Raw genomic sequence first — 115,343 nt, 5'->3', positions numbered from 1 at the left:
TACATCAGCTGGAGCACCAGTTTCTTTCATAGGTGTCATTGATGAACTGGAAAATATCCCTTCAGGATATAACGAATTCTATACATGGGATGGAACGGTAAATGGACAAAAGCTATCACCTGGATATTACAATGTTTATGTGAACGCAACAAATAAGGGTGTAACAACTCAAGCCGGTGGTAACTTCCAAATTAAATAAATTTTTTAAAAAGAGGTCACAGTTCAATGAACTGTGATCCTTTTTTGCTACCTCAGTGCCAAAATATTAAAAGTTCTATCCAGATAAGAGTTTGCTCCCGAAAAATTCTTTCACTAAGCAACAAAATACTTTAATAATAATAATCAAGTCGGGAAGATAAATCTATCGTCATAATCCAATTATGGTTAGTAGTTGGATTAGAAACTTTATTCGATTAAAGTGGCACCAACGGACAGCTAGAAGGACCAAATGTTCCGAGCCAGCTCCAGTGCCTAGAACAAACTCTATACCGGGAGTGGTTAGTGATCAAGCAGATCTTACACATGGTTTACATAAGAAGTGGGAGGAAGGGTTAGTTTTAATAATGATGTGCTAGGGAGGCTTTTAAAGTTTTCGAAGGTAAAAAGAGCAATCGTTGATGTAAGGAAGTCGAAGGGCGAAGTTTCCTTCTTCATGTCAGTCCAAACATTGAAACAGTAGATTGAAAAGGAAATTGAACTTGCCTGCGAAAACAACCCAGGCCAATGTCATTCTTTTACCACAGGCTACAAAACTTAATATAATTAACTTGAAAAATGCAAATTGTTGGTTCGAGACCACTAGAAAACTCTAATTTTTTGTGAAAACCCCACTGTTTCAGTGATCTCGGACCGTCCCGATACTTTAAGTGCTTCTAAAAAGTAATTCAGTTTTGACTTTTATCCTCTTCCCCGCCATTAAAATGTTCATTTATATAAGGGTTTTCTTTAGGAGCGAAATTTACTGAAAGTAGACTGGTTTCAGGATCAAGTGCATATAATCCCTTTTCCAGCCGATTCATTTGCTCCCCACTTTTAAATTGAGGCTCTTTCTCATCATTGTTTTCCCTTAGGTTCATCTAATCACTCCTACAATTATGTAGGTTTAATATTTCCTATTTTGGCTCAATCATCCAAGTAGGAATTTCTGCGCCACTATAGGGATAGGATTATCATGAAATGATTGTAATGGGCTAGGCTACCTACTAGGTAAATTAGGTATGTTGCCGAAGAGAAGGCTTGGAGTACAAGCCTTTTCTCCAAACAAAACGCTATTAAGCTTCACCCGATTGTTTTCATCCACTGACTAACTGAGTTTCGAAAATATAAAAATTCTAAAATGTCTCTGGCCGCTTTCTGTGCTTTAGGAGAGAAGGGTCTAACAATCCAATTCCCTTCCCACTTGGCGATGATGGATCCTGAATGGTCTTTTATTATTAGGGATAATACATTTTTTTCATAATTGGAAGTAAAGGTATAGGAATCTCCCCATCTTCCTGAAACTAAATAATTCTTATCACAAATATCTAGACTATACATAACCAATTACTACACCCCCGGATTAGTAATGTGAATTTAAAACTGTTTATATGTTATTAATATTCACTTTGTAATCAAGGTGGCTAATTCATTTCCTACAAACTGGTGACAATTAAAGCAGGGGGTGTTTTTTGTATCTTAAAATTTTGCCGTCGATAAGATATCAATCATATACGGTGTGATACCTTCTGATGCTTCTTTATTAGCAAAGTGGATTGTAAACTTAACCAATTTGCCGTCTACCTTTTTAACAACTAGATTTTGAGATACTTTACTATTAGAAGCATGCAAGAAAAATACCGCGCCCTTATAAAATGGATGTGCTTGAGTTGGATTCATCACTTGGACTTTCCCAGTTGCTTTGAGGTATTCAGTCGCCTCTTTTTTTACTAGATTCATGTTTGCCTTACTATCTAGAACTTCGATTCGGGCAAAGTAAGTCGTGTCTTTTTGGTATAAAAGAATACTCTTACCAGGTTCCTCTTGCTCTAATGCAAAACCTTTTTGTAGTTTGAGAGACAGTTTGCCTGATGTAGCAACGGTTGGTACTTTTAATTTTTTCCCGCTAATAATCTTGTCAGACTTAAGATTATTCAATTTCTTTAAATTGGCAACAGTCGTTTTGTACTTTTTAGCTAAGCTATAAAGGGTATCGCCTTTTTTGATTGTAATCAGCTTATAATCTTCACTCGCCAACGTATACATAACAGATTTTTCATTGGTTGGCAAAGTTTGAGCATCTGTGTGAAAGGGTCCGAAACCAAATGAAAGGCCAAAAGTTAACGCTGTTAAAGTAATAAAGTTCTTATTTGCTTTTCTCATTCTAAACACCTCAGTTAAAAGTATAAGATTGCCTGTGGAAAACCGAAATTGATACATGTATAATACTGGAATTAATCTTATCTAAGCGATTAGACGGAGAAGTTGGTATTTAGTTACAAATTATTTACTAATAAATTGGCGTAGATAATCTTCGGCTTTATACTACATCTGAGCCTAATCCTTTGCCGTGCTAAACGGTAGATTTTTTTTATGTTCGCTCAACATTGTTGAGATCATGATATCCTTGTTATCACATCTTATCTCCCTAAGAGATAGATCATATTGTATAATGCCATTGTGCCTTTTGGAGGTGTTTTTAGTTTTTAGTAAGAGTTTAATAGAAAAATTGGAGAATTATCCGATGTAAGAAAAGAGGGGAAGTTGTGAAAGGACATACACATTTAGCGGTGGGTCTAGGGATTGGGGTTATAGCTTCATTTAATCAACCGCCTGAACATATACCGATTTTATTGGTTACAACGGGAATAGCTTCTCTGGCTGCTGACCTTGATGGGAACAATCTATTAAATAGACGTGTCACAAAAACAGCTAAACAGTTTAAAGAAGTAGGTCTTGTTATTGCAATTGCCTTCATGATATTGTCTGTCGTTTCTACTTTTTTAGACGAAAATTCATTACCATTTTTAACAGGAAAATGGTTTACTCTTCAAAATAAACTTCTATTATTTGGTGTCGGTGCCGTAGTCTTAGGATTTTCGCTTAGAAGTCAGGAAACCTTAAAAAATATCTTAATGAGCGTAATTGGTTTAGTTCTGATTTATTATTCTGTATCAAATGAGATTGGGTGGTTAGTGATGTTTGCCTTCTTTATCGGGGGAGCGGGATGGTTTTCTCACCGCGGGGCTACTCATACCATATGGGCATTATTTTATTGGGTAGGAATGTCCTACTTATTAGAAAAAAGTACAGGAATAAGTGGAATAGCCTTGGTCTCTTCGCTTGCTTATATGTCTCATGTTATTGGAGATATGTATACCAAACAGGGTGTTAAATTCCTTCGGCCGATAACCAGTAAAGTGTTTAGAATAAGATTGTAAGATAAGTCAAGTGTCAACCTACACCCTGGAGGTAGAGGTTGTAGGGGAGAAGTGATACCATCACTTCTCTTTATTGATATTATTGGTAACTATCAGCCTCTAATAGAACCTTTCTACAAGCATTGACAATAGGACCCAAGAAGATAAGACAAAATTGGTGGTATATGTTAATTTATATGTCGCTATAAATAGAATGTTAGAATTAAATATCATAATGAAAAAAGAATGAGAAATGAGTTGTAGAAACATGTAGGACGATTTAACTATTTATTATCAGACTAGTCTGATATATTTAGTTCGTATTAAATATAAAGGAGTGGTGTTCTTGTTAAAAGTTTTATCAAAAACAGGTTTATCTCTTGCTTTAGTTGGTAGCATTGCGCTAGCAGGCTTTCAACAAAGTGGGGTCCCCGCAAATGAAACTAGCAAATATGACTTTAGTCTAGCTCATTATGTAGGCGCATCTCCGGAATTAGCTGAAAAGGCGAAAGAGTTAGGGGCAGATGTCTCAAAAGCCGATCCAGCTGAAAAAATAGCCAACCATGGAGCAAAGTTCCAGCAGGCTGGTGATAATCATGTTGTTTATAGATCGGCTACTGGTGATGTACCGGTACTAGTATTATTAGCTAAGTATAAAGACGGTGATCAACCAGTTGGGGATATGGAAGGTCAAGTTCCAGCTAAGTATTACGAGGATTTAATTTTTGGAACGGAATATAATCCTTATGAATTAGATCAATTTAAGCAATATGATGGTCCAAACGTACCGAAAGACCGTACGATGCAAAACGCTTATAAGGAATCAAGTAATGATAGAATCAATCTAGTCCGCAAAGAAAATACTGAATTTGTTTGGGTTGAGTTACCAAAAGGTGCTTCCTACTATTTAGATCAAAAAGGAACATATGCTGAAAACGGTACATATGTGCTTGGAAATGTTAACGGTGACGCTCACACTGGTGAATTTATCCGAGACCTTTTAAAGGCTGCAGACGACCAAGTTGATTTCTCAAAATATGCTGAAAATGGAGAAGTCCCTAATATATTCGTTATTCATGAAGGGACAGGTGCTGAGTTTAGCCAAGATCCTGCTCAATTCTGGTCACATAAGTGGAGTCTATTAAGTGCATTGTACTATGGTAAATACTATGAAACTGGTAAACCAGCCGATGTACATGCTGGAATGAGCCAAGGCGCTTGGATTAACAAGACGGTTGCTGAGGATATGACATATGACGGAGTGCTTGTAAACAATTACAACATCCAGCCTGGTATAGGTGGAAACGTTGCAGGTTATAATCTTGCAACAGGTGGCTATGAGGACTCTTTAAAACAAGGTCCATACCCAGCTCAAACGGGTGTTTATGCCCATGAATTTGGTCATGCTCTTGGCTTACCAGATTTCTATGATACTGTTTATACATCTGAGGGAGTTGGAAACTACTCGATGATGGCAGGTGGTTCTTGGATGCGTTATCCAAATGCACCAGCGTACTCTGGAAACTCACCAACTCACTTTGATCCATTCTCCAAGATTTTCTTAGGATGGGCGGAACCAATTGAAGTAACACCTGCAAGTGGTATACAAAAAATTACCTTACCTGCTATTAATAAAGCGGGTGCGGATAACGGTATTGTTAAGCTGGAAGTACCTGGATCAAACGGTACTGAATATTTCTTATTTGAAAATATCCAACAAGATGGCTTTAACAAAGGTCTAATTCGTCAAGGAGTAGATTCAAAAGGCTTAGTTGCTTGGCATGTGGATGAAAATATCATCAAACTATATCAAACAGCAGGCTTCCGTCCGAATAATGTTGAGAACTGGATGAATAAGCGATTCCAATATAATCAATCTGCAGTTGCAGCGGATGGTACAGTTGTAACGCACTATGGACTTTCTGTTCTTCAAGCTGATGGAAACTATGATTTAGAGAAGTACGTAAACCGTGGGGATTCTGGTGACTTCTTCAAAGCTGGAGACAAGTTAACACCTAATTCAGGTAATGTTCATACTGGTTCGTACTATTTCTGGAAAGGTAATGGGGCAACTCCAGCAGATTCTGGAATTCATGTAACCGACATCGCGGAAAATGCGGATGGATCAATTACAGCTAAATTCTACTATAGTACTAACGAAGGTAAGAAGAAATAATTAAACAACATATAAATGATTGATACCAAGGTAGTGATTAGTCCGTAAATAAAAAACACCCTTTTCTTAAAGATATTTTAGGGAAAGGGTGTTTTTTTTAGAGGCTTGAGTGAATCATTTTTTTATACATTCATATACTATACAATTTATAAACTATAATAATATTTTATTTGGTCATATAGTTCTCATGAGCCGAAAAGCAGCCAAAGGAGAGGACAACAATAGAAAAAAGCCCAACTAGAACCATAGCCTAGCTGGGCTTTTTTTGTTCAAAACGTATGGTTGAGACGTTAGTACCGTCCCTATGTTTTTAGCAGAATGTCCCCATGTTCCACTATATCTTAAACTTAGCCACAAGTTTCTGAAGTTGCTCAGCCAATTCAGATAGGTTTTGGGATGCTGATGATACTTGTTGGATGCTTGCTGCATTTTCTTCAGTCCCTGAGCTGATTTCTAAGGATGCTGCTGCGCTCGTTTCAGCGATAAGCTGAACGTTGTCGATCGTTTGGATGATTTGGATACTTAATTGATTTAGTTCTTCAATAGAGCTGGACACTTCTTCAACTCTTATTGTCACAACCTCAATCGAATTTTCGATTTGCGAGAATGCTCCTTGGGCATCCTGCGTAAACGCTAAACCTTTATCGACTTCCTGATTCTGGCTATCCATTGATTCAACAGCCTGATTTGTCTCCTTTTGAATGAGGCTAATCATATTGGTAATTTCCTTAGCTGAAGTTCTCGTTTGCTCTGCCAGCTTACGAACTTCATCGGCAACAACAGCGAATCCTCTACCATGTTCACCTGCACGTGCAGCTTCAATCGCAGCATTTAATGATAATAGATTCGTTTGATCGGCGATTTGGGTAATAAAATCTACAACCTCATGAATTTCCTTCGAACGATTACCTAGCGAAAGAATCACACCTGTTGTTTGCTCAACCGAAGCATTGATTTTTTTCATCTGGTCGACAACTTGCTGGATGGACTCCCCACCATCTTTCGTGAGCCCATTTGCTGTTTCACTTGATTGCAGCATGTCCTCAGCATTTTGCGAGATTTGCGTGATTCCCTTGGCCATTTGGCTCATAGACTGATGTACCTCACCAAATTCATGCAGCTGTTTCTCCATTCCATCTGAAGTTTGGCGGACCATTTTTGAAATCTCTTCAATGGCAGAACTACTTTCCTTAGCCGTTACACTTAACTCTCCACTGCTTGTAGCAACTGAGCTCGCCGATTCCCGAACCTCACCAACCACAGCTAGCAAATCAGCTGTCATATGATTGAACGCATCACCAAGCTCTCGGGTTTCATCTTTTGAGCGAACCACTACCTTCTCTACTGTTAGGTCACCTGCAGCAACCTTTTTCATGGCTTCAGCAACTGCTTTCACTGGTCCAACAATTTGGTTGCTATTCCATATAGCAATAGCTATTCCTAAAATTAAAGCAACGATAATGGAGATAAGGACGGTCCATTGTACAACCATGACTTCTGCGGTTGTGTCTTCGATTCCTTTATCCATCTGACTCACTTGGTAAGCAACTAAATCATCCACTACCATCATGAACTGTGCTTCAGAATCACTTGCACTAGTGCTCATTAGATTAATATAACCTTCTGTATCATTCGCCATTTTTAAATCCATGGATTCTTTAATGACTGCTTGATAATTTTCATAAGCCGTTTGAAGATCCTTCATCAATCGTTTTTCTTTAGGTTGTGTATTTACCTCAAGTAACTCGGCATAAGTGGTTTCAAAAACCATAAATGAATTTTCATATTGAAGTAAATATTCTTGGTCTTCAGAGATTAAATAACCACGGCTTGCAAGGGTCTGATTGGCCACCTCTTGCTTGAGATCCTTCACAGCAAGTAAAGTGGATACTCTTTCTTCTATTAACTGCTTATAATGCTCATTAACCTTTAATAACTGAAAACCCGCAGAGCCACCAACTAGTAACATTAATAATAAAACAACACTGAAACCACCTAATAACTTTTTCCTAATCGTCAATTTCATATTACTTTTAGGAGTTTTAGTAGTATTCGTCTTTTCTTTTTTCTTAAAATTAAACTTCTTCCATTTCATGATGACTTTATCCTCCCTAATCAAGTAAATATTAATATCAAACACTTAAACATTTTCCAGCTTGTAAAAAGTTCAAATTTTGTCGAAGATTATCATAGTAGTAGTTTATCATTTTTCGTAATTAAAAAATTGTAATATTCAAAATGTTAGATTTCAAATTAAGAAAGATAGAATTGAAAGAAGAACTTTAGATTTTTTTTAGAAAAGGAAAGAGGAATGTGGGCAGTTCTCGTGCTTCATTCAGTGTCTTTTGAGCTAAGTAGTTAGAAGTGAAGTGAATCACGAGAACAGTCAATGCTATCCCCATGTTCTTCCTTCAAAAACTTACAAAAGCAACAAAAATTTTACAATATTCGACAAAATTCATTTTTTGTATAGTAGTATAATGTTAGATAGTTCGTATTACTAAATATAGGAGTGTTGAGATGGATTTTGAAGTTGATTTGTTATCCGTTTCGCATTTTCTAGAAAAGCATCCAGTCCTTCTAGAAAAAGTCGAATATAAGGTGAGGTACTTAAACGTATTAGAGTATTTTGTTAGAAAATATAGCGATAATCAATTTTCAAAAGCGATGTTAGCAAACTACAAAGTTGCTTTTCTTGGTAAGGATATTGAACAGTATACATATAGAGAACAAGAAATAAAGAGAAAAGCAAAAGGTGTTACGGGAATAAAGTTTAAAGGCTTTAAGCTTTTTACATACCGCTATTCGCTAGTCTGTGACACATTTTTTATTAATTGTTTTAGGGAATCTTTGAAAGCTACCACATTACTCAATGAGATTAAAACCATTATCAATAAGCACTATCACAAGAAGCTTGAGGGATTATTTTCTGTACTTTATCAAGATAAGCCCCTCATGAATGGTTTGGATCAAGTAACTTATCAAGTAGAATCTTGGAAGCAAAATCAAACGTATGTAAATCAGAAGCCAAAAAAAATACTGATAACGGCTACGATGAGCGCGGGTAAATCAACCCTTATTAATGCTTTAGTTGGCAGAACTGTCACGCGAACGATGAATGATGCTTGTACAGCAAAGTTGCATTACATTTTTGACAAGGCATTTGAGGATGGTTTTACATATGGTTTCGATAAAAATTTAAATTTGAACGCTAATGAGACTACACTCTTACAAGATGATCGTGATAACAAAGATATAAAAAAGTATGTTTCAACTTCCTTCAGGCAATTGGTAGAAAGACAATCTCGGTTATGTATTATTGATAGTCCCGGGATTAATTCATCTCTAAACAAAGATCATACCAAGATATCTGAAGAAACAATTGTGAAAGAAAATTACGACAAGGTACTATATGTAATTAATGCAGAGAACATGGGGACAACAGACGATCTTAAATATCTTCGTTTTATTTGTGAAACCGTGGAAGAAGATAAGCTGATTTTTGTAATAAATAAACTGGATCGCTTTAGGATTCCACAGGATTCTATCGAAGAAAGTATAGGTCATTTAAAGGAAGACCTTACGAAACTAGGAATAAAGGAGCCTCTCATTTGTCCGGTCTCCTCCTATGCGGGGGTCTTAGCTAAAAAAAAGCTATTTGATGTGGCGCTTGATGAAGATGAGACAGATGATTATCTTTTTTTGAAAAATAAATTTAGTAAAGAGGAATATAACCTGTCCCAATTCTACTCAAAAGATGTTATTAGAAAGCTGAATAAAACCAAAGGAAAATCTCCAGACATTGAGCTATTAAAAAACAGTGGCTTATTATGTTTAGAACAAATTATTTCACAAGGAGCTACGAACGAATGAGAGAAATATTTATTAAATACAATCCTTATAAAGTGGAAACAAATATTTTAATAGATGGTAAGCCTGTAAAAGCTAATAGTGCCTTACAAGTAGATGATCGTAGGCTACAAGAATGGATAGAGGAATTACCGCAAATTTTAGTAGATGAGTGTAACACCAAAAGCTTCAAGGTCAAATTTCATGGAACGATTTTAGATTATGAAGATTTAGTATCAGTTGCAAGAGAAGCTAAGGAAAAGGGCATTCAAATAACATGTGAGCATATCCCAGCTAAAGAAGTAAAAGACAAAGAAAAGGCGATTGAACAGATTTTCCACGATATTCAAAATGGGCCTTTTGAGGAATTGAAGCAACCAGATGTAAAGCGCGCATTTGAAATGGCAGCTAGCAGTGACTTTGAAGTGAATGTCGTCGCTACTATGAGTGCCGGTAAATCTACTTTGATTAATGCTCTTCTTAGAAAAAAGATGATGCCTGCGAAGCAAGAAGCATGTACGGCTACGATAACAAAGATAAAAGATAAGGATCTAGATACCTTTAGAGCTACAGCCTACGACCAAAATGGTAACTTGCTTGTTGCTCATCCTGAGCTTACTTTTTCTATGATGGAGAGTTTAAATGGTAATCCAGCTGTTTCTACTGTTCAAGTGGATGGGGATATTCCTTTTGTCTCATCTGATGATATTTCCTTAGTACTAGTTGATACACCAGGGCCCAATAATTCAAGAGACCCGGAGCATAAAGCGGCAACCTATCGTATGTTATCAGAATCCTCTAAGACGGTTGTTTTATATATCTTAAATGCAACTCAATTAGCGGTAAATGATGATAATGATCTATTGAACCATGTAGCTGATAGTATGCGAGTAGGTGGAAAGCAATCTAAAGATCGATTTGTTTTTGTGGTCAATAAACTGGATGATTTCAAACAGGGTGAGGACAGCGTTGGCCAATCAATTGAAAAGGTGCGCAAATACTTAGAAGATAAAGGAATCAAAAATCCTAATATTTATCCAGCAGCAGCACTGCCGGCATTAGATATTAGAACTTCTTTAAAGGATGTAGACTTAAAGAATATTAATCTAATGGATGACGATATTGACCCTAATATATTGGAAGCTATTATGAAGATAAGAAAATTAAATCGAAACCAAGAATTACACTTAGAAACCTATGCACCATTAACACCAAGTATTCGTGGTGAAATTACATCAGAATTAGCAGCAGCTAAGGAGTCAAAGGATCAAATTACAGAGGCTCTTATTCATACCGGTATTATCCCAATTGAATCTGCCATTCGCATGTACGTTGCCAAGTATGCAAAAACAGCAAAAATAAAAAATATTGTTGACACTTTCTCGAAAAAACTTGAAAGTGCAAAATCATTTGAGAATACGAAACAGGAAATCGTCTCTAATCAAAATAAACAAAAAGAGATATTAGAACAAATCAATTCAATCAAATCCAAATTAAAAAGTGGAGAAGAAGCAAAGAAGTTTAAGGCGATGGTTGATGCTATTAATTATGATAAGGAAATTGCTACGATTGCAGATTCTATTTTAAAGGAAGCCCAAAAGAAAATAACGTCCCAAACCTCTAATTTAGAATCGAAACTAACACGTAGAGATGCTGAGAGTTTGTGCCAATTATTTGTAAAGTTTACCGAGAGTCTTCAGGCAGAAATTCAAATTAAACTTGAAAATGTTATTACCAATCATGTAGAAAAAAGTGCACAAGATTTGCTTAACCAATACAAACAAAAAATCTCAAAGTTGGCCCATGATGTAAAGATTGGTGCAGTGGAATTAAACCCATTTGAGATTTTAGATGGGGAAATGGATGGCCTTTCTCAATTAACAAACCTTGTAGGCACTCTTACTAAAACAGAAAAAGTAAAGGTCGGAGAGGAATGGGTAGCAAATTCAAGTAAAGCGTGGTATAAGCCATGGACATGGTTCCAGGAGTCAGGCGAATATAAAGATGTTTATGAAAAGAAGGAATACGTTGATAGTTCCGAACTGACTCAGAAATTCTTTGCCCCTATTCAAAAGCAATTATTTAATAACCGTGATAGCGCAGTAGATTATGCAAAGAAACAAAGCAGTCAAATAAAGAAAGCCTTTAGTAAGAAGTTTGTTGAGCTTGATGAGGTTCTAGATAAAAAATTAGAAGAATTAGAAGGATTTGCCACAGATAATCAAAATGTCGAGAAAATGATAAAGGAAACAAAGAGTCGTCTGGAATGGCTTGAAAACATTCAGTCACGTACACAATCTATACTTGATATCTAATTAGGAGGAACTTTTAATGGCTATTTCACTAGAATTTAGACAAGCGATTCAAGCTAATGATACAAGATTAGTTAGAATTATGCTTAAAGATAATTTAGTTATTGACCCCACATTTGTAGAATTTGACCAAATGCTTTCGATGGCTGAAAAAATAGAAGATTTATATGATCAACATGATGGGGAAGCTTTGAACTATGATGTAACTTCTTGGTCAAAGGACTATCTGAACGATCAAATGGTACAGGTTGTGTACAATTTTTCGAAGGAAAGAATTGCCCTGCTTAAGAGCATGTGCAGACAGTTATTTGGACAAAGAGCAGCGAAAATTGAAAAAGAAAGACACGGAGCAGCTCAGACAACTACTTTCAGCAGAAGACAAGTTGGGACGGGTCTAACCATAGGAGGCGTTGTAGCAACGGCTGTTGGTGTAGCTGTTGCCAAGCCAATTGTTATCGTTGCTGGTGTAGCAGCGGTAGTCGTAGGCGGTACATGTATACTTACGGATATGGAGGGCAATAGATAACATGAATGAAATGAATGAATATCAGCAGAATAATCCTACGCCTGTTCCGAAATACAACCAACTGGATATTCAGTTTCAAGATGCGTTAAAAGTAGTTGATGATATTGTATTAAAGAATTATATTACTAAACTTAGAGATTTGGAAATTGTGCCTCTTGATGAGGAAGTGCTAGAATCCAATATCGCTGAGAATGTACGGTTTTTCAAAATTAATGAAATGGTCTATGAAAAAGATGAATATTCTACCTATAAATTCGCGAGTGTTTTTAACGCACTCGCGACTACAAATTGTGCTGTTTTTATCATTATTGATAGTAATGGCGAGAAAACAGATTTCTATATGGGGATTCGATCGCTTGATTCAGAACGAACAACGAACTCTCTTAAAGATACACTGAAAAATGCAATATCAGGCCAATTTCCCGGAATAAAAACACAGGATTTCTTTGCGGATGAAATGCAGCAGGTGTTAAGAAATATTAAAGGAACTAGCATCTCTGCTGTGTCCTGTGTAGCAAATAGTAGGGATGAAGAAAATAAAGCTAATAAATCGTTTATTCAAGGGTTAGAGAAGCTTGCTTTGTCTATGCAGGGTGAACGCTATACAGGGATTATTGTCGCGAACGGTTCAACACATGAACAATTATTGGATACTCGTAAAAACTATGAAAAGATATATACTCAGTTATCACCGTTTGCAACCTCTCAGGTTAATTACTCTAGCAATAGTACGATGAATTTATCTAAGGCTTTTACAGAAGGGGCTACGAAAGGAACATCCTATACACAAAACGAGTCTTCTTCGAATAGTTCGACACAATCAACAAATGAATCTACTAGCCATTCGGTTTCTGAAGAAAATTTTGCAGGGAAAGCAACGAAGGGGTTGGCGTCTGCTGTTGGTATTGTAGGAGCTGCACTAGCACCTGTTACGGGTGGTGCAAGTCTGGTTGCTGGAGGGGTTATATCAGGTGGCTTAGGTTTACTTGGAATGGCTATTCAAAAAACAGAAACAGAATCCACTTCTACAAGTAAGTCATTTAGTGATACGAACTCTCAAACTCGTGGAGAGAGTTTTGGTGAAAATGAAAGTAAAAACCAGGCTACTACCGATACTAAAGGATTAGCTTCTGGGACATCCCAAGCTATTACTCTAACGATTCAAGATAAAACGATCGTTAACACTTTAGAACGTATCGATGTACAGCTAGAACGATTAAAGGAATTTGAAAGTTTAGGGATGTGGGAGTGTGCTGCCTATTTCTTGTCCGATAATCCTTACGGCGCGGAGATTGCGGCTTCTACCTATAAGGCAATAATGCGCGGTGAAAATTCTGGTGTTGAGGTTTCTGCTATTAATTCTTGGGGAAGAGTCGATGGCAAAAAAACCGACAGAATAAAAGAATATGTTACCAACTTTATCCACCCAGTTTTTTCTTATGATAGTCCTGTCGGGGGTATTCAAGTTACTCCATGTACTCTTGTAAGCGGGAATGAACTAGCCCTCCACATGGGGTTACCTCGGAGATCCGTATGTGGCTTCCCTGTCGTTGAACATGCGGATTTTGCAAAGGAAGTTGTCAGTTATGATGGTGTTAAACCTACGCATACGGTTAACTTAGGCAATGTGTACAATATGGGAAGTGATAGTGGCAATCGGGTGGCACTAAATAGAAATAGCTTATCTATGCACACCTTTATTACGGGATCAACTGGATCTGGTAAAAGTAATACCATTTATGAATTGTTGGATCAACTTGATGTTGTTGGCATTAATTTTTTAATTATCGAACCAGCAAAAGGCGAATATAAGAATATGTTTGGTCATCGAAAAGATGTCACAGTACTAGGAACAAATCCTTTGTATTCAGAGCTGCTTCGAATCAATCCGTTTAAGTTTCCGCCGTCGATACATGTCCTAGAACACATTGATCGATTAATTGAAATTTTCAATGTGTGTTGGCCGATGTATGCCGCGATGCCGGCTGTATTAAAGGATGCTGTTCTACAAGCCTATGAAGTTTGTGGTTGGGATTTACTAGAATCTAAGAATGCCATTTCGGACGACCTTTTTCCAACATTTCAAGACCTTCAGATTGAATTGATTAAGGTTATTAATAACTCAGCCTATTCTCAGGAATTAAAGAGCAATTATATTGGTGCGTTAGCTACGCGGGTTAAATCGTTAACGAATGGTTTAAATGGTCAAATCTTCTCCGCAGATGAAATTGATAATGAGATACTTTTTGATAAAAATGTCATTGTCGACTTAAGTAGGATAGGGTCTTTAGAAACGAAGTCACTTATCATGGGAATTCTTGTTATGAGGCTAAATGAGCATAGAATGTCTAACACCAAAGGGATGAATCAACCACTTAAGCATGTTACGGTGTTAGAAGAAGCTCATAATATTTTGAAGAGAACCTCTAGTGAACAAAATCCAGAAGGCTCCAATATGACTGGAAAATCAGTCGAGATGCTGTCTAATGCGATCGCAGAAATGCGAACGTATGGAGAAGGATTTATCATTTCGGATCAGTCTCCGAGTGCTGTCGATCTGTCTGCGATTCGAAATACTAATACAAAAATCATCATGAGATTACCAGATGAAACCGATCGTAGACTTGCTGGCAAATCGGCAGCCTTAAAGGATGACCAACTAGACGAAATAGCAAAATTACCAAAGGGTGTTGCGGTTGTTTATCAAAATGATTGGTTAGAGCCAGTCTTGTGTAGAATAAATAAGTTTGATGGGGAAGAAAAACCCTATGTCTTTGATCAAACAACTATACTGAGAAAAGACGACAATCTCATTTTTAAAAGTGAGCTATTAAAGCTTTTATTAATAGGTCGAAATTTAGAAAGTGTTGAGGTCGATGTTTCATTACTAAAAAACTTATTAGCAACCTCCAAGCTTTCTACAAAAAATAAAATTGGCATTCATTACTTACTAACGGAGTATTTGAAAGATAAGGAATTAACCTTATGGAATGTAGAACATTTTGATAAATTAGCGGAACTAGTGACAGAATTATTAGATTGTGAGACATTTGTTGAAAATGCGATAAAAAATGCTCCAAGCTTTACTGCACTGACTGGTCATTTGCGTGAAATGATTGTAACTCGAACTTCTGGATTAGCAGAGGATGCCATTTTAGCCATCTGCCAGTGTTTGCTAAAGGATTATTCGAAACAAGGCGAAGACAACCTTGAAATATATGCAGCATGGAAAATGGAAGTTGAAAATGGAGGTGTTCTTAGATGAACGCATTCATGCAATTTGCAGAAATGGTTATAAACGAGAATCCTCTTGCTAAATTAGCTAAAGAAATGACGAACAAGACCATGGATATTGGTGAACTAGATAAACCACTGTCAATAACGGATAACGCTGAGAAAAAAGGGACACGTCCACTTACAGAAGATGAGGCAAAGGATTTAAAAGAGAAGACAGGCTGGACCGATCAACAAATTAAAAAATGTACCATTGATCAAGATGGAGTTATTCATTATAAATGTGATAACGAAGAATTAGAAGGTAAAACGCATGAACCTTCCGGTGTCCCATATGTGAGAAAAACCATTGATATTAATGGAGTAAAAGTTGAGGTAGTGGTTCCAGAATTTGATAGTATGTATGATGTGCAGCTGCCAGATGAGCTTTCGAAGGAATCAAATCCTCGACAATTTAATGAATGTAATAAGCAGTTGAAAAATGCAATTGAAAACGACCCCGACCTTAATAGTCAGTTTTCTGATGAACAAATAGAAGACATTATGGATGGTAAAACACCTGAGGGTTATACGTGGCATCATGATGCTGAAACAGGAAAAATGCAATTGGTGGAAACAGCTAAGCATGATCGAACTCAAGGTGGAGCAGCCCATACCGGTGGAAAAGCTCTTTGGGGTGGAGGATACTAATAAAGGATGGTGATAGATATGAACAATATCAGTTGGAAAAGAGTCAAGCCCTTACAAAATAGCATCGAAGAATTTGAAAAAGAACAAGGTTTAACTATACCAAACGTGTTAAAAGAATTAATACAATTACACAATGGCGGACGCCCAAGCCCAAACATCTTTTCAACCCTGTCAGGGAAAGAAGTAGAGATGAAAGCTCTTTTATCTTATAACAAACAAGATATAGAAAATATATATAAAGTAATCGGCTACTTTAAAGAGCAATTTAACGGAAAACTCTTACCTTTCGCAACAGAACCCTCAGGCGACTACTTTTGCCTAAACCTAAATAATCTCTCAATCGTTTACTGGGAACATGAGACGAATGAAATAAGTGAGGTTGCGAAGTATGGGGACAGTGCTTACGCTTCTTTCGGATTACGAAATGATGAATCTTGAGCTTTAGTTTCCGGTAACAGACAAAATACTCGAATTTGTAGAGTGGAGGCACGAGAACTGTCCTCATGCTTCACATGCTTCAAAGGAGTTGTGGAAATGAATCCAATACGAATGTTTGATGGCGTTTTTAATACTAATACCTTACATAAAGCCTCGATGGTTTCTTTGCGACCGGGGCAGTTTCTTTATGGTAGTGTGGAGAAACTACTTCCCAATAGTACTGCTATTATTCAATTTGGAAATATGCGATTATTTGCTCAGTTAAAGGCAAACATAAATGTTACTGACAGATATTGGTTTGAAGTTCGTTCTGGTGGGAACGATGGGATTGAGCTTAAGGTGGTAGAGCGGATAGGACAAGATCAAACTGGGAGTCTATTTCTAAAAAATCTTCAACTTCCCGAAACGAAGCAAAATTTGCAACTATTGGAATTTATTTCGTTAAAAAATCTACCTATTTCTAAAGAACAACTAAAGTTAGCTGCAACCTGGGTCACTAATCAAGGAGCTTTGACAAAAGAACTAATGGCACTTGAGTGGATGATAGAAAAGGAGCTCCCGTTTACCAAACCAATTTTTCAATCGCTCGTGGCCGTACAGGAGTCACAATCCTTCTATGAACAATTGGAAAAGGTAGGAAGGTATTTGGAGCAGCCGACGACGGATTCATCAAAGACGATACAATCTTTAAGAGACGTGATTTCTTCTATTCTAGAAAATCCACCTCCTAATGAACTCGAAAGCGGTAAAGCGATTCAGCATTTACTAAGAAACCTAGTCCAATCATTAGGGCTTGAATACGAAAAAGAAGTTCAGTTGTGGACAAATGCCGAACAGGATCCTGCCGAACCGCTTCAGTCATTAAAACCGCTTTTAATGAAGGCAATGATAGAGCTTGGGGAAAATGGCAAAGAAGTAGAGCCCCTTTTAAACCGGTTAACAGGAATGCAATTAATTTCACAGGAATCCATCGGTCCAATGCTGCAAATGGTGTTACAATTGCCTTTTTCCTTTGGGGGGAAGCAATCAGATATTACCCTCCAATGGAGCGGTAGGAAAACCAAAACAGGGCAAATTGATCCCGATTTCTGCAGAATTTTATTTCATTTAGAATTACAGAGTTTAGAACAAACAGTTATTGATATGCAAGTTCAAAACAAAGTGGTTCATCTTTCTGTCATCAATGATAAACGTGAGATTGAACCAATAGTTAAGGCTTTAACTCCAATACTAAAAGAAAAGCTAGAGAGCAATGGCTATATGTTGTCATTTGTAAAAGTGAACCCTACTTTTGATAAAAACCAAATTGGAGTGCCACAACCGAATCCTATGAATCTTTCGACGGATGTATACAAAAGGGTGGACATTAAAATATGAATAAAAAAAATAGTAATACCAAACCACTAAAAGCCGTTGCTCTTTCCTATGATTCTATTCAGCAAGCAGCACCAAAAGTAACGGCAAAAGGAAGCGGATTAGTTGCAAGTAACATTATCCAAAAAGCGAAAGAACATCGAATCCCACTCCAAGAAGACCCATCCTTAGTAGAACTATTAAGCCAGCTAAAAATCAACCAAACCATCCCTGAACAGCTGTATAGCGCCGTAGCAGAGGTCTTTGCCTTTATGTATCATGTCGACAGGGAACATTCAAAGAAGCATGGGGACGGTTCTTTTGCTTCAACTAAAGATAATTAATGGCAGAACAGGGGAACGGTTCGTTATCACTGGAATAGTAAATTTTTGGTAAAGGGGGAAGCTAAGTACCTATCGGCAAGAGGTCTTTGGCTTCCTTTTTTATCTGTATATTTATTAAAATCTGCAAAATTTGGAGGAATTATCTGGTGAAAGAGGATAATTTACAAAAATGAGTGATACATAGGCAAAAGCAGTTAATGCATCACCATAAGATAAAGTTGGTGTAAGGTATTAATTGATTATTTGCGGGTTATCAACTGTTTTTTTGTGATTATCAACCATTATTTACAGTTTATCAACCGTTTCTTCAAGTTTATCAACCGTTTTGCCTAAATTATCAACATTCGACAATCAATTCACCCCCAAAGGCAGCATGACGGGTTCAAGATTACCAAAAAAAATGTGAGTACCCACTTTTTCAGTAGCCTTGGGCTGTTTTCGTGCTTCCCCCGAGCTTTAGTTTAGGCCTTTTTCTTATTGATTGTTGTTTTTCATATAATAACCAGCCGATTTCGGCTCATTATGCTTGAATGATTGAATGGGCCAATTCCGTTTCACTGATTTTTTTCCTAAAACGGATATCAATTGGACCTTTAGTTACCGTTTTTCAGATTTTTTCGTAAAACAGGCATCAAATGGCCTTTTAGTTACCGTTTTTCAGATTTTTTTCGTAAAACAGGCATCAAATGGCCTTTTAGTTACCGTTTTTCGGATTTTTTTCGTAAAACGGGCATCAAACGGACTTTTAGTTACCGCTTTTCAGATTTTTCGTAAAACGGGCATCAAACGCACTTAGTTACCATTTTCAGATTTTCTCAATAAAACGGACATCAATCGAATCTTTAATGTCCAAATAGCCACTGATTCCGGATCACTTTGTCTACCTATCTAAAATTTGTACTAAAGAGTACACAAAATAGTGAAAGCAATAAAGTTTACGAAAAGAGACTTAGTTTAAGAAGCCTTTCTTGTTCGAGGAACAAACTAAAAAATCGCATGGTGGCTGAAATTCAGCATCATCATGCGATTTTTTTCTATTTAGATATCAGTGTTCTAAGACAAAGCAGCTAGAAATGAAGCGGAAGAAAACGACCCAACGCTTCCCCATGCTTCAACCTAAATTATTGAAAGTAGTACCATCCGGGTTGGATTGAATGTAGCCGCCGCCTTCATCGACGGTTAGGTCATGATGTGTATTTCCGTCGCCATCTCTCCAATAACCATCAACATGTGTGCCGTCGCTTCGGGTGTGGTCCTGCACATAATGAGGATCTACGTGATGAATATTCGCAGATGCATTATTCCCAGGTAATTCGTTTGAATGTTGAAATGGGTTCTGAGCGGCGGCACCTTCATGTATCTGACTTTCCTCTACTTTTCCCATATTTTCAAATGGGTCATTACTTTGTGGCTGTCTCAATGGATTTTGGAACATGGCCTGTTACCTCCTGCTGGAATTGTTCAATAAATAATTCACTTCTATTGACGCAAGTGTGTGTTAATTCAACTAGTTCACTTTTTCTTACAAGTACGGAATCATCTATCGGTAATTGCTTATAGGTGTAATACTGGCTTATTTTTTGAAAAAGATTTTCTTTTACTCTAGGAGACTGAAGGTATAACCTATTCTCTTGATTCACTAGATTAAACGTTTGATAGATGGAATGATTCGTTTCTGATATATAAAATGGCAGTAGCGTTTGGATTAAATGTTCCAGCGAATCAAGTGCTTTCCCAACAAAAAAGTCTAATCGATTATCTTCATTTCGCTTTCTGAGTTCCTCTTGCTTTGTGGCATCCTCTTGACGGAAAAAGGTATTTACAGCTGAGAATATTCCTCCAAGTAGTAGAGCGGGTACAGCAACAGGTGCTACTAGGATAGAGGCAGCTCCTAATCCAACAAGTGTGGTAGAAAAAGCTATATCCCTGTTAGTTTTATCTTTTATTAATTGACTGTAATCCTCTCGAGGAATAAGGACAAATGAAACTGCTGAAACAGAGCCTTCAATTTCATTTAGTGAGCGATTTATTTGCCCTGTTATTCCCATTAAACCTCTTTGCAAGTTTTTATAAGATAGGGAAGCGGTAGGATCTTGATTTCCAATGATTTCTTCCATTTCCCTTTCTAGAACGGATGGTAAATAAATCGATATCGTATCAAAGTGCTTCTTTAGTGCTTGAATAGAGTAGAATAAGTAATTAATAATTTTTCCATTTTTAATATCACGATTTATATCACTTTCTAAAATTTCTTGAAGTCCTCGATGCATCGCAAATATTTGCCCAAAGAATTGATATAGAATGTAGTCATTTACTTGTCTGCTATAACTTAGAAATAATTGCTCTGCCGATACAACTTCTAAAGCTTTATGCTTAGAGTAGTAATAGGTTTTATGAATAAAATCTTTAATCATGTTATTGGGCACATAAAGGATAAAGTCTTGTGGCTTATTCTTTATTTTGATGGTAATTTCAGAGAAAATCGAATCTTCATCCCCATATTTGGAAATGGAAATGTTGATAATATCTTCGTTTTGAAAATGGAAGCTCTTAACAGGACTCTGTTTAAATACTATTCGCTCTTCATCTTGGCTAATTAAATAGGGTTCATAAGTAGGTGTGTAGCCAATGATTTGATTGTTTTCTTTGCCAGTTTGTTTTAGCTCAATTAATTTCTCTTCATTCAATTGTAATAAGGCTATCTCTTGCTCATGATGGATAAAAAGGTTATATTGATCTAGTAGCAGACCATAATCGTTCAGATTGAATGGAAGAAGCTTTAATCCCCGACTGGTAACCAAGGTAAGATTGGTACCTTCACTTATTAAGCTGACGTCCTCTGTTTGCCACTTTTCTCCTAGCAAGGTTCCGTTTAAATGGCCAATATGATACCTGAAGAAGGAGCTGTTTTTGGTTAAATAGTTAGTTATATATTCTTCTAGTTTGAATTGGTTAACATCTATTAGGTAAATTGATTGGTCATTTTTTAGTGCCGATTTCTGGTCTGACTTGCTAAAATGGACCTTTGTTGTTGCACGATCTAGCTTGATTATCAACTCTTCTTTCATCTCATTAATCAGGTAAATATGTTCAGAATCAAAGCATAAAGCTATTTTTTGATTACGATGTTGCTGTCCCGATATATTTGCTTTGAGTGTTGTGGTATAGATGTCTGAAACATCACCGATCATTTGAAAGATAGTAGGGTGTGTTATGAACTTGTCAATTAGCTTGTTTATTAACCCACTATCAAATAGAAATAACTTAAAACTTCTTAGAGTCATCTCGCCAACATGGAAAATTCCTGTTATTTCGATAAATAATCCTTTCTTTTCAATATTTTTCACTCGAAAGAAAGGGACTTCAATATGTCCTTGTGTTAATTTTAGTTTATCGTTTTCTAGTATTAGCTCATCTATTAGAGTGTGGTTAATATTATTTTCATCTTTATATTGGTAAATACAGTTTGTTTTCTCTGAAAAAGTAAACAGAAGCTTATTACTAGGGACTTTTTCATAAATTTTAATAAAAGAGTGACTGGATAATTCCGTTTTAAAAGTAAAACTCTCGCCAACCATACTGCTTAGACTAATCGTATTTTTTTCTAACGTAACGATGATTAAATTTGAATAGGTCTTGAGCTGTATTTCTCCAAATAGACCACCGGTATCATGGGCAAAAACTCTGCCTTGATTCGTTATACAAAAGCTTTTTGTTCCCACAATGGACTTGTTTGGAAAGTTAAAAACGTCACCAGCATCAAAAACGGAATACTCTCCCGTGTAAAAGTTACTACTAATAGCTGCAATCGTCATGCCAGACCCTTCTCTCTCATTTTCATAACCCGCAAAAAAATAAACGCCCACAAAAGGGGGCGCGTGAAGATCTACTAACTAGATACAACTGGCTGGCATCTCGTAATCGAATAAGCCCCTCTAGTTTTGCGTCCTACCTTTTCAAGTAGTTTGCCAATATATTAGATTGATATAGTAATTATTACCTATATTAACACTTATTGTAACCTTTGTTCCAACTATTTTTGTTATATTTTATTACCAACTGTTTTTGTAATATATTGGGTTTGATACTACTAAAACAGGATTATTTGTAATGGGTGGTTAAACAAAAGAAGCGCATAATGGTTGAAGTAACTTTCAAGCCAATATGCGCTTTGATTATTAATGTAGCTACTAGTTTTCTAAATAAATGATGAACGAGAACGGTACCCAAACACCCATGAGGCGCGAGAAACGTCCCCATGCCTCACTTCCGATGCATCTTAAATTCCAAAAATAATTCATTGTAATAAGCCAAGTTCTTCTTGCCAAGATTCTCATATACCTCAAGCTTTTCTGTTAGTTCTGCTGGAGGGTAGAAGCGTTGGTCGTTTACCATTTCTTCTGGCATGTGCTTAAGGGCTTCCTTGTTAGGAGTTGAATAGGATACATATTCGGTGTTTTGGGCTGCAATTTTTGCATCAAGGATGAAGTTGATGAATTGGTGGGCAGCCTCTACATTTTTCGCCGTTTTTGGAATGACCATATTGTCGAACCACAGGTTAGAGCCTTCCTTCGGGACGACGTATTCTAGCTCCTCATTTTCGTACATAATTTCAGAGGCAACGCCAGACCAAACAAGTCCGATGGCTGCTTCTCTATTTTCTAAAAGCGTGCGAGCCTCGTCTCCAACAATTGCTTTAACATTAGGAGTTAGGGAATCGAGCTTTTCCTTTGCTTCCCGTAAGTGTTCTTTGTTTATATCATTAAGGGAATAGCCAAGGCTGTTGAGCCCCATTCCAATCACTTCTCTAGCTCCATCAATTAGAAAAATTTCATTTTTTAATTTTGGATTCCAAAGATCATTCCAGCTGTCAATTTCTATTCCATCGAGCATAGTTGAATTGTACACAATACCGACAGTGCCCCAGAAATAAGGAACAGAAAACTTGTTATCTGGGTCGAAGGGAAGGTCCATGAAGCGCTCATCGATATTTTTTAAGTTGGGTAGCTTAGAATGGTCGAGAGTGATGAGCAAATTCTCTTGACGCATTTTATCAATCATATACTCGGATGGGACAGCAATATCATAGGTCGTCCCACCTTGTTCAATCTTTGTCATCATCGCTTCATTGCTATCAAAGGTTTCATAGATGACCTTGACACCCGTTTCGTCTTCAAACTGTTTCACAAGAGTCGCATCGATATAATCGCCCCAGTTAAAAATCGTTAATGTATTGCCACTTGTTAAGCCCTGGGCGGCATTCATTCTTGAAATCGTAAGGAGCAAAATCGCCGAAGCGAGGGAGACCAATAGAAAAACATTCAACAGCTTTCTCATTTTCTCCCTCCTAGAACTGGTTTTTGTTGACGTTGGTTAATAAAGTAGTAAATAACCACTAATATCAATGTAAATAAGAATAATAAAGTGGATAACGCATTGATATTGAGTGAAATTCCCCGTCTAGCTAGTGAGTAAATTTCGACGGATAAGGTGCTAAAGCCATTTCCGGTTACGAAAAAAGTGACGGCGAAATCATCTAATGAAAACGTCAATGCCATGAAAAATCCCGCGAAGATCCCTGGTGTGATATACGGTAACACAACTTTGGTAATCACATCTAGGCGACTTGCCCCAAGATCTCTGGCCGCATCCAATAACGTCGGGCTCATTTCTGATAATTTTGGCAACACCATTAATACGACAATCGGTACACAAAAAGCGATATGCGATAGCAGAACTGAATAAAAGCCAAGCTTAATTCCCGCCATCGTAAATAAAACTAAGAAGGATGCCCCAATTATCACATCAGGACTGACGATTAACACATTGTTAATCGATAACAACGTATTCTTCGTTTGCCGTCTGCGAGCGGCATGAATGCCTAATGCCCCCATTACACCAATAATTGTTGAAAAAAGTGCAGCCAACAACGCGACGACTAATGTATTAAGGACAATGATTAATAGTCTTGTGTCCTGAAACAATTCCTTATACCAATCAAAGGTAAAGCCCTCGAAATTATTCATATTTCCACCGCTATTAAACGAGTAGAAAATCAAGAAGAAGATAGGTGCATACAGGATGAAAAAGATGATTACTAAAAAGATTTTTGATACTGGCGTAATTTTTCGATCCAAGTTACACACCTCTCTTCTTTGTTCCAGTTAGAAACATAATCAGGAACATAAATATAATTAAAAACACAGCAATCGTTGAACCCATTCCCCAATCCTGTGTAACGAGGAAATGCTGTTCAATCGCCGTTCCAAGTGTAATCACGCGATTTCCAGCAATTAAGCGAGTTAACATGAACAAGGAAAGTGCTGGGATAAATACAACTTGACAGCCTGACTTCACGCCATCAATCGTTAACGGAAAAATAACCCGTTTAAACGTCATCCATTTCGATGCTCCTAAATCATTGGCGGCATCTAAAAGCGTTGGGTTCAGCTGATTTAATGAGTTAAAGATTGGCAAAATCATAAACGGAATGAAAATATAAACCGATACAAAAATAAAGCTAAAATCAGTGAAAAGGATTTGTTGTGTACCGATTCCAATCAATTCTAAAAACTGATTAGCCGCCCCGAACGTACCGAAAATCCCCAAAAAGGCGTACGCTTTTAACAATAAATTAATCCAAGACGGAACGATGATTAACAATAGCCAAAGATGCTTATGTTTCGTTTTCGTTAAAAGATAAGCTGTCGGATAAGCGACCAACAAGGTAATCGCGGTAATTAAAAATGCGTACCAAAACGAACTTAACGTCATTTTTAAATAGACGGGTGTGAAAAACTTTTGATAGTTGTCAAGCGACAGCTGCCCCTCAATATTGAAAAAAGAATAATAGAGAACGAGCAAAATCGGCGCGATGACAAATAAGACAATCCAAAGCACATACGGCACCATATATAATTGACGGGTGACTTTATTTTCCATGGCCAGACCCATCCGTATAAGCTTCTAATCGTTTATCAAATTCTTCCTCCGTCTCATTAAAGCGCATAACATGAATCGCTTCCGGATCAAAGTACAAACCAATTTCCTCGCCGACAACTGCTTTTTTCGTCGAATGAACGAGCCACTCATTGCCATCCTGGTCATAGCTACTAATTTCGTAATGAACCCCTCGGAATAACTGGGAATCCACTTTTACTTGAAGTTTCCCTCGTTCAACGGTGGTAATTTCTAAATCCTCTGGACGGATGACGATTTCAACCGGTTCATTGCTTTGGAACCCTCCATCGACACACTCAAAGCGTTTGCCAACCATCTCGACTAATTGATCCTGAACCATTTTTCCTGTTACAATATTCGATTCCCCAATAAAATCAGCGACAAAGCGGTTTATTGGTTCATCATAAATATCTGTCGGCGTGCCGCTTTGCTGAATTTTCCCTTTGTTGATAACGAAAATTTCATCCGACATTGCGAGAGCTTCCTCTTGATCATGTGTCACAAAAATAAACGTAATCCCCAGACGACGCTGCAGCTCACGCAATTCATACTGCATTTCAGTACGCAGCTTTAAATCCAGTGCGGACAACGGTTCATCCAGAAGAATCACCTCTGGCTCATTCACAATCGCACGAGCAATGGCCACACGCTGGCGCTGACCACCTGACATTTCACGAATTTCTCTATTTTCATAGCCTTCTAGGTTGACGAAGCTAAGTGCTTCCTTAACCTTCTGCTCAATCTCTGCATTTTTCATTTTTTTAATACGTAACCCGAAAGCCACATTTTCAAATACATTTAAATGAGGGAATAAGGCGTAATCCTGAAAAACCGTATTCACTTGTCGTTTATTGGCAGGAACATGATTCGTGATTTTATTATTAAAATAAATTTCTCCATCAGATGCCTCAGTGAATCCTGCGATTAATCGCAAAATCGTCGTCTTTCCGCACCCAGATGGACCAAGCAACGTATAAAACTTCCCTCGCTCAATCTCAAAACTCACATCATCTAAAACAGGTGGATCATTGTCATACTGCTTCGTGACGCTCTTAAATTCGATAATAGCATTCGCCATATTCATTAACCTCCCATTTTCAAAACTTCTTAACTATCCTTAAATGCGAATTATGTCAAGTTTTGTCATATCATATCATATAAATCGTGCTTAGGGTACCGAGAAGCATGGGATGGTATCGTGCCTCATTTAAAAGTTTAGTTTGAGCAAGAGTAACACAATTGCTTCAGTTTTATAAATATAATTTGAGAATTGCATATGGGTGAAATGATTTTAGAACCATCATTCTATTTTTTATTTTTGTTTTGGTGATGTTAGTTTATAGGCATAGAAGTGAAGCGCTAGAACCATCCCCATGCTTCTGCTTCACACCCATACTTCGTTAATATTTCAGAAAATTTAGTTAAGTGTAAACTAGTTTACATCATGTACCTAGTTGATATTAATATAATTGCTTTAACGAATCGAATTAAAAAGGAAGATTTATATGATTGATTGGAATAGAGTGAAGACTATGGCTTCAGAGTATTTAAGTGAGTTGATTCAAATTGATACGAGCAAACGAAATGAAATGTTGGCCGTTAACTGGTTGAAGAACAAAGCGGAGCAACATGGTCTCTTTACGTTTGTACAAACTACCGCTGATAACCGTGGGAATATCATTATTTCACTTAAACCAGATTACCATCAACCAATAGTTTTACTTTCCCATCTTGATGTCGTACCTGCAAAGGAAGAGGATTGGGAAATCCTTCCTTTTTCTGGAGCCATCATAAATGATGTCATTTGGGGGAGAGGTACGATTGATACAAAGCAACTAACCATTACACATCTTCTAGTGCTAATCCTTATTAAAGAGCATCAACTTAAATTACAACATGATGTCATCCTTATTGCCACTTCTGACGAAGAAAATGGTAGTGAATTTGGATTGTTAGCCTTGTTAACCCAATCTGCCACACTATTTAATGGGACTATTGTCTTTAATGAAGGTGGTGGTTTCCCTATCCTAATTGAAGACCAAGCCTATTATTTATGCGAGATGGGTCAGAAGGGGAGAGCTGTTATTAAAATCGCGGCTCAACAGGAACAGGTGGAAAATCCTTATCTACCTAATAATAGTTCTTCAAAGACGATGACAAGGACAATCGAGCGATTCCATTTATCGAATCTACCAGAACAGGTTCCAGCTATTAGTCAGTTATTGATGAAAACGATAGGAAAACAGTTGAATATCACCGAAAATCTCACAACCGAACTCTTCTTAGAACATATCCCAGTACATCTACATTCTCTCTTCAAAGCAATGACAAAGACTACTTTTTCCATTACAAGATGGTCAGGAGGTAGGAAACACCCAACGCTAAATGGCCTTTCAGAAATCTATATCGATTGTCGAACCTTACCTAGTGTGACATTCGACCAACTTCAAGATTATCTCAATATTAGTGTAAAGGATCTGCCGGTACAGGTTGAAATCCTCGAATTTTCCCAAGGGTATGAAATGGAAATCAAACCAAAAGATTTAGTGCTCTTTGAAACAATTTTAACGAAAAAAGTATCTCATGCCAAAGTCGTACCTTTCCTATCTATTGGAGGAAGTGATTCCAGGCATATATATCGTTTAGATACCCAGGTGTATGGCTATTGCCCGATGTTACCTGATATGACGTTTGATCGAGTTATTAAAATGGTTCACGGAACTAACGAATCTCTACCATTGGACTCTTTATTATTCGGTATTCAGAACATGTTGGACATTGTGACCACGATTGAAAGGAGTGTTGAAGAATGATAGGAATTAGCAGCATCTCTTCTGAAAAATTAAAACAGGCGGAACAGCTACTTAGGGAGCAGCAAATTGATTGTTGGTTAATTTTAACACGAGAAGGATCGGATCCCTCTTTGCCATTAGTGGTAGGTGCTAGATCTGTTCACCAAGCAGCAATCTTTATTTGCAGCAATGGAAAACATAGCGTCATTTCTTCTGTTAGTGATAAAGGTAATTATGAATCTCTAGGCTTATTTCATGAGGTTATTGCCTATGAAGCTAGTATAGAAGAAACCTTTCTGAATCAACTACAGTACCTTAATCCGACGAAATTAGCTTTAAATATATCGGAGAGTGACCACCTATGTGATGGGTTAACGCAAGGTTTGTATGAGTGGCTTGAGAGTACAGTTGGTAGGGAAAAATTACTAGAAATTGAGGTTTCTAGTGAAGCGATTTTAAAAAGATTAAGAAGTGTGAAAACACAATCAGAGCTTGAGTGTATCCAACAGGCAATTGAATACACGACTACTATATTTGATGAAGTGTTTAACCAAATACAATGTGGGATGACGGAAATTGAGATTGGTCAATTATTTGTAACGGCGATGAAGAAACGAGGGGTTACAAATGGGCTAGGAAATTCCGATGACCCTCCACTTGTATGTACGGTGAGAAATGGATTAGCTCATCGGAAGCCGGGGAACTATCAAACACAGCCTGGTGACATCATTATTATTGATTTTAGCTTACGGTATAAAGATTATGTTTCAGATATTGCCCGCACCTGTTATCTATTAAAACCTGATGAGGAATGTGCACCTGAAGATATTCAAAAGGCTTTCGATACAGCGATTTTGGCTATTAGCAAATCGATAGAAGCTCTCCAACCAGGAAAAATGGGATACGAAGTGGATGCAGTTGGAAGAAAGGCGATTGAAGAGGGAGGATATCCGACGATTCGCCATTCAGTTGGTCATCAGATTGGTCGAGCTACCCATGATGGCGGGACGATTCTTGGTCCAAGACGAATACCACTAAGACCTGAGGTGGAGGGAACGATTGAGGTAAATGAGGTCTATGCGATCGAACCGACTGTTATTCAGGATGATGGGCTTCCTTGTATTTTAGTAGAAGAGAACGTGTTAGTGACAAATGAAGGACCAAGGATTCTTAGTAGAAGACAGACCGAGCTTGTACTAATTCCTTTTACTAGGTGATGGGATGATGGAACTCAATCCTATTCAGCTTTTTCAAAAGTTGATTCAAATTGATACAACAAACGAGCTTGGAACGGAAAAAGACGCTGCGCTTTTTCTATATGAATGGTTAACGAAGCTAGGGATACAAGCTGAAATCATTTACAGTCCGAATGGCCGAGCCAATCTTATAGCAAGGTTAGAGGCAGGAAATACGTTACCTCAAGCTCGAGAACCACTAGTTCTCTTGTCCCATTTAGACGTTGTTTCGGCGCAGGAGGAAGATTGGACGTATCCACCTTTCTCAGGAACACTCCATGATGGGAAGATTTGGGGGAGAGGAACGCTCGATACTAAGCAATTGACCGTCATGCATCTAAATGCCTTTCTCCAATTAAATAAGAAGAAGTCCTTGCTCAATCGAAATGTCTATTTCCTAGCAACAGCAGATGAGGAAAATGGAAGTCGAGAAGGAATGGAGTTCCTTGCTAAGTATTACCCTGAGATTTTTCGGAATGCAACCGTGTTAAGTGAGGGTGGAGGCTTTACACTGTGTGGAGATTTAGAGCACGAATACATGCTATTTGCTTCAGGTGAGAAAGGAACGGCTAAGGTAGCCATTCAAACGAGGGGGATAGGCGGGCATGCAGGGAGTCCGCCTGATGACCAGGCTATTCTCAAACTATCAAAGGTGATTAACGATCTAACCGATATAGATTTTCCAAATAAGATTTATCCAGTGATAACTGCTTTTCAAAAGGGAATTCAGCACGAACGGTTTGCAACTAGACCAAAAGATGGTGAGCTTTCAACCAAACTCTATGATTATATGCAAAGTCCCACTCTTATGGTAGAGAACATCCAAATAGGTGATCAGATTAACGTCATTCCTTATAAATCAGAAGCCCTAATGGAATTTCGGACTTTACCGCACCAAGACAAGGATGAAGTGTTGGAAATGTTCACGACTTTATTTAAAGGATTTGATCTAGAATGGGAGCTGATTTATTTTCAAAAAGGGTATGAAAGTCAAGTTGATTCACCCCTTATGCAGGTCTTTCAGGAAAAGGCAAAGTGTATTGGTTTCATGGGAGATTGGATTCCGTTCACAGCACTTGGTAAGACGGATGGGCGCTTTATCAGTGAATTAGCCGGAAATATTTATGGGCTTTCACCGCTGTTAACTCCATTCACAGAGGTGCTTAAAAGAGTGCATAACAAGGATGAATGTTTAGAGGTCGATTCGTTCCTATTTGGAGTTCAACTGATGGAAAGTGTGTTAGACGAATACTGCATAAATAGCGGAGGTGGATGAAATGTATCAAGTTCAAAGGGAGAAAATGGATCAGGCCGTTCACTATCTACAGGAACATAACATCGATTTGTGGTTAATTTATACGTCTGAAGGAAGTGATCCTTGTATCCCACTAATTACAGGTGTAGGAACGGTTGGGCCAGGAGCCTTCTTATTGACTAGAAGTGGCAAGCGGATGGCTGTTTGCAGTAGTATTGATGCCCAGGATTTAGAGGAATCACAGTTATTTGATGAAGTTCACAAATATACGAATGGATTGGCAGAGACATTACAAAAACAAATTCAACATCTGTCTCCACAATCCATTGCGTTAAATATCTCAAAAGAGGAGCACTTAGGTGATGGGTTAACGGCTGGAAGATATCGTTGGCTTACCAAAACTCTCGCACCAGTCTTTAAAGGATCCTATGTGTCTTCCGAAAGTTTCCTTTCTAAGCTAAGAGCTATTAAATCTCACACTGAGGTTCAGCGAATTCAAAAAGCCATCGATGTTACACAAGATATCTATCAAGCTGTCTTTGAAAAACTAACAGTAGGAATGACTGAAAGACAGGCAGGGAGTTTATTTGTGGAAGAAATGGCGGCAAGAGGTGTTGTTAATGGGATTGATCGACAATTGTCCCTCCCTATCGTGATGAAAGAAAATATTGCACATCGCGCTCCAGGGGATGCTGTCATAGAAGTAGGCGATTTAGTTATTTTTGATTTTAGTGTAGAAGTGGATGGCTATGTTTCTGATATTGCTCGAACCGTTTATTTTGCAAAGCCAGGGGAAGAGGAAGCTCCAGTTGTGATTCAAAACGCTTTTCGGACCGTTCATGAGGGGATTTCACGAGCAGCAGCGATGATTAAAGCGGGAGCAAAGGGGTATGAAGTGGATCAGGCGGCAAGAAGCTTTTATGTATCGGAGGGATATCCGGAAATTACCCATGCTACCGGACATCAGATCGGAATGGCCGTCCATGACGGAGGAGCACTACTAGGTCCACGATGGCAACGATATGGTAAAGCCCCCTATCAAACGATTGAGGCAGGAATGGTGTTTACCATTGAACCAACCTTATTTCTAGATAACGGAATTCATTTTATTGTGGAGGAGAATGTGGTTGTAACGGAAGAAGGGATGAAGTATCTGTCTACCCGGCAAAATGAACTCATTATTATTTCCTATGAGAACGTTGGGGTGAAGTAGGTGAAAAAGTATGTACTGAAACGCTTGCTTCAATCCATTCCGATTTTAATAGGAATTACGATTATGACCTTTTCAATCATGCAACTCGCCCCAGGGAATCCGATGCAAACCATGATCAACCCGAAGATATCAGCTGAAGAAATGCAAAGAGCTCAAGAAAAGCTAGGTTTTAATGACCCATTATACATTCAATATTTCAAATGGATGAAGGAAGTGGCACAAGGAAATCTCGGTTATACAGTTAAAACGGGCCAACCGGTAGGAAAGTTAATTTTAGAACGGCTTCCTGCTACCTTATTACTAACTGGCACTGCCTTCCTCATGGCCTTTTCCATCGGGGTTCCATTAGGGGTATACTCGGCCACGCACCGATATAGGCTACCCGATTATGTGTTAACGGTATTTTCGTTTATTGGAATCTCGATTCCATCCTTCTTTTTTGGATTAGGAATGATCTTTGTTTTTGCCCTGAAGTTTGGGTGGCTGCCAACATCAGGGATGATTACCATTGGAGCTGACCATACAGGGTACGCCCTATTCTTGGATTATTTGAAGCATGTGATTATGCCGGCTACTGTTTTAGCACTACCAACGATTGCCGTTGTCATGAGATTTACACGCTCTAGTTTATTAGAGGTATTGAACCAGGATTTTATTCGGACCGCAGATGCTAAGGGATTGAGTCAGCAAAAGGTTTATTTAAAACATGCGTTACGAAATGCTTTAATTCCAGTTATCACTGTATTCGGACTCTCCATTCCGTTTTTGTTTGGTGGTGCTTATATTACCGAGCATATCTTTAATTGGCCAGGAATGGGAAGTCTCGGTATTCAATCGATTGTGGCAAGGGAATATCCAGTTATCATGGCTTTAAATTTATTTACCTCGATGCTCGTGATGTTCGGGAATTTACTTGCGGATGTTATGTATGCATGGACAGATCCGCGAATCCGATATTAAAGGCTGTTTTCGCAGAGATTGTTGCTTTTCGAACACAGACTAATTCCCGTATCAAATATGGGTTTCGTGCTCTTTTCCTTACTCAAAAGGAATTCACTCTTTAGAAATTAGTAGTTAAAGTCGTAAAAATCCAAATGCCGATTTTTACTTTAATAGCAACAAAGTTTACGAAAAGAGCCTTATAAAAAAACTTGTAAGGGGGGGTAACGTTGAATGGGAGCGTGGGTATATCGCAAGAGACTGTAACCGTTTCTTCAATTGAAAAACAAACATGGCGAAACAATGCCTCGTGGAAACGTTTTAAAAAGAATAAGTTGGCTTTATTCGGAGCGTTTATTTTATTATTCTTACTCTTCGTTGCAGCGATCTCTCCGCTAGTTGCTCCATATGACCCGTATGTATCTAATGTTAATGAGTTAGGTGGATATGATGTTTTAGCGCCACCTTCTTCAGAGCACTTATTAGGAACGGATAGTTTAGGTAGGGACATGTTAAGCCGAATTATTTACGGTGGGCGAGTTTCCTTAAGTGTAGCTTTTGTAGCTGTCATGATTGCCACTGTAACAGGGATCATTCTCGGTGTGATCGCAGGCTACTATGGAAAATGGGTAGATACGCTCATTATGCGGATTACAGATGTGGTTATCTGCTTTCCAGTTTTATTTTTGGCGATTACGGTTGCCACCATCCTTAAGCCTAGTCTATTTAATGTCATGATTATTATAGGTTTAGTTAGCTGGACGACCATGACCCGTCTAGTTCGAGGTGAAGTGCTAAAGCTTCGTGAAATGGAGTATATTGAAGCGGCAAAGGCGATGGGGCAGAGAAATTCAATTATCATTTTTAGGCATATTCTTCCTAATATCTTGGCTCCGATCGTCGTTCAAGCCACTTTACAAACAGCAGAGGCCATTCTAACGGAATCAGCCCTTAGCTTTCTAGGTGTAGGCGTTCAACAACCTGTGCCAAGTTGGGGGAATATGCTGAATGAAGCAACTTCTATTATGGTTCTTCAATTTAAACCTTGGGTATGGGCTCCAGCAGGATTTGCAATTTTACTAACGATACTAAGTATTAACTTTGTTGGCGATGGGTTAAGAGATGCTATGGATCCAAAAGTGAAAAATTAAATAATAGGGGGATTTTAGATGAGAAAATGGAAGTTGATGAGTTTGATTTTCGTAATATTCGTCCTGCTGATTGGCTGTACAGCTAAGGAATCAACTACTCCGAATGAATCAGAAAAAGAGAATGACCCACCGAAGGAAGAGGTTGTGAAAGAGGGAGGGACACTAACCTTTGCTTATAATAGTGAACCTGGTAACCTTAATCCCGTCATTTGGGCGACTACCTCGGATACGAATGTGACCCATATGGTGTTCGATTCACTTGTCATTCCGGATAAGGAATTGAAGATGGTGGGAAGCTTAGCAGAAAATTGGGATGTATCTGAAGATGGCAAAACGTACACCTTTCATCTGAAAAAAGATGTCAACTGGCACGATGGTCAACCTTTCACAGCTAAGGACGTCGAATTTACGTTCACTTCATTAGCAGATGGGACCTATGATGCGGGTGCTTATTGGAGAGTAGAGCCTGTTGTAGGAGTAGAAGAATATAAAGCGGGAACAGCAGATAAAGTGGCTGGAATCGAAGTGGTTGATGATCATACTATCAAATTCACCACAAAGGAACCGTTTGCTCCTTTCATTTCCGGATTATTTATTGGAGTTCTTCCACAACATGTGCTAAATGATGTCAAGCCTGGTGAGTGGGCGAAGCATGAATCAAACCGCGCCCCGGTCGGTACGGGACCTTTCAAATTTGTGAAGTGGGAAACCGGTCAATATATTGAACTGGCTGCAAATAAGGAGTATTTTGGTGGATCTCCAAAGTTAGATCGAGTATTTGTCCGCTTTGGTGATGCGAATACGATGTTAGCGTCGGTATTAAGTAAGGATGTGGACATTGCGCCAGTACCGATTGCGGATACCGCATCAGTGCAATCCCTAGATTATGCAAGTCTTGTTACCCAAACGAACTTAAGTGTTTATTATGTTGGATTTAATTCGAAAAATGATCATTTTAAGGATAAGAAGGTTCGTCAAGCGCTAGCCTATGCAGTCGATAAACAATCTATCGTTCAATCGATCATTGGGGAATATGGAGAAGTTGCGGATGATGTTTTCCCTTCAAAACATTGGTCCCATAATCCTGATCTACCAATCTATAACTTCGATGGCTCAAAATCAGAATCCCTGTTAGAAGAAGCGGGATATCAGAAGAATAGCAAAGGTATTTTTGAGAAGGAAGGTAAGGAGCTTAGCTTTATGATGGAGGTTCCTACTGGGACAAAGGAACGTGAAAAGTCAGCAGTCTTATTAAAGCAAATGTGGGAGAAGGTTGGAGTGAAGGTAGAGCTTCGTTCGCTGGATTTCCCTACTCTCGTAACGAAGCTTCTACCGAAAACAGATGATGGCAAGCAAAGAGAAGTTACGAAGGATGACTATGAAGCTTATATTCTAGGATTCGGAATTGAGGCCGATCCAGATGAGTACCGTAGTTATTTTGGAACGGCTTATATGCCTCCGAATGGGTATAACTTTGTAGGCTACTCCGATCCTACGGTAGATAATTTATTAGAAAAGCAGACGAAGGAAACGGACTTTACCAAACGTCAACAGTTAATCTGGGAAGTTGGTAAAAAGCTTGCGGAGGACGAAATCTGGATTCCACTATATGAGCAAAATTCTCCTTATGTGGTCAATAACCGTGTAACAGGCTTTGAGCCAGACTTTAGAGGTATTTCCTTTAATTCTAAGGATTGGGGAGTTAAAGAATAATAGGAGTTGGAGATAAAGAAGCCATGATGGTTTCTTTATCTCTTCCTTTATAACAGGGGGAGTTCTCTATTATGTTAAATCGATTAACAAAACTACGTAAGTGGATGCAGGAAAAGGAACTATGTGCACTGCTTGTACATAGCTACGAAAATAGACGCTATTTCTCTGGATTCACTGGAAGTAATGGCTATTTACTCATAACAAAGGATCGTTTAGTACTCATTACCGACCAGCGTTACACGCTACAGGCAACAGAGCAAGCTCCTGAATATCAAATTATCACCCATGGTATCGATCCTTTTCATACAATACAACAGGAATTTCATCGAGTGAGCATACAAAATATTGGCTTTGAATCCACCCATTTATCGGTATTCTTATTTGAAAAGCTGAAGGATTTAGCTCCTTCTTTTATTTGGATACCTCTAGCGAACGAGTTTTTAATGATGCGTCGAATAAAGGATGACGCTGAAATAGAAATCATAAGAAATTCAGTAAAAGCAGCTGACCAAGCCTTTAGTGATTTATTACCTCATATCCAGCCTGGGATGACAGAAAAGCAAGTACAAATCGAATTAGAATATTTGATGAGTAAGTATGGAAATGAGGGTCCAGCATTTGGAACGATTGTAGCGGCGGATAAACGGGCAGCTCTACCTCATGCTGTCCCAACGGAAAACATGGTTAAAAATGATCACTTCCTTTTGATCGATTTTGGAATCAAGTTCAAAGGCTATATGTCAGATATGACTAGAACAATTGTAATCGGGAATCCGCCAGAGGAACTTCTTGAACTCTATCAGCTCGTTATGCTGGCCCTTGAAAAATCAATTGAAGCGGTTAGACCTGGTGTGACAGCAAACGAGCTAGACCTTGTCGCTCGAAATGTATTCGAAGAAGCGGGACTAGAGAAATATAGTTTAAGAGGATTGGGGCACGGAGTCGGGTTACAAATCCATGAGAATCCTAGAATTGTCTTAAATGGTGAAGAGGTATTGGAGAAAGGGATGATCTTTACGATTGAACCTGGACTATATATACCTGATCGGGTGGGTGTTCGAATTGAGGATATTGTTCTAGTTACCGATGACGGCTGTGAAGTATTAACCAATACAAAGCGCCATATTCAACTCCACTAAGGAAATAAGGGGGTATTTATGGAAAATCTATTAGAGGTCAAAAACTTAAAAACATCCTTCTTTAGTGATGGCAAGGAGACCCCCGCTGTTGATGGTGTGTCTTTTGAATTGAAGAAGGGTGAAACGTTGGGAATTGTCGGAGAGTCCGGGAGTGGTAAAAGTGTTACTTCCTTATCCATTCTACAATTGATTCAAAAGCCACATGGGAAAATTGTCAATGGCGAGATTCTTTTTAAAAGTCAAAATTTACTAGAGTTGAACGATAAGCAAATTAGAAAAATTCGTGGGAAACATATCTCGATGATCTTTCAAGAACCGATGACCTCGCTTAATCCTGTTTTTACAGTGGGTAATCAAATTATGGAGGTTATGACCTTACACCATGGCGTTTCGATGAGGGAGGCAAAGGTGCAGGCGATAAATATGCTGGAATTAGTCGGCATCCCATCACCTGAAAAGAGGTTTATGCAGTATCCTCATCAGTTATCAGGTGGGATGAGGCAAAGGGTAATGATTGCCATGGCCCTTGCTTGCAACCCTGATCTATTAATAGCGGATGAGCCGACAACCGCCTTAGATGTAACCATTCAAGCACAAATACTAGAATTAATGAAAAATTTGAAGAAGCAATTTGATACTTCTATTCTATTAATTACACATGACTTAGGGGTTGTGTCGGAAGCAGCGGATAATGTAGCTGTTATGTATTTAGGGAGAATTGTTGAATACACCGATGTCGATACATTCTTCGAGGAGCCTAAGCATCCTTATTCTCAAGGTTTGTTAAAATCAATCCCAAGCCTATCGAATCGGGTTGAACGCTTAACGCCGATACAAGGACAGGTTCCTCATCCTTCAGCGATTACACAGGGATGTCGGTTTGCCGGCAGATGTGAGCATGTTCACGATATGTGTATAAGAGAAGAACCTCCATTGATGAGCATTTCCCAGCATCAAATTAGGTGTTGGATGTATTCGGAAAGCTGGAATGATCGGGATAAGGAGGATACTGCTCATGGGAGAGAAGTTGCTGCAGGTCGAGAATCTTCGAAAGTGGTTCACCATTGAAGGAGACACTTGGTTTGCGAAAAATCAAAGTGTTGTTAAAGCGGTAGATGACATTAGTTTTTACATCAATAAGGGAGAGACGCTTGGCTTAGTGGGGGAATCTGGTTGTGGTAAATCGACAGCAGGGCGAGTCATTCTACAGCTGCTCGAGGCAACGGAGGGGGAGATTTTATTAGAAGGTGAAAACCTAGCCGCACTCTCTACTAGACAACTAAAAAACAAACGAAAGGACATGCAGATTGTCTTTCAAGACCCCTATGCCTCCTTAAATCCTAGATTAAAGGTTCGAAAGATTATTGAAGAGCCGATGACGATTCATCTAAAGCTTTCGAAAGAAGAACGGATGGAAAAAGTAAAGCAAATTCTACATGATGTTGGACTAAATGAGGCCTATATGGACCGTTATCCGCATGAGTTTTCTGGTGGCCAAAGACAGCGTATTGGGATTGCAAGAGCGTTAGCTGTCCAGCCTAAGCTCATTATCATGGACGAACCGGTATCTGCACTCGATGTATCCGTTCAGGCACAGGTTTTGAATCTTATTCAAGACCTACAAGCTAAATATGGGCTAACTTATTTATTTATTACTCATAATTTAAGTGTCGTCAAGCATATTTCCAATCGTATTGCCGTTATGTATTTAGGGAGAATTGTTGAAATTGCGAACCGTGATCACTTTTTCGAAGATACGAAACACCCGTATTCTAAGGCTTTAATCTCAGCCATTCCAGAGCCAGGCTCTAAACATCGTAGAGAGAGAATTATTTTAAAAGGAGATTTGCCGAGTCCTGTCAACCCTCCTTCAGGCTGCCACTTTCATACACGTTGTCCATTTGTGATGGAACGTTGTATAACGGAGGTCCCCGACCTTGTGGATGTAGGAGAATCTCACTTTGTAGCGTGCCATCTTCATAATGAATAGAGGAGGATTGTAATGAAGCATTATGATACAGTGATTATTGGAGCAGGAATCATTGGCTGTACGATTGCGTATTTTTTAGCACGAAAGGGATGTACGAATGTTCTCGTTATAGATAAAAATGGAATTGCATCCGATATAACAGGTATTTGCCCAGGCGGTGTCCGTCAACAATGGGGTACAGAAATCAATTGTTTAATGGCCAAGTATTCGACCGAATTTTTTCAAAATATAAATGAATACCTAGAGCCAGAGTACGAAATCAAATTTCGAAATGTCGGTTATCTCTACACTTTTCACTCCGAAGAGGCGATTGAGACTTATAAAAAGAGTATTGCCTTACAAAACCGGTTGGGCATCCCTACTAAATTAATCACCCCAGATCAAACGAAGGAAATTGTGCCAGGTATCAACAGAGAGAGTTTTTTAGCTGCATCCTTTTGTGAAAGTGATGGTTTTGCTGATGATGCTTATCATGTGACGAATAGCTTTGCTAGTGCGGCTAAGCGGTTAGGTGTAACGTTCATTCATGATACAGTTGAGAGAATTGTCGTTGAAAATGGCGTCATCAAAGGAGTTCAATGTCAAAATCAAGGAGCTATTAGTGCAGATCGAGTGGTGAATGCTGCTGGTTTAGGATCGAAAAAAATCGCTGAAACAGCTGGTGTTGATTTACCTATCCAATTCGAAGTGCGCCGGATCCTTTATACCAATCGTGTGGAGGAGCGAGTGCTAGAGCCTTTACTCGTTTCTTTTGAAAAAGGGTTTGCAGCGAAACAATTAACCGATGGGACCATTTACTTAAGTTACTTAGGAAAGGATCTTCAACCACCCTATAACATGTTTGATTTTCAATTAAGAGCAGCGGAGGTAGGAATCGATATCTTCCCACCGTTAGAGCATGTCGTGTTTAAAACACATTTAGATGGTAAGTATGATAGTACTCCTGATCATCAAGCTATATTAGGGGGTGTAGATGGACTAATCGGTTATTACCAAGCTGTGGGGATGAGCGGGCATGGATTCATGATGTCACCCTCCATAGGAGATACGGTATCCTCGGTAATTTTGAGTGAGAGTCCTAGTATTGATATTTCAAGCTTACACTATCGTAGATTCGCAACCAATAAACTCGTCTACGAGCCAAGTGTGGTTTAGGGGGTTATTTCATTGAATCTATTTACCATTACCTTTTTGGATTCGGATGTGACACTCCGTGCGTGTATTTTAGCGGAGAAGGCACCTGCCACGAGTCATGCATTTATTCACTTGTTAAAAGAAGAACCGATACACACGACCGGAAGGCATGCGATGTATACAGGGAAGGAAGTGTCGATTCAATTACCTGTTAGTCGCTGCGAGCTCACACCACTCCATGAACCTGCTAAAGAAAATTTAACTTGCTTTCCACAACCGGGGGACATTTTGTTTACCTTTATGCCGGCCTATGCGTGGGGAGGTATTCCTACTCCTATTTATGATTTTGGGCTTTTCTATGGTAGAGATGCTCGGACGTTTTTCCCAGCCGGATGGATTCCAGGAAACTTATTCGCCAGAATCATTGATGAGGATTTAGAAGAGTTGGAGGAAATCGGTAGGGTTATTCATATGAAGGGCCAACAAAGTATTGTTATCAATAAGGCTTAAGGAGAGGTACTGCCATGTGATGGCGGTACTTTTTTAACGTTCTTCAATCAACCAATCTTTGCCAAAATGCGGAACTAACCAAAAGAGGTGATTTTCTTATGGGAAAATGGCTTAGGCGATTAAATGAGGGTTTTAGGCGATTAAACTCACGAAATAGGCGATTAAATTACCTATTTGGGCGATTAAACCGTACTTTTAGACGATTAAATTTACTGAGGAGGTGATGAGGGGGGGGTTTCTCTTAAAAGAGGGGATTTCAATTTGTCAGGGCCCATTTTTTGCTTTTTTTATAGCATAAATGAGGCTCCGACAGCTAAAAATTGGACTTCTAGCCCAAATTATCTACAATCTAGGATCAATTTCAAATCTTAGCCTCCTCCAATCAGCAAATCTTTACAATAATACAGGAACTACCCAAAAAGAGGTGATTTTCTTCTTAGGAAAAAGGGCTAAGGCGATTAAATGGGGGAGGATGTGTGATAATACCCACAAATAGGTGGTAAATCGTATATAGCGGCTGATCAGTCACGGTCAGATTTATTCGTCAATGAGAATATAAACAATGGTGTTTAACAAACAGAGCCCCGATAGTAAAAAAAGCCAACTTCTATGAAGAAGTTAGCCTTGAGTTTGGAAGCCCTTTAAAGCGGTTAGGGCGTTTTTAATATCCTCTTTTGTATTGTAGATATGAGGGGCAATTCGAATGACATCCTTTCTAGCAGATACAACAAATCCTAGATTTAGCATTTGTTTTTCTACCTGGCTCGCATTTTCCACTAGGATTGCAGTGGTCGGTCCTTTCATTGATACGACTTGGGGACTAGCCATCTCAAACCCCATTTCCTTTGTTAGATCCAATGTGAAGGCGGAAAGTTCATTTAAATAGGCTTCTATTTTTTCGATACCTATTTGGTTAATGAGAGATAAGGCTGCATCAGCCGCATAGGCATTAATAACGGGTGGCGTTCCAGTGTTAAAACGTTGAGTAGCTTGAGCATAATGAAGCTCTTTTAGGTTAAAATCAAAAGGCTTTTCTTGGCCAAACCAGCCGATGGTGGAGGGGGCAAGTTGATCGGCTAGCTCTTTTTTCACGTATAGAAAGGAAATCCCCGGTATCCCAAGTAAGTATTTCTGCATTCCCGTTACTAAAATATCGATATTCATTTCCTTAACATCAATTTTCATACTGCCAGCAGATTGATAGGCATCGACAAATAATAAAGAACCGTATTGGTGGGAGATTCTTGCTAATTCCTTAATATCCTGCTTAAACCCATTATAGTAGGACACGTGGGGCACACACGTTAATATCGTATTCGAATTAATATAATCGTCATAACTTTCGATTGGTATCGTATATTGTTGATGAGGGACATAATTTATTTTGAAGTTCTGTTTAGTTTGTTGAGCTAAAACCGCTTGCCCAATACAGGGAAAATCTAATTCTGTCAGACAAATTTCTTTACCTGATAGTTTAAGAGAATGTAAAAGAGAAGAAATACAATCCGAAACTGATGATAAAATGGCCACTTCTTCAGGCTCACAATTAATTAACTTTGAAAAATTTACCTTAGCAGATTCAACTTTTTCCATCCATAGATTCCACTCCATCCCATACTGAAGCAAACTATCTTTATACGCATCTATTGCATTAAGGACAGTAGTTGAAATCGCACTCTGTGAGCAACTCGACAATACTACTTTATTACTTAATCCTGGGAACATGGAGTAAATCTCGTTAAATTCGAAGTCTTTTATCAAACAAATCTTCCTTCCTAGAGGTGATGAGGTTGAATAGTGAATTAGTACAAGAGTTCAATTTATTAAATCCGTGGTTTGATAACCTTCCGTACGATTGGTCCGTGTTGCTTCAACAGTCTAGTAAGGTAACCTACAAAAAACATGAGTTGATATTTAGACAAAATGAATATGGTGAGTACCTTTATATTATCGAATCAGGAAGAGTCAGATTATTTCTGATTTCTCCTAACGGTGAAGAAAAGGCTCTTTCTATTATTGGTAAAAATGGAGTGATTGGAGAATGCACCCTAAACAGTGACTCTAGATACTCAACGAATGCCATCTCAGCCTCAGAAGTGAGTCTGCGAAAAATCTCGAAAAAGAGCTTTTTAGAATTCATCTCAGAAAAACCACAATATATTTACCAGACTTTAGATCTCTTAACAAAAAAGTACCGTTTACTTTGTACCCAATCCTTGCAACTGAGTTATATGAAATCCCTGCCGAGAGTCTGTGCAGCTTTCATTCAATTGTCCGTTCAATATGGCGAACTTTTTGGAGACAAGGGTATCAAACTAACCATTACCTTCACTCATCAAGAAATGGCCAACCTTCTAGGAACAACAAGAGTTACAATCGCCAAAAACATAAAATGGCTAGAAGAAGAAAAGTACATTGAGAAAAAAGACAAACACTTCATCATTCATAATATTGACGAACTAGCTGAACTAGCAAACGAACAACTATAACCCTATTATAATCTGAAGATTTGGAAAGTGATGTAAACTAGTTAACAATATGCAGAAAAATTCTGGGGGGGCATGGAAGAATGAGAACGGTTCTCATGCCTCATTAAAAGGATAGTTAAGCGTTTAAGAACTTTTATTCTTCCCAATTTAAATCAAAGAATCGCATGTGGTTGAAAGTAATTTCAATCCAGCATGCGATTTTTTTATAATTTGATTAGTAAAAATCTAGTTATTTAGGCAAAAGTGAGGTAAGAGAAGCGTCCCCATGCTTCCCGCGAGATTCGTCGAAGGAAAGATAGGTAGGATAGTAATTAAGCGGTTTATAATGTAAACATAAAGACAAAAGGAGGAGTGAAATGAAGGGATCTAAAATGAAGTATTCGATCCTTTTTTTACCGTTATTAGCCATTTATTTAACCTTTCAGTTTATGAAACTTCCGGAGACATTTACCAATTTCAACATAGCTCTTGTGGTTTTCTTATGTTTCATCTCTATCCTTGAGAGAAGACTTGTGAAGTTTTATACCCCATTATGGTTTTCTTTTTTCATTGTCGTACTTGGCCAACTCATCTTTGATGAGAATTCTATTTTTTATAGTCTGTTTTATTTTGGGACAGGATTTGTTTTTACCATTGTAAAGAAGAGGGGAACGAGTATTCTCAATCACCTCACTACAACCTCAATTGGTATTATTGCCATTATATTAGGAAATGAATATTACAACAGATTTACGGAACAATCGTATATAGATAGATACTTAACCTTTATTTTTCTACTAATATTGAGTATAATTCTAGCAAATTTATATTTTTATTTAGAATTCAATAGAACACAATCCACTTATATGTATACAATTTTGCCTATACTCTTTAAATTAGTGGTTATTTTCCCTATTTTATCATTCTATAATTATTTTAATTTTTTTATGATAACAGTTCTTTTTTTTCTTTATTTATTTTTCCTGAATTTTTGTCGAAAGACTTTATTATCGATTTCCGATACTCATGTTCAGGAATTAATGGATCTCATCAAGCAAAAACATAAAATTGATATTTTGTTCATGGAGCTAGGAGATATAAAAGGGATGTTTTATCCGAAAAAAAGCATCATTGCGATTGACGAGAAGCTAGATTATCCGGAACAGCTACAAACGATTGTCCATGAATATTTGCATTATTATTTAAATAAAAAAGGGAAATCCCATTTTTTATTAGATGAGTTATTGGTTACGATGCTAGAAGGAATAGTTAGTTGGGTCGTCATATTGAAAGTAAAGAAAGGAGTCAACGCATGACTAACTTCTTAGGCGAAGAATTACGGAAAATAAGATTAGAACGCGGTATGAGCTTAGATGATGCAGCCAATCAGATTGGTATAACGAAACAATATTTAAGTATGGTTGAAATAGGGGTGCGTAAATCGGTTTCGTTTGATATAATGGCTAACTTATCTAAATGCTATAATATACCATTAGATTATTTATCCCATTTTATTGAAAGTGATAGTCCAAAGAAACACTTGACTGAAAAAGAGCTGGAGCTTTGGAATATCATCAATAATCAAGTGAAGGAAGAGGTTTATTATAGAAAGGGTAATACACTAAAGAGCCTTTATAACCTTTTTTCAAAGAAATAAAGGCTATTATGAAGCATAAGGAAAGACTATTTTTGTCTACTGTTGTTTACTTTTCACTATTGATTGAACTCACTCTTTGTGGGTTCTTTTTTGATGGATAGAAAATTAAAATCTCCCATGTTACCGCGATTTGGCGATACTTTCATCCTTTCGACAAAGAGCTATCAAACCTTGGAGGTATTTGTCGCTAGGAAAATATACCTATAAACTATAGTTTACGATACTATTATATTACAGGGTTCAGTACCTAAATATGGAAGTGGCCACTGAAATATTCGAGATGTCAATGTCCTGTTGATTTATTTGATAAGAGGAGAGATGAAATGAAGAATCCCTTTTTAAAAGTACTTAGCAAAAAGTCATTACTAAAAATCACAGCTGCCGTTGTCATTTCTGGGTTGATTCCGGTTGGGGCGGTATTAGCACAAGGGGAAATTGTTGCAGAGTTAGTAGCAGAACAAGGTGTTACTCTATCTGGAAGTCCCGGAGATACTATTTGGGTTCCTGTGAACATATACGTTACTCCAAGGGGGACAAACGTAACAAATGCTGTTACAGTTTATGCTAAATTTGAGGGAAAGTCAGCTAAAACAGTGTCTTTCACAGCAAATCAGTTTAATGTAAAAAAACAAGTTCTACTGGAATACACAATCCCAATGACGACTGCAGCGACAGTTTCACCAAGAGTCATAATGACCTCTACAGATATGGCTGGAAATGACCAAGTATCTGATTCAACTGCGGATACTATTACTATTCACGTTATTCAAGACACAACAGCACCAACCATCACATTGACTAACCCAATTAGCGGTTTTTACAATGATAGCAATCTACCAAGCACATTCGAATACAGCTTGGATGAAGATGGAGAAGTGTTTGTTAATGGGGAATCCCATGGTTCTGTTACGGCTGGTTCCCATACCGAATCATTACCATCTCCTACAGAGGGTACAAACACGGTGACTTTAACGGCAAAAGATGCAGCAGGGAACGTAAGTGAAGCAGCAAGCTTTACTTATTTCTACGATACGGTCAATCCAAATGTAACGGCCACACCAGATAGAGCTCCAAATGAAGAAGGTTGGTATAATAAGGATGTCACTGTTTCATTTTCGGCTACTGATGAAGGATCAGGTGTTAATGAGGGAACTATTACTGCAGATGTAACCGTAACGGATGATGGAGAACATGTTGTAACTGGTTCTGCGAGTGATAATGCCGGAAATTCAGGCAGTGCAAGTGTGACGGTTAAACTTGATAAAACAAATCCAGTTATAACCGCTGAAGACGGAGGAATTTATACACTTAACCAACAAGTAGGATGGTCGGCATCCGACTCCTTATCAGGGCTTGCATCTGATGCAACAGGGACAGTTGACACTAGAGCTGTTGGTTCAAAAACACAAACGATTACAGCGACAGATAAGGCTGGTAATATTGTTACAAAGACTATTACTTACTGCGTTGTGTATAATTTTGGGGGTATTCTCCAACCACTTGTTGAAGGGGCCACATACAAAGCAGGTAGTACCATTCCAATGAAATTCCAATTAAAGGATGATGCCGGAGCATTCATTTCGGATGCCATTGCGACCATTACGTATTCAAAGGTTAGTAATAACGTGGCAGGAAGTGAGGTAGTGGCTGTCTCAACTGGCGCTGCTAGCACTGGAAATCAATTTAGATACGATTCTACTGCTAACCAATATATCTTCAATTTAAGCACAAAAGGCATAGCAGCTGGCACTTATCAAGTATCTATTACTCTAAATGACGGCACAACAAAAACGGTTCGATTTAGTTTGAAATAAGAAGGTTCATGGGATGCATGGGGACGGTTCTTGTGTCTCATTAAGGGTATATGTTAAGCGTTTAAAGACTGTATTCTTACCATAGTAAAACAATAAATCGCATGTGGATGAAAGTGATTTCCATCTTAGCATGCGATTTTTTTTATGTTTATTTAGTTAAATGTTAATATTTGACAAAAGCGAAACGTGAGATCCGTACCCGTGCTTCGCTCATGCTCGGCATGTTGCTCTTTGAGGGTGAATTGTTTGTCGAATGTTGATAATTTGGGTAAAACGGTCGATAAGTTGAGGGAATCGGTCGAAAAGTTACCAAAAATGGTTGATAACTACTAAACAATCAAATCATTCGCAACCGCAACTTATAATTTGGTGATACATTAGCCGTTTTGGCCAATGGAACACTCATTTTTTGAAAAATATTTTCTTCCACCAGACAATTCATCCAATTTTTCAGGATTTCATAAAAAAAGAAGCTAAAAACCTTATGGGTTTTAGCTTCTTTTGTAAATTAACTCTTATAGGTATCGATGTGCTTGGCAAAAGTGAGGCACGAGAAACGTCCTCATGCTTCGCTCGCTCCAAAGCCCCTAATTAATAAACGTCGCGCAGGTAGCGGCCTTGCTTCTGAATATCTTTTAGGTGTGCTTCTGCAGCGTCGCGGTCCATAGAACCTTCTGTTTCAATGATTGTGATTAGGGCGTCGTTGACGTCTTTGGCCATGCGTTCTTTATCGCCACAGATGTAGAAGGTTGCGCCGTTTTCCATCCATTCAAATAGTTCTTTGCTGTTTTCAAGCATTTTATGTTGAACGTAGACTTTTTCTTCTCCGTCGCGGGAGAATGCTGTGTCTAGTTTTGTTAGTACTCCGTCTTGCTGATACTTTTCTAATTCCTCTTGATAAAGGAAATCGGATGCAGCATGCTGATCTCCGAAGAATAACCATGAACGGCCAGTTGCTTTGTTTACGGCACGTTCTTGGATAAAGGAACGGAATGGGGCAATACCTGTTCCAGGTCCGACCATAATAATATCTGTTTCATGAGATTCCGGTAGGTGGAAATGCTTATTCGCCTGAATAAAGACTGGAAGTGTATCGCCTTCCGTTACACGTTCTGCACATAAAACAGAGCATACGCCCTTACGATCGCGTCCGTGAGCGGTATAGCGAACAGCGCCAATTGTTAAATGAACTTCACCTGGATTAGCTGCAATGCTACTTGCAATTGAGTAGAGGCGTGGCGTCATTTTTCGTAAAATAGAAACGAATTCTTCAACAGTAGCTTTCCACGGACCGAAATCACGTACCATATCAAGTAAATCGCGACCATAGCAATATTCTTTCAGTTGTGCTGCATTTTCAACCGATAGAAGATTTTGTAGTTCTTCATTTTCAGTAAAGGCAGCTGCCTGTTGTAGTATTTTTTTAGTGATTAATGTGATTTCAAAATAAGTTGTTAAAGCTTCATTCAGAGGAAGTGTCTCACCATTTTTACCAATGGTAACCGCCGTATTTTCATCCCAATGCATTTCTTCTATTAGGGATGCAACCAATTCAGGGTCATTGGAAGGGACAATACCTAGAGCATCGCCAGGCACATAAGAAAGGCCAGATCCATCAAGTGAAAGCTCAATATGTCTAGTTTCTTTACTAGAGCCTTCCCCATTTATGTTTAGGTTTTTTAGGATTTTTGCTTGAAAAGGATTTGTTCTTGAAAATGTTGGAACAATTGCATCCTTTTGGACATCTTTAGGATTTTCCATAGTAGTTGTCATATTAGTTAACCTCCAAAAGTTATATATATAAATAGAATATCATGACAGGTTGAATCCAGATGTGAATTTTATCGCATAATTTGAATGATTTTGTACATTACTCATTATATTATACCTTCGTTCATTTTGAAAATGAAGGAAGGAAAAATTCTTATCGTAAAAGTAACTATTTTTAAATGGGGGAGAGGATTTATTTTTAAAAAATTATTTCCTAGTATCCTTGATTCTTTCCATATATAAGTCCCTAATATTTCCGGTTTCGTCTTTCACCATCGGAAGAACAGGATGATTTAAGTAGTCTTGGAACCCAACAATTACTCCTTTAGGGTAGTTTGGTAATAAGAAAGGTTCATTTAGTTTAAAGATAGTGGTTCGATTTAAAAAGGTTTTGATAATTTGTCTATCAAACATTGTTCCCTTTTGTTCCCAAATGTAGGTAATGGCTGGATAGGAGGCTAGGGTATCTCCTTTTATATAACCTCCAACCAGTTCATCATATTTTTGCGCGATGGCTATAATTCTTCCAAATAAATGAATGTTCCTTGCGCTTTTGCCCGATGGAAAGCCTAAACCGTCTACTCGTTCGTGGTGATCTAGAATACCCATTATCACATTTTTTCTTCTGCAAAATGGAGAATTCGAGATGATTTCCATGGAATCCTTTATATGTGACAATAACATGTCATTACGATTTCCATGATCTAAGTAAAGGACAAAATCAGACTTAGGGTATTTAGTAAATCCAATATCAGCAAACAAGGTTGAAATAAATAAATCCACTAATTCTTCATCCGTTAATTCAAGGGTTAGGCCTAACATTAAGGATATAATAGCGGTATTTTTACTGTGAATCTTGAGTACATCATGATAGTTGATCAATTTAATGTACAGGCTCTCTAATGCTTCTTCCTTTTCTAAGGTTGAAAAAATTAACTCCTTTATCTGTGGAATTCTATTTAGAAGATGTGTTGAATCAAAGAGCCTTTGAAGATTATTCCACAAAGGTGAATGGTGAAATTTGTGGAATGCATTGCTGGTTGAAATCGGATCATTCAGCGCTCTTTCATCTTTATAGTCATTAATCGTTAAGTTTGCCTTTGAATAAGTGGCGAATTGTTGAACAACCATTTCTAAGTCGTTTAAAAAAGATTCATGTTTATAGATGTGGAGATTTTCAAATTCATTTAAATTTGGAGCGTGGGTTACTATGAGAACCTTTAGAGAGGAAGGAAAGTGGTTCTTTATATTAATAAGAATTGAATCGGTAAAGGACTTATACCTGTTTAAAAATAACAAACCATCTGAACGATAAATCGGGTGTAATAAGATTTCGCCAGGTAAAAGTTCTTGAAGCATTTTCGTTTGATAGATCGTCATCTTTATCACTCCATTTATGTTAATAAGGAAGAAAAATGAGAATTCCTTTTCTTAGTTGTTGTATACATATAAGGTTATAATATCATATTATTTGGGACACTATTCGACAATGATTGACAAAATATGTAGGTGAGGCACGGTATAAGGCATCTTACATCCAATATACCACTTTGGATTGAATCTCTAGATCGCAATTCTAATTAAGACCAAACTGCACTATTAATTTTGCTAAATGCTTTAATAGGGTTTATTAAAGACATTTTGGTTGTTTTTTAGGCTGATTTTGTCCTTAAGAGAGATCAACTTGAGTACATAAATGTAAAAAATCCACATTCTTCTCTAATAGAGCCAATTTTTAAAAAATAATAAAAGGAAATTCAGATAGGTATGTAGAACTAGTTATTAGCATATTTCAACATATTTCAGCAAATTGGAGTGGATCATATGGAAAATAATTTGAGAGTTTTAATTTGTGATGATTCTATTTTAATCCGTAAGAAATTAAGAGAGACTTTAGAAATGTTTGGTTGTAAGGAAATTCTTGAGGCTGAAAATGGAAATGTAGCGGTAGAAGTCGTAAAGGCTTCAAACCCAGACCTGATCTTAATGGATATCGTTATGCCTGATAAAGACGGAATTGAAGCATTAAAAGAGATTAAAGAATTGCAACCAAATGCAAAGGTTGTAATGGCTTCATCTGTTGGAACGAATGACCTCTTAAAAAGCGCGATAAAAAATGGAGCTTATGATTTTATCCAAAAACCAATCTCTCATGATGCCGTTCAAAATATCCTTACAAAGGTATTGAAGGAGGGAAGCGTAAATGTTTAGTCAATACTTTGGCCATTATTTATTAAATCATGAATTAATTACAAGAGAACAATTAGCTGATGTACTTGAATACCAAAAATCAGTGCATGTGAAGTTTGGGGTTATCGCAGTAGATGAAGACTTCATGACACCATCCCAAGTTGAGGAAGTACATGAGAAGCAAAAACAGGTGGATAAACGTTTTGGTGAAATTGCCATCGAGCTTGGTTATTTATCTGATGATCAAGTCGAAGTTCTAATCTCTAAGCAAAAGCAAAAACACCTATTTTTGGCCCAAGCTCTTGTGGATCGCGGCTATATGACGATTGAACAATTTAGTCAAGCACTTAATCAATATAAAAAAGAAAATAGTCTGTCTGATGACCAATTTGAAGAGTTGAAGAGTGGAAGTATTGAGGCATTAGTTGAAAATTTACTTGTGGATGACCATAAGTCAATCTATGGAAAGTATGTTACACTTTTTGCTAAAAATGTAATTCGCTTTATTGATGATCAAGTGCATTTAGAAGTTAGTAATGCTGAAGTGGTTCAACAAGATAAGTGGTTAGTTCATCAAGAGATTTTAGGAGAATCACCACTTTTTACAGCCATTACCGCTAACGAGGAAGTATTCCTTCATATCGCTTCCAAGCACGCAGAGGAAGAGCTTACCGAAGTGGACGAGCTCGCCAAAGCATCTGTCAGCGAATTCTTAAACCTTACAAATGGCATTTACTTGGTCAACATGTCCAATTGGGGAGTAGAACTAAATATGAAACCGCAGGCAATTAGCGAAAATGCTAAGGTTTCTGGTGAACTAACATGCATTAAAGTTCACACATCCTTTGGTTCATTCCAATTACTACTCTCAAACCAACCAAACAACATCTCAATCGTTTCAAGTGGTAGTGAATTGTTGGTGTAAGTTGTCATTCTTTATTTAGAAACAATTTTTTTAAACATGAAATTCATACTCGTTATCCTTTATAATAAATAAAAGAATCGCATTCTGGATGAACTATTCATTCGTGATGCGATTCTTTTATTTTAATAGCTACAATTAGTTTTTTGCTTAAACAGGAGAGGCAGGATAACTGTGCTCCCACTCGTAAGGCATGAGAGTCGTCCCCACGCTTCATATTTAAATCTCTTACACAAGTATAGGTGACTTGTTGCCATCAGCCAATTTAATCATATAGATGTGACCTGGTACTGCCTCTATCAACGATTCGTATCCACTTCCACGAATTTATAGACACCATTATAATCCACTGTACCTAAATCATAAATCCCATTTGCTCCTATATTTCCCCCCTCCACTGCGCTTAATTTAGCTGGGGATTTTTTTAGGATTGTTAGGGTATCGTTGAAAAGGGGGAAGAAGGCAACGTAAGAAAGATGAGGGTTTCAACCTACAGACATGAAATGGAGAAAGTAACTAAAAAGAAGTTTTGGTGTGACAGAAAATTCTGTCGAAATAATTTATAGTAACTCTGACAAACTTCGCCTATCTTCACACTCTACTATTTATATATTTAGAATATAGTAAACCACTTTAAGAGGTGAAGACGTGTATTTTAATTCCTTATTAGATGCTTTTTTTGGACCACGTAATATCTTTCACGTTATTGAATGTTCTGTTTGCGGCTTTGATGAAATCTATTATGAAGATAAAGAAACAAAGAAAGTCATCGGAAAGGCGTGCTCTGGCTGCAACTTTGTGCAGAGGTTTGAAAACTGACAGTATACTGGTTAGAAGTATTTGGAATTTTTAAGCAATAAATCTTAGGTGGAAATTGATTATGTTAATAACGAAATGGAGAGTTGATTTCTAAAAGTCAGCTCTCATTTGTATGTATATAGTCACTGTTAATAAGTAGTAATTTCATTATAAAGAACATAATGTTTTGAATGAAAAAGTCAGAAACAATGAGATATAGCTAGAATACGACCGAAAAGATGTTTCATAAATATAAGAAATGAACAAATTTTGTTTTTAAATTTAAATTCATGTCATATAATCAATTTGAGGGTTCGATAAAAAGAACAAATTAGATGTGATAATTATCTTAGTAAAGAAGTAGCTTTAGATGGAGTTTCTTTTTTCTAAACCACATGTTTCAAGTTCCTATAGGAGAGGAGTGTCTATGGTACACAAAAAAATTTCAAAGGGATTTATTTTTTTATTAGTTGTACTCCTTTTTATTTACCCTGCAGAATTAGGATTTGCAGCTGATAATCAAGAAGTAGATATTAATGCAGATCCAGATACTTTCTTGTTTCGGCTAAATAATTTGAAGCCAGGTGATTGGTCTAATAAAATATTAACGATTCAAAATCGAGGGAGACAAGATTTCACCTATAATACTATCGCTTATTTCAAAAGTGGCTCTAAAAAGCTTTATAATGAATTTTTATTAAAAGTACAGGATTCAAGTAGTAGTATTCTGTTTGATGGCAAACTAAAGGACTTCCAAGGATTAACACCTAGATTCTTAAAGTCACTTTATCAAGAAGATTTACTATTCCGTGTTGAATTTCCATTTGAGTTAGGGAACGAATACCAAGGACTAGGCTTTGAAGTGGAGTTTAAGTTTATTGCTGAAGGCTCCTTAAATCCAGACCCAGACCCAGATCCAGACCCAGACCCAGATCCAGACCCAGATGACATTAAACCGCCACGACCGATTGATAAAGATGATCTGAAAAATGATCCAGTTGACGGGCAAATTTTGCCTGAAACAGCAACTAATATGTATAATTTCGTAGTAGTTGGGATACTATTGATTCTTGTTGGTTTGTCCATTAACCATTACCGTAAAAGAAAAAAATATAGTAAATTACTGTGACCAAGAGTAGTAAAATTTACTGTTGGTCTTCTTATGTCCAAGAAGGCTGAAAGTAAACTTGGAGTAAATCTGTTAAATAGAAATTGAACATAAAAAGACCTAAATAGTAAATCCTGCTCTTTTCACAAAAGGTAGGATTAATTATTTAGGTCTATCCACAGGCTTACCAGTAATAATATACCGATCAGGTGCATTTCCAACAAATGAGAATGGATAACAAGTAGTCAAGGTTAGAATTTCCTCTTCTTTCTGTAACGTAATAATACTTCGGTCAGATGCTTTAACGATTTGTGTGTTTGTTATTATATAAGAAAATGTTCCATTTGAAGTTGCAATTTTTAAGATATCCCCTAATTTCAACTCACCTAATCTGCGAAAAACCGTATCACGATGCCCGGATAAGACAATCTGCCCCTTTTCATTCGGAAAGGAAGAGCCTTTGAAATGACCAACACCTTTCTCTAAATCATCTTCATCCGTACCTTCAATGATGGGCAGTTCTTCTTTTAAGCTTGGGAATTTTAAAATACCAACAATATCTCCTGTTAAAGGTTGCTGTTCAGTTAAAGTTTCGTTCAACTTTACTTGATCAGACTTTTTAATAATTTGATAAGCTTCTTTTAAATTCCTTTTTTGCGAAATGTAGGTATGTGTATATTGTATGCTTCCTATTGCAATAAATAACACTCCAGTTAAAACAAGAACTATTGTAAAAAGTTTCAAATAGGTTTTACCTACTTTCTCATAAGATATTTAGTTTCTAATTTTCACGATTTGAATATTAGAGTTATTTTGTTTTTAAATTTCTATATCGAATAAATTCACTTAATTCCTTAAATTCCTCTTTACTCAAACCTTCAACAATAGCTTCTTTAACAAGAACAGTCCAATCAGGATCAAGATATTCTTTAATAGCTACTTGTTCGTTATCATGTCCTAATAAATCATCCACAGAACATTCTAGGCTTTTAGCCAGCTTGGAAAGGAGTTGTAAGGAAGGATTAATCTGTAAATTTCTTTCGATTTGACTAAGATATGATTTTGAAACCCCTGATCTTTTCGCTAGCTCTGTAAGGGAATAATTTTTCTTTTCTCGAAAATATTTAATTCTTAATCCAATCATATAGTAATCTCCTTAATAATTTTTTTATACTCATAGTTCATTATAAAGAACTTTTTGTTCAAAATAAAATAAAAGAAACAGAGCTACAAAGAGCAATAATGAGAAAACGAATGAAAATAGTTCTTTATATAGAGTAAATAACTAAATTTGAGTAGTCTTTTTATTTTTTCTATGTCATATACTCATATTGTTAGTTCGTTAAATAGAACAAGGAGTTGCTAAATAATCATGAAAATAGAGTGTTAGGAAGTGGTGAAAAATCAGACATTCCAGGATAAGAAAATTCAAGAAACGTTATAAAAAAATAATATTTCTTACAAACATTGTAATCCTATGGTGTTTTCTCCTAATAACCATTATGCAATTAAATTCATTTACAAATGCTTCCTTTAATGATGTTGAAGAATTATCTTCTTCATTACATGTAAATTGGCCAGTGGATGAATGGGATAAAAGTTCATTAGATTTTGATAAAGGTTCATTGCAGCGCGGAGGAACATGTAATCCACCTTATATTTTTGCGGAAATTTATAACGATGGCGAGGATATGACATTCTCTACTTGGAGCTGGGAATTGTTTGAAGTAGGAAATGGGAATTTATCCAAAACACCAATTGGACCATCTTTAGATAATGGTGTAGTACCGAAGATACTAAGTGACAAGAAAGGGAAAATTGAGTCATCAGGAACTATTAGTAGTAATGGGAATTATCGTTTTAAGGTAACAAAAACTGAGAGGCCAGGTCAAGATACGATATGGAGTGAAAAAATTGAGATTTCAGGATGTTCATCTGGAAAAGAGAAAAAAGAAAATAGTTTTACTACAGATAATAATAATGAGACATCAGCTGAAACCAAAATGGGGAAAAACGTAGGTTCCGGGAGTAGTCCAAATAATGAAAGTACAACCAATGAAAATAATACAAAAACACAAAAAACAGAGATAGAAACAGAAAGTACTGAAGAGATTAACAATCCTGAGTTAGAAGAAGCTGAGGATATTAAAGAGACTATAAATATTCTAAAAGCACCAGAAAATATAAAAAATTCAAACACAACTGAAGATTTAGAAAGAAAAACAGTTAGTAATAATCTGGATGAAAATGAATGAAAAAAATTGTCCTAAAATCGAAAGGAGAAAATGATGAAAAGAGCAGTAAAAATAACCAGTAATGTTTTATATGTATTAGTCTTTGTTACGTTACTAACTATGACAATAATGGTCATTTCCTCAAGAGCATCAGGCGGAGAACCTGAATTGTTTGGATATCAATTTAAAACTGTATTATCTGGTTCAATGGAACCGACCTTCAAGACAGGGTCCATTATCTTAGTTGAGAAAATAGATAATCCAAAATCGCTAAGTAAAAACGATGTCATTACCTTTAAACAAGATGAAAGAAATATGGTTACTCACAGAATAGTAGAAGTAATAAAACAACCAGAACACGTTCTGTATCGCACTAAAGGTGATAACAACGAAGAGGCCGATTTAAATCCAGTTTTAGCTGAAAATGTTGTTGCGAAATATTCAGGGATCACCATTCCATTCATTGGCTATTTCCTAAAATATGCTAGCAGTCAGATGGGTACAGCTATTTTGTTAATTCTTCCAGGGTTACTACTACTTGGCTATGCTACTATCACAATTCGATCGGTAATTAAAGAAATTGAATCGAGGACAAAAGCAGTCCAAAGTATCGAGCCATCAGAAAAAACAATTTAATTGGTTGAATCTCTTAAAAGAGTTCACATACATACCCGAACGGGTGAGAAATATTCTGAGGAGGAATTTTGAATGAGTATTAAAAAGAAAATGGGCATGGGTATCCTTGCAGGAGCTCTAGGTGTATCGCTTATCGGTGGTGGAACTTGGGCTGCATTCAACGATGTTGAGACAACAAGCAACAGTTTTAATGCTGGTACATTGGATTTAGTTGTTGGTAATACATCTACTATGAACTTCAACATTAGCAATCTTAAGCCTGGTGACTATTTTACTAAGAAACTTGTTCTAACAAACAATGGATCTCTTTCTATTAATGATATCAATGTTCATGCATTGAAATTAGCCGGTTGGTCAGATGTACCAAATGCTGATACAACTGTTGGTACTGTTACTAATACAGAGAATGAATTTTTAAGTCAATTCAATATTGAAATTAAAAAGACTACTGGTGGAGCAGTAGTTTATAACAATACTCTTGCACATTTAGTATCTGGAACTGGTGTGGGCGAGTTAACAGGAACAGCATCAGTTGCACCTGCACCTGCTGTTGTAGGATTGGCCCCAGCTGCAACAATCGAATATGACGTAAAAGTTACTTTCGTTCAAGATTCAACAACATTCAATAATAGTCGACTACATGTTCAAAACAAATACCAAGGTGAGAAATCAAACTTACAATTTGTGTTTGAAGCTACACAAATGCCCGGTGAAACTAGAAACAACGACTAGTAATAATTATTATCACTTATTTGATTTGATTATATAGGAGGAGTAAATAATGAGTATGAAAAAGAAATTAACAATGGGAGCAATGTCAGCTGCACTAGGTTTATCCCTAGTTGCTGGAGGAACTTGGGCCGCATTTAATGATATTGAAGAAGTAACTGCTAGCTTTGCAGCAGGTACATTAAATTTAACATTGGCTGATCTTGTTGGTGATGCTAATAATAATACATTTAAAGTTTCAAATCTAAAACCAGGCGATAAAATGACAAGAACAATTGTATTGAAAAATGATGGTTCTTTAGCTATGAAAGATGTGTTGCTATCAATTGATGGAATTACTTTTACTGATTATGTTCCAACTTCTGGTCAATCTGGATTTGGAGATACCGATACTTATGGAACAAATTCAGCACTTGATTACTTAAGCCAATTTAAAGTTAAGGTAGTAAATGTTGGTGCCCAAGGTGGCGGAGGCTACCCTATTGATATTATTTTACAAGACATTACGTTAGCTGAATTATACTTAGCTACATCTTTAACACCTCCTGCTGGGGCTACACCATTACAAATTGCAAATGCAAAAGCAAAATTAGGCAATACAACATTTGTTAAAGATGGATATTTTGATGATAGCAGAGTCCAAGTTACTCCAAGACCACAAGATTATTCGCCAGAATCTCTAGGTGCACAATATGCAGGAATACCAGTTGGAATTGAACATAGAGTAGCAATTGAAATTGAATTTGCTGAGTACTCAACTAGAGATGCTCGTGGTGTTGAAGAGCAAAACAAATACCAAGGTGACAAAGTTGATGTAACATTCTCTCTAGAAGGTCGACAATGGGATGGTCAAGAAGTAACTGCTTCTGATGTAGACGCTTCAGGTAAAGTAACGACAAATGGATTAGTTAACAACGGTGATCCACTAACTCAACAAGCTGGGTTAACTAATTCTCCTGCTATATACATCTGGGATCAAAACGATACAGAGCAATATGGCCCTTATCCTCCAGGATCAATTAAGCAATACAACATCAACTTCAATACTGGCGTAAAACTGGGTGACTTTAGTTCTGCAGAAGTACATTTCTACGCTGCAAATGGTGATTTCTTAGGGAAGAACAGTGTTAAAGCATCAGCTCTTGCACAATATGCTTCTTCTACAGGCTTAACTGGTTTAATTACGGCTGGAATACACCCTGGAGATACAACAAGTGATTCTTTCTGGAATTATAGTGCATACAATTCAGAAACTGAACTTCCTTCTAAAGCAGTATTCAAATTTGTGAAAAACGGTGTAGAGTACAGCTACTCTTCAAATTAATAGACTTTAATCTTAACAGGTTAATAAAAAGTGTGTTTAACTCCAAGATTTCAATTATAAGACGATGACACAATCTCTATCTTAAACTAATCGTCCCACTTTTCTATTGGAAGAGTGGGATATTTATGTTCCTATTTAGTATTTTTCACACCTTGAATAAGAGGCATTCTCTGGAATTGAGAATATATAGAATGTTGTAAACTTATAGAATCCTCTTTCTTCTAATTTTACTGATTTTTTATCACTTCAGTTTTTATACCTCTTTCACTATTAAGTATCTTCCTTAGATCCGGATGACCTACTATTATTAATTTGTAAATGTTTAAAACGAATATAATCACTTAACTCCTTAAAATCCTCTTTACTCATTCCTTTCTCTATTGCTCTTTTAATGAGTACTTCCCAGTCTCGATCTAACTGTTCGTTATTGCAGATGTCCTCATGTTCAACGCCTATCAAGTCATCTAATGTTGCATCCAGTGTTCTCGCCAGCTTTGATAGGAGATGAAGTGAGGGATTTACCTGTAGATTTCTCTCAATTTGACTTAGATAGGATTTTGAAATACCTGCTCGCATAGCTAATTGAGAAATGGAATATCCTTTCTTTTCTCGTAAACGTCTGATTCGTAACCCAATCATAGTTCTCTCCTTATAGTTATTTGTAGATATTTATACACGTTCATTATAAAGTATAATTCGTTCAAAATAAAATACGAAAAAGTGAGGGAAAGCGAGATATAACGGGAAAATGAACAAAAAACGTTCTTTATATAGAATAAACGGCGCGATTTGGAGTTTTTTTAATTTGTAAATGTATCATATACTCAATTTATAAGTTCGTTACAAAGAACAAATGTTCAAATATAAAAGAAATAGGAAGGGGGAAAACGCTAGTCATTGATTATACCCAGCAGTCGTCAGTACATACAAGAATGATGTATACAACCTTGTTGCAGTATGAGAAAGAGGCTCAATCATTCGAAAAGTAAGACACAGTCATTCAACGGTGATTGAGCAAAAGATATTAGTAGTAAGTTATAGGCATAAAAGTTAGTAACTATCATATTAGAAAGTTCTTTGTAAAGAATGGAATAAAATATAAAATCTAAAAAAAATTAAGGAGAGAACAAAATGAAAAAATTCACTTTGAAAAGTAAAATCGTTACTGGAGTAGTTGTAGCTAGCGTTATCGGATCTTCAACGTTTGCATTTGCAAATACAAATGCTGGAACACAATTCACTGCTTGGGGTCAAACGCAAATTAATGCAGCAAAAACCGCTGTTCAAACGGACTTAGCCGGTAAACTAGCAACTCAACAAGCAGCAATTAGTTCAAAAGCTGCTACTGATAAAGCTGCTGCAGAAGGAAGAATTAATCAAGCTGGAACTGATGAAAAGGCTGATACAAAAACTAAAATTGAAGATAAATTAGCTGCGCATGTTGCTTCACTTGGTACTGCCTTACAAGCGTTTTTAGCTGCCATTGGCGATGATTTTGATACTTTAGTATCAACTTCTAACTCTAATACTACAAGTACATTAAACCATCAGTATAATCAATTAAATACTGATATTACAACTGTATTAAATGCTGCAAAAGCAACAAATGTAAACAGTGTCACTGAGCAATCTTTATTAGTAAAAGGTAAAGCAACAGCTGATTTAATCATAGAAATTAACCGCGTGAAGAGTGAATTAGCTGCTAGAGTGAATAGTGAAAAAGCTACTGCTACAACTGAAGTGACAAATCACTTAACTAGTGAAGTAGCTCGAATAAATGATCTATTAGACTCCTTAATCTCAGGTCTAGAAACTAATGCTAAGGCTGATATTGCTGCAGCTGGATTAGCTGTAGAAACAAGTGCATTTGCTAACTTTGAAAGAGTCATCAATCTAATTGAAAATAATAATCCTATTAAAGTGGATAAACAAAAATTGACAGTGTCTAACAATTTAACTCCTGATGGAAAAATTAAATGGAGTGTAGAAAATAAAAATGAGTTCGATATTGTTTATAAATGGAAGCATGTGTCTTCGGAGGCAGGGGGGGTACAAGAAACTGTATATGCAGAAGGTAGAGCTAATGCAGATAGAGGCGAGAGCGTATTCTATACTTCTCCTTCCGATAAGAATGGAAAAGTAATAATCGAGTGGTTAGACGAAAAGGGTAATAAGCAATCGGCTGAAATGAACGAACCCAATAATCCTAGATAAAAAATTTTTTAGGTAATTATTAAAAGCGGAGGGGAAGAGTTTACCTTTTCCTCTGCTTTTGATTTCGACAACAGAATTTGATTTTGTTCATTGTTTCTTTTGAAGTTTTTTCTTGCCGATTTTTATATAAGATACATATAGAAAGTAACTGACTGTAAATTATTCTTTAATTCGATAAAACAAGCATTTTCTATAGAAGAATTTAAACCCCTGAAGTTTTTGCTTCTAAAATTAATTGAATCCATTTTTGTCTTATCCCACTTTGAACCCCGTAATTCTACTCACTATTCCCCCAAAAATATAAAATGTATTGGTAAGGATTTTTCTGTACTGACTTTGTTCTTTACTATTGGCCAGCAATCTAGTCAAGCTTTATAGTATGTTTAACAAAACACCCCACTTTTCTATGCGAAGAGTGGGATGTTTATGTTTTAATAAAATAAATATTATACCTAAGTATGAAGCATTTTTAGAAGTTGAGAATGTATAGCATGTTGTTAATGTTCTAAAGTCCATTTTCCTCCAATTTTTACTGTAGTTTTTTGTAGCTCTTTCATTTCAATAACTCTTCGTTTGATCCTGATGGTTTACAATTATTAATTTGTTGTGAATTTTTAAAACGAATAAAACCACTTAACTCCTTAAACTCTTCTTTACTCCTCCCTTTGTCTATTGCTCTTTTAACGAGTATTGCCCAGTCTTGGTCTAATTGTTCGTTATTATGAATGTACTCTTGTTCTACGCCTATCAAATCATCTAATGTCGCATCCAGTGATATCGCTAGTTTTGAAAGGAGCTAGAGAAAGGGATTAACCTGTAGATTCCTTTCAATTTGACTTAGATAAGATTTTGAAATACCTGCACGTTTTACTAATCCAGAAATGACATCTAATTCGTAACCCAATCATAGTTATCTCTTTATAGTTATTTGTGTTTGTTCATTATAATGAATAAAACGTTCAAGATAAAATACAAAATAGTGAGAATTAATGAGATAAAACGAGAAAACGAACGAAAAGTGTTCTTTATACAGAAAAAACAGCGGAATTTGGAGTTTTTCATATTCTCAAATGTATCATATACTCAACTTGTGAGTTCGTTAAAGAGAACAAACGATTAAAGAAAAGAGAAAAGGGGGTAATTTAGTAGTTACTGATTATACCTAAGGGTCGGCGATACATACAAGAATGATATATACATCCTAGTTGCAGTTTGAGTAAAAGGCTCAATCATTCGAAAAGTAATGCGTAGTCATAATGTTTTTCAATGGTGATTGATCAAAAGTGTTAGTAGTAATAGAGGAAGCAAGTATATTAATAGTTCTATCTAAAGAACAAAATAATATACGAAAAACTATAAAAATTTTAAGGAGAGAACAAAATGAAAAAATTCACTTTGAAAAGTAAAATCGTTACTGGAGTAGTTGTAGCTAGCGTTATCGGATCTTCAACGTTTGCATTTGCAAATACAAATGCTGGAACACAATTCACTACATGGGGTCAAGCGCAAATTAATGCAGCAAAAACCGCCGTTCAAACTGACTTAGCTGGTAAACTACAAACTGCACAAAATTCAATTAGTTCAAAAGCTGCTACTGATAAAGCTGCTGCAGAAGGAAGAATTAATCAAGCTGGAACTGATGAAAAGGCTGATACAAAATCTAAGATTGAAGCTAGATTGGCTGAGCATGTAGCTTCACTTGGCGCTGCACTTCAAACATTCTTAGATGCCATTGGCGGTGATTTTGATACTTTAGTATCAACATCTAACTCTAATACTACAAGTACATTAAACCATCAGTATAATCAATTATCTGCTGATATTACAACTGTATTAAATGCTGCACAAACTCGTAACGTTGAAGATGTTACTGAGCAATCTTTATTAGTAAAAGGTAAAGCAACAGCTGATTTAATCATAGAAATTAACCGCGTGAAGGCTGAATTGACTGCTAGAGTAAATAGTGAAAAAGCAACAGCTACTCAAGAAGTAACTGATTACTTAACAGGGGAAGTATCTCGTATCAATGGCCAATTGGACGCTTTAATCGCTGGTCTTGAAACTGCTGCTAAAAACGCTATCGCTGCTGCTGGTCAATCAGTAGAAGACAGTGCTTTTGCTAACTTTGAAAGAGTTATCAGCCAAACAGGTGTTCAAACTCCAATCGTAGTTGATCCACAAAAACTAGACTGGAAATTTGAAAATCCTAGAGATGGAAAGATGAAGTTTGAAGTTACAAATGGAAATGCGTTTGATGTTGTGTTCGAATATGAATTTTTAACTCCTGGAAAGCCTAATAACACAGGTGTATCTGAAACTCCTCATGTAGCAGCTCCAGGAAAAACTACACTGTACTTTGATGTTAACAAGCTTCTTGGCCTTGACCGTAGTGCAGTATTGGTAATCAGATACCTAGATGAGAATGGTAACTTCAAATATGCTACAGAAGTACAACTTGGAGATCTAGTTGATTTTCCAAATGAATAATTCATTGTAACGCAATGATGAGGCAGAGGATTCAGCTTTTCCTCTGCCTTTTATAAATTTAACAAAATTAGTATTGTTTCCCTGTAGATTTCATAACTATAAGAGAAAGTTTTTCTAGATAAATAGCATTACATTAGAAAAGTTGGCGATTGAGACTACTTAAAAGGAGGTAAAGTATGAGGCTTTCTAGGGTAACCAAACATAAAATTAAAAAAAAGCAAATAATAGTTTTCTCTTCAATCAAGAGCACTTCAAATAATGTTCTAAAAAGAGTATTAATTACTACCGCTATAACTGGGTCAATTTTTTTAACATCAAACATAGCATTTGCAGATGTAGGACTTTCGGATTATCTAAAAAAATGGTACTTAGACCGTGTAACTGAAGTTGAAGAGACCCTTACTTCCTCAATCGAAACAGAAGCAACTAATCAAAAGGCAATCTTGCTAAAACAAGTAAGAGAAGAAACAGAAAAATCTATCGCAGTGATTCAACAATATGCTGCGGATACACAAAGTTCTATCCAAGCTAATATCGAGAAAAAAGCAAATGAAACAATGGAAGCGATAAAGTCTGGGATAGATGCTGATGTTGAGCAAACAAAACAGCTAATTGATGAACAAGCAAAAAAAGATTCAGAGATAAATAATTTGCAGGATAATGCTGAAGAAACAGAAACCACTCCTAAAGAAGAAAATAATCCATCTACGGATGGACTAGAGGAAAGTACCGTTGATACTAAAGTTGAGAATGGACAAGAAATGCAAAACCCAGATGAAAGCATTATTGGCCCAATAGAAAATCCAAATAATTAACATGAGTAAAATGAGGGTGGGATTATGGAAAATACAGTACTAAAGGAAGACAATTATGATATTAAACAAACGAGTAAAAAAAGCGCTATTTTGGAATGGGTTAAATTTGGTTTCTTTTTATTGTTAATTGTTTTCCTGATTCGCCATAGTATTGGGATTACTACTGTAAGTGGTTTTTCTATGCAACCAACATTCCATGATGGAAATGTGGTTTTTGAAGAGAAAGTTAGTAAATACTTTACCTCCCCTGAGTTAGGTGATGTTGTCATCATAAATAAAAGGGAACAAGGCTATAAAATTATTAAAAGAGTTCTAGGTGTCGAGGGAGATACAATTGAAATTAAGAATGGAATTGTGTTTGTAAATCAAGAGGCTGTACCAGAAGTGATGACAGAAGGTGTATCAAACGATATGGCAACTGTTATAGTACCAGAGGATCATATTTTTGTTATGGGAGATAACAGAGCTCCAGGTGAAAGCATTGATAGTAGAGATCCAAGTGTAGGGCCGATGCCTTTATCGAGCCTTGATGGGTATGTACTGTTCTCATTAAATCCTTTGGGATCAATTCCAAAACCAATTAATCTTAATTAGTAACAAAGAACTGAGGGATATAGGAATGAAAAAAAAGATCATCAAAATATCGCTATTTATTATGGGAGTTCTATTTAGTGTTAGTACAGTTTATGCAGCATCAGATGCCTATCAGAATTTCATTGATTGGGCAAATCAAGAGAAGAACAAAGCTCAAATTCAATTAAAAACGAATTTAGATGTATCCGTGGAGAAAGAGATAGCGATACTAAATGAAAAAACAAATCACCTAATAAGTGAATCAAATAAAGATACTTCTAATATGAGAATGACAGAAATGGAAGACACCAAAAATGCTATCAATAGTACACTTGCAAATCATCAATATAATTTAGAGTTAAGCGCGAGTGAGATTAGTAAGAATAGTACTGACGATTTTTCTGAAATCGCTAAAAAGGTGAATATTCAGTCCAGCGGAATCTTAAATACCATTGAAACCGATTATCATGACGAAGTGAATAAAATTACATACAACACATTTGATAAAGCTTCGGTTAAAGAAAACAAACTGAAGTCAGCGAAAAATTTAAGAGAAGAAATAAAATTGACACGATCTACAATTAACCAATTAAAAAAGGATCAAGCAGGAGAAGAAAATCAACACATTAAGGATTATATTCAAAGAAAGATAGACCTCCTTGAGAAGCTTATTACTCTCCTCAAGGAGAAGTAATTCTATTAATTATTAATTATCTTTCAAAGATAGGGGAAATTCGTGCAGTGGTACTACCTAATTTCAATTAATACTGGCCTCCGCACCTTATTCTGAGCAAAAGAGTAAGCATCCCCCTCAGATTAATGAGAATAAAAATGTAAATAATCCTAGTAAAAGGATGTGTTAATTTCTATGTTTTTTTTATTCATGTACCTAGCCTTCATCAATTTCCTAGACGGAGCAGCAACTTACTTTGGATTAAGAGCAAACGCCATTGAAGAAGCAAATCCAATTATGAGACAACTATATGATACAGACCCATTTTTATTTTTAGCAGTTAAAATTGCCTTATCTATTTTACTAATCCTAGTTTATATGATGATCAAAGAACCAAAAACCAATCTTGTTCGAAATCTAGCATTTGTTTCTTCTATTATATATACATTTGTTTGCTTCAAACATTATTACTGGATTTCTCTTATTGTTACGATGTAGGAGTTTCCACTAATACATATATTAATAGAAGAAAAGAGGAAAATATGTGTACAAAAAACAATGCCCGAGCTGTAAGCAGCCATCTTTTGGTAAAAGTAAGGACGAAATGTGGATTTGTCCCGTTTGTCAATTGGACATAACCGATATTCCAGCCCAAGTGGCCACTACTAATAAACATATGAATAAACTACTTAACGAGTTAGTCAAAAAAATGGGCTAACTTTTTTTGTGTTCAAAAAGGGAAGAATACGTCAAATATATTACGATTAATGCAAATCATTCAATCTTTTAGTGAAATTAATGTTCTTTATATGGAACTTTTTATACATTCTGTTATAATTAATGATAATAACTAACTAGTAAAAGTGAGTGAAATCTATGATTGGTGAACGCGTTAAACAACTTCGAAAAGAGAAAAAAATGTCTATGTCCGAATTGGCTGAACAAGCAGGAGTGGCCAAGTCTTATTTAAGTGCTTTAGAACGAAACTTACAGAGCAATCCTTCTGTTCAATTTTTAGAAAAATTAGCTGGTGTATTGGGGGTGTCGGTTGATTACTTCTTACATGATTCAATCGATAAAGGTGAATTAGATCATGACTGGATGAACTTGGTTAAGGATGCAATGGAGTCAGGTGTTTCCAAGGATCAATTTCGCGAATTCTTGGAATTTAACAGATGGAAAATTAAACAGGATAAAAATGAATAGGCTAGTCGTCAAAAAAAGAGTATTCCTTTTAAAAGGAATACTCTTTGTCGTTAGCTTTGTCATTTTTATTTTTATAAAGACCTCACAAACTTAACGACACATATGATACTGCTAGTATATATCTTGAGGTATGAAGGTAAGTGTATTGAGTGTGAGTGTCCTTCAGAATTTAGTTGTTCACGCTGATTTCTTTCATTTTCTTCTCTTCTAGAAATTCTTTAACCATGTTGATATCCATTCCTAAAACTCTTGCTTCCATGATTAGTTGAATCCATTCTTTGTCTAATTCTGCCACGTTACCTTTCATTCTTTCCACCATATCTCCCCCAAAATACATACTGTATCCTAGGCAGCCCAGCCATCATCGTAATGTTAACGAGCAACATTTACATTAGACCTGTAACTTTGCGCCCCTACCTTTCGATAGGTTAGCCCTTTTCTAGATGTGCTACTTAAGTATTAGTATAAGTTTATTATAGCTAGTTCTTTATGATTAGTATGTTATAATCTGTCGGAATATTCTAATTCCTACCATATTTCTTCCAACAATTACTGGCAAAAAGTTACATTTTTTGATTAATAAGCTAATTATCATTAAAAATAAAAAACTAGAATGCTAATAATTTGTCGAATTTTTTAATTCTGAATTATTCTAAACAGAATTTGTTTTGTGGATTTATATGCTTCCTTTGCCCTACAACCTGGCTATCCTTTTACATCTCCTTCCAAATTCCGACACAAAATCCAACAGGAAAAAAGTATGATTATTATTATTAATTAGTTATGTTTTTATGGGAGTTTATTCATGTGAAATGGAGGGGAATTATGGCGAGAATGGGCGGTAGGTTGAAGCGAAAGTCACGGTTTAGGATTTTGTGTGCCTTATTGATTGTTAGTTTAGTTTTTAGTTTAGTATCACCTGCATATGCAACTAGTTCTAAATCGGGTGCCACAAAAGAGCAAGCACAGCTATTGACGAATGTTCTGAATCAGTTGCAGTCACAGGTTCCGTTAACAGATGGTGCTGAACCTTTTCAGTGGAATCGGATTGATCAAGTGAATTTAACTTCCTCTGGTACAACTCCCTTTGGTGGCTGGAGCTTTAAACCTTCCATTAATGGGGATGGACGTTATGTTGTTTTTGAATCAGATTCGGGATTCATTGAAGGGAGAAATTACATTCAATTTGAGGCTTATGTTCATGATCGGTTGAAGGGAACCACTGAACTGATAAGCAAAGCGGTGGATGATTCGATTGCCAATGGAAGAAGTGGTAATGCTTCGATTAGTGCGGATGGTAATTTTGTCGCTTTTGAATCGAATGCTAGCAATTTAGTAGAGAATGACAACAATAACACGGGTGATATTTTTGTCAGAGACTTAAGGAATCAGGTGACGGAGAGAGTAAGTGTCTCGTCTACTGGAGTAGAGGCAGATAACGCCGTCTTAAATGCTAGTCCATCGATTAGTGGGGATGGACGTTATGTCGTTTTCAATTCTTTAGCTACTAATTTAATAGATGGAAAACCAGTCGAGTCGTTTAATTCCTATATGTACATTCGCGATCGTCTGACGAATACGACGATAAGAGTGACTAATCCATCTACGGGTGAACCGGTTGAAGGTTATAATCCGAAAATTTCTGAGAATGGGAAATATCTTGTGTTTGAATCACCTTCTATGGATTTGGTTCCGGATGATTTCAATTTTTTAAATGATGTTTTTGTTTATACGCTTGAAACGGGTTTAATTGATCGTGTTAGTCTCACTTCGTTAGGTGAAGAGGCCGATGGCAGTAGTTATTCTCCAACCATTAGCGCAGATGGTCAGACGATTGCCTTTGTTTCCACGGCCAAAAACTTAGTAAATGGCTCCTCAATTGGTAACATCGATCGCCTATTTCTTCATCATCGGTTAACTGGCCAAACCGAGCATATTACGGTAGGAGTAGGTGGAGTTGAACCGGACGATCATAGTAGTCGACCGATGGTTAGTGGTGATGGTCGTTATGTCATCTTCCAATCTAGTGCCAACAATTTAGTTGATGGTGATTTCGCGGATCCGAATCGAACGTTTGGAGATCAAAATGATGTGTTTGTTTATGATTCAGTAACAAAACACACAGAACGGGTTGTCTTTCCAATGGACGGTCAAGTACTTAATGGGGCTAGCTCATTTCCAGCCATTAATAGCGACGGTAAGGTAGTTACCTTCCAATCAAAAGCTAATACATTAGTTCCTAATGATCCAAGTCTTTTTTCAGATGATATTTTTGTTTCTTTTGATAAAAAAGATGTGCCAGTCTGGCCGGTGGATCGAGTGATATCGTTAACGGATATTAGCCAAAATTCGGTTACGTTGAATTGGCCCTTATTAGAAAATCAAGGGGTACTTGGGTACCGAATTTATCAGGATGATCGAAAAATTGGTTTTGTCGAGGCTACTGTTCATTCTTTTAAAGTGAATGGGTTGGATCCTACGAAGCAATATCGCTTTAAAATAGAAGCGGTTAATCAATCGTATAATAGTAGTCAAAATGGTCCGGCCTTAACGACGGCAACAGAAGATAAGCAAGCACCGGTTTGGCCAGTTGGGACAAAATTAAATTTAGATTCCGTTAGTCCGACATCGGTTACGTTTAGTTGGACGCCAGCACAGGATAATATTCGGGTGAATTATTATGAGGTTTATGAAGTATTGAATGAGCAAACTCATTCGGTGCGAGCCCTTGCTTCGACGCCAATGACGTTTATTCATTTAACAGATTTAACTCCCGAAAAAGAGTACAAATTGGTCGTTCGGGCAAGGGATGAAGCAGGAAACTGGAGTGAGTATAGTCCGTTATTCACAGTTAAAACGTTAAAAGAAGATACAGGCACAATGGTATCCGCCTTATTTGTAGACGTTTTGCCTGGTGGAAAAGCTGATCTACGTTGGGTAGCGGATGAGAATACCAATGTTCAAGTCTATGAAATTTGGAGGGGCAAAGGAAGCGAAAATCCAACGCTTATTACCTCTATAGAATCTTCCCAAACTACCTATCTAGACAGTGGTTTGTTGGCGGAAACGGAATATACGTATCAGGTGATTGGAAAAGATGAGATAGGAAACGAAACGTATCGGACGAAACTTGTACAGATTACGACGGCGGTTTTATCTATTTCTTCATTTAAGTGGTTTGTGAATTCAACTAAAGGATATGCATTACAGAATGGAACGCTCACTCTTACTTTAAAAGGGGATTCCAATTATACAGGTGAAGCCTTATTAACCTACAAAACGGTAGATGATGAAAATATCGCTTTGGAACAGAGAATTATTTTAACAGAAAAATCATCAGGAACTTATGAAGGTAGTTATCAACTTCCAACTGGAGTAACTGAGCTAACGAGTTTAGTTGCTTCTTTATCGGATTCGGCTGGACATGTGATTACAAAGAAAGCTGAAAATTGGGAGCAACCGATTAAGACAACTGGTTCGTTGTCAGTGGATTTAACCTTTAATGGAGAGATTGGTAATTATCTAGAAGGTGCCCAGTTGGTAGCTTGGAGTGAAACAAAACGCAGTGGTAGTAATGTGAAACTTACTGAACTGAGCTCTTATCGTATAAATCAGTTAATTCCAGCAGAGGATTATACAGTTAGGTTACTTTTAGCCAATGGAAAAATGCTAGGAGATGTAACGAACGTAAAGGTACTGTCCGGTCGAACAGACCATGCGACCTTAGCGATGGAACTTCCTGCAGAATTACAATTAGTCGTGAAAAACCTTAGCGGCGAACCTATACCGCATGTTGAATGGACGTTACTGGACGAAAATGATCAATTTATTCGGTATTTAACTACGGATGCTAGCGGACGAACCACGAAGATAGGTGGATTTGTTGCCAATCAAAAGCTGAAGGCGCAGATTCATTTGTATGATCAACCCTATTATTCTAGTAGCTATGATATTACGCTCGGGTCTTTTAATAATGTAAAAGAGATCATTCTAACTCCTTTTATAAAAGGAAAATTACAAGGTCAAGTGACAGACATGGATGGGAAACCGCTCGCTCATATATCAATTTTCGGAAATCAAATAATAGATGAGCGCCATTTTTATTTTAAAACAACGACGGATGCCGATGGTAAATATAGTCTCGACTTATATGAGGGGATGGTTGATCTCCAGTTTACTAGTCAGGATCAGAAAATTCTAGGTTTATATGGTCAACAAATGGTGATAAAGGGAAATGAGACGAACTCTCTGCAAACCAAACTAGAAACGATGGGTGAAGGAGAGGTAGATTTAAAGGTATATACCAAATTTATCGGTCAAAATTGGGAAGGCCCTTTTAATGTCGATCAATTATTTAAAGAGAACTATCAAATTCAAGTTAGAAATAAATGGAGATACGTATGGGGTGACGAACCATTGCCACCATCTGTTCGTGTCAAAGGGTTTATCGGTGATGTGATTGAAGTTTGCGTCTCCCATCCTTTCCTAGGAACCGCTTGTGAAGAAACAACTATTGATGAGAACCGAAATGCCAGTGTCACCGTCAATATTGAAGAACGGGGTGGACGAATTGAGGGGAACGTTGTTAATGGTGCAACAGGGAAGGCGATTGGAAATTGGTCAGGTATGTTATATAAATATAACCCAGACCAAAATAATTGGTACCAATCCCAAGGGGTCTATCCTTCTGGAATCAAGTTATCTACCAATGTATGGGAAGCAGGGCAATACAAACTAGAAATAGAGCACACCAATTCTGCGAATGTTAAAAGCTTTGCCCAAACTGAATTTACTGTTCAAAATGGAGAGATTAAACAGTTAAACAACATTGTTTTGCATGCTGAAGGTGTGTTCAGTGGTCAACCAGGAAATTACTTCACGTCGATTCCAAGTGTGACTACACCTGGCAGACTAGTCACTTTATACGGTTCATTCCAGCATAAACAGGATTTACCATATGAGGATGTTACCTTACTTTTAGAGATTCCGAATGGAACGACCTTTAGGGAAGGGAGTGTAATGATAAACGGGAAGATCCCAGCGGAAAGGCAGATTTTTTACAATGCCAATCAAAAACGATATGAAGTGACATTGGATGAAGTGAAACCAAATGAGGAGTCTACCGTTCGCTATCAAATTCAGTTGAATAAGGATTTGACAGAGGCTGAGATTGGCGCGACATTGCGTCTTCGTTTTAACGATCAAACTGGGGTCTCTAAAGAAGAGATTATTGGCTCTGCCTTTGTTCGTGCACCGCAAATCACTTTAAATGCGATGGAAAATGTTTCAACCGATACTAATCTACCTATTTCCGGAAGAGCCCCGGCGGATAGCGAGGTTCTCGTTTATGCGGGAAGTGCTCTTTTAGGCAAAACGAAGGCCATTTCTACTGGAATTTGGTCGTTGAAGGTAGATTTACCGGATGTAGGTAGTCCAAGGCAACACAAGCTGCGGGCGGAGACGGTGATTGATGAGACGATCTATCGTTCAAAAGTAGTAAATGTTTTTTATGATAAAGAACGACCAAATCTCGTTTCCTTAACGCTCGTTCAAGCCAATGGAAAAAAAGTCGATATAGATCCTACCAAGGGAGTGGCACGTTTCCCATTTGTGGTCAATCCTAAATTGCCCATTCAATTCGAGATTCGTTTTACTGATCCGAATAAAGTTGAAAATGTTGAATTGCATATGGGGGAATCGTTCGAATTAGCGACTTTAGAAGAAGGCGTTTATAAAGGCTCGGTGCTAATTCAAGGTCGTGTCGGTGATCTATATGTCACCTATGACACCGTAAAGGTACGTAAGAAAATAGAACCGATTGAAACGAAGGAACAGCTTGAAATTGCGCTAGAAGAATTCCAACAAAATCTTCCTAACGAAGTGAAGGGTAATAAAGCAGAGAATATTACCTTCGCCGAAGAGGATGGAATTTTTAAAACGTCTATGGATATTACCAGTCCTAACACAGATGCAGATTTGAAGCTGAATATGAGCTATGAACCAGGTATCAGCTACACACCTACGGAGGAGGACCTTGCCTTTTCTCAAGCATATGGGGTCGATATTTATGATTTAAACTATGACCTAGACGAAGAAAATGGCGTGTATCGAGTAAAGATGTCAGCGTTATTCCCAGAAATCGCACAGGCTTCTGCGTTTATTGAGAAAATGACACCGGCGAATCGGGCTGCTGTTAACGGCTTCACATCCAATGTAGCTGCCAATACAACTGCTGCTGCGGCTGGTACGTTGACGAAAATCGTGATTGATTATACGTTGAAAGGCACCGATTTAACCTTAAAAGGTGTTGATGCGTATGGTGCTGGGGCTAGTTTTGGTAGCTTGGCGGAAAATATTGCACGAATTGAAGTGCTTTTAGAACAATTGGCCCAATGCCCAAGTGGTCCTGTTGCTGACTTTTTAAAAGGAACGCTAGACCAAGCGATGGCATATGAAGTCATCAAATGGAGTACGGCAATCGCATCTGCTGGAATTGGGGCAGCAGCCACTTTAGGTACAGGCGGAATTGCCTTTCCGGTTGGAGTAGCCCTCTTTGCCGCTGGACAAATAATAGGTAATGGACTAGATGCTTCCATGGCTAAACGAATGCAGTTGGCAGAGGATATGGTTGCGAAGCAATTGCAAAAATGTGAGGAGCCAGATGATGGAGGTTCTACTTCTGGTGGTAAAAGGAAACCAAAGAATGGGCCAGGTGGCGGTGGACCAGTTGCTTCCCCAGTATACGTTTTTGACCCTAGTGGCTATGTTTATGAGGCGATAGAAAGTAATCGATTAGAAGGTGTAACGGCTACCGTGTTAACGAAAAATCCGGTAACGAACCTTTGGGAAAAATGGGATGCAGAATGGTTTGAACAGATTAACCCACAAGAAACCGATCCATATGGTCGCTACGGCTGGGATGTTCCAGAGGGCTTATGGCAAGTGGTCTATGAAAAAGAAGGCTACGAATCGACAAAGAGTGCAGAATTGAAAGTACAACCTCCTCATTTTGACGTTAATATTGGAATGGTTTCTTACGCTCCACCTCAAGTAGAATCGCTACGAGCTGTCTCGGTAGCGAATGGTGAAGATTATATCGAGGTGACGCTGTCTAAATTTATCGATGTGGATAGTTTGGTTGATTCAACGATATCTGTGCAGTCTCCAACAGGGGTGTTGACCGGTGAGGTAACAGCGTACCAAAAAGAGCAAGAAGCGGTTATCAAAAAATTAACTCGTGTGATTCGATTTGTGCCTACAGGAGATTTATCGGTGGGAGACTCCTATTCGGTAAGCGTGAATGCGAGTACGATTTTTAGCTATTCTGGTGTAGGGATGGAGAATAATTTTACCCGTTCGGTTGTGGTTGAAGCGCAAGATGTTACGGCTCCAGCCCTAATCTCGACTAGTGTCGACCCTTCAGGTACGCTGATTCGCCTAACTTTTGATCAATCCTTAGATAGAACTCAATCTCTTGACCTCAATGGGTTTACATTAGAAGGAACAACGGCTGTACCGAAGGTCGTAAGCTTTGATGTCCTAGATCATTCCCGTACAAAAATCATTATGAATCTGGCAGGAAGGATTCGGTCTGATGAACATGTGACAGTGGGAATGACTGCTGGAATGGTTCGAAATCAGGCAGGCAATGGCAATGCTCCGATTCGTAAAGCGGTAACGAATCAGGTGTTGTCAACTAGAGCTGAGTTGAGTAATCTCATGTTTACGCAAGGAAAGCTTTCACCTTCATTTGATGCGAAAACAAAAGAGTACACGTTAACGGTAGGTAAAGGTTTGACGCAGATTGTGCTGCATGCCACTTTAGCGGATGCAAAAGCTCAAATCAAGGTCAATGGATTACCGTTGGCGAGCGGTGTGAAGAGAACCTTTGCTATAACAGCGGATGAAACGTTGATTACCTTGTATATTAGAGCGGAAGATAAAAAGACGGTGGATAGTTATACGGTAAAAGTAGTTCGGTCTGATATGGTACAGGAAGAGCCGAATAACTCAACCATACCGGAATCGAGTGGGCCGGTGGTAGCGGGAGCCATCATTAATGGTGTGCAAGCGGATATTACCCATTGGTTCCACCAAAAGCTGTTCGTTAACGAGAAAGATGAAAAGAGTCTTCGGGTTGATTTAAACAATGATGCATTTGAGTTACTATCCAAATTATCGACAGTGAAACAAGCGATTGTGGATCTAACAAAGACACAGGAAAATATCTCCTTTTTCATATCGGCACAAGCAATGCATATACTAATTGAAAAGGAAATTCAGTTGGTTGTGAAAACTGGAAAGGCCAATTTGTTGGTTTTACCAGATGCAGATGAGTATAAGTCTTTAATGAAAAAACTTGGTGTGAATGAAAAGGATATCATGTTGCGAATTATGATTTCGAATCAAGGTAGTGCTACTCCTACATCTTTTACAGCTTTTTCAGAGAAGGTACACATTTCCTTTGAGTTAGCAGCGGGAACAAAAGTAGTTCCGATGGAATTTTTGAATGGTAATGGACTACAGGTAGAAATGCTATTGAAGCAAGAGAAGGCAGTGAAGGATGGTCGTAAGCTTGGAGTGTACGTTTATGATGATGAAAATGCGCAATGGAAGTACATTCGAAGTAAAAACGAAGCGGCTGTAAAAGGGAAGATGACCTTTGTGGCAATCGCCTCAGGCGTATATCAAATCATGGAATATCAAAAATCGTTTGCCGATATTCAAAAACACTGGGCGAAAGAGGATATTGAATCACTAGCCTCCAAGCATGTGGTAATCGGCAGTAACGATCACTATATTCCTAACGCCAAAATCACGAGAATTCAATTTGCTGCGATGTTATTGAGGTCACTTGGAATAACCGAATATAAGGGCGGCGAAAGCTCCTTCCATGATGTTAAACCAGGTCATTGGGCTTTTGGAATCGCTGAGGCCGTTACCCGGGCAGGCTTCATAAATGTTTCTGAAGCTGGAATGTTTAAACCAAATGAATTTATTACACGCGAAGAAATGGTTATCACTCTCATACGTGCTATCGAAAGTGAAACAGGCGAAATCCACCTGTCAGAGAGCGAACAACAAAAAATCTTAAACACTTTTAAGGAACAAAGCCAATTAAATAAGATGGCAAAAGAAAGCTTTGCCAAAGCCATCCATCTACAAATTATTATTGGCGTTCATAACCAACTTCTTCCGCATGACACTAGTACTCGGGCTCAAGCAGCGGTTACTTTACGAAGGTTGATGCAGGAGTTGGGGATATTGTAGGCAAAGAAGCATGGGGACGGTTCTTATGCCTCATTCCTAAAGATTATTTAAGAAACTATAAAGCTTAAGAGCCATACTTTTAAGATGCATTAAATAAAAGAATCGCATGCTGGATGCAATATGCAATCCATTATGCGATTCTTTTATTTAGTTAACTCCTTACTAGCTATTACTTTTAGAGTGGGGCAGCAGAACCGTCCCCGTGCCTCAATATGCTCAACATTACCTGGAAGCATGGGGACGGTTCTCATGCCTCATTCCTAGTTTATATAAGGAACAATATGCATATGCCTATACTCCTCATTCTACGACTCCTTTTCAAAGAAAGGCTACTTGAAATAAAAGGGATGAAAGTGAGTCGTCAGAACTGTACGCGTGCTTCCTGTTACGCATTAGAGAGAATAATCCACAACCTGTTTATACATGAGAAGAAGCATGAGGATGGTCCCCACGCTTCACTTAGTTGAAAATTTGATTTAATTTAGATATCATCATATCTGTTTTTCCAGAAATGATATGCAGTAGCTGATTGTCCTTAAATATAGCCACTGTAATAATTTCTAATGCTTCAGATATTACTTGATAAGAGATTTCTACTGTCTCTTGATGATCATTCAATTATGATTCTCTCCTTTGCAAATCTATGTATTAGGATGAATAGGTAACCAGATATGAAAGGTAGTCCCTTTTCCTACCTCACTTTGGACGGAAATCCGGCCTTTATGGTGATGGATAATCGTGAATACTTGGGTAAGACCCATACCAGTTCCATTGCTTTTCGTTGTAAAGAAGGGGGTACCTAGCATCGTTAGGTTTTCTTCTGGTATGCCGTTTCCAGTATCGGTGATTTTCAGGTTGTAGTCGCCATTCATTAAATAAGTAAGAAATAGAATCTATTTCTTGGCACAGATTAATGGGTACGGACGGTTCATCATGAAAATCTGATTTTGTCACATTTAATAAATTTGTTAATGTACTTAAAGCCTTATCAAGCTCTTGCTCCATGGTCAGAATGTATCGATGATTAATTTCTTCGTTTAATAGCTTTAGAAATCCTTTAACAGCTGTAAATGGATTTCTCACCTCATGTGCAATACCTGCGGCAAGAATCTGAACACAATTTGTTGAAGGTGTATGAATTTCTATCTCTCTACTAAACATATATTTTACCTCAATACTAATATTTTTAATTTTCCCAAAGAAATAGCATACCTATATTATATAAGCACAATAAGGTAAGAGGATTGAATTGAAAAAGGTTGTGCCAAGTTTTCTTGAAAGAGAAATTTTGGCACAACCTTTTTCGCTTGAGGTCAAGTAACCACGTTCAAACTTTCTTCAAATTTAGAAAAGTCAGTGAAAAATATTCTCAATTAGGATTGACTTAAGTATTCATAGTGCTATAATCAACATTGTAAAAGTGATAATGATTTTCACTATCATTATTTAAGAATAGAATAAAGAAAAGTTGGAGAAAGCCATGAAGAAACGATATTTATTAATAGCGCTTGTTGTCCTTTCTGTCACTTCATTGTTTGTTGGTGTAAGTAGTATTTCAGTAAAGGATTTGTTGGATTTTGAATCAGATGAGATGCAAATATTCCTTGTTAGTCGAGTTCCTCGATTGGTAGCAATCCTACTTGCGGGAGCGGGAATGAGTATCGCCGGACTTATTATGCAGCAGCTAAGTCGCAACAAATTTGTCTCGCCGACAACCGCTGGAACGCTAGATGCAACTAGGCTTGGAATTTTGGTTTCAATGCTTTTATTTGCCAACGCGACGATGCTTGAAAAAATGGCTGTGGCCTTTGTTTTTGCCCTATTAGGAACGTTTGCATTCATGCATATACTGGACCGAATTAAATTTAAAGATGCTATTTTCATTCCGCTAGTCGGCTTAATGTTCGGAAATATTTTGTCCTCGGCTACAACGTTTTTTGCATACCGCGCTGATGTCATTCAAAATATGTCTGCATGGCTGCAAGGCGATTTTTCGATGATTATGAAGGGGCGCTATGAGCTACTTTATATCAGTATCCCCGTGTTAATTATCGCCTATCTTTATGCCAACCGCTTTACCGTGGCTGGGATGGGGGAGGATTTCTCAAAAAATCTTGGGCTGGCCTACCGTAGTGTCGTCAATATCGGCCTAATCCTCGTGGCACTTATAACAACAACTGTAGTGTTAACGGTTGGGATTATCCCGTTCCTTGGCTTAATTATCCCGAATATCGTTTCCATTTTTAAAGGCGATCATTTGCAAAAAACATTGCCACACACTGCTCTTTTAGGGGCTATCTTTTTACTAGTTTGCGATATTTTAGGTCGTTTACTTATTTATCCTTATGAGATTTCCATCAGCCTGATGGTTGGGGTCATCGGAAGTGGGATTTTCTTATTTTTACTATTTTGGAGGAAGGCATATGCGTAACTCAGTGAGAATGGCAATCCTTATCATCATCGCTGCGGGATGCTGTGCAATCTATTTGTTTCATGATTTGAATGGGAGCTTTGATTATGCGTTGCCAAGGCGTGCAACGAAGGTTATCGCCATGGTTCTTACCGGACTAACCATCGCCTATGCGACCGTAGTTTTTCAAACGATTACTCATAACCGAATATTAACACCAAGTATTATGGGGCTAGATTCTCTTTACCTCTTATTACAAACGGTTGTCATTTTCTTTTTAGGCTCGGACCATCTGATTGTCGTGAATAAACAAGTCAACTTTATGATATCCGTAGTCGCGATGATTGTTTTCGCCCTTTTAATCTATCAATTATTATTTAAAAAAGGCGGCCAATCGATTTACTTTTTATTATTAGTTGGAATTATTGTCGGAACGTTTTTCTCTAGTATTTCCACTTTTTTTCAAGTGTTAATTGATCCAAACGAATTTCAGATTGTTCAAGACCGTATGTTTGCGAGCTTTAACAATATCAATGGTGACCTCGTATGGCTTGCCGTCGTTATTGTAGCCGTGTTAATGATATATGCTTGGCGTTTTGTGAAATATTTAGATGTGCTATCCCTCGGTCGTGAAACGGCGATCAACCTTGGTGTGCCGTATGATGCCATCGTCAAAAGAATGCTCGTTCTTGTCGCGGTGTTCATTTCGATTTCAACTGCTTTAGTCGGACCGATTACCTTCTTCGGATTAATCGTCGCGAACCTAAGCTACCAATTTTTCAAAACGTACAAACACAGTGTGTTAATTAGCGGAGCTGTTTTCATGAGTGTGATTGCTTTAGTCGGCGGCCAGTGGATTGTCGAACGTGTCTTTACGTTTTCAACGACACTCAGTGTCATCATCAATTTCATTGGTGGCGTCTATTTCATTTATTTACTGCTGAAGGAGAGGAAGGCATCGTGATTAAAGTTAAAGCTTTATCGAAATTTTATGGGAAGAAATCAGTCGTGGAAGATGTGACGGTTGATATTTTACCAGAAAAAATTACGAGTTTCATCGGACCAAATGGTGCTGGTAAATCCACCTTGCTTTCCATGGTCAGCCGTTTGTTAGATGCCGATACTGGTGAAGTGTTGATTGACCAAACCGATGTGAAAAAAATGAAATCGAATGAGTTTGCGAAACGGGTATCGATTTTAAAACAGTCCAATTATATGAATGTGCGACTGACAATTCGAGAGCTCGTCTCCTTCGGTCGATTCCCTTACTCGAAGGGACGCTTAACCGATGAGGATGAAAAAATCGTAAATCAGTCGTTAGAGTATATGGTCCTAACCGATATGCAGGATAGATATTTAGATGAGTTATCAGGTGGGCAACGACAACGAGCGTTTATCGCGATGGTTATTGCACAGGATACCGAGTACATATTACTCGATGAACCGCTCAATAATTTAGACATGAAGCACTCGGTGCAAATAATGAAAATCTTGCGTCGACTGGTGGACGAGCTTGGAAAAACTGTCATCATTGTCCTCCATGATATTAATTTTGCCTCGGTTTACTCCGATCAAATTGTAGCGATGAAGGATGGTAAAGTGGTGAAGAATGGCCCAACCAAAGAAATCATTCAGTCTGATGCATTAAAGGAAATTTACGATATGGATATTCCGATCCAAGAAATGAACAACTGTCGAATTTGTGTGTATTTTAGTTCTTAAAAAAACTGTTAGGAGTGTTACTATATGAAAAAGTGTAATTTGTTAATGGTGATTTTGGCAATGGTGCTAATACTTGCAGCATGTGGATCAAAGGATGAAGGTCAGTCGGAAAAAGCTTCAGGTGAAGGAGCAAAGGTTACCGAAGAAATGACGATTCCTCATAAATACGGAGAAGCCGTTATTAAAAAGAATCCTGAAAAAGTAGTCGTATTTGACTTTGGTATTTTAGATACATTAGACGAATTAGGCATTGAAGTAACAGGTATACCGCAAACAACAATTCCGACTTATCTAGAAAAATATGCTGCTGATACCTATACGAATGTGGGTAGCTTAAAAGAGCCGGATTTTGAAGCAATTCATGCGATGCAACCAGATGTTATCTTTATTTCAGCTCGTCAAGCTGAATTGTATGAAGAGTTTGCTGACATTGCCCCAACTGTTTTTGTTGAATTAGACTATGCGAACTACATGGAATCCTTTGAGAAAAACATGAACTTAATCGGTAAGATTTTTGGAAAAGAAGACGTTGTCGCTTCTGAAATTAAGGAAATCAATGCTGGAATCGAAGCGTTAAAAGAAAAAACGACTGCTCTCAATAAAAAAGGATTAATTTTACTAGCGAACGAAGGAAAAGTTAGTGCATACGGACCAGGTTCACGCTTCGGTATTATTCATGATGTATTTGGCTTTGGTGCTGCTGATGAGGGTATTGAAGTTTCCACACATGGACAAAGCATTACATTTGAATACGTATTAGAAACAAATCCTGACGTATTATTCGTCATCGACCGTAACACAGCAGTCGGCGCAGACGCAGCTGCAAAAGACACCATTGAAAATGAACTAGTTCAAAAAACAACTGCATTCAAAGAAGGAAAAATTATCTACCTAGAGCCAAATAACTGGTACTTAAGCGGCGGCGGGTTACAATCAATGAAAGTTATGATGAGCGAAATTGAGGGTTCGTTATAAGCCGAAAAGTAGGATCGTTATATTGTAGAAACTAGTATGGATTTGTATCAGGCTGTTGGGGAGTAGGGTGCTGATAGCGTAAATACAAAGTAATATAGCTGAATAAAGCAAAAAAGGGAGTTAATCTAAGTGATCAACTTCCTTTTCTTTGCTTGATGGGGGGAGTACCTCCCCACACATTATTTTAATAAATAATATGACTTCTTGTTAGTCGAAGAAGCTTCCTCGATAATCGGCACGTTTGCTTTTTGGATTTTTCCTTGAATAGGAAATTGATAGGTTGGGAAATAGTAGCTTCCCCAGCCGGTTCGGTAGGTAATGGCGCCTGTTCTTTTGTTTAAGCCCCAAATCCTATTGTTAAATAATACGATATCATTTTTGAAAAAGTATTCCTTAGTAGGGTTCATGATTTTACTAATGAAAAATAAGTTATCTCCTGAAACAACAGTCCCCATGCTGTTATATCCTTGATGTTTAAAGTACCAGAGCAATTTACCACTATCATTAAACGTATACATACGCCCACTAAAGTCATAGCCAATAGATGTTTTCGCATCGATATATTCATTGGTTGATAGAATCGCAAGGTCCTGGTCAAAGGTTAACTCAAGGAAAAATCCTGTATAAGGCTTGGACCATGCCAGTTTAAATTGAGCATCGTACATGCGTAAGCTCTCAACATAGGTATTACTATCTGTAGAGGATAAATAAACTTGACCTTTTGGAGAAAAATATGGTTTACCATATAAGGTTGTATCCTTAATTAAGAGGGTTTTAGCGCCTTTTGAATCAAAGGAAACTAAACCATTGAAATGATCCGTGACATAGATTTTCCCTTTATATAGAACTGGCGGATGGGTGACTAACCCAGCTCCTTTTGTCCAAAGGACTTTCCCTGTTTTCACCGAAATGGCCGTTACTCGGGAATATAATTTACCTGGATTTGTTCCACCCTCTTGAAGACGCTCGAATGAGCGATCCGTCACAACGTAGAGGATATCTCCAGAGCGGATATATTCATAGCCATTCATATTAATAGAGCCATTTAATTCTGCTCGCGCTACCGTTTTACCTTGAGTATTTAAGACGATCAGGGTGGACGGGCCATTAATGGATGAATTTGGATTACCCTCATCTAGAAAAATCAAATTCCCCTCAACGGTTAGCAGGCCAACACCTCCATGGTAATTCTTTTTCCATAAGGTTTTCCCATTCTTCTTGGCGATGACATGACTAGTGATCGCATAGCCAATATCTTTTCTTTCAAAATAAACACTGACCCCGTTGTCAGTGGTTTCATATGTATCCTTGAGAGGTATGAAATACTCCTTTAACTGGGGATGACTTTTGGGATTGGTAATGGGCACCTTTGAAACTTTAGCACTAGCAATCGTAGCAGTGTGCCCTCCAATGAAACTAAATAATAATGCAAAGGTAATAAGTAAAGCCAATCTTTTAGTTAGTTGAAACAACGTTAAATTCCCTCCTATTCCAATATAATACTAATCTTATAGGATTATATTGGAAAAGTCAGGGAATGTGCTTCACGCTTCTATTTGAATAACTTATAAAATCGATCCTCATGACCATTAATATCCTCAAGATAAAGTTCCCCTTGTGATACTAACCCCTCAAGAAAAAAACAAACATAAGGATAAATCTTAGGTTTGCCAGTTATGTATCTTTGATTGGCAACTATGTGGTTCTTAATTAAAAGCTCACAAATAACTCGTGTACTAGATACGGTTCTTAGATATTGCAATATTTTATCCTTTATTGGGCCAGATAAATTATTGATAGGAAGTGATTCCGTTGTAGGGGATTGTGCCTCTTTTTCCTCAAATAAATCAAACTCAAATGAAACTTGGTCATCTTCCATTGGACTATCGAAATCCCAATTAAACTCTTTCTTTACTTCCGGAACATCCTGTTTAATAGATTCTCTCTCATCCCTAAATTGACTCACTAGTTTTCTTAAATGCTGAATGTGCCGATCTAATAGCGGAACTTGGTTATCAAGATGATTACGAATCTCCTTCGGGAAAGTAAACCCATCAGGGATGAAAAGTTTCGTATCATTTAAACTCCAATTCCTTTTTATCTTAGAAAGGAGATCATCCATTTCATAATCAATTGCTGAAAATCCCTTTTTAATGGCGCTAACAATCTCAGCTGGAATACCTGTATGTTCCTCAAAATGGGTAATCCCAAATCGTCTGATTTCATTCGTACTTTTATGTTTAACAATATATTGATGCCGTAGAGGTCTTCCACATTCACAAGGAGTTTCTGAATTGATAAAACCATTGTCAATATAGTCTTCAAGTACCCACTCATCTAATAGCATTTCAATGTCTTCAATTGAAGCTTCGCTAGGTAAAACCAGGCCTTTATCCTTTGCCATTTCATTAGCAAATGTTGTTTTTTTACCTCTTTTAACATGCTCTAGGATGAAGGTTCTTTGTTGATCTGTTAGTAAAGAGAGTAGCGATTCACGTTCATCTACAGTTAATACAAGATTCATTTGTCTGCTCCTTACTTATCTTTTTGCCGTTGCTTAATTATAATACTCTGCTAGCCTTTTGGGGAGAGTGTTTATATCGAATGTGGTCAGTTAGATTGGAAACTAACAAGTTCTTCTACAATTTCCCAAAATATCATTTATAATGAAAATAACTAGAGCGGCAAAATCTAAAAATCGTTAGAATGAGAGGGGAAAAATGAATCTTACTAACATAGATAAATTAATAGAAGAAACACAATTTTCAGGGGCTATTAGTATAAAGAAGGATCATACAGTCATTATGGAGGCAGCTGCTGGTTATTCTAATCGCTCGGATGAACAATTGAATCGGATTGATACTCGCTTTGGAATTGCATCAGGTTGCAAACTGTTCACAGCCGTGGCGATAGCTCAACTAGTAGAGAGTGGCAAAATTTCCTTTGATACCAAAATGAAGGACTGCTTAGATGTAGAATTTCCCCATTACGATGAGAATGTCACTATTCACCATCTTTTAACACATAGCTCAGGGATAGCTGACTATTTTGATGAAGATATAATGGACGATTTTGAAGAGCTATGGAAGCACACTCCTATGTATCTATTAAAAAGTTTAAAGGATTTTCTTCCTTTGTTTCAGAATGAAAAAATGAAGTTCAAGCCAGGGGAGAAATTTCATTATAATAATGCAGGCTTCATTGTATTGGGATTGATTGTGGAGCAGCAAACTGGCCTCCCTTTTACAGACTATGTCGAAAAAAATATCTTCCAACGTTGTGGCATGAAGGATTCAGGCTACTTTTCATTAGATCAGCTACCGAAAAACGCTGCCTTAGGTTACATCGACCATGAAGACGGAACATGGAAAGTAAATACCTACTCCATTCCGATCAAAGGTGGCTCCGATGGTGGGGCATATGTAACTGCGCCTGATATGATAAGGTTTTGGGAAGCCTTGATGAGTTATCAGCTATTAAGTGAAGATTCTACCAACATACTATTAACCCCACACATTGGAGTAAAACAGGATGTAGAGTATGGATATGGAATTTGGATCAACAAACGAAATAATCGGATTTTCAAGTACCATGTTATGGGCTATGACCCAGGAGTGTGCTTCCATTCAGCCGTGTATCCTGAGCTTGGATTGAAAGTTACCATTCCTTCTAACCATTCTTCTGGAGCTTTTCAGGTATTGAAGGTGATTGAAGAGAGCTTATTTACTTAGCTTATTTTTCAGAAGGATAGTTTATTAAATGGCGATTACATGTGTACTTAAATCTAACTTTTCAAGGTTTCAAAAACAACGATGAGGTGTAAAAATACACATGAATATAACATGTATAAAATTATATCTATCATTGAACCATACCCATGCCTCATAAAAAGGAAGGGAGTTGATATACTTAGATCAACTCCCTTTTTCAGTAATTCATTCTGCTCTAGGATTGTAACGGAACAGCATTCGCTAGCATTAATTTTTCGCAGTCGTCCGCACTTATAGGAGGACTGTATAAGTAGCCTTGAAACTCGTCGCATCCAATATCCATTAAAAACTCTTTTTGAAGCTCTTCCTCAACCCCTTCAGCAAGAACTTGGAAGTTCAGCCCCTTTGCCATCATGACAATCAATTTTACTATGGCAGCATCTTTTTCACTTTTTCCTAGAGATGAAATAAAGGAACGATCTATTTTCAGTCGGTCTATTGGAAATTGGCTTAAATAATGTAAGGATGAATATCCAGTACCAAAATCATCCATTGCAATTAGGAAGCCCATTTTTTTTAAATAGGAAAGTTTCGCTAGGTTTTTCTCAATAGGTCCCATGGCCATACTTTCGGTAATTTCCAATTCAATATCATTTGGATTTGCTCGAGTTTCTTTGATTATTCGAGATACTGTTTCAATAAAATCATTCTGTTGAAATTGTAAGGACGATATATTTACCGCAATCCTAAATACTGGTAATCCCTTTTCTCTCCAGGAAACAGACTGCTTACAAGCCTCCAATAAAACCCTTTCCCCAATTGGAACAATTAATCCCATTTCTTCAGCTAAAGGGATAAATTCTGATGGCGGAACCAAACCAAAGCCAGGTCTTTCCCAACGTACTAAGGCTTCCACGCCCACAATTTCATTTGTAAGGAGTGAGATTTGCGGTTGATAGTAGAGAATAAATTCATCACGCTCTAAACCCTTACGTAATGAACTTTCTAATTCTATCATTGGCTCCATACTCATAGAGCAGCGATAAATCATAAAATGATTTTTCCCTTTTTCTTTTACCTTGTACATTGCGGTATCAGCTTTCATTAGTAAAGCTTCAAAATCACTACCATGGTCAGGGAAAATTGATACCCCGATACTTGGGGTGATATGAAGTTCAAAATCCGTCATAACAAACGTTTTTCTCAAGGAAATTAAAACACTTTTTGCTTTATTTTCTATCTTTTCAAAATTAGTATCTTCGATTAGTATGACGAATTCGTCACCACCGATTCGACAGACTATATCATTTGATTCCATACAATTTACTAGCCTTTGCCCGACTTCTTTTAATAATAGGTCACCATAGGAATGACCAAGACTGTCATTTATATGTTTAAACCGATCCAAATCAAGTAGCATAAAGCCAATTTTCTTGTCACCAGATTTATTATTACTAACAGCTAACGAAAGTCTTTTCTGCAAATATCTGCGATTTGGCAGTCCGGTAACCACATCATGGTAGGCTAGATATTCCATCGAATTAACCGTTTCTACAAGCTTATCCGTTCTTTCCTTAACTTTCACTTCTAATTCTTCATTTAAACTATTTAATTGATTCACTAGTTTATCATTTTCTATTAAAGTAAATAATTGTCTTAAGATAACCAATAATATACTTAAAAATAATCCCATAACGATAGGATGTGTCTTGTAGAGAACCGATATCACATAAATCGATAGTAAAAGAACTCCCATATATGGAATACTATGTCGAAAAAATAAGTGGATTTTCGGACGTTTGGTTCGGAATTCTTTCGGAATATGGTAAATTCCTGATAAACCTATTAACAGAATCGATAAAATCCATAAAGGTTCATTTAAACTCCCGACCGTGTATAAATTCATAACCTTCAGATAGGAAAAGATCGTATCTGCAATAATTTGAATTAAGAATCCAGAGATGAGTAGAAAGGATGTGCTTCTACTAAAAATACCATTTGAAGCAATAATAAAGCTTAAAACTCCAACAAGGACACCTAGATCTAAAATAGGATAAAGAAACTCAGTGAAATTTAAAACAACATCAGTATTATGACTTAGTAACGGTTTAATAATAAATATCCAATTGAAAGTCATGGCAGCAGACATCACGATTAACATATCTAAGAAGAAACGAATCGTAAACAAATGGCTTTTTATTTGGTTCATTAAGACAAGGAGTGCGATAAAATAAAATCCATTTTGTCCCAACCAGAGAATCTCTGGTAGGTTATTCGTCTGTCCATTACCTTTTAGAATAAAAGCATCATATGCCCAAATTATTGTTCCTAGTAAGTAGAAAAGAACCCCGAATGCAAGTAATAACCAAAAACTTTTAGCCTTCCCTTCATGCTTCCAATAACTAAAACAAAGCCAAGCAATAGAGGTTAGGCAAGCAATAACTTGAAAGGTCACTCCGCCCCAATCCAAAAATATTTGTTTATCTTTAAAAATTACATTCCAAAGCAAATTCGATAAAATGAAAACAATTATAAAAAGGTAGGCGAATTTCTTTATTTTCTGGCTATACATCTAATTCTCCAATCTTGATTTATATTAAAATAAGTTTTCTCTTTTTATTTTGGTTGATAGAAACAATCCACTTGTAATCTTTTTTATTTTGGTAGATTTCTTTAGGACAAACAATAGCTGGAATTACATAATCCCCTTTATAATATATTTTTTCACCGACTGCTTCGAGTGGAATCTTATAAACATTTTTTAATGCTTTGTAAAAAATTCTTTCAAGCAAAACGACACAATAATTTATATCATGATCCTCTGTATAATGGACAAATAGGGATAAAAGTCTATCGAGATTCTTCCCCCTAAATTCTTTTAAAATGGCCACCTTGTCAATCTCAATGACTGAATCTGTTTCTTTGACAATCGATTCTAGCTCATGAAACGGAAATACAGTATTAATATTATTCTTTGGGTCTAAGCTATACGGTTTAAATTCAATCGTTCCAACTTTTCGTTCTTCAATGTCAGTTATGATATAACGATCTGTGAGACTATTTTCATTTTCTAAAAAATACCCTTTTTCAAGCCAACATTCCATCCAAATTTGGTTGAAATGATTTAATAGCGCCACTGAATCTACTTTTATATACATTGGTTCCCCCAGAGATACTCTTATTTAATCTTAATCTAGTTTATCATCTTTTCGTGGATATGGTGTACTAAAATGGTGTCAGCGTGGGGAGAAGGGGCATGCACGAAGTTGATTGATGTGAGGTTTTTTTATAAACAAAAGGAGGAATCTTGCAAATAAGGCAGGGTTCTTTTGCGTTACTTGTGTTACTACCCGATTAGATGATAAATTCTTAAACGCGCTATTTTTTGTAGAATAGTTGAGATTAAAATCCCCACTTCCAAAGCTCCTGCAAGATAGCCATACCCCTACACCACAAAGCCTGTTCCATATTTTCAAAAATAGGTCATGAGTTACGGTCTTCCTGTATAAGATAGAAGTAATTACCAAAGGTTGTTTAGAGCCTTACCAAAATGATAACTTATCGTGTGTGCTGGTATCGAAGGGAGTTTAAAGAATGATAGGTAAGTATAAACACGCGGTTATGATGCTAGTTATGTTCATTTTTTCCTTTTGCAGCATCCTCTCACCTGTTCAAGCTAAAACCGATCCACGGATTCCTAGAAATAAGATTGTGGCTCTGGTCTACGATGATTCTGGTAGTATGTGGGAACAAAAAAATCCTGATGGAACAAAACTGCCAATTGATAATTGGAAATATGCGAATTATGCGCTTCAAAGTTTCGTCGCTTTAATGGATACACAGGATCAGCTTAAGGTCGTTTATATGAGTTCACCAGAGGTAGCGAAGCCGGTCGAGTTAGAGGAGGATCTTCGTCAACTTGGGATTGATCGAATAAGAGCTTGGAATAAACGAAGTGGGACTCCTATCAAATCTTTACATACAGCTATGAATGAACTTAATCAGCTTGCGGATAGCTACGATCACTCTGATTTTTGGTTAATTGTTCTGACTGATGGGGTTTTTGCTGAACTAACTCCTGGAAGTGGCAAATATAGTACGAAAGAGCATATTGAAAAAACAAAACAAAATCTCTTTAAAAGTTTGGAAGAGTTAAAAGGAAAAGTGGAGAAGAAAGGTGCGACGATGCACACCACTTTGATCCCCACTGAAACGTATCTGAACCAGGAAGAGCAGCTGATCATGGCCGACTTTAAACGTCAATGGAAAGAAAGCTCGGATGGTCTAGTTTTAGAGAGCAATGGTCAAGTAGAAATTATTGACCGCATTAATGAAGTTGCCGCTCTAATGACCAATCGAGATCCGAGTGAGGAAAAGCTGTTTGATTTAAATCCCACTCTCGAAGGAAATCAATTAATCTTAGAATCTCCTTTTCCATTAAGGCGAATCTCGATCATTGAACAATCACCCGAAGAACAGGCTTCCTTTAACATGAAGGAATTTTACGTCAATAACAAACGCATCAAACAAGGGATGGAGGGTCCTTATAAAATAAAAACACCAGATGACCCACATCAAATCAATCCACCGATTCGCGGAACGCTGACTCATTTAAAAAATGTAAATGGGGACGCCATCATCGAAAGCGGTACGTATAAGATTGTCTTTGATCAGCAATTAACTAAAGATCAAAAAAAGAATATCCAGGTGTTAGCGGAACCAGCCGTTGATTTTAAGATTGATGTTAAAAAAATCACTGAGGATGGGAACCTGACGGATGACGCTTCCGTTTTCTTTGAGGGTAGTAAGATGAGGGTTGAAACGACGCTTATCAAGAGTGAAAGTACCGGTGAAGAAATCAATATAAGTACTATTGATGTTGATGGTTTGTTTGAAGTAGAAGCTCTAATCGGGGCAGACAAAGTTCCACTTCAATATGATCGTAAGCTTAATAAATTCAAAGGCGACTTTACCTTAACAGATAAGGGTGAGATTCCTGTAAAAGTGAAAGTCAATATTAAGGGTTTTTATCAGAAAGAAAAGGAAACAAGCCTTAAGTCTCTAGAAACTCGAAAAATGGAGTTAGTCGCTGATTCGGATTCATGGAGTGCCGCTTTAAATAAACTCGATGAGGCGAAACCGTTAAAAATAACTCCGATGATAAATGGCAAAGAAATTTCGGAGGAAGAACTGAAACAGATTTTTCCTCATCTTAAAATTCAAGTACCAGAAAACCTTAAGATCGAAACGGCACAGGTTGGAAATCAAATTCTCCTCTATCCTAAAGGGTTAGCTCCGCTTTTTCGAACGGCTGTAGGAGATGTTCCGTTAAAGGTCACCCTCCCTGGGTCCTATCCGAAGGAAGTGGCTGAGGCGAATTTCACCGTAACGATTCAAGATATTTCACCATTTAAAAAATATGGAATGGATTTGTTGAAGCTCTTGGGGCTACTGGCCATCCTTGCTTACATTGTTGGAATTATTAAGAAACCTAGATTTGACAGTGATCGAATATCCATTGAATACAAACGAAGTCGAAGAAAAGGGAGAATCCAAGATGTGCGAGGCGAAACGTTAGACTTCCACACAAACTGGTTCAGCAAATGGCTTATTCCTTTTTTTGCTGAAAAAAAGTCCATTTACGATTTGACATTTAAAGCACATGCGAGTAAGGATCGGGTCCTGCTTACGAAGGAGTGTCAAGAGTCTAGCTTTGTGGTGAAGTTTGAAAAGCTAGCTGAGAAAAGCAACAAGGAGGATCTTGCGATTTTTAATAATAATGAGATTCGGATTGAACGTGGTACGTATGACACGGTTTATATTTTCAAAGCACAATAACAACGGGTTTGGGCCCTTACTTGAGTGCCCAACCCATCATACTTTTATAAAAGGGGGCAACGACAATGAGTTTTAATGTACCAACTATCTTAATCGGACTAGGCGGGATCGGTAATAGTATTGCCAATATGGTATTCGGTAGCGTTCCTCCAGAGCACAGAGGTCGAGTGGCGATTCATGCCTTTGATACGGATGCGAACAGCCTTTCGCAATTGGATTACTTACGAAATTGTGCAACACAAACGAGTACGAACCACTCGGTGGGTGAATATTTAGATGCGAATAGTGAATTAACGAAATGGTTTCCACCTAATACACATCTACGAAGAAAAGGGATGACGGAAGGCGCAGGACAAGTACGCGCTGTCTCAAGGCTTGCATTTCGTTCGGCGATGGCAGAAGGGAAATTGAATGCGATGTGGGATGGAATTGAACGGATTTTTCCAGTTGATAGCCAATCCAATCAGCATTCGGTCCGCGTGATTATTATTAGCTCCTTGGTAGGTGGGACAGGTTCGGGGATTTTTTTACAAATTGCCCTTTATTTAAGAGAAATGCTCGAGCGAAAATTGGGGACAGACAGTGTGCTCATTCGTGGGGCGTTTCTACTTCCCGATATTTTAGTGAGAAGTAATACGCTTGACCGAAATGAGTGGGAGGCGGTTCAAGGGAATGGGTATGCCAGTCTCAAAGAGCTAAATGCAATTACGCTTAGTGCCTCTGGCCATAAAAAACAAAATGTCACCATCGAGCTCGAATATCGCCCTAACCAAATTGACCTTGAGGGACGTACCGCCCATGCGATTACCGATAAGCATCTACCCTATGATTTTTGTTTTCTTTATGACTATGAAAACGCGAAGGGGCAGCATTTGACGAATGTCTCTGAATACATGGACCAAGTAGCACGTTCGGTGTATCTGCAGCTCTTTAGCCCAATTTCGGCGAGAAGTTTTTCACAGGAAGATAACCAAATTCGGAGCTTAGTAGAATCTGATGGTCAAGCAAGATACTGCGGCGCAGGAGTGGCGTCGTTAACATATCCGTATGAGGATGTTGTCGATTACTGTGCGTTAAAATGGTCGGTTAATGGATTAGATGATACTTGGCTGTTATTGGACCAGCTGTTTCAGGATCATAAGAAGCAGCATGAGGCGGACTTACGTAATGGCATTAACTCGGACAAACCAGAGATTCGAAAGATTTTTGTTAGTTATTTTAATAAAAAGGCGAATGATCCCGAAAAGCCTAATCCGTTTTTCCGTCAGCTCGATTTGCAGGTTCATGAACTAGAAGACAAAGGCAAAAAAGGGGCTCCAAAATCGGATCTATTCCTAGATTCGGTCGAGGAATATGTGAAGCAGGTGCTTCGTGATGATGTCGAGTTAAAAGAGGATTATGAGGAGCATTGCCGGATTGATGATGGAAAGCTGAAATTAAAAGATAAGGCGAAACAAGAGGTTGGTCGAGTTGAAGCCGCCCTCGAAGATTATGAGATTGAGATTACGAAAAAAATTAACGAATACAGTCACTATATTGTTCATGAAATTATGGAGGCCGATTACCATTCACAAACCGGGGCGGAAGGACATTCCCATCGTTTAAATACGTGGATTTTAAAAAAAGATACACCAGTGCACCCAGTGGGCGTTCGTTATATTTTGTATAGCATTCAAAATCGATTACTAGAGAAGATTTCTAGTTTAAAAGAAGAGAATCGCCTGTTAAAGGAGAAAATGGATCGATATGAAGAAATATATGATCTTGATACGAATGACGGTGAGGTAGACGATGCTGTTCGTCGCGTGGATAAGGCGTTAAAACAGAGTCTCTTTACAAGGTTGACTAGAAATCCGTTTAAGGAATTTATTCAAGAGTATACCGGTAAAGCGAATGATCAGTTTCAGTCGCTGAATCGCTATAAGCTATCCAAGTTGTTAGAGCAGGTGTATTCGGCTGTAAATCAATCGATTAAAGATTTAATTTCCGATTGGGAGCGGTTTTTCGATCATTTAATTGAAACGCGGGAAACGCTGAAAGTGGAGATTAACCAGCTAGCACGGAAGTTTGAAGGCGTGAGTGACCCAACGAAAACGTATGTGTTAGCTGATAAGAAGATGCTCGAGCTGACATGGGAGCGCGTTCGTCAATCGGTGGATAATGGTGTTTTACCAGATAATATATCGCAAAAAATTTATTCCAGTCTATATAACCGGTTTATGGAGAAGAAAAACAATCGCGGGGCAGAAGAATTTTTTAAAGAAATGAAGGTTGAAGTTTTTTATAAAGAAAATGTCTTAGCCTTCTGCAGTCAGGAATTAGTGAGCAAGCATCAAGATAAGTTGGATTTTACGATTATCCAAGCATTGAAAATTGAGGCGGGCCGTTTAGGGTTAGACGATGATGACCATATTTATCAGCGAATCCAAGCGTTAGAGGAGCTCGCAAATCCCTTTGTTCCGATTACGAGTGATTATCGCGCGTTGAAGTTCTGGGGAATCCATCATGAAAGCCATGAATTAGTGGCCGAGAAGCTACGGAACGATTTATTTAATGAAAAACAAATTGTCGACGACGCCTTTAAGCGCAATGAAATCATCTGTTATCGTGCTCATTATGGGTTATCTGTTAGTGATTTCTCCAAGTTCTCGGCTGGTAAAAATGGCAAGCCGCCAGGTGTCTATTATGAGGCGTATCATCGTTTAGTTACAAAGTTGAATGAGGATGAAAATCGCACGATTACGCCGCACCTAGATCGCTATTGGCATTTACCCGCATATATGCCGGATTTAAATCCAGAGCAAGCCGCACTTGAGATTCACCGCACGGACCGTGCTCTGTTAATTGGGTTTATTTATGGATGGCTGCAGGTAGTAGATTCTGATGGGGTTAGAGTTTATCAATATAGTGGAAATCAAGGCACGAAATTAATTTTCAAATCCAATGAGAAGGTTCGCGAAGAAACGTCTCTCCTTCATGAAGCTTTGCCACATAATCCCGTTATTTATAATGAGATTCTGGAGCGCTATAAAGAGATTCAAGAAAATCAAATCCGAAATAGCCGTAATATTGAGGAACATGATTTTGTCAAAGGCGCCTTAAATGTCGCAAAAGTAAGAAAGGATGGCATGCAGAATATTTTAGATATTGTGCTGGCCTATGATCAAGAATTTATTGCGGCAGATGCCAGTCAAACAGAACGAGCCAATAGCCTACGGAAATGCTTGTTAAATGAAATCGTCGACTACTTCACGAAAGTACACAAAACAGAGTCAGCTAAGCGAGAGTCTGCGAAACTCATTAAACAGCTTTGGGATGAATCTGTTGTCCGTGGAAAAATCGATAAGAACACAGAAGAGTACAATAATTGGTTAACCGATATTAACAATAAGCTAGCCTCGTTAAATCAAGAACGAGTGTTAGTGTGATAAAGGAAGGGTTCATTCATGCACTCCATCGTGATTCATTTAGGTAAAAAGTATGAAGACTGGCATTTAGTTGAACCTTTTTTCTACCGATTGCAAAATCAAAACGAATTAACTTTTTATTGGGAGGATGAGGCTTCGGCCTCTGGTCCTCTTTTTTTATCATTGGTGGATCGAATTGTTGAGAGCTTGGATCGACACCGAATTAAGGACTGGCAGTTAATCATTCTATTAAACTTAAATGATGAACGAAATCAACGTAAACGGTTGACCACACAGCTTTCAGAGATCAAGCAGTATATTCTGTATCGTTTACGGGACAAGGGGTTTTATCCTCTCCAAACGATTTTACATCTGGTAGACATGGTTCTACGAAATTCCGACTACGCTCCAAAAGAAGAGCTGTTACGAAGATATTGGGAGCTGGATCATAATGGCTATCTATCGCCTGATAAGTCTGGTTTTCAATCTGGTAATTGCTTTGCCGCTGATGAAATTAAGCAGCTGGATAAGCTATGGGGCGAAACGGTACAGTTGCAAAATGTGGTTCTAGACCAACCAGGCGTAGAGTTTATGGAGGGGTTACAGCAGAAGAGTGATCGTGTGACTCATTATCTCATTGGTTTAATTGATAAGAAGCAAGAGTTGTTTAGGGATGCAGACTTCGAAAAGCGTTTTGACGATTGGATGACGGTCAGTCAATTAGAGATTGTCTTGGATGATTTCTTGAAAAGAATGAAGCAAATCAACTCGCTTCCGTTAACCTCATCGTTAACAAATTTTATTCCTTCGAAAGAGCTATCGAGCAGCTTGAAGTTTCATGTTGGAATTCAAAGTGAAATTGGTGATATTCGCATCGTTCGCCAGGAAATCATTCAAAGCTCTCACCGGGAAAGAATTAAAGGGTATTTAGAACTCGCCTATTTTCTACTGACCATCAGCCATCATCCGAAGCTGATTGAACGGATGGAAAAAGGGAGTACGAGTGTGATTCAAATAACGTTGGATGAGGAACGGCTTGAAAATTTATTGAAAAATTACTTCGTGAGCTTGTTAAAAGCAAAACGGCAGTTAGAGGATCAGCTATTGCTTCAAAATCAGTTTCATACGAATCGTTTAAAAGAGGATGAATTTACTCCTTATACCGCAGCGAGTCTCGAGAAAAAGACGGGTGAGGACCGTCCTTTAGCTAAAAATCAAAAGATTACAGGTCATTTCTTTGACCAATGGCAGGGGCAGCTTTTCACAGCCGAAACGACGCTCATTGATCGTGAAAAAGAGCTCTTTCGTAATTCAAGAGAAGCAATCAAAAAACTAAATGTCTTAAAAAGGAAAAATGAGTTTTTGGAAGAAGAAGAGTTGCTGGAGATTAATGACTATAAACAGAAGTTAGTTCAACAAATAGCGACTGTCCATCAAGAGGTCATCGATTCCGCCCCTTCTATGTCTGAAGCTCTTACCTTGTGGCGAAAACACGTAAATGCTGCAAAGAAAAAGATGAACTTTCTGCTACAGCAAATTCCGAATCAGCGTCAATTCGTGATTACGAGCATCCTCGTTTTTATGATTTTACTTCTTCCTATCGTGCCTATGTGGCTGTTAAATGCGCCTAGTGAAGGCGCACTATATCATGTAGTACTGGTTTTGGTTCTGCTTGGTCTCGTAACCTATACTGGATATTATTTGACAAAAAGAGATTCCCATCGGCCTGTATGGAAGTTTCAGGAGGAAATCTATGTGTATACGGACAATATCTATCAACTGCAAGTGGATTCCCAGCATCAATACAATCATTATTTAAACCGGTTATTCCAGCTTTTTTCATTAAGAAGATATCATGAGAAAGTGTCCTCGATTGGGGAAGAGATGAAGGAGAATAATGTTCTGCATCGCTATCATCTGATTAAATTAGACGAGTTTGTTCAGGTAACAAACCGATTACTTCATATCCTTCAAATCAACAAGGATCAATCCGACATCAAGCAAGAAATTCGAGTTCCTGCGATTAAATATGAAAAGAGTGTCATCGAGAACGCTATCTATTCTCCGTTCCAACAGCTTGGATTACTTGATTTGAATGGGAATGGAATCGAAGTATATCTCGGTAGCGCAAGGGAACAGTATCCATCCACCTATATTAATGAACTGGATCAAATTCGAATCCAAGAAGACAAGGTGTATAAACTATGAACTTACTCAACGGTGTTTTAGGAAGTCTCGTCGTTTTTGCCATCGGAATCGCCTTGCTCTACAGTGCTAATTTCTCCAAGGAACGACGCTATAAACAAGTTTGGCTCCCTTTGGTGGCGCTATTAATTTGCTTAACCTTCCTTCAGTTGGATGGCAGAATGACGCGTTTATACGAACAATTCCTTGGAGATAAATGGCCATTTTTATTAACCTATGTCCAGCTGTTGCTCAATTTCACGTTCATTGTAACGTTTTTGGCAGTGAAATGGACTTGGAAGCTTGCGGGAAGTCTGTCTTCCAAGTCACTTGGAAAGGCCTCAAAGAAGTACCGCTGGATCCAGCGCATGGTCGTTTTTTTGAAAAAAGTCGCGTCCATTTTCTATCCGAAAGGATTACTAGACAAATGGAACCGGAAGTACTTCGAGCCGGGAACGGTTTCACTTGTTTATACAAAAAGTCGTGGGCGAATTTTTTTGAAAAAGGAATGGACATACCTGTCTAGCTTTTTCAAATTTGCTAGTTTGTTACCGCTCGTTCTTCTCGTAACCCTGATCATTGCGAATGTGTATACCCTTTCTTTTATCGAGTATTTACCTAAATATCCGATCATCTCCTTTGTTTTATTAATGGAGATTGCTTGGTTTTTGAATGGTCGACGATTCCAGTATAGTGAAGGCACGATAGATGGAAAGGATGCCATTTCTAGAACGCTTGCCACCTATGAGGAGTTGTTTGGGCAATACAAGGAATTATGGGCGGACAGACTGTTAGCGGTTGGAAAAGTGAAGGAGAATGAGCAGTTTCATCATCGAACCCATCATTTTGCCTACGAACATCTTTCAACTGATTCGGAGCATCAGTTATTAATTAATGCGATTTGCGAACGATTAAAAAAGCAGAATTTGATTATTGATGAAAGCTATACGACAATGATGTCGGAAATCATCCAAGAACAGGATGTCATGATAGAAGATGTGATTTACGAAGATTTCTCAGCCTACTTCTTCCAAGCTTTGTATCATTTGTTGACGAAAAATAAGAAAATATTGATCATTGCTCACAATCAAAGTGCCGTATTAGATGCGGTAGATTGGGTGACAAAGGGAATTGAAGAGGTATCAGGAATCGAACAAGTATGGAAGGTAAGCACGTATTTAGATGCCCTTGAGCAAAATACCAATTCGGATGTGTTAATTGTTTCTCCAGATATTTTAAAAGAAAAACGGTTCCTGCACTACTTAAGCCAGTTAGAAAAAACCAAGATTCTAGAAGGGATTCTATTATTACAGGCTGAAAAATTGATCCCTAATTATTCAACGATTATTCATGCGTTTAACTTGAACGTAAGGGAGCTCATTGGGAAAAAGCCTCAATATATCGTTTTAACAGAGTGGTATGAAGGCTTAGAGCATACAATTCGAAATGTATTACAATGCGAGCCAAGAGATATCGTCACGACCTCCAATACGACTCAACATTTACACTATATGGTATGGAAAAAAGAAGGGGAGAAATGGCTTCAGCATACCCTTCTGCCCAAAATATCGTATCGGCAGCTAGAAGCGGAAGTGGTCCTATCCTTGCCTGCGTTAAGGGCAAATATTGAGCCTGTTCACTTTATCAACCAACACAAGACGAATGTGAAAGAAAGCATTCAAGAGGTTATGGATGCGAAGAAGAGTTTATTTGATTTAGGCTTTGACTTAGAGACGTTGGACCAATTTTTAAAAATGATGAAAATTCATGATAAAAACTTATCAATTCCAACTGATGATTTCGCTTTTCTGCTCGTGAGAGACAACCATCATAATTTAGTAGATAGTTTGAATTTGTGGAAGGGGACCGGCAAATTGGCGGCCTTTGTCCATGTGGTGTGCCCACCTTATTTACTTCGAGATTATTTAGCGAATCAGCTAGAATTTTATATGACGACTAATCGGACAGTTTCGCCATTGGCGCCACGTCTGTCGCAATCGATTTGGAGTGTTGCCTATTATCTTTTAGAGCGATTATGTCATTTTTATATTCGCGAAGAAGAAGTAGAAAGCTATTTAAGGAAAGCAAACATCAGCTCTTACCGCTCAGTTGTCGAAGGCGTGCACGAGTTATTTTCGAAAGCCTTTGGTCCAAAATTAGAATATCGCTTCAATATTGAATCAGAGGAATTACTAGTTTTTGATCGTTTGAAACGGGATTTTGTGAGGAAAACCCAATATCGGATTCCATATTCAGCGAAGGAAAAGATTTTACCGAAAGGATTTCGTTTTATTGAAATTAAGCATAACAACAAAACGATATCGGAAATCTTTGAAGGGCATATTTACCAACAATATCTTCCTGGCCAATTCCATTCGTTTAATGGCGAGCTTTATAAGATTCAAAAAGTGGATTTGGAGCATGGTGTCGTGGAAGTGAACTTTGAGCCGCTATTTGAACAGAAATATTATCGCCCGAGAACGGATTTTAAGATTAGTAGACTAGGGGAGGAACACCACTTTGCCAATAAAAACATATCATTTGAACGGTTTTCGATTAGCATTGGTGCGATTTCGGCTCAGGTGGAAATCCAAACAAGTGGTTATGTAGAATTAACTCAGATGTTAAATTTAAAATCAATGAAGGTTCATCACTTTCATCAAGATGAAGAGATTAAGAGAGTTTATGAGAATGGTCATCTCTTAAGCATCCAGATTCGTTCGAAAGACGAGCCAATCGAAAACGTCACGCAGATTGGATTTACGTTAGCGTTGTTATTAAATGAGCTGTTTATCTCGCTATTTCCGGATACTCATCCGTTTGTTAAGGCGTGTACGCAATTGGAGGATGACTTCTTTGACGAGGGGCAAGCATTTTCTAAAAAGCTAAAACTAGTTACGCCTGGATTGGTAGTTGAGGGAGGTGTCCCTGAAGAGCAGGGGCAGATTACGTTATACATCATTGAAGATTCGCCAGTCCACATGGGGATCTTAGAAGCGATTCGTGATAATTGGGAAAAAATCTTTGATATCTTGAACGATTATCTCTATTGGTTATTACAGGAAAGCAATGGCACAAGTGATTATCTGCGTTTTGGTTACGACCAATATCCAGCCGAGCTTGCGTTATCTGATACATTTACGATTATCGACGAGCTCTTAACAAGGAAGAAGCTTCGCGAGGTTCGAACTGAATATTTAGGTCGTAAAGTAGACGATGATATTGTCAAAATAATCAACAGCAAAACGCAATGTGTGTTCTGTGGAAAGATGTCTTCTTCCGCCCAATTCCATCAGCTGGATGACGGCAGGAAGAGATGCTTGACCTGTACGCAGTCAGCGATCGACCAAGTTTCACAAGTAGAACCACTCTATATGAAGGTTCGCGAATTTTTCAAAGAGACTTATGGGGTATCGATAAGTACCGATATCGAGCTTTCTCTGTTAAATACTGCGGACATTCACAAACTTAGTAATTTACCTTTTATTCCAGAAGCGGGTAATCCGCGTATCAGCGGGAAAGCGAGTATAGATCAGGATGGTACTCTTAAGGTGTTAATCGAAAACGGGTCACCAAAGGTCCATACTCTATCAACCTTAGCACACGAGTTGACACATATTTGGCAGTTTGAAAACTTGGATGTTCACGTGTTAGATTTAGAAGATCTAGAGGGCTTTGCGTCATGGGTAGAAGTTCATATGATGACCGAACTTGGAGAGATCCCATACGCTGAGATGCTGAAAGAACAGCTAGAACGGCGCCAAGATGAGTATGGTCGAGGCTATCGCCTGATTTGTGAAAGATTATCGGGGATGCCTGATGGGACTACGCCATTTGAGTTGTTTGTGGCTGTGGCGCAGGAAATATAGCTGGTTACACACGCAAGATTTTTCAGTCTCACGTTCCTAGAACGTGGGACTGTATTTGTGTCAGGAATGTGACAAAGGCTGATATATTTCTAATTTAGTCTGATATATAAAAAGAAAAGGCTGATATATCCACGAAATTGACTGATATGTTGTTGAAAAAGGCTGATATATTTTTAATAAGTAAAAAAAACTTTAAGTTTGCTATTTTTTCAGATACCCCTTGCGGTATGGAATGTGGCCGATTTGTGAAAAAGTCGGAATTAATTCGAATTGGGCCGGAATACACGCCAGAAGAGTCGGAATAAAGGTCGGGAAAGTCGGAATCCGAGCCGAAAAAGTCGGAATTCATTTCAAGCATACACAAAAAAGCTAAAAAAAGGTAATTTAAGAGGATTTTTGATGGATAACCCTGTCACGAAAAGGGAATTGATTGCCAAACAGAAAACAAGCTAAAAAAGGCGCCAAAATCATTACGGATTCAGGCGCCTCTTTTAAGTAAAAAACAACCCCTCTTATCACAATAAATTTAATTGCCTAAAACAGCATTTTAATCGCCTAAAACAGCATTTTAAATGCCTAAACCAGCAGTTTAATCGCCTAAAACCCTCATTTAATCGCCTAAGCCATTTTCCCAAAAGAAAATTACCTCTTTTTGGTTAGTACCTGTATTCTTGCAGAGATTTATTGATTGAAACATCAGACGGTTCTCATTCCTCAATGATTCTTGTCTATCAATCTATTCAAATTAGTTTACTAATTACTAGTTTCAAAAGCATAGAAGGGAACATGAGCCGTCCCCATGTCACTTTTCAACTTTACAATATCTTCCAATGACAATATTTTCCCAACCACCAATCGTTAATAAGTACCAAAGTTGTAAATATACTAAAAGTGCAGATTACAAAGACTGCGAGTTTAAAAGCTTGAGAGGAGATGGATGATGAAAAAGCGTAAAGTAGTGGGGTCGGTTGTTCTTAGCGTAGTATTGGGGGTGTCTATGTTTGCTAGTGGTGCCTTTGGTAAAGAAGAGGGTGCGAGCAGTAATGAAACCTTCCGTGTATGGATTCAGGGACCACAAGCAGAAAAGAGTAAAGTCAAAAATGAATATGGTACGCGCGTCGATTTCGGGGAGGAAGGTTTTAGTACAACGGTAAACGAAAAACAATACTTAGCTTTATTGAAAAATAAAAACCTACAAATTGAAAAAGTTCAAGAGTTAACTTTAGATACTAGAGTAGATGCTGACGCAAAAACAGATGGTATAGAAGCAATGGCAACAATACCAAGCGACCAAACTCCTTGGGGAATTCAAGCCATCTATAATGACGCGGCCATTACTAAAACATCAGGAGGAAATGGAATTAAGGTAGCCGTATTGGATACAGGTGTTTTTACCAATCATATTGATTTAGCGGGTAGTGCGGAGCAGTGTAAAGATTTTACACAAACATCTTCTTCCATGGTAAATGGAACATGTACAGACCGAAATGGTCATGGTACCCATGTGGCTGGAACGGCTTTAGCTCATGGTGGATCTGATGGTTTAGGCGTTTATGGTGTAGCTCCTGAAGCGGAATTATGGGCATATAAAGTACTTACTGATAGCGGTTCAGGCTATTCGGATGATATTGCCAATGCGATTCGCCACGCAGCTGATGAAAAAACAAGAACAGGCGCAAAGGTTATTATTTCTATGTCACTTGGTTCAAGCGCAAAGGATACATTGATTGCTAATGCTGTCACTTATGCTTATGGAAAAGGTGTGTTAGTCATTGCTGCTGCCGGAAATTCAGGTTCTGCTGCCAATACAATCGGTTACCCAGGGGCTTTACCAAATGCTGTTGCCGTAGCGGCCCTTGAGAATGTTCAACAGAATGGTACTTACCGAGTGGCGGATTACTCTTCAAGAGGAAATCCTAATACAGATGGTGATTATGTCATTGGAGAGAAAGACGTAGAAATTTCTGCACCAGGAAGTGCGATTGAATCTACATGGTATGATGGAAATTACAAATCCATTAGCGGAACTTCAATGGCTACTCCACATGTCTCTGGCTTAGCTGCAAAAATTTGGGCATCTAACACGACATGGAGCCACACTCAACTTCGTGCTGAACTACAAAGAAGAGCAAAGCTTTATGACATAAAAGGTGGAATTGGAGCTGCAACTGGTGACGACTACGCCTCAGGCTTTGGGTTTGCAAGAGTAAAATAAGAAGATATATGGGGACGATTCTCACGCTTCATTCACCTAATAAAAGGGGAAGCGTCAGGATTGCCCCATGCTTCTTTTTACAAGGTTAGTTTAGAATATAACGATAGAGTTTTGAATATCATTGCAGTAGCGGTCTTTTTATATTCTATAAAAATAGTAGAAGGGGGATTGTTAATGGATTGGTATTTGAAGGTAGTTAAGAATTACGTTGGATTTCAAGGAAGAGCACGACGAAAAGAATACTGGATGTTTTTCCTCTTTAATGTAATTATTGGCTTTGTCATCGGTTTTGTAGATGGGTTGTTTAATCTTTCTCAAGTTCTATCCACCCTTTATTCTCTTGCTATTTTTTTACCTTCACTTGCTGTTGGGGTTCGTAGATTACATGATACCGGAAGAAGCGGATTATGGCTCTTAATTGGGCTAATTCCATTAATTGGCTTCATTGTTTTACTGGTCTTCTTCTGTGAGGATAGTAAAGATGAGAATCAATACGGTCCTAATCCTAAATTGAATTCTTAGATAAAAAGAAGCATGGGACGGTCTCATGCTTCTTTTTCTTGCTGGTTGGAAAGAATGAGAACCGTCGCCATGCTTTACATGTTTTACTTAGCCACCGTCGCCAAAGCAACCTCAATCATATCATTAAAAGTGGTTTGTCTCTCTTCCGATGAAGTTTGTTCACCGGTTAGGATGTGGTCACTAACGGTAAGTAGAGTTAAGGCACTTACTCCGAATTGTGCCGCTAAATAGTAAAGTCCAGCTGCTTCCATTTCAACTGCTAATACACCATGCGCAGCTAGCTCAGTTAACATATTCTTTTTCGAATAAAAACGATCAGAGGAAAGGACGTTACCTACACGGATATTCAGTCCCTTGTCTGTTCCAGCTTCATAGGCTTTCTTGATTAATCCAAAGTCTCCAATTTGCGGGAAGTCGTACCCAGGAAAATCATTACGAATGATGGCTGAATCAGTTGCCGCTGCTTGAGCAATAATGACGTCGCGGATTTTTACATCTTTTTGAATCGCTCCACAGGTTCCGATACGGATTAAATTTTTCGCCCCATAATCGTTGATTAATTCATGAATGTAAATAGATGCTGACGGCATTCCCATACCTGTCCCTTGAACGGATACACGATTTCCTTTATAGGTTCCTGTATATCCCAACATACCACGAACTTGGTTGTAACAAACGACATCTTCTAAGAATGTTTCGGCAATGTATTTTGCACGTAAAGGATCTCCTGGTAGTAGGATGGATTCTGCAATTTCGCCTGGTTTTGCTTCGATATGTACACTCATCTAAAATAACCTCCAATAAATTTGTCTATGTGCTTAAAATAGGTTTACCTAAAAATCATAGCACAATACAAATTTACCTTCTGTTAAGGTGCCAACCCCAAAAGTGTGAACTGGTTAACAAAATTAACGTTAAGACTGTAACGGAAATGAAGTAGGCATTTTGTTATAGTAGTAAGGTTGTCACTTTATAAGTTATACCACTTACGGAGCGTTGGAATCTCTTCTGTTTGATGACAAATGGATTCTAGCTTGTCCTTGTCTAATAAATAAAAATACTTATCGTGTATCTCGATAAGTCCTTCAGCTTGAAAATCACCAAGTGTTTTAGAAATGGATTCTCGCGTCACACCGAGCATATTGGCAAGCAGGGATTGGTTTATTTTTAAGTCAATTTTGTAAATGCTATCACTTGGTTTTCCGAAATTATAATAAAAGTCCATAATTAAATTGGCAACCTTTGTTCGGACATCATAAAACGTCAAATAGCGAATTAAGCGGTTCAATACACGAGTACGCTCCACGAGAATCATGTAAGCTTTTCTTAGGACAGAAGGGTACTTATCGACGATTTTTAAAAAATCCTGCTTCGTTAACAACCAAGCTGATACATTTTCAATCGCTTCAATCGAAGAAATACGATGTTTGTCATTGGACAATGCTTCTGCTTCTCCTAAAATATCACCAGGAGTAGAAATACCAAGAACAATTTCCTTTCCTTCATGAATACGGTATATCTTTACCATTCCAGAACGAATCATATAAACCTCATCACTTTGATCATTTTCGAACACTAGGACATGATTCTTTTTAAACTGTCGCTCCTTTAATAATGGAAGGATTTGCGGTAAGTCTTCAGGCGGAATATCTGCGAAGATTGGGATATCCAAGAGGTTTGTAATCATACATGTTCATCCTTTCCACCTTTGAAAGCTAATTGTATAGAATATTATATCATTTTTAGGCGGTAAAACATGTAGTGGAGTGTGAGAATGGGCTTAGGCGATTAAAACAAAATTTTAGGCGATTAAATGCTAGAAATAGGCGATTAAATTATAGATTTAAGCGATTAAAACCTAAAGATAGGCGATTAAAACCGAGATTAAGCGATTTTCATATAAAAAAGAGGCTAGATTTAGGGGCTGGAACTCAGCAAATTGGTGTCGAGTATAAAATATGATGTAAGTTTGCACAAAATCCATGGTTTTTTGCATTTTATTAAAAAAGTGAAGTAGCTATCGGTCCATCAATGGCCAGCAAGCTTCAAAGTAAAGGCGTGATACAAAATGTTTAAAGGAATAGAAAGCTTTTTTCAATTAGAAAAAGAAAATACGACGATTCGTACCGAGGTTGTGGCAGGGCTAACCGCCTTTATGACGGTTGCTTATATTGTTGCCGTTAATGGAGCGATTTTAAGTTTGGTCGGGATGCCGTATGAAGCGGCAACGATTGCAACCGTGGTTTGTGCCTTTATAGGCTGTATGCTAATGGCTTTTTGGGCGAATTCACCGTTAATTATTGTTCCGGGTATGGGAGATAACGCATTTTTCGTGTATACATTAGTTTTTGCATTAGGGCTACCTTGGCAGCAGGCACTGGCAGCTGTTTTCCTAGCAGGTGTTGTTTTTACGATCACAACCGTCACAAAAGGGGCTGTCTATCTATCTCAATCCATCCCAAAATCGATTATTCATGCGATGACGGCGGGAATTGGTTTATTTATCGCCTTTTTAGGATTAAAAAATGGTGGATTGGTTATTGCAAGTGAAAGTACCTTTGTTACATTAGCTAGTCTGAGTAAGCCTGAGGCATTAACGACAATACTGACCTTACTTATTATGGTGCCCTTGTTCCTACGTGGAGTAAAGGGGAATTTTTTAATAGGGATTATTGCTGGAACTTTCATTGGCGCCTTATTTGGAATCGTTGATTTTTCCGTATTAAAGGATTTCAGTTTTTCGTTTAGCGGCTATGGGGAAGTGTTATTTGCGTTTGATTTTAGTGGAGCGGGTTCGCTCAACTTTTGGATAGCTGTCTTTTCGTTATCGATGGTGATTATATTTCAAAATATGGGGGCGCAGCTTGGCATGCTTCCAGACAAATCCAAGTTCCGAAAATCGTTCCAAGCCAACTCAGTATCTGTTATGACAGCAGGTCTTTTTGGCTGCAGCCCAACGACAACGGCCGCAGAGTCGGCAACTGGGATTGCTGCAGGTGGGAGAACAGGTTTAACCTCGTTCACGACTGCCTTGCTATTTATACCCGCACTCTTTCTGATTCCACTTTTTAAAGTGATTCCTAACAGTGCACTAGCACCTGTCTTGATAATTGTTGGCTGTCTCATGATCACAAGCATCAAGGAAATTCCGTTCGAAGATTTTACTGAGGCTTTTCCAGCGTATCTCATGATGGTCCTCATGCCCTTGACCTTTAGTATTGCCAATGGAATTGCATTTGGTTTTATAGCGTATCCGATATTAAAGCTTGTTACAGGTAGGAGAAACGAAGTATCTGTGACGATGTATGTGATTGGGGTTTGTTTCTTGCTGTACTTTGTTTTGGGGAATATCTGAAGCATGAGGGGACTCATGCTTCTTTTTTTGTTTAAAAATATGTCAATATAATGTGCGAAAAATGAAGAATTTTGCAAGAGTTAAATTAAGCTTTTAAGAATGCATGGTGAATTTGAATTCAATCAAACGTTTGATTGAAAATTGTTATGTTAAAAAAGTTATATCAATGCTGGCCTTAGATCAGAAAGTGGCCCCTATACAAATCGATTTCGACCGGAAAGGGTACCAAAGATCATTGTAATGAATGAGATGACAATCAAAGTGATAAGTGGTGTTGTCCACGCATGAGTTTTATCAAAAAGGTAGCCGATTAATAACGGACCTACGGCTGCAAGGATATATCCTGTTGATTGGGCCATGCCAGATAAAGCAGCAGCCTGACTGCCGTTTCTGGCGCGAAGGCCAATATAGCTTAAGGCCAATGGAAAGCTTCCGCCCAGTGCGATGCCGATTAAGATAATGCTAATAATTAATGCGGGATAGGACGTGCCGAGCCATAATCCACTATAACCTAAAATAGAACAAAAGCTTAATGCAAAGGCGATCCAACTTTGCGATGTGAAGCGTGAGGCTAAGACAGGAATAATAAAGCTTGTAGGCAGTCCTACCAGTTGGGTAAATGAAAGGAGCCATCCAGCTGCTTCCATGCTTAATCCATGACTCAGTAAAATTTCTGGCAGCCACGAAATAGTGACATAAAATAAAAAGGATTGAAACCCCATAAAGATGGCAATCTGCCAAGCAAGCGTGCTGCTCCACACGCGACTCTCTCCCGATTGAGTTTTCTTTATTTCATTCTTTTCTCCCACTCGATTTTTACTAAGAAACACCCAGACGATGATGGCAATAATAGCTGGAATGCCCCAAACAATTTGTGCACCCTGCCAGCCGAAATGTAATCCCTGCGCCAACGGAATACTAATTCCCGAGGCTAAGGAGGCAATTAACCCCATCGAGGTTGAATACACACTCGTCATTAATCCGAATTTTTTCGGGAATTTTTCCTTTACGACCGCTGGTAAAAGAACATTTCCAATCGCAATTCCCAATCCCACAAGAATGGTTCCGGTAAATAGGAAAAAGGCTGTGGGGATTGTCCTTATGACAATGCCGATTAAAAGAATAGTTAGGCCAAGCACCATAGTCCGTTCATTCGATAGCCGCGAAGCGATTTTAGGCACAAGTGGGGACATGATGGAAAAGATGATTAATGGCAAACTCATTAATAAACCTGCGCTCCAATGCGTTAGTCCAACATCCTCTTGAATCAAGCCCACCAATGGACCTAATGATGTGATTGCTGGTCGTAAATTAAAGGCTGCAAGTACAATTCCAGCGATAAATAAATAGATATAAGTTGATTTTACATTTGATTTTGCCAATGCTGAACTCATTAAGATCCACCTCTAGAAACAAACTTTTTAAAGTATATCATACTTTTTTATATAGTTTAGGAAAGATAGAGGTAGCAGAAGAGATGTTAAAAATATTCCAATATAATATGCGGAAAATGTAGAATTTTGTATGAGTTAAAATAAACCTTTAAGAATGCGTATTGAATTTGAATTCAATCAAACGTTTGATTGAAAATTGTTATTTTAAAAAAATCTTCCCACTTTCAAATTCAAATCTTTTTTATCCAAAAGTGTAATGATTAACACTGTTAATTCATAAACTCAATATTGTAAACGGTTACAACTGTGAGGGGAATTATTGTGAATAATTCAAATGTAAAAAAAGGGACTAACCTTGAGGATATCCAAGAAATGAATCGTTCTTTGTTATTAAAGCTTATACGAAAATACAGGATATGTACTAGAGCTCAACTGGCTAAGGAAACGGGCTTAAAGCAGGCCTCTATTACGAAAATAATTGCCAGTTTAATAGAGCTTGGGATTGTTCAAGAGGTTGGTGTCGTTGATGGTGAAAAGGGAAGGCGATCCATTGGGATATCGATAAATAATCATTTGTATAAGTTTATTGGTGTGAAATTATCCAGGAAGTCTTTTTCCATCGGTGTTTATGATCTCTTTGGGGAAGAATACAAGTTTAAAAGTGAAAAGATTGATATGTTAACCGGGGCTACAGTTACGTTGAACAAAATGAAAACGGCTGTTCAAGAGCTTATGAGCGAATACGAAGATGTAGCGGCCATTGGTATAGCCATCCCTGGTCCCTTTTTAAAGACGAAGGGAAAAATAGCTATTATAACTGAATTACCTGGCTGGGAGAATATCGATATTAAAGTTGAATTCGATAAAACTTTTCGTATACCAGTGTTCGTTGAACATGACGCTAATGCAGCTGCTTTAGCGGAATGGTGGTTTAGTGAGAACCATTTTGAACATGGGGTTATGGTGAATCTCCTTGCAGGCGAGGGAGTAGGGGCTGGGATTATTATTGATGGTCAGTTATTTGCTGGAAGTCAAGGGATGGCCGGGGAAGTGGGGCATATGAGTATTGATTATAATGGACGAAAGTGTTCTTGTGGAAGCTATGGGTGCCTAGAGAAATACTGTACTACCTATGTCCTAATAAAAGAAACAAAGGAAAATTTGAAAAAGTATCCTGAAAGTATCCTGAATGATGACGCAGATTTAACGGCGGAGAGAATCTTTGAAGCAATGGAGTTCGGGGATGAATTAGCCGTCGAGATGGTCAAATTAATGGGTCAATATATGGGCTATGGAATCGTCAATATCGCCAACGTTTATAACCCTAATTGGGTCATTATAAGTGAGACAATGTCGAGAGGAGGAGAGGTATTAATCCATTCTATTCATGAAACGGTAAGGCCAAGGCTTTTAGCGAGTGTATATGAAAATATATCTATTCAAATAACTGAGTTTGCGAATGATTCGATCCTCTATGGTGCAGCTGCTATCGCTGCAGATAATTTCTTGAAATCTCCCAATCGTTATTTATAACAACTCCACTTTTTAAAGACTATTTTTTAAAAAATAACCATCCCATTAAAGAAAGGATTCGATATGTTATGGAAAATAATCAAAATAAGCAGTACCATGTGGATCTTGCCCCAGGTGATGTTGGAAGATACGTGTTTGTCCCAGGAGACCCAGGACGGGTTGAGTTAATTGCTAGTTTGTTTGATGAATCGTGGAAGGTAGCTGAAAACCGTGAATACAAAACCTATACCGGTTATATCGATGGAATAAAGGTTTCTGTCTGTTCAACAGGCATTGGCTCTCCGTCTACTGCGATTGCTATTGAGGAGTTAAGCAGAGTAGGTGCCGATACGTTTATCAGAATAGGGACGGCGGGACCGATGCAAGATTTTATCCAAAAAGGTGAAGTGGTTATAGGGACGGCAGCTATTAGAGATGAAGGAACGAGCAGACAATATATGCCTCTTGAATTTCCAGCGGTCGCTGACTTGAATGTCTCCATGGCGCTTTGCCAAGCGGCTACAAATCTAGGAAAGAAATATCATGCAGGCGTGATCCAATCGAAAGATTCATTTTATGGTGAAGTGGAGCCGGAAACAATGCCTCTTGCGCAAACACTTAAAGAACGATGGGAATGTTGGGTAGCGGGTGGTGCTCTTGCCTCCGAGATGGAGGCTGCGGCTTTGTATGTTATAGCATCTGTAAGAAACTTGAGAGCTGGCTGTATTTTAAATATGTGGGGATCGATGGAAGACACCATAAAGGTGGGATTGGAAGCAGTTAAAATATTAGATAAGCAAAATAACAAATAATAGGAGGGTTATGTTTGGGTACTCCAATAATAGAGTTCAAAAACTTTTCCTATTATTATCCTAATACGGAAGAACCAGCAATAAAACAAATCCATGCGACCATCGAAGAAGGAGACTTTGTTGGTTTGATTGGGCCGAACAAAGCTGGAAAGTCGACAGCTTGTCTTTCCATGATTGGAATTGCACCTCACATCTTAGGTGGAGATTGGATGGGGGATGTTGTGGTTAACCATGAAACGATCCAATCCTCTAATGTCTCTGACTTTACCAAAATAGTTGGGGTCGTCTTCCAGGATGCAGAAAGTCAATTTACCCAAGAAACGGTAGAGGATGAGATTGCCTTTGCGATGTGTAACATGGGCTTTGAACGTTCCGAGATGATTAAGCGTGTGAATGAAGTAGCCATTAGCTGTAATTTAACAGAATTCCTAGAAAGATCCCCCTTTCAACTTTCGGGTGGCCAGCAGCAGCGCCTTGCGGTTGCATGTCTACTAGCGTTACGTCCAAAAGTCATTATCCTCGATGAATCCACCTCTCAGCTTGACCCAAAAGGTCGAGATGAAGTATTTAAGTTGGTCAAAGAATTACATCGACAAGGTAGGACGATTATTATGGTGGACCATAACATTGAGAAAATGGCTGAATACACGACGAAGCTAATGGTATTTTTCGAAGGTGAATTGAAGCTATACGGTCCAACAAGTGAGATTTTACAACAAAAGGAATTGTTAAATGACTATCACATTCGATTACCACAAGTGACAGATGCCGCTTATGGGTTAAAGGAAACCTACCAATTTACGAAACTACCTATCAACCTTGAAGAGGCAAGTCGTACTTTTAAAGAATATAGGGGGCAAGAAAATGGATCCAATTATTCAAACCAAGAATCTTGTCCATGAATATAAAGGTGGAGTTCAAGCATTAAAAGGTGTCGATGTATCTATTTTGCCTAATGATTTAATTAGTATCATTGGGCAAAATGGAAGCGGAAAAACCACATTAGTTCGGCATTTTAATGGCTTGCTAAAGCCGACCGAAGGTTCTGTTGTCATCGATGGTGAAGAAACAACTACGAAAAGTGTGGGCTACTTATCACAAAAGGTTGGTTATGTTTTTCAGAACCCGAACCATCAAATCTTTTCCTCCACTGTGATGGATGAGTTAAAGGTGGGGCCGAAAAATTTCAAATTTAGTGAGGAAAAAACAAAGGAACGAATTGAGTATGTCGTAAATTTACTGAATCTTGGGAAAATTCTTGATAAGCATCCGATGACACTTGATTATACGAGGAAAAAGCTAGTTACCATCGCCTCTGTACTTGCCTATGCTCCTAAGGTCATGATTTTAGATGAACCGACAGGAGGGTTAGATGAAGACGGAAGGCGGCTTCTTCGAAAGATCCTTTCGCTCTTGCATGAACAAGGAAATACCGTCGTGATGATTTCTCATGATATGGATTTTGTCGCTGAGAATACAGATCGAGTGATTGTGATGGCTGAAGGCAAGGTTTTGTTAGATTCGCAAATAGCAAACGTTTTTAGTGAGACAGAAATTTTAGAAAAAGCTTGGATTGAACCTCCGCAAATTACGTTATTAGGTTTAGATGTTGACCCTGAAAAAAGAATATTTTTAAGTGTCGGAGACTTTGTTTCCCACTATAAAAATAGATCAAGTCAAAAAATAATCTAAATTAAGGGAGGAAGAAAGCAAATGGAAGAAAAAAAGACCGCAACGCTCAACTCGAAGACTAGAACGACGTATGCACTGATTCTTATTCCTATCGGTATTGCCATCAACGTGATTGCTGGATTGATTGCTGGGCAGCTTAAGTTGCCTATTTTCATGGATTCAATTGGAACAATCGTTATTGCTGCCATCACCGGGCCGATTGTCGGTGGTGTAACAGGCTTGCTGACCAATGTCGTATTAGGACTCATTCATGGGGATGTATTAGGAATGGCGTTTGGCTTGTGTAATATGGCGTCAGGGTTAATCGTCGGGTATATGGCGATGAAAGGAAAGTTCAAAAATTGGATTCACATTGTCATTGCTACGATCCTCGTTACATTAGCGAATTCACTGATTGCTGCGCCACTCGTTGTCTTCCTATATGGTGGTGTAAGTGGTGCTGGTGTAGATTTACTTGTAGCTGGCTTCCTAGCTGCTGGTAATGATATCTTCTCCTCTGCCTTTGTTGCTAGATTACCAGTTAACTTAGTGGATAAAGGAATTGCAGTTATTATTGCTTTCTTAATTTTAAAGAAATTACCGACGAATATGAAAAATTTAATTCCTCCAGCAAAGCGAAAAGAATAGGGATATGAATGTATGTTAAGCATTCACGAAAAAAATTCGTTTTTAAAAAGACTTTATCCGATGACAAAAATATGGGCATCATTAGGATTTATTATTGGTATCTTTACTTTTTCAAATTACTATATTTCAAGTTTCATATTTGTTCTCGCTTTACTGGTTATCTTAAAGGAAAAAATGCTGAAGGAATTTAAGGTTTTATTAATTGCCGCTATTCTTCTTGGCATAAGTTTATTTCTCATACAAGGAATCTTATCCCCTGCGAATCAGACTGTTGTGTGGAATATCATTCCTGGAACCGGTTTTACGTTATATAAAGAGGGATTAACAACGGCTGCCGATGTATACTGCCGAATCGTTCCACTTATTGCTGTCTTGTTCCTGGCGATTAGAACGTTAAACATGACCGAATTGGGTGTTGCATTAAATAAAGCGGGTGTTTCGTATCGAGCCAGTTTCGTGTTGACTTCCACGTTTCAAATCATCCCTGTTCTGAACAAAGAGATGCATCAAGTCATGAATGCTCAAAAGTCTAGAGGATTGGATACGGAGGGGAATTTGCTTAATCGGATGAAAGCCTTTATTCCGATTATGGTTCCACTGATTTCGAACTCGATTATGAAAGTACAAAATCAGGTTGTTGCTTTAGAAAGTAAAGGATTCAATTCGAATGCTAAAAAAACCTTTTACCGGGATCCTTTGAAAACAAGAGTTGATTCAATAATTGTTGCCTGTACCACACTCTTTGCTCTATCAGGAGTTGCATATAGGGTGTATCTGTTGGTTATGTAACAAGTTTGGAATAGAGATACTTGTGTCTGAGCAAGTATCTCTATTTTATCTAAAAAATGATAAAGCGGGGGCTGTCAGATGAATAAGTTAGTCGGTATTGATGTTGGAACCTCCAGCTTAAAAGTAATGGTCACGAACGAAAAGCTAGAGGTATTAGATACGTATAGAGTCGACTATGGAATCAATCAACCATTTCCTCATTGGGCTGAGCAAGACCCAAATCGTTGGTGGAATGCCGTTTGTGGGTCATTTCAAGCTCTAAACTTAGATGGTTGTTCAATAACAATCGGACTTTCAGGGCAAATGCATGGCCTTGTAGCTGTGGATGTATATGGTCAACCAGTTAGACCATCGATCATTTGGGCGGATAATCGATCTTCGGAAGAACTTCAAAAAATCTTACTCCATGCCAATAAAGAAAATGTTTATAACATTTGGCTTGGTACATTATTGCCATCCTTACTATGGGTAAAGGAAAATGAACCGGAAGTTTATTCAAAAATAGATAAGGTAATGCTTCCCAAGGATTATATACGTTACAAGCTTACGGGTGAAATTGCAACAGAACATAGTGATGCCTGTGGAACAGGCGCTTATTCTTTTTTTACTCAGAATTGGGACTTTGATTTATTAGAGAAATTAGGTATCAATCCTTCGCTATTTCCTCCCATCCATCGTTCAACTGATATAGCGGGAATGCTTATCCCAGAAGTTGCCCATCAGCTAATGATTTCTGAACAGAGTAAGGTTGCTTATGGCGGTTCAGATCATTCCATGCAGCTTCTCGGGAACTCCATTTTTTCAAAAGGAATTTTAAATTGTAATATTGGCACGGGCAGTCAAATTAGTTTAACGTCTAAATTTCATAAAAATAAGAGACTAGAAGGATTAAGTATCTTCTCGCATGCGGTGGGAGATTTGACGAATATCGTGGGAACGAGTTTGAATGGTGGCAGTGTTCTTCAGTGGGTGAAAGGATTAGCTGGAGGAACGTTTAGTTATACAGAATTCGATCGTTTAGCAGAAGGTGTTTCAGTTGGTAGTAATGACCTTGTTTTTTTACCCTATTTGAACGGTGAACGGAATCATCCTCATGCTAAAGGTGTGTTTTTCGGCTTAACGACGAGCCATACCCTTGCTCATCTAGTCAGAGCCACTATGGAAGGAATGATTTATGGACTGCGTGACATTCTAGAAGATTTTAAGAATTCGGGCTTGGAATATGAGAGAGTCATCTCCTCTGGTGGTGGGACGAAAAGCAGGGTGCTTCTGCAAATGCAAGCAGATATCTTCGATTGTGACATTTATGTTTGTGATACAAAGGAACAAGCAGCCATGGGGGCGGCGATTATTGCAGGGCTGAGTATTGGAACATTCGAATCATTAGGTTCTGTAGAGCATCTTTTAAAAAGTAAAATGAAACTCATGGCCAGTCCGATAAAAGAGAATGTCGAAGAGTATCGGAAGGGATTTGAATTATTTCGAAAGGTGTATAACCGAAACTTTAGGGAGGGTATAGAATGAGCTTGCTTGGTCATTTACCATATGAATTAGGCGGAACAACACGGATGATTTCTCCAGAAAATCCTACAGGTGAAAAAGGGAAGGCGTGTTTGTGGGAACCCAATCCATCCGATCCATTTTTAGAGCATAGTGATGCAGCTCTTGACCTCGGAAAGGGGTATAAAGTTCGCCCTTTTATTAATGTGAGGGCTGGAGAAACAGCTGTCTTAGCGGATATCAAAGGTATGGGCATCATCAATTATTTTTTTATTACGAGTAGTCTGGAAAATTATAGCGAGCTTGTGTTGAGAATTTACTGGGATGATGAGGACCATCCGTCAGTGGAATGTCCATTAGGTGCATTTTTCGCGATGGGCCATGATAGTCAGCCTCACCTTGTTAACTCTGTACCCGTAGTAGTGGCTCCTAAAAAAGGTTGCACTTCCTACTGGCAAATGCCGTTTAGAGAAGGTGCAAAATTCACGTTAACAAATGATGGTCCGATTGACTCCTTTATCGTAGCTTATAAAATACAGTATAAATTAAAGGAAGTTCCGAAGGATGTAGGCTATTTTCATGCGCAGTATCGAAAAGCAGTAACTTCGATTGATGATCCTAACTATGTGATTGTCGATGAAATAAAGGGAAAGGGTAGTTATGTAGGTACATATTTAGCATGGAATGCACTTTCAAGTAACTGGTGGGGAGAAGGAGAAGTCAAATTCTACTTGGACGGAGATACCGAATACCCGTCGATGGCCGATACTGGAACAGAGGATTATTTCGGTGGGGCATGGGGTTTCTCCAATATGGACACTTCTGATAACCAGACGTTTCAAAATAATGAACAGGCCTTTAGCTATCCATACGTTGGAATGCCACTTGCTAAAATTGTAAATGATCGAGCTCCACGGAAATACAGTCTTTATCGATGGCATCTGCTTGATTCCATCGGTTTTGAAAGTGACTTAAAAGTGACCGTTCAAACGTTAGGATGGTACCCAAACTTTCCGAAATATAAAAGATATAAGCCTTTGAGTGAAGACATTGCTTCTGTAGCTTATTGGTATCAGCAAGAGCCACATCATCCATTTCCGGTGTTGCCTGATTTGAAGGTGAGATGGGATCGGTAGCTAGAAAGCGAGATTGGATTTGTGATGAATATGTGAAAAAGATAGATATATGGCCAATTTAGATAGATATAAGTTGCGAAATGATAGATATAGCCAAGAAGTTGATAGAAATCTTGTTAAAGTTGATAGATATAAATTTTTGCTGATACTAAAAAGTATAAAACTTTTTAGTTTGTTATTATTTGGATATCCCTATCCGGTATAAAGTGTGGCCGATTTGTGAATAAGTCGGAATTAACTCCAATTTGGTCGGAATTCCTGAGATAATAGTCGGAAAAAACATTGAAAAAGTCAGAATCCAAGCCAAAAAAGTCGGAATAAATATCAAGTAAGCCCAAAAAACCAGGAAATAAGGTAATTTAAAGAGGTTTTTGAAGAAAACTATTGGGGAAAGCAGTTAAATTTACACGCTACTCCTAAAAAAATAATACGAACGCA

At 37.9% G+C, this 115,343-nt stretch carries 91 protein-coding genes, 1 pseudogene and 2 riboswitches (1 of these 94 cut by a window edge); of the genes and pseudogenes, 64 read left to right on the top strand and 28 right to left on the bottom strand.

Annotated features, from left to right (window positions below; genetic code table 11):
- Positions 1-199 carry the 3' end of a S8 family serine peptidase gene (locus LRP83_RS07675; protein ID WP_230496109.1) on the top strand. It extends 2,243 nt beyond the left edge of the window, so the window shows 199 of its 2,442 coding nt (coding positions 2,244-2,442); its start codon lies beyond the left edge, outside the window; its stop codon occupies positions 197-199.
- 685 nt (positions 200-884) lie between these two features.
- Here LRP83_RS07675 and LRP83_RS07670 read toward each other — a convergent pair.
- The 3 genes from LRP83_RS07670 to LRP83_RS07660 form a co-directional block, all read right to left on the bottom strand.
- A complete protein-coding gene (locus LRP83_RS07670) occupies positions 885-1,076 on the bottom strand; it encodes a hypothetical protein (RefSeq protein WP_230496108.1) in 192 nt (63 codons plus the stop codon).
- A 202-nt stretch (positions 1,077-1,278) separates the two neighbouring features.
- Positions 1,279-1,542, bottom strand: coding sequence for a hypothetical protein (locus tag LRP83_RS07665; protein ID WP_230496107.1), 264 nt, complete (start codon positions 1,540-1,542; stop codon positions 1,279-1,281).
- Positions 1,543-1,674: 132 nt separating this feature from the next.
- On the bottom strand, positions 1,675-2,358 hold the full coding sequence (locus LRP83_RS07660; protein WP_230496106.1) for a LysM peptidoglycan-binding domain-containing protein: 684 nt from the start codon (positions 2,356-2,358) through the stop codon (positions 1,675-1,677).
- A gap of 383 nt (positions 2,359-2,741) precedes the next feature.
- Here LRP83_RS07660 and LRP83_RS07655 point away from each other — a divergent pair, with 383 nt between their 5' ends.
- Together LRP83_RS07655 and LRP83_RS07650 are read left to right on the top strand one after the other, a co-directional pair.
- Positions 2,742-3,416 (top strand): metal-dependent hydrolase, encoded by a 675-nt coding sequence (locus tag LRP83_RS07655; protein ID WP_230496105.1) that lies wholly within the window; start codon positions 2,742-2,744, stop codon positions 3,414-3,416.
- A 325-nt stretch (positions 3,417-3,741) separates the two neighbouring features.
- Positions 3,742-5,571 carry a M6 family metalloprotease domain-containing protein gene (locus tag LRP83_RS07650; RefSeq protein ID WP_230496104.1) on the top strand — a complete coding sequence of 610 codons (1,830 nt, stop codon included), beginning with the start codon at positions 3,742-3,744 and terminating at the stop codon, positions 5,569-5,571.
- Positions 5,572-5,905: 334 nt separating this feature from the next.
- On the opposite strand, the gene LRP83_RS07645 is transcribed toward LRP83_RS07650, so the two are convergent.
- The gene (locus LRP83_RS07645; protein WP_230496103.1) at positions 5,906-7,666 is read right to left on the bottom strand and encodes a methyl-accepting chemotaxis protein; all 1,761 of its coding nucleotides are present in this window, start codon (positions 7,664-7,666) and stop codon (positions 5,906-5,908) included.
- A gap of 425 nt (positions 7,667-8,091) precedes the next feature.
- Between LRP83_RS07645 and LRP83_RS07640 the strand changes: the two genes are divergently transcribed.
- The 8 genes from LRP83_RS07640 to LRP83_RS07605 all read left to right on the top strand — a co-directional run bounded on the left by LRP83_RS07640 (position 8,092) and on the right by LRP83_RS07605 (position 18,317).
- Positions 8,092-9,444 (top strand): dynamin family protein, encoded by a 1,353-nt coding sequence (locus tag LRP83_RS07640; protein WP_230496102.1) that lies wholly within the window; start codon positions 8,092-8,094, stop codon positions 9,442-9,444.
- Entirely contained in the window at positions 9,441-11,735 is a 2,295-nt protein-coding gene (locus LRP83_RS07635; RefSeq protein WP_230496101.1) for a dynamin family protein, read from the top strand. Before LRP83_RS07640 ends, LRP83_RS07635 begins: the two co-directional genes overlap by 4 nt.
- A 16-nt stretch (positions 11,736-11,751) precedes the next feature.
- Positions 11,752-12,258 (top strand): hypothetical protein, encoded by a 507-nt coding sequence (locus LRP83_RS07630; protein ID WP_230496100.1) that lies wholly within the window; start codon positions 11,752-11,754, stop codon positions 12,256-12,258.
- 1 nt (position 12,259) lies between these two features.
- Entirely contained in the window at positions 12,260-15,523 is a 3,264-nt protein-coding gene (locus LRP83_RS07625; protein ID WP_230496099.1) for an ATP-binding protein, read from the top strand.
- Positions 15,520-16,182 carry an HNH endonuclease gene (locus LRP83_RS07620; protein ID WP_230496098.1) on the top strand — a complete coding sequence of 221 codons (663 nt, stop codon included), beginning with the start codon at positions 15,520-15,522 and terminating at the stop codon, positions 16,180-16,182. Before LRP83_RS07625 ends, LRP83_RS07620 begins: the two co-directional genes overlap by 4 nt.
- 18 nt (positions 16,183-16,200) lie before the next feature.
- Positions 16,201-16,620, top strand: coding sequence for an SMI1/KNR4 family protein (locus LRP83_RS07615; protein WP_230496097.1), 420 nt, complete (start codon positions 16,201-16,203; stop codon positions 16,618-16,620).
- Positions 16,621-16,716: 96 nt separating this feature from the next.
- On the top strand, positions 16,717-17,997 hold the full coding sequence (locus tag LRP83_RS07610; protein WP_230496096.1) for a hypothetical protein: 1,281 nt from the start codon (positions 16,717-16,719) through the stop codon (positions 17,995-17,997).
- The gene (locus LRP83_RS07605) at positions 17,994-18,317 is read left to right on the top strand and encodes an EscU/YscU/HrcU family type III secretion system export apparatus switch protein (protein WP_230496095.1); all 324 of its coding nucleotides are present in this window, start codon (positions 17,994-17,996) and stop codon (positions 18,315-18,317) included. Before LRP83_RS07610 ends, LRP83_RS07605 begins: the two co-directional genes overlap by 4 nt.
- A gap of 1,111 nt (positions 18,318-19,428) precedes the next feature.
- Here LRP83_RS07605 and LRP83_RS07600 read toward each other — a convergent pair.
- The 6 genes from LRP83_RS07600 to LRP83_RS07575 form a co-directional block, all read right to left on the bottom strand.
- Positions 19,429-19,737 (bottom strand): hypothetical protein, encoded by a 309-nt coding sequence (locus LRP83_RS07600; RefSeq protein WP_230496094.1) that lies wholly within the window; start codon positions 19,735-19,737, stop codon positions 19,429-19,431.
- Complete coding sequence (locus tag LRP83_RS07595) at positions 19,718-22,132, bottom strand: hypothetical protein (RefSeq protein ID WP_230496093.1); 2,415 nt, start codon at positions 22,130-22,132, stop codon at positions 19,718-19,720. The genes LRP83_RS07600 and LRP83_RS07595 overlap by 20 nt, the downstream gene beginning before the upstream one ends.
- Positions 22,133-22,212: 80 nt before the next feature.
- Positions 22,213-22,297: riboswitch (cyclic di-GMP riboswitch) on the bottom strand.
- 283 nt (positions 22,298-22,580) lie between these two features.
- On the bottom strand, positions 22,581-23,654 hold the full coding sequence (locus LRP83_RS07590; RefSeq protein WP_230496092.1) for an ABC transporter substrate-binding protein: 1,074 nt from the start codon (positions 23,652-23,654) through the stop codon (positions 22,581-22,583).
- The gene (locus LRP83_RS07585) at positions 23,651-24,454 is read right to left on the bottom strand and encodes an ABC transporter permease (RefSeq protein WP_230496091.1); all 804 of its coding nucleotides are present in this window, start codon (positions 24,452-24,454) and stop codon (positions 23,651-23,653) included. Before LRP83_RS07585 ends, LRP83_RS07590 begins: the two co-directional genes overlap by 4 nt.
- 1 nt (position 24,455) lies before the next feature.
- A complete protein-coding gene (locus tag LRP83_RS07580; RefSeq protein ID WP_230496090.1) occupies positions 24,456-25,259 on the bottom strand; it encodes an ABC transporter permease in 804 nt (267 codons plus the stop codon).
- Positions 25,249-26,361: an ABC transporter ATP-binding protein gene (locus LRP83_RS07575; RefSeq protein WP_230496089.1), complete on the bottom strand. Its 1,113-nt coding sequence runs from the start codon at positions 26,359-26,361 to the stop codon at positions 25,249-25,251. The genes LRP83_RS07580 and LRP83_RS07575 overlap by 11 nt, the downstream gene beginning before the upstream one ends.
- 421 nt (positions 26,362-26,782) lie before the next feature.
- Here LRP83_RS07575 and LRP83_RS07570 point away from each other — a divergent pair, with 421 nt between their 5' ends.
- From LRP83_RS07570 to LRP83_RS07515, 12 genes are all read left to right on the top strand, one after another.
- Entirely contained in the window at positions 26,783-28,090 is a 1,308-nt protein-coding gene (locus LRP83_RS07570; RefSeq protein ID WP_230496088.1) for a M20/M25/M40 family metallo-hydrolase, read from the top strand.
- On the top strand, positions 28,087-29,286 hold the full coding sequence (locus LRP83_RS07565; RefSeq protein ID WP_230496087.1) for a M24 family metallopeptidase: 1,200 nt from the start codon (positions 28,087-28,089) through the stop codon (positions 29,284-29,286). Before LRP83_RS07570 ends, LRP83_RS07565 begins: the two co-directional genes overlap by 4 nt.
- A 4-nt stretch (positions 29,287-29,290) precedes the next feature.
- On the top strand, positions 29,291-30,580 hold the full coding sequence (locus tag LRP83_RS07560) for a M20/M25/M40 family metallo-hydrolase (protein WP_230496086.1): 1,290 nt from the start codon (positions 29,291-29,293) through the stop codon (positions 30,578-30,580).
- A gap of 1 nt (position 30,581) precedes the next feature.
- On the top strand, positions 30,582-31,772 hold the full coding sequence (locus tag LRP83_RS07555; protein WP_230496085.1) for a M24 family metallopeptidase: 1,191 nt from the start codon (positions 30,582-30,584) through the stop codon (positions 31,770-31,772).
- Positions 31,773-32,732: an ABC transporter permease gene (locus LRP83_RS07550; protein ID WP_230496084.1), complete on the top strand. Its 960-nt coding sequence runs from the start codon at positions 31,773-31,775 to the stop codon at positions 32,730-32,732. It begins immediately after the preceding gene.
- A gap of 209 nt (positions 32,733-32,941) precedes the next feature.
- Complete coding sequence (gene opp4C, locus LRP83_RS07545; RefSeq protein WP_230496083.1) at positions 32,942-33,862, top strand: oligopeptide ABC transporter permease; 921 nt, start codon at positions 32,942-32,944, stop codon at positions 33,860-33,862.
- A gap of 18 nt (positions 33,863-33,880) precedes the next feature.
- Complete coding sequence (locus LRP83_RS07540) at positions 33,881-35,575, top strand: ABC transporter substrate-binding protein (RefSeq protein ID WP_230496082.1); 1,695 nt, start codon at positions 33,881-33,883, stop codon at positions 35,573-35,575.
- Positions 35,576-35,646: 71 nt separating this feature from the next.
- The gene (locus LRP83_RS07535; protein ID WP_230496081.1) at positions 35,647-36,714 is read left to right on the top strand and encodes a M24 family metallopeptidase; all 1,068 of its coding nucleotides are present in this window, start codon (positions 35,647-35,649) and stop codon (positions 36,712-36,714) included.
- 18 nt (positions 36,715-36,732) lie between these two features.
- Positions 36,733-37,782 carry an ABC transporter ATP-binding protein gene (locus tag LRP83_RS07530; RefSeq protein ID WP_230496080.1) on the top strand — a complete coding sequence of 350 codons (1,050 nt, stop codon included), beginning with the start codon at positions 36,733-36,735 and terminating at the stop codon, positions 37,780-37,782.
- Complete coding sequence (locus LRP83_RS07525) at positions 37,730-38,704, top strand: ABC transporter ATP-binding protein (protein ID WP_230496079.1); 975 nt, start codon at positions 37,730-37,732, stop codon at positions 38,702-38,704. Before LRP83_RS07530 ends, LRP83_RS07525 begins: the two co-directional genes overlap by 53 nt.
- Positions 38,705-38,716: 12 nt before the next feature.
- The gene (locus LRP83_RS07520; protein WP_230496078.1) at positions 38,717-39,859 is read left to right on the top strand and encodes an NAD(P)/FAD-dependent oxidoreductase; all 1,143 of its coding nucleotides are present in this window, start codon (positions 38,717-38,719) and stop codon (positions 39,857-39,859) included.
- A 12-nt stretch (positions 39,860-39,871) separates the two neighbouring features.
- Positions 39,872-40,348, top strand: coding sequence for a DUF3830 family protein (locus LRP83_RS07515; RefSeq protein WP_230496077.1), 477 nt, complete (start codon positions 39,872-39,874; stop codon positions 40,346-40,348).
- 618 nt (positions 40,349-40,966) lie between these two features.
- On the opposite strand, the gene LRP83_RS07510 is transcribed toward LRP83_RS07515, so the two are convergent.
- Positions 40,967-42,109, bottom strand: coding sequence for an aminotransferase class V-fold PLP-dependent enzyme (locus LRP83_RS07510; RefSeq protein ID WP_230496076.1), 1,143 nt, complete (start codon positions 42,107-42,109; stop codon positions 40,967-40,969).
- 29 nt (positions 42,110-42,138) lie between these two features.
- Here LRP83_RS07510 and LRP83_RS07505 point away from each other — a divergent pair, with 29 nt between their 5' ends.
- From LRP83_RS07505 to LRP83_RS07490, 4 genes are all read left to right on the top strand, one after another.
- Positions 42,139-42,837: a Crp/Fnr family transcriptional regulator gene (locus LRP83_RS07505; protein WP_230496075.1), complete on the top strand. Its 699-nt coding sequence runs from the start codon at positions 42,139-42,141 to the stop codon at positions 42,835-42,837.
- 356 nt (positions 42,838-43,193) lie between these two features.
- Positions 43,194-44,132 (top strand): ImmA/IrrE family metallo-endopeptidase, encoded by a 939-nt coding sequence (locus LRP83_RS07500; protein ID WP_230496074.1) that lies wholly within the window; start codon positions 43,194-43,196, stop codon positions 44,130-44,132.
- On the top strand, positions 44,129-44,473 hold the full coding sequence (locus LRP83_RS07495) for a helix-turn-helix domain-containing protein (protein ID WP_230496073.1): 345 nt from the start codon (positions 44,129-44,131) through the stop codon (positions 44,471-44,473). The genes LRP83_RS07500 and LRP83_RS07495 overlap by 4 nt, the downstream gene beginning before the upstream one ends.
- Before the next feature lie 323 nt (positions 44,474-44,796).
- Positions 44,797-46,287, top strand: coding sequence for a PxKF domain-containing protein (locus LRP83_RS07490; protein ID WP_230496072.1), 1,491 nt, complete (start codon positions 44,797-44,799; stop codon positions 46,285-46,287).
- Between the two features lie 591 nt (positions 46,288-46,878).
- Here LRP83_RS07490 and LRP83_RS07485 read toward each other — a convergent pair.
- Together LRP83_RS07485 and LRP83_RS07480 are read right to left on the bottom strand one after the other, a co-directional pair.
- On the bottom strand, positions 46,879-48,060 hold the full coding sequence (locus LRP83_RS07485; protein ID WP_230496071.1) for a sulfite reductase subunit alpha: 1,182 nt from the start codon (positions 48,058-48,060) through the stop codon (positions 46,879-46,881).
- 204 nt (positions 48,061-48,264) lie between these two features.
- On the bottom strand, positions 48,265-49,437 hold the full coding sequence (locus tag LRP83_RS07480) for an HD-GYP domain-containing protein (RefSeq protein ID WP_230496070.1): 1,173 nt from the start codon (positions 49,435-49,437) through the stop codon (positions 48,265-48,267).
- 444 nt (positions 49,438-49,881) lie between these two features.
- On the opposite strand from LRP83_RS07480, the gene LRP83_RS07475 reads away from it, so the two are divergent.
- From LRP83_RS07475 to LRP83_RS07460, 4 genes are all read left to right on the top strand, one after another.
- A complete protein-coding gene (locus LRP83_RS07475) occupies positions 49,882-50,268 on the top strand; it encodes a response regulator (RefSeq protein ID WP_230496069.1) in 387 nt (128 codons plus the stop codon).
- Complete coding sequence (locus LRP83_RS07470; RefSeq protein WP_230496068.1) at positions 50,261-51,172, top strand: cyclic di-GMP-binding domain-containing protein, MshE-related; 912 nt, start codon at positions 50,261-50,263, stop codon at positions 51,170-51,172. Before LRP83_RS07475 ends, LRP83_RS07470 begins: the two co-directional genes overlap by 8 nt.
- Before the next feature lie 645 nt (positions 51,173-51,817).
- Positions 51,818-51,988, top strand: coding sequence for an acyltransferase (locus LRP83_RS07465; protein ID WP_230496067.1), 171 nt, complete (start codon positions 51,818-51,820; stop codon positions 51,986-51,988).
- A 406-nt stretch (positions 51,989-52,394) separates the two neighbouring features.
- The gene (locus LRP83_RS07460) at positions 52,395-53,096 is read left to right on the top strand and encodes an LPxTATN C-terminal sorting signal domain (RefSeq protein ID WP_230496066.1); all 702 of its coding nucleotides are present in this window, start codon (positions 52,395-52,397) and stop codon (positions 53,094-53,096) included.
- Positions 53,097-53,237: 141 nt separating this feature from the next.
- On the opposite strand, the gene srtD is transcribed toward LRP83_RS07460, so the two are convergent.
- Both srtD and LRP83_RS07450 read right to left on the bottom strand, forming a co-directional pair.
- Positions 53,238-53,819: a class D sortase, LPxTATN-specific gene (srtD, locus tag LRP83_RS07455; RefSeq protein ID WP_290369506.1), complete on the bottom strand. Its 582-nt coding sequence runs from the start codon at positions 53,817-53,819 to the stop codon at positions 53,238-53,240.
- Positions 53,820-53,883: 64 nt separating this feature from the next.
- Positions 53,884-54,219: a helix-turn-helix domain-containing protein gene (locus LRP83_RS07450; RefSeq protein ID WP_230496065.1), complete on the bottom strand. Its 336-nt coding sequence runs from the start codon at positions 54,217-54,219 to the stop codon at positions 53,884-53,886.
- 259 nt (positions 54,220-54,478) lie between these two features.
- Between LRP83_RS07450 and tapA the strand changes: the two genes are divergently transcribed.
- The 4 genes from tapA to LRP83_RS07430 all read left to right on the top strand — a co-directional run bounded on the left by tapA (position 54,479) and on the right by LRP83_RS07430 (position 57,998).
- Complete coding sequence (gene tapA, locus LRP83_RS07445) at positions 54,479-55,330, top strand: amyloid fiber anchoring/assembly protein TapA (RefSeq protein ID WP_354002331.1); 852 nt, start codon at positions 54,479-54,481, stop codon at positions 55,328-55,330.
- A 33-nt stretch (positions 55,331-55,363) separates the two neighbouring features.
- The gene (gene sipW / locus LRP83_RS07440) at positions 55,364-55,945 is read left to right on the top strand and encodes a signal peptidase I SipW (protein ID WP_230496170.1); all 582 of its coding nucleotides are present in this window, start codon (positions 55,364-55,366) and stop codon (positions 55,943-55,945) included.
- A gap of 72 nt (positions 55,946-56,017) precedes the next feature.
- The gene (locus LRP83_RS07435) at positions 56,018-56,677 is read left to right on the top strand and encodes a TasA family protein (protein ID WP_230496064.1); all 660 of its coding nucleotides are present in this window, start codon (positions 56,018-56,020) and stop codon (positions 56,675-56,677) included.
- Between the two features lie 49 nt (positions 56,678-56,726).
- Positions 56,727-57,998 (top strand): TasA family protein, encoded by a 1,272-nt coding sequence (locus LRP83_RS07430; protein ID WP_230496063.1) that lies wholly within the window; start codon positions 56,727-56,729, stop codon positions 57,996-57,998.
- Positions 57,999-58,268: 270 nt separating this feature from the next.
- On the opposite strand, the gene LRP83_RS07425 is transcribed toward LRP83_RS07430, so the two are convergent.
- Complete coding sequence (locus tag LRP83_RS07425) at positions 58,269-58,637, bottom strand: XRE family transcriptional regulator (protein ID WP_230496062.1); 369 nt, start codon at positions 58,635-58,637, stop codon at positions 58,269-58,271.
- A gap of 492 nt (positions 58,638-59,129) precedes the next feature.
- Between LRP83_RS07425 and LRP83_RS07420 the strand changes: the two genes are divergently transcribed.
- Complete coding sequence (locus LRP83_RS07420) at positions 59,130-60,212, top strand: hypothetical protein (RefSeq protein WP_230496061.1); 1,083 nt, start codon at positions 59,130-59,132, stop codon at positions 60,210-60,212.
- 553 nt (positions 60,213-60,765) lie between these two features.
- Here the strand turns inward: LRP83_RS07420 and LRP83_RS07415 are convergent.
- Positions 60,766-60,963, bottom strand: a complete 198-nt coding sequence (locus tag LRP83_RS07415) for a hypothetical protein (protein ID WP_230496060.1) — start codon at positions 60,961-60,963, stop codon at positions 60,766-60,768.
- Positions 60,964-61,592: 629 nt separating this feature from the next.
- Between LRP83_RS07415 and LRP83_RS07410 the strand changes: the two genes are divergently transcribed.
- The 7 genes from LRP83_RS07410 to LRP83_RS07380 all read left to right on the top strand — a co-directional run bounded on the left by LRP83_RS07410 (position 61,593) and on the right by LRP83_RS07380 (position 65,966).
- Positions 61,593-62,699, top strand: a complete 1,107-nt coding sequence (locus tag LRP83_RS07410) for a hypothetical protein (RefSeq protein ID WP_230496059.1) — start codon at positions 61,593-61,595, stop codon at positions 62,697-62,699.
- Positions 62,700-62,875: 176 nt separating this feature from the next.
- Positions 62,876-63,514, top strand: coding sequence for a hypothetical protein (locus tag LRP83_RS07405; RefSeq protein ID WP_230496058.1), 639 nt, complete (start codon positions 62,876-62,878; stop codon positions 63,512-63,514).
- A gap of 24 nt (positions 63,515-63,538) precedes the next feature.
- Positions 63,539-64,108, top strand: a complete 570-nt coding sequence (gene lepB, locus LRP83_RS07400; protein ID WP_230496057.1) for a signal peptidase I — start codon at positions 63,539-63,541, stop codon at positions 64,106-64,108.
- 25 nt (positions 64,109-64,133) lie between these two features.
- On the top strand, positions 64,134-64,781 hold the full coding sequence (locus LRP83_RS07395; protein WP_230496056.1) for a hypothetical protein: 648 nt from the start codon (positions 64,134-64,136) through the stop codon (positions 64,779-64,781).
- A 174-nt stretch (positions 64,782-64,955) separates the two neighbouring features.
- Positions 64,956-65,258, top strand: a complete 303-nt coding sequence (locus tag LRP83_RS07390) for a DUF5658 family protein (RefSeq protein WP_230496055.1) — start codon at positions 64,956-64,958, stop codon at positions 65,256-65,258.
- Between the two features lie 46 nt (positions 65,259-65,304).
- Positions 65,305-65,478, top strand: a complete 174-nt coding sequence (locus LRP83_RS07385) for a hypothetical protein (protein WP_230496054.1) — start codon at positions 65,305-65,307, stop codon at positions 65,476-65,478.
- A 158-nt stretch (positions 65,479-65,636) separates the two neighbouring features.
- Complete coding sequence (locus tag LRP83_RS07380; protein ID WP_230496053.1) at positions 65,637-65,966, top strand: helix-turn-helix domain-containing protein; 330 nt, start codon at positions 65,637-65,639, stop codon at positions 65,964-65,966.
- Between the two features lie 169 nt (positions 65,967-66,135).
- Here the strand turns inward: LRP83_RS07380 and sinI are convergent, their stop codons facing one another.
- Entirely contained in the window at positions 66,136-66,273 is a 138-nt protein-coding gene (gene sinI / locus LRP83_RS07375) for a DNA-binding anti-repressor SinI (protein WP_230496052.1), read from the bottom strand.
- A 38-nt stretch (positions 66,274-66,311) separates the two neighbouring features.
- Positions 66,312-66,410, bottom strand: a riboswitch (cyclic di-GMP riboswitch).
- 381 nt (positions 66,411-66,791) lie between these two features.
- Here sinI and LRP83_RS07370 point away from each other — a divergent pair.
- Positions 66,792-75,236: a fibronectin type III domain-containing protein gene (locus tag LRP83_RS07370; RefSeq protein ID WP_230496051.1), complete on the top strand. Its 8,445-nt coding sequence runs from the start codon at positions 66,792-66,794 to the stop codon at positions 75,234-75,236.
- A gap of 459 nt (positions 75,237-75,695) precedes the next feature.
- Here LRP83_RS07370 and LRP83_RS07365 read toward each other — a convergent pair whose 3' ends face one another.
- The 3 genes and pseudogenes from LRP83_RS07365 to LRP83_RS07355 all read right to left on the bottom strand — a co-directional run.
- Positions 75,696-75,854, bottom strand: a complete 159-nt coding sequence (locus tag LRP83_RS07365) for a hypothetical protein (protein WP_230496050.1) — start codon at positions 75,852-75,854, stop codon at positions 75,696-75,698.
- A 23-nt stretch (positions 75,855-75,877) separates the two neighbouring features.
- Positions 75,878-76,042 (bottom strand): ATP-binding protein, encoded by a 165-nt coding sequence (locus LRP83_RS07360; RefSeq protein WP_230496049.1) that lies wholly within the window; start codon positions 76,040-76,042, stop codon positions 75,878-75,880.
- A 193-nt stretch (positions 76,043-76,235) separates the two neighbouring features.
- Positions 76,236-76,397: pseudogene (locus LRP83_RS07355) on the bottom strand (histidine kinase dimerization/phospho-acceptor domain-containing protein); the annotation flags it as partial.
- A 319-nt stretch (positions 76,398-76,716) separates the two neighbouring features.
- Here LRP83_RS07355 and LRP83_RS07350 point away from each other — a divergent pair.
- Genes LRP83_RS07350 through LRP83_RS07335 form a run of 4 tightly spaced genes read left to right on the top strand, consistent with a single transcriptional unit; the run spans position 76,717 to position 80,343 of the window.
- Positions 76,717-77,667, top strand: coding sequence for an ABC transporter permease (locus LRP83_RS07350; protein ID WP_230496048.1), 951 nt, complete (start codon positions 76,717-76,719; stop codon positions 77,665-77,667).
- Positions 77,660-78,610: an iron chelate uptake ABC transporter family permease subunit gene (locus LRP83_RS07345; RefSeq protein ID WP_230496047.1), complete on the top strand. Its 951-nt coding sequence runs from the start codon at positions 77,660-77,662 to the stop codon at positions 78,608-78,610. Before LRP83_RS07350 ends, LRP83_RS07345 begins: the two co-directional genes overlap by 8 nt.
- On the top strand, positions 78,607-79,368 hold the full coding sequence (locus LRP83_RS07340; RefSeq protein WP_230496046.1) for an iron ABC transporter ATP-binding protein: 762 nt from the start codon (positions 78,607-78,609) through the stop codon (positions 79,366-79,368). The genes LRP83_RS07345 and LRP83_RS07340 overlap by 4 nt, the downstream gene beginning before the upstream one ends.
- 24 nt (positions 79,369-79,392) lie before the next feature.
- The gene (locus LRP83_RS07335) at positions 79,393-80,343 is read left to right on the top strand and encodes a siderophore ABC transporter substrate-binding protein (protein ID WP_230496045.1); all 951 of its coding nucleotides are present in this window, start codon (positions 79,393-79,395) and stop codon (positions 80,341-80,343) included.
- Positions 80,344-80,522: 179 nt separating this feature from the next.
- Here LRP83_RS07335 and LRP83_RS07330 read toward each other — a convergent pair whose 3' ends face one another.
- Together LRP83_RS07330 and LRP83_RS07325 are read right to left on the bottom strand one after the other, a co-directional pair.
- Positions 80,523-81,815 carry an outer membrane protein assembly factor BamB family protein gene (locus tag LRP83_RS07330; RefSeq protein WP_230496044.1) on the bottom strand — a complete coding sequence of 431 codons (1,293 nt, stop codon included), beginning with the start codon at positions 81,813-81,815 and terminating at the stop codon, positions 80,523-80,525.
- Positions 81,816-81,895: 80 nt separating this feature from the next.
- Entirely contained in the window at positions 81,896-82,867 is a 972-nt protein-coding gene (locus LRP83_RS07325) for a DUF3895 domain-containing protein (RefSeq protein WP_230496043.1), read from the bottom strand.
- Between the two features lie 196 nt (positions 82,868-83,063).
- On the opposite strand from LRP83_RS07325, the gene LRP83_RS07320 reads away from it, so the two are divergent.
- Positions 83,064-84,074 carry a serine hydrolase domain-containing protein gene (locus LRP83_RS07320; RefSeq protein WP_230496042.1) on the top strand — a complete coding sequence of 337 codons (1,011 nt, stop codon included), beginning with the start codon at positions 83,064-83,066 and terminating at the stop codon, positions 84,072-84,074.
- A 214-nt stretch (positions 84,075-84,288) separates the two neighbouring features.
- Here LRP83_RS07320 and LRP83_RS07315 read toward each other — a convergent pair whose 3' ends face one another.
- Together LRP83_RS07315 and LRP83_RS07310 are read right to left on the bottom strand one after the other, a co-directional pair.
- Positions 84,289-86,562, bottom strand: a complete 2,274-nt coding sequence (locus LRP83_RS07315; protein WP_230496041.1) for an EAL domain-containing protein — start codon at positions 86,560-86,562, stop codon at positions 84,289-84,291.
- 82 nt (positions 86,563-86,644) lie between these two features.
- Positions 86,645-87,211: a hypothetical protein gene (locus LRP83_RS07310; RefSeq protein ID WP_230496040.1), complete on the bottom strand. Its 567-nt coding sequence runs from the start codon at positions 87,209-87,211 to the stop codon at positions 86,645-86,647.
- 436 nt (positions 87,212-87,647) lie between these two features.
- On the opposite strand from LRP83_RS07310, the gene LRP83_RS07305 reads away from it, so the two are divergent.
- From LRP83_RS07305 to LRP83_RS07280, 6 genes are all read left to right on the top strand, one after another.
- A complete protein-coding gene (locus LRP83_RS07305) occupies positions 87,648-89,891 on the top strand; it encodes a vWA domain-containing protein (RefSeq protein ID WP_230496039.1) in 2,244 nt (747 codons plus the stop codon).
- A gap of 65 nt (positions 89,892-89,956) precedes the next feature.
- A complete protein-coding gene (locus tag LRP83_RS07300) occupies positions 89,957-93,319 on the top strand; it encodes a tubulin-like doman-containing protein (RefSeq protein ID WP_230496038.1) in 3,363 nt (1,120 codons plus the stop codon).
- Positions 93,320-93,337: 18 nt separating this feature from the next.
- The gene (locus LRP83_RS07295; protein ID WP_230496037.1) at positions 93,338-95,506 is read left to right on the top strand and encodes a hypothetical protein; all 2,169 of its coding nucleotides are present in this window, start codon (positions 93,338-93,340) and stop codon (positions 95,504-95,506) included.
- On the top strand, positions 95,503-99,351 hold the full coding sequence (locus LRP83_RS07290; protein WP_230496036.1) for a hypothetical protein: 3,849 nt from the start codon (positions 95,503-95,505) through the stop codon (positions 99,349-99,351). The genes LRP83_RS07295 and LRP83_RS07290 overlap by 4 nt, the downstream gene beginning before the upstream one ends.
- Before the next feature lie 940 nt (positions 99,352-100,291).
- Positions 100,292-101,566, top strand: a complete 1,275-nt coding sequence (locus LRP83_RS07285; RefSeq protein WP_230496169.1) for a S8 family peptidase — start codon at positions 100,292-100,294, stop codon at positions 101,564-101,566.
- Between the two features lie 174 nt (positions 101,567-101,740).
- The gene (locus LRP83_RS07280) at positions 101,741-102,088 is read left to right on the top strand and encodes a DUF805 domain-containing protein (RefSeq protein ID WP_230496035.1); all 348 of its coding nucleotides are present in this window, start codon (positions 101,741-101,743) and stop codon (positions 102,086-102,088) included.
- 83 nt (positions 102,089-102,171) lie between these two features.
- Here LRP83_RS07280 and deoD read toward each other — a convergent pair whose 3' ends face one another.
- Complete coding sequence (gene deoD, locus LRP83_RS07275) at positions 102,172-102,873, bottom strand: purine-nucleoside phosphorylase (protein ID WP_230496034.1); 702 nt, start codon at positions 102,871-102,873, stop codon at positions 102,172-102,174.
- Between the two features lie 185 nt (positions 102,874-103,058).
- Positions 103,059-103,775 carry a Crp/Fnr family transcriptional regulator gene (locus tag LRP83_RS07270; protein ID WP_230496033.1) on the bottom strand — a complete coding sequence of 239 codons (717 nt, stop codon included), beginning with the start codon at positions 103,773-103,775 and terminating at the stop codon, positions 103,059-103,061.
- Between the two features lie 381 nt (positions 103,776-104,156).
- Between LRP83_RS07270 and LRP83_RS07265 the strand changes: the two genes are divergently transcribed.
- Positions 104,157-105,443, top strand: a complete 1,287-nt coding sequence (locus tag LRP83_RS07265) for an NCS2 family permease (RefSeq protein WP_230496032.1) — start codon at positions 104,157-104,159, stop codon at positions 105,441-105,443.
- Positions 105,444-105,637: 194 nt separating this feature from the next.
- On the opposite strand, the gene LRP83_RS07260 is transcribed toward LRP83_RS07265, so the two are convergent.
- The gene (locus LRP83_RS07260; protein WP_230496031.1) at positions 105,638-106,837 is read right to left on the bottom strand and encodes a CynX/NimT family MFS transporter; all 1,200 of its coding nucleotides are present in this window, start codon (positions 106,835-106,837) and stop codon (positions 105,638-105,640) included.
- A gap of 321 nt (positions 106,838-107,158) precedes the next feature.
- Between LRP83_RS07260 and LRP83_RS07255 the strand changes: the two genes are divergently transcribed.
- From LRP83_RS07255 to LRP83_RS07220, 8 genes are all read left to right on the top strand, one after another.
- Positions 107,159-108,370, top strand: coding sequence for an ROK family protein (locus LRP83_RS07255; protein WP_230496030.1), 1,212 nt, complete (start codon positions 107,159-107,161; stop codon positions 108,368-108,370).
- Positions 108,371-108,438: 68 nt separating this feature from the next.
- Positions 108,439-109,161 (top strand): uridine phosphorylase, encoded by a 723-nt coding sequence (udp, locus tag LRP83_RS07250; protein WP_230496029.1) that lies wholly within the window; start codon positions 108,439-108,441, stop codon positions 109,159-109,161.
- Positions 109,162-109,175: 14 nt separating this feature from the next.
- Positions 109,176-110,063, top strand: coding sequence for an energy-coupling factor ABC transporter ATP-binding protein (locus tag LRP83_RS07245; protein WP_230496028.1), 888 nt, complete (start codon positions 109,176-109,178; stop codon positions 110,061-110,063).
- Complete coding sequence (locus LRP83_RS07240) at positions 110,026-110,853, top strand: energy-coupling factor ABC transporter ATP-binding protein (protein WP_230496027.1); 828 nt, start codon at positions 110,026-110,028, stop codon at positions 110,851-110,853. The genes LRP83_RS07245 and LRP83_RS07240 overlap by 38 nt, the downstream gene beginning before the upstream one ends.
- Before the next feature lie 21 nt (positions 110,854-110,874).
- Positions 110,875-111,480, top strand: coding sequence for an ECF transporter S component (locus tag LRP83_RS07235; RefSeq protein ID WP_230496026.1), 606 nt, complete (start codon positions 110,875-110,877; stop codon positions 111,478-111,480).
- A gap of 12 nt (positions 111,481-111,492) precedes the next feature.
- Positions 111,493-112,269, top strand: a complete 777-nt coding sequence (locus LRP83_RS07230; RefSeq protein ID WP_290369505.1) for an energy-coupling factor transporter transmembrane component T family protein — start codon at positions 111,493-111,495, stop codon at positions 112,267-112,269.
- Positions 112,270-112,347: 78 nt separating this feature from the next.
- Positions 112,348-113,793, top strand: coding sequence for a xylulokinase (xylB, locus tag LRP83_RS07225; protein ID WP_230496024.1), 1,446 nt, complete (start codon positions 112,348-112,350; stop codon positions 113,791-113,793).
- On the top strand, positions 113,790-114,905 hold the full coding sequence (locus LRP83_RS07220) for a glycoside hydrolase family 172 protein (protein ID WP_230496023.1): 1,116 nt from the start codon (positions 113,790-113,792) through the stop codon (positions 114,903-114,905). The genes xylB and LRP83_RS07220 overlap by 4 nt, the downstream gene beginning before the upstream one ends.
- The last annotated feature ends 438 nt before the right edge of the window (positions 114,906-115,343 follow it).

It is taken from the genome of Pseudoneobacillus rhizosphaerae, assembly GCF_917563885.1.
In the GTDB taxonomy this organism is placed as follows: Bacteria; Bacillota; Bacilli; order Bacillales; family Cytobacillaceae; genus Pseudoneobacillus; species Pseudoneobacillus rhizosphaerae.
This window is presented reverse-complemented; position numbering and strand designations above follow the sequence as displayed.

Bases quoted from the DNA above. Each gene is read 5' to 3' on its own strand.
- LRP83_RS07640 (WP_230496102.1), top strand. From the start codon at position 8,092: ATGGATTTTGAAGTTGATTTGTTATCCGTTTCGCATTTTCTAGAAAAG.
- LRP83_RS07425 (WP_230496062.1), bottom strand. From the start codon at position 58,637: ATGATTGGGTTACGAATCAGACGTTTACGAGAAAAGAAAGGATATTCC.
- LRP83_RS07450 (WP_230496065.1), bottom strand. From the start codon at position 54,219: ATGATTGGATTAAGAATTAAATATTTTCGAGAAAAGAAAAATTATTCC.
- LRP83_RS07230 (WP_290369505.1), top strand. From the start codon at position 111,493: ATGTTAAGCATTCACGAAAAAAATTCGTTTTTAAAAAGACTTTATCCG.
- lepB (WP_230496057.1), top strand. From the start codon at position 63,539: ATGGAAAATACAGTACTAAAGGAAGACAATTATGATATTAAACAAACG.
- LRP83_RS07590 (WP_230496092.1), bottom strand. From the start codon at position 23,654: ATGAGAAAGCTGTTGAATGTTTTTCTATTGGTCTCCCTCGCTTCGGCG.
- LRP83_RS07605 (WP_230496095.1), top strand. From the start codon at position 17,994: ATGAATAAAAAAAATAGTAATACCAAACCACTAAAAGCCGTTGCTCTT.
- LRP83_RS07420 (WP_230496061.1), top strand. From the start codon at position 59,130: ATGAAAAAATTCACTTTGAAAAGTAAAATCGTTACTGGAGTAGTTGTA.
- LRP83_RS07350 (WP_230496048.1), top strand. From the start codon at position 76,717: ATGAAGAAACGATATTTATTAATAGCGCTTGTTGTCCTTTCTGTCACT.
- LRP83_RS07630 (WP_230496100.1), top strand. From the start codon at position 11,752: ATGGCTATTTCACTAGAATTTAGACAAGCGATTCAAGCTAATGATACA.
- LRP83_RS07395 (WP_230496056.1), top strand. From the start codon at position 64,134: ATGAAAAAAAAGATCATCAAAATATCGCTATTTATTATGGGAGTTCTA.
- LRP83_RS07540 (WP_230496082.1), top strand. From the start codon at position 33,881: ATGAGAAAATGGAAGTTGATGAGTTTGATTTTCGTAATATTCGTCCTG.
- LRP83_RS07485 (WP_230496071.1), bottom strand. From the start codon at position 48,060: ATGACAACTACTATGGAAAATCCTAAAGATGTCCAAAAGGATGCAATT.
- LRP83_RS07320 (WP_230496042.1), top strand. From the start codon at position 83,064: ATGAATCTTACTAACATAGATAAATTAATAGAAGAAACACAATTTTCA.
- LRP83_RS07610 (WP_230496096.1), top strand. From the start codon at position 16,717: ATGAATCCAATACGAATGTTTGATGGCGTTTTTAATACTAATACCTTA.
- LRP83_RS07575 (WP_230496089.1), bottom strand. From the start codon at position 26,361: ATGAATATGGCGAATGCTATTATCGAATTTAAGAGCGTCACGAAGCAG.
- LRP83_RS07305 (WP_230496039.1), top strand. From the start codon at position 87,648: ATGATAGGTAAGTATAAACACGCGGTTATGATGCTAGTTATGTTCATT.
- LRP83_RS07670 (WP_230496108.1), bottom strand. From the start codon at position 1,076: ATGAACCTAAGGGAAAACAATGATGAGAAAGAGCCTCAATTTAAAAGT.
- LRP83_RS07535 (WP_230496081.1), top strand. From the start codon at position 35,647: ATGTTAAATCGATTAACAAAACTACGTAAGTGGATGCAGGAAAAGGAA.
- xylB (WP_230496024.1), top strand. From the start codon at position 112,348: ATGAATAAGTTAGTCGGTATTGATGTTGGAACCTCCAGCTTAAAAGTA.
- LRP83_RS07300 (WP_230496038.1), top strand. From the start codon at position 89,957: ATGAGTTTTAATGTACCAACTATCTTAATCGGACTAGGCGGGATCGGT.
- LRP83_RS07280 (WP_230496035.1), top strand. From the start codon at position 101,741: ATGGATTGGTATTTGAAGGTAGTTAAGAATTACGTTGGATTTCAAGGA.
- LRP83_RS07625 (WP_230496099.1), top strand. From the start codon at position 12,260: ATGAATGAAATGAATGAATATCAGCAGAATAATCCTACGCCTGTTCCG.
- LRP83_RS07580 (WP_230496090.1), bottom strand. From the start codon at position 25,259: ATGGAAAATAAAGTCACCCGTCAATTATATATGGTGCCGTATGTGCTT.
- LRP83_RS07380 (WP_230496053.1), top strand. From the start codon at position 65,637: ATGATTGGTGAACGCGTTAAACAACTTCGAAAAGAGAAAAAAATGTCT.
- LRP83_RS07310 (WP_230496040.1), bottom strand. From the start codon at position 87,211: ATGTATATAAAAGTAGATTCAGTGGCGCTATTAAATCATTTCAACCAA.
- LRP83_RS07265 (WP_230496032.1), top strand. From the start codon at position 104,157: ATGTTTAAAGGAATAGAAAGCTTTTTTCAATTAGAAAAAGAAAATACG.
- LRP83_RS07555 (WP_230496085.1), top strand. From the start codon at position 30,582: ATGTATCAAGTTCAAAGGGAGAAAATGGATCAGGCCGTTCACTATCTA.
- LRP83_RS07460 (WP_230496066.1), top strand. From the start codon at position 52,395: ATGGTACACAAAAAAATTTCAAAGGGATTTATTTTTTTATTAGTTGTA.
- LRP83_RS07345 (WP_230496047.1), top strand. From the start codon at position 77,660: ATGCGTAACTCAGTGAGAATGGCAATCCTTATCATCATCGCTGCGGGA.
- LRP83_RS07615 (WP_230496097.1), top strand. From the start codon at position 16,201: ATGAACAATATCAGTTGGAAAAGAGTCAAGCCCTTACAAAATAGCATC.
- LRP83_RS07370 (WP_230496051.1), top strand. From the start codon at position 66,792: ATGGCGAGAATGGGCGGTAGGTTGAAGCGAAAGTCACGGTTTAGGATT.
- LRP83_RS07620 (WP_230496098.1), top strand. From the start codon at position 15,520: ATGAACGCATTCATGCAATTTGCAGAAATGGTTATAAACGAGAATCCT.
- LRP83_RS07475 (WP_230496069.1), top strand. From the start codon at position 49,882: ATGGAAAATAATTTGAGAGTTTTAATTTGTGATGATTCTATTTTAATC.
- LRP83_RS07410 (WP_230496059.1), top strand. From the start codon at position 61,593: ATGAAAAAATTCACTTTGAAAAGTAAAATCGTTACTGGAGTAGTTGTA.
- LRP83_RS07560 (WP_230496086.1), top strand. From the start codon at position 29,291: ATGATGGAACTCAATCCTATTCAGCTTTTTCAAAAGTTGATTCAAATT.
- LRP83_RS07240 (WP_230496027.1), top strand. From the start codon at position 110,026: ATGGATCCAATTATTCAAACCAAGAATCTTGTCCATGAATATAAAGGT.
- LRP83_RS07495 (WP_230496073.1), top strand. From the start codon at position 44,129: ATGACTAACTTCTTAGGCGAAGAATTACGGAAAATAAGATTAGAACGC.
- LRP83_RS07530 (WP_230496080.1), top strand. From the start codon at position 36,733: ATGGAAAATCTATTAGAGGTCAAAAACTTAAAAACATCCTTCTTTAGT.
- LRP83_RS07595 (WP_230496093.1), bottom strand. From the start codon at position 22,132: ATGACGATTGCAGCTATTAGTAGTAACTTTTACACGGGAGAGTATTCC.
- LRP83_RS07490 (WP_230496072.1), top strand. From the start codon at position 44,797: ATGAAGAATCCCTTTTTAAAAGTACTTAGCAAAAAGTCATTACTAAAA.
- LRP83_RS07645 (WP_230496103.1), bottom strand. From the start codon at position 7,666: ATGAAATGGAAGAAGTTTAATTTTAAGAAAAAAGAAAAGACGAATACT.
- LRP83_RS07565 (WP_230496087.1), top strand. From the start codon at position 28,087: ATGATAGGAATTAGCAGCATCTCTTCTGAAAAATTAAAACAGGCGGAA.
- LRP83_RS07435 (WP_230496064.1), top strand. From the start codon at position 56,018: ATGAGTATTAAAAAGAAAATGGGCATGGGTATCCTTGCAGGAGCTCTA.
- LRP83_RS07480 (WP_230496070.1), bottom strand. From the start codon at position 49,437: ATGACGATCTATCAAACGAAAATGCTTCAAGAACTTTTACCTGGCGAA.
- LRP83_RS07335 (WP_230496045.1), top strand. From the start codon at position 79,393: ATGAAAAAGTGTAATTTGTTAATGGTGATTTTGGCAATGGTGCTAATA.
- LRP83_RS07405 (WP_230496058.1), top strand. From the start codon at position 62,876: ATGAGGCTTTCTAGGGTAACCAAACATAAAATTAAAAAAAAGCAAATA.
- LRP83_RS07520 (WP_230496078.1), top strand. From the start codon at position 38,717: ATGAAGCATTATGATACAGTGATTATTGGAGCAGGAATCATTGGCTGT.
- LRP83_RS07500 (WP_230496074.1), top strand. From the start codon at position 43,194: ATGAAGGGATCTAAAATGAAGTATTCGATCCTTTTTTTACCGTTATTA.
- LRP83_RS07570 (WP_230496088.1), top strand. From the start codon at position 26,783: ATGATTGATTGGAATAGAGTGAAGACTATGGCTTCAGAGTATTTAAGT.
- LRP83_RS07525 (WP_230496079.1), top strand. From the start codon at position 37,730: ATGGGAGAGAAGTTGCTGCAGGTCGAGAATCTTCGAAAGTGGTTCACC.
- LRP83_RS07270 (WP_230496033.1), bottom strand. From the start codon at position 103,775: ATGATTACAAACCTCTTGGATATCCCAATCTTCGCAGATATTCCGCCT.
- LRP83_RS07220 (WP_230496023.1), top strand. From the start codon at position 113,790: ATGAGCTTGCTTGGTCATTTACCATATGAATTAGGCGGAACAACACGG.
- LRP83_RS07360 (WP_230496049.1), bottom strand. From the start codon at position 76,042: ATGCTAGGTACCCCCTTCTTTACAACGAAAAGCAATGGAACTGGTATG.
- deoD (WP_230496034.1), bottom strand. From the start codon at position 102,873: ATGAGTGTACATATCGAAGCAAAACCAGGCGAAATTGCAGAATCCATC.
- LRP83_RS07290 (WP_230496036.1), top strand. From the start codon at position 95,503: ATGAACTTACTCAACGGTGTTTTAGGAAGTCTCGTCGTTTTTGCCATC.
- LRP83_RS07660 (WP_230496106.1), bottom strand. From the start codon at position 2,358: ATGAGAAAAGCAAATAAGAACTTTATTACTTTAACAGCGTTAACTTTT.
- LRP83_RS07235 (WP_230496026.1), top strand. From the start codon at position 110,875: ATGGAAGAAAAAAAGACCGCAACGCTCAACTCGAAGACTAGAACGACG.
- LRP83_RS07295 (WP_230496037.1), top strand. From the start codon at position 93,338: ATGCACTCCATCGTGATTCATTTAGGTAAAAAGTATGAAGACTGGCAT.
- LRP83_RS07430 (WP_230496063.1), top strand. From the start codon at position 56,727: ATGAGTATGAAAAAGAAATTAACAATGGGAGCAATGTCAGCTGCACTA.
- LRP83_RS07325 (WP_230496043.1), bottom strand. From the start codon at position 82,867: ATGAATCTTGTATTAACTGTAGATGAACGTGAATCGCTACTCTCTTTA.
- LRP83_RS07390 (WP_230496055.1), top strand. From the start codon at position 64,956: ATGTTTTTTTTATTCATGTACCTAGCCTTCATCAATTTCCTAGACGGA.
- LRP83_RS07470 (WP_230496068.1), top strand. From the start codon at position 50,261: ATGTTTAGTCAATACTTTGGCCATTATTTATTAAATCATGAATTAATT.
- sinI (WP_230496052.1), bottom strand. From the start codon at position 66,273: ATGAAAGGTAACGTGGCAGAATTAGACAAAGAATGGATTCAACTAATC.
- sipW (WP_230496170.1), top strand. From the start codon at position 55,364: ATGAAAAGAGCAGTAAAAATAACCAGTAATGTTTTATATGTATTAGTC.
- LRP83_RS07635 (WP_230496101.1), top strand. From the start codon at position 9,441: ATGAGAGAAATATTTATTAAATACAATCCTTATAAAGTGGAAACAAAT.
- udp (WP_230496029.1), top strand. From the start codon at position 108,439: ATGGAAAATAATCAAAATAAGCAGTACCATGTGGATCTTGCCCCAGGT.
- LRP83_RS07285 (WP_230496169.1), top strand. From the start codon at position 100,292: ATGAAAAAGCGTAAAGTAGTGGGGTCGGTTGTTCTTAGCGTAGTATTG.
- LRP83_RS07260 (WP_230496031.1), bottom strand. From the start codon at position 106,837: ATGAGTTCAGCATTGGCAAAATCAAATGTAAAATCAACTTATATCTAT.